Below are 114,403 nucleotides of genomic sequence, written 5' to 3'. Positions count from 1 at the left end.
CTGGATCGAGACCGAGTTCGACAACACGATTCCCCCGTACGAGGGGGCCGTGGAGGCGGCCGAGCCCGCCGAGCGCGAGCGGATCACGGTCGAGGTCGGCGGCAAGCGCCTGGAGGTCGTCCTGCCCGCGGGGCTGAGCTCGTCGGGCTGGGGCGCGAGCGGCGGCTCCGCCCCGGCCAGGAAGGCGGCGCCCCGGCGGTCCGGCGGGGGCGGCGCCAAGAAGGCCGCGGCGAGCGGCGACTCCCTCGTCAGCCCGATGCAGGGCACGATCGTGAAGGTCGTCGTCGCCGACGGCGACACCGTCGAACCCGGCGACACGATCGTCGTCCTCGAGGCGATGAAGATGGAGCAGCCGCTTACCGCCCACAAGGGTGGCACGATCACCGGCCTCGCGGCCGCCGTCGGCCAGACGGTCACCGCCGGGGCCGTCCTGTGCGAGATCAAGGACGCCTGAGCCTCCACGCCGGCCGTGGAGGCCCGCGTCGGTGGATGTGCGATCGCGGCGGGCGGTTCGGCGAGCGGCGCCACGTCATTCACCGGCGGCACCACGCATGCCGGGTCCCGGGTGCGGAACGATAGGTTCTTGTGGAGGAACCATCGCGCCCTGCCGTTCGTCCTGTAGGGCGAAGGAGGCTTGAAGCCGTGACCATGAAGACACCGCTCGGCCGGGTGGGGGCCGCCCTGGTGGCGCTGCTCGCCGGGCTTATCACTCTGCTCGCGCTCGCGCCGTCCGCAATGGCGGCGGCTCCCCCGGACCCCACCACGGTCCTGTCGTCCTGGAAGAACTCCAAAGACCCGCTGTTCGTCCAGAGTGGGTCTCCGCTCTCGTCAAGCCAGCAGAACGAGATCCGCCAGGCGCTGAAGGACTCAAAGTCCAAGATCTACGTGGTCGCGATGCCCGACGGCACCGTGAGCACGAGCCAGGTGAGCACCTACATCCCGCAGCTGCTGACCGAACTCGACAAGGCCGGCAAGTCGAGCGCGACCGTGGCCCTTCTCGACGGCACAAGCCTGTTCGCGGGGTCGACCGAGCTGCCCAGGAACGCCCCGGGCGTGCTGGCCCGGCTGTCCACCAACTCCAACAGCGACGTGGTCACCGGCATGAAGGACTTCATCAACCGGGTGAACCTGGTGCGCGAGGGCGACGTCAACGGCGCACGCGCCAAGGGCAGCACGGTCGGCGGCGGCGGTGGTTCGGGTGTGCTTGTCGGCATTCTGGGCATCGCGGTTGTGGGAGGTGCCGGTTTGTGGATCATCGGACGCCGTAACAAGCGCAAGCGCGAGGAGCGTGAGGCCGCCGAGCTCGCCGCCGTCAAGCAGACGGTCGAGGAGGACGTCACGAAGTTCGGTGAGGAGATCACCGCGCTCGACGTGGACGTCAAGATGCTCCCGCAGGCCGAGACGACGGGCGACTGGCAGCGGGCCCTCGACTCCTACGAGCGGGCCAAGACCGAACTCGCCGCGATCAAGCGCCCGGAGGACCTGCGGACGGTGACCTCCACGCTGGAGGACGGCCGCTACGCGCTGGCCTGCGTCAAGGCGCGCGTGAACAACCAGCCGCTGCCCGAGCGGCTACCCCCGTGCTTCTTCAACCCGCAGCACGGCCCGTCGGTCCGCAACGTCCGCTGGGCGCCCCCCGGCGGCGCGGTGCGCGACGTCCCCGCCTGCGCGGCGGACGCCGAGGCGGTGGAGCGCGGCTTCGACCCGCAGATGCGCGAGGTCATGGTGAACGGCCACCGCAGGCCCTACTGGGACGCCGGTCCCGCCTACCAGCCCTACGCGTACGGCTACTACGGCGGCTTCGGCGGCGGCGACCTGCTGACCGGCATGCTCGTCGGCACCATGCTCGGCAACGCGTTCGGCGGCTGGGGGCACGGCGGATACGGCGCCGGATACGACTCCGGCTACGCCGCGGGCGTCGAGGCCGGCGGCGGCGACTGGGGCGGCGGAGGAGACTTCGGCGGCGGCGGCGGTGGCGACTGGGGCGGCGGAGGCGGCGACTGGGGTGGCGGCGACTTCGGCGGAGGAGACTTCGGCGGCGGCGACTGGTAACGCCTGAGCCCTTGAGGCACGGCATCGACAAGGGGCGGACCTAGCGGTCCGCCCCTTCGTCATGTCCGGGGGCCGCGACCGCGGGTTCGGTTGGCCACAGGGTGCGGCCACAGGGTGCGGCCACGTGCACCACAGCCGGCGTCGCGGGGCCGGTCAGCGGATTGCAAGTGCGATTAAAGATCGCGTGGGAGACTCGGGACGTTCCCTTCAGGAGGCCCCCCGTGCGTCGCTTCGCCCCCCTCTCCGTCGCTGCCTTGTTCCTGTCGCTCGCGTTCCTGTCACTTCCTGCGACAGCCGTTCACGCGGCCGCCGCGCCCTGCCAACCGGGCAGTGGCGCCAAGCTGCGCGGCAAGGACCTCACCAGCGCCGCCCTGCCCCCCGTCTTGCGGTGCGCCGACCTCACCGGCGCGAAGCTGGACGGAGTGGACCTCACGGGCAAGGACCTCACCGGGGCCGTCCTGCGCAAGGCCTCGCTGAAGGAGGCCGACCTCGGCCAGGCGCATCTCGACTACGCCGACCTGCGCGGCGCCGACCTCACCGACGCCGACATGGGCCAGATGCAGGCCAAACGGGCCAACCTTCGCGGGGCGGTGCTCGTCGACGCGGAGGCCGTGCAGGCCGAGTTCCCGCACTCCGACCTGACCGGCGCGGTCCTCACCCGGACCGTGCTCACCCAGGCCGACCTCACCGACGCCAAACTCGTGGACGCCGACCTGAAGGACGCCACGCTCGGGCAGATCAAGGGCCGTAAGGCCGACTTCACCCGGGCCAAGCTCGGCGAGGCCAAGTTCGGCCAGGCCCATCTGGAGCACGCCGTCCTGAAGGACGCCGACCTGTCCGAGGTGGAGTTCACCCAGGCCGAGCTCGACGGCGCGGACTTCCACGGGGCGAACGTCGACAAGGCCTCGTTCACCCAGGCCGACGACGTGGACCTCACCGGGGCGCGGGGCACGCCGGTCGATCTTCCCGACGACGCCGTCACGCCCGGCACCGCCACCGCCGAGGACGACCCGGCCGCAGACACCACGACCACCTGGGGGCGGGACCTGCCCGGAAACGCCGTCCGCCCGAAGGGCCCGTCGCCCGCGCTCATCCTCGTCATCGTGTCCGGGCTCGGCCTGAGCCTGACGCTGATCCTGTGGGGCGTGGCGCACCGGCGCAAGGAGCGGTTCGTGGCCGAGATGGCGGTGGCCAGGCACGCCGCCGAGGAGGACGTGACCCGCTTCGGCGAGGAGATCGACGCGCTCGACTTCGAGATGAAGATCAACCAGGTCAGCGGCCCGACGCACGAGTGGCGCGCGGCGCTCGACGCGTACGAGGCGGCCAAGCGGGCGCTGAACGTCGCCCAGACGCCCTACGACCTGCAGGCGGCGGCCACGGCGGTGGCGCGCGGACGGCAGGCCCTGCACGCGGTCAGGTCGGGGCTGTCCGCCACGGGCGGCCACCACTGACCTCGGCGATCTCACCGGCGGCCCTGCCCGAAGACGGCGTCGCGAGCGATCGAGAGGGCGGTGGAGACCGCGCCCCGCAGAACCGGATTGTCCGGGATGCCGCTCACGCGTACGTGCGCGGGGACGGGCGAGACCTCCGCCAGACGCTCGGCGACCAGGGCCGCCAGCGCGTCGCCACCGGCCAGGCTGGTGGCGCCGCCCAGGACGACGAGGCCGGGATCGAGCACGGCGACGAGCGTGAAGGCGGCCGCCGCGACCCTCTCCGCCAGGGCCGGGAGATCCAGTCCGCGTACGGCCTGCGCGCGCAGCAGGTCGCACACCCTGATGTCGAGCCGGCCGAGAAACCCGATCTCGCCGGCGCCGCCGGAGGCGCCCCGGCGGAGCCTGTCGTCCAGCACGACGGCCGCGCCGACGCCGTCGTCCAGCCAGAGCAGGACGAAGTCGTCCCGCCCGGCGGCCGCCCCCGTGGCGTGCTCGGCGACGGCGGCCAGGTTGACCTCGTTCTCCATGATGACCGGCGCGTCGACCAGGGTGCGCAGGGCCGGGAGCAGCCCGGGTCGCCAGGCGGGCTCCACGTTCGAGGCCGAGAGGTCTCCGGTCTGCGGGTCGACCATGCCGGGCGCGCCGATCACGACGGCGTGCAGGGGACGTGAGCCGGCCGCCTCGGTGAGCGCCTCGGTGACCAGGGCGGGAAGGTTCTCGCCGATCGGCCGCGTCGCCGCGCCCACGGTGGCGCCGGTGATGTCGGCGACCGTCACGTTGACCACGTCGCGCCGCACGTCCACTCCGCCCACGAACGCCCGGTCGGCGACGATGCCGTAGAGGCGGGCGTTGGGTCCCCGCCGGTCGCCGCCGCTCTCCCCGGTGACCCGGATCAGGCCGTTCACCTGGAGGCGTTCGATCAGGTCCGACACGGTCGGGCGGGACAGGCCGGTGAGCGCGCGCAACTGGGGCGCGGTCAGCGGGCCGCGTTCCAGGAGCAGGTCGAGCGCGAGCCGGTCGTTGATGGCCCGCGCGAGCTGGGGTGTCGCGGTCTTCACGGAAAAACCTCTTTTTATCAGGAACCCTGCCTGTTAATTTAGCCGTATGCGAGACAGACATCAACGGGCCACCGCCCTCGTCTTCGCCGTCCACGGCGCGGTGGCGGGCACCCTCTTCACCCGCATGCCGTGGCTCCAGGAGCACTTCGGCCTGGGCACGGCCGTCCTCGGGCTCGTCCTGCTCTGCCCGCCGATCGGCTCGTTCCTCACGATGCCGGTGACCGCGCGGCTGGCCTACCGGTTCGGGCCCAGGGCGACGACCCGGACCCTGCTGGCCCTGTGGTGCGCCTCACTGGCCCTCCCCGTGCTGGCGCCGGGCCCCCTGTGGCTGGTCCCCATGTTCCTCATGTCCGGCGCCGCCGCCGGGATGTGCGACCTGGCCATGAACGCCCAGGGCGTGCTCGTCGAACGGCGGCTGGGCCGTTCGGTCATGTCCGGCCTGCACGGCATGTGGAGCGTCGGCAACCTGTGCGGCGCGGGCCTCGGGGCCGCGGCGGCGCAGGCGGGCCTGGACGCGCGCGCGCACCTCGGCCTCATGGCGGCGGCGCTGGTCGCCGTGGGCGTCGTGGGAAGCCGCGCGCTCCTCGACGACGGGCCCGCGCCGGACGAGAAGCCGCCGTCGCGCTTCACGGTGCCACCGAGGGCCGTCCTGCTGATCGGCCTGATCGGCTTCTTCGCCACCTTCGCGGAGCGGGCCAGCGGCCAGTGGGCGGCGATCTACCTCACGAGCGTCGCGGGGGCGGGAGCGGGCGTCGCCGCGTTCGGCTACACCGTGTTCACCGCGTGCATGGTCGCGGTGCGGCTCGGCGGAGACTTCGTGGTGCGCAGGCTCGGGCCGGTGGCGACCGTGCGCGCCGGGGCTGTCACCGCCGTGCTCGGCGGTGTGATCGTGGTCGCGTTCCGCACGCCCGCGCCGGTGATCGCGGGGTTCGCGTTGTTCGGCGCCGGTATCGCCGTCGTCGTGCCGCTGGTGTTCGCGGCGGCGGGCCAGGTGGCCCGGACACCCGCCGAGGGCGTCGCGGGGGTCGCGACGATCACCTGGATGTCGGGGCTCGTGGCGCCTTCTGTCATCGGCTGGCTGGCCGGCACGTTCGCCTTCCCGTTCGCCTTCGCCCTGGTGACGTGCATGGTCGGGGCGATGATCTGGCCGGCGCGCGCCCTGAGCCCGCGCCCTGCCCGCGTCCGCGTCCCGGCCGCCGCGGCGTGCGCGGACTGACTCGGCCGTAGGAGGACGGGTCAGATGCCGGCGGTCAGCGGGGACATGAGGCGGCGGGCGGCCTCGGTGATCGAGCCCGACAGCGACGGGTAGACGGCGAAGGTGTGGGCGAGCTGGTCCACGGTCAGGCGGTGCTGCACGGCCACCGACACGGCCAGGATCAGCTCCGACGCACGCGGGGCGACCACGACGCCGCCGAGCACGATGCCGGTGTTCGGACGGCAGAACAGCTTCACGAAACCGTCGTTGAAGCCCTGCATCTTGGCCCGGGCGTTGGTGGCCAGCGGCAGCTTGACGACGTTCGCCTCGATCTCGCCCGCCTCGATCTGCCGCTGCGACACGCCCACGGCGGCGATCTCCGGGTCGGTGAAGATGTTGGCGGCGACGGTGGCCAGCCGGATCGGCTGCACGGCCTCGCCGAGCGCGTGCCAGACCGCGATCCTGCCCTGCATGGCGGCGACCGAGGCGAGCATCAGGACGCCGGTGCAGTCTCCCGCGGCGTACACGCCGGGCGCGGAGGTCCTCGACACCTTGTCGACCTCGATGAAGCCGTTGCGGTCGAGCCGCACGCCGTTGTCCTCCAGCCCGAGCCCGGAGGTGTTGGGGACCATGCCGACCGTCATGAGGCAGTGGCTGCCCTCGGCGGTGCGGCCGTCCTCCAGGGTCACGACGACGCCGTGCTCGGTGCGCTTCACCGAGGCGGCGCGCGAGCGGCCCATGACGTTCATGCCGCGGCGCCGGTAGACCTCCTCCAGCACCTCGGCCGCGTCGGCGTCCTCGTTGGGCATCATCCGGTCGCGCGAGGAGACCAGCGTGACCTCCGAGCCGAGCGACCGGTAGGCGCCGGCGAACTCGGCGCCGGTGACGCCGGAGCCGACCACGATCAGGTGCTCGGGCAGCTCCTCCAGGTCGTACAGCTGGCGCCAGCTGAGGATGCGCTCGCCGTCGGGCTCCGCCCCGGGCAGCACGCGGGGATGGGCGCCGGTCGCCACGATGACCACGTCGGCCCGGATCGTACGGTCGCCCGCGCGCACCACCTGGGGATCGACCAGACGGCCCCGGGCGCGGATGACCTCGACGCCTTCGGCGGCCAGCCGGGCGGCGATGTCGTTCGACTGCGCCAGCGCGAGTTCCTTCACGCGCTTGTTCACGTCGATCATGTCCACGGCGACGCCGCCGGCGTCGTGGTCAAGGCCGCCGTCGAAGCGGACCCCCAGCGACGACGCGTCGAGAAGCGCCTGCTTGCGGACGGAGGAAGCGATCAGGGTCTTGGACGGCACGCAGTCGGTGAGCACGCACGCCCCGCCGGGCCCTTCCTCCTCCACGACGGTGACTTGGGCGCCCAGTTGCGCGGCGACCAGGGCCGCCTCGTATCCGCCGGGGCCACCACCGATGATCACGATCCTTGTCACATGCTCCATTGTCCCGCATCCTGCCTACGTATTCCCGGCGAGGTGCGCGTAATGGGCCAACTACGCGGATTTCTCTCGCCACACCCCCGTGCGCGCGCTACCCGTCCAACTTTCGGGATCTTGGTTTAGGCTTGTGTGCCGTGCCTGTTTACGCGGCCTACGGCAGCAACATGGACCCCAAGCAGATGGCGGAGTGGGCTCCCCACTCGCCCATGCGAGGAACGGGCTGGCTCCCGGGCTGGCGGCTCACCTTCGGCGGCGAGGACGTCAGCTGGGAGGGCGCTCTCGCCACGATAGTCGAGGACGCCGACGAGCAGGTATTCGTCGTCCTGTACGACGTGCCGGAGTGGGACGAGGCGTCCCTCGACCGCTGGATGGCCACCGACCTCGGCCTCTACCGCAAGCTCAGGCTCCGCGTCGCGACACTGGAGGGCGACGTGCTCGCCTGGTCGTACGTGCTGAACTCCTACGAGGGCGGGCTGCCGTCGGCGCGATACATCGGCATCCTGGCCGAAGCCGCCGAGAAGGCGGGCGCACCCGACGACTACGTCGCGTGGCTGCGCACCCGCCCCTGCAAGAAGCTCGGCGACTGACACGGGCCCGGCTCTTATCGGCCGGGTTCATGCACTTCTGTACCCTCAGCAAAGTGACCCCATATGACCTGGCGGCCGAGGCCGCGACCACGCTGAGGAACCTCACCGGCATCCCTTCCTTCGACGTCGCCCTCGTCATGGGCTCGGGCTGGGTCCCGGCCGCGGACGCGATCGGCGAGACGGTCGCCGAGCTCGCGGTGACGAAACTGCCGGGGTTCTCCCCTCCCGCGGTCGCCGGTCACGCGGGCACGGTGCGCGCGGTGCGCACGGCCGCCGGGCTCAACGCCCTGATCTTCCTCGGCCGTACGCACCTGTACGAGGGCCGGGGGGTGGAGCCGGTGGTCCACGGGGTGCGCACGGCCGTCGCTGCCGGGGTGCGCACGGTGGTGCTGACCAACGCGGCGGGCGGGCTGCGCCCTGAGATCCAGAAGGTCGGCGACCCGGTCCTGATCAGCGACCACATCAACCTCACCGGCGGCAACCCGATCACGGGTGCGACGTTCATCGACCTCACCGAGGTGTATTCCAAGCGCCTGCGCGACCTCGCCCGTGCGGTCGACCCCACGCTGGCCGAGGGCGTGTACGTCGCCTTCCGCGGCCCGACGTACGAGACGCCCGCGGAGATCCGCATGCTGCGCACCCTCGGCGGCGACCTGGTGGGCATGTCCACCGTGCTGGAGGCGATCGCCGCCCGGGAGGCCGGGGCGGAGGTGCTCGGGATCTCCCTGGTCACCAACCCCGGCGCGGGCCTGGTGGGCGAGCCGCTCAACCACGAGGAGGTCCTGGAGGTCGGCCGGGCGACGGCCTCCCGCATGGGCGTCCTGCTCGCCCAGGTCGTCGACAAGCTGTAGGGGGCACCCATGACCGACTTCGTACGGCTCGCCCGGGAATGGCGTGACCAGGACCCCGACCCCGAGACGCGGGCGGAGCTCGACGCGCTTGTGGAGCGTGGTGACACGGCCGCCCTGGAGGACCGCTTCGGCGCGAAGCTGGAGTTCGGCACGGCGGGCCTGCGCGGCGCGCTGGGAGCCGGGCCGAACCGGATGAACCGGGTCACGGTGATGCGGGCGGCCGCCGGCCTGGCCCGCGTCCTGGGCCCGGGACGCCACGTGGTGATCGGCTACGACGGGCGGCACAACTCCGGCGTGTTCGCCGCCGACACGGCCCGCGTGCTGACCGGGGCGGGCCTGCGCGCCTCGGTCATGGCCGCCAAGTGGCCCACCCCCGTCCTGGCGTTCGCCGTGCGCCACCTGGGCGCGGACGCGGGCGTCATGGTCACCGCCTCGCACAACCCTCCCCGGGACAACGGCTACAAGGTCTACTGGGGCGACGGCGCGCAGATCGTGCCGCCGATCGACCAGGAGATCTCCGCCGCCATCGACGCGGTCGGCCGGGTGGACGCGCTGCCGCTGGGCGAGGGCTGGCAGACCCTCGGCCACGACGACATCGTCGTGCCGTACCTGCGAGCGTTGGCCGCGCTCCCGATCGGCGACGCCCGTGAGATCGCGGTCGCGTACACGCCGATGCACGGCGTCGGCGGCGCGACCGTGTCCGAGGCGTTCCGCGTGGCGGGCTTCGAGGTGCCGGTCATGGTGAGCCGCCAGGCGATGCCCGACCCCGACTTCCCCACCGTGGCGTTCCCCAATCCGGAGGAACCGGGCGCCATGGACCTCGCGCTCGAACTCGCCGCCGCGACCCGCGCCGACCTGGTGATCGCCAACGACCCGGACGCGGACCGATGCGCGGTGGGCACCCCGCTGCCGGGCGGCGGCTACCGCATGCTGACCGGCGACGAGGTGGGCGGCCTGCTGGCCGAGCACGTGCTGCGGCACACCTCGGGCGGCGACCGGCTGGTCGCCACCTCGATCGTGTCGTCGTCGCTGCTCGCCAAGATCGCCGTAGGCCACGGCGTGCGGCACGCCGAGACGCTGACCGGCTTCAAGTGGATCATGAAGTCGGGCCCGGGGCTGGTCTTCGGCTACGAGGAGGCGCTGGGCTACAGCGTGGGGTCGGACGCCGGCCTGCCGGTCCACGACAAGGACGGCGTGGGGGCCGCCCTCACCGTGGCCGGGATGGCCGCCGCGGCCAAGCGGGACGGCAGGTCGCTGCTCGACCTGCTGGACGACCAGGCCCGCCGCTACGGGCTGCACGCGACCGCCCAGCTCTCCGTCCGGGTCGAGGACCTGTCGCTGATCGCCAAGGCCATCGAGCGGCTGCGTACGCACCCACCGGTGCGGCTGGCGGGCCGGGCGGTGGAGTCGGCCGAGGACCTGTCCCAGGGGGTCGCGGGGCTGCCGCCGACCGAGGGCCTGCGCTACCGCCTGTCCGGCGACGCCCGGGTCGTCGTACGGCCCAGCGGCACCGAGCCCAAGCTCAAGTGCTACCTGGAGGTGGTCGTGCCGGTCGAGGGCGACGACGTCGCGCCCGCCCGGGCCCAGGCCGCGCAGGACCTGGAGGATCTGAAGAAGGACCTCGCCGTCGCCCTCGGCCTGTGAGCGCGCCTACCGGCAGACCGTGTCCCGGGCCGGCCGCCTGCCGGTGACCAGGAACGCGGTGACGGTGTCGTCGCCACAGGCGTTGCCGTTGACCAGGTAGGACCCGTGCCCGCCGGAGTCGACGGCGACCATGCGCGCCCGGCTCCCGAGCGCCTCGCGCATCCGCAGGGCGCCGCTGTGCGGCGTCGCCGGGTCACGCAGGTTCTGGACGAGCAGCACGTTGGACGGCCCCTTCGCCGTGACCCGCACCGGCGGCTCCGCCGGCCGGTAGGGCCAGTAGGCGCAGGGGCCGATGTTGACCGGCATGCCGCCGGTGAGCGGGTGGGCCGCCCGGTCGCGGGCCACCAGCCGCCGGTGCAAGTCGACCGAGCTCGGCCACTCGACGTCGTTGCAGATGGTCGCGGCCACCGAGGCCGCGCCGTTCTGCAGCGCCGCGTCCGGCGCGGTGGAGGGCTCGGGGAGGGGACCCGAGCCGAGCGCCGCCCGCATAAGCCCGGCGAGGCCGGGGAACCCGGTGTCGGAATACAGCGCGTTCAGCATGGTCTCGCGCAGGACCGCCCCGTCGAGCCGCGGCGGGTTCGCGCCAGGCCAGGGAATCGGGGCGTGGTCCAGGCGCTCGGCGAGGTCCAGGAAGGTGCGGCGGACGGCTGCCGCGTCCGTTCCCAGGCCGTATTCGTCCTCGTGGGCGGCGGCCCAGGCCGCGAAGTCGGGGAAGCGGTCCTCCACGCCCACCGAGTAGTTGGCCAGCCAGGCCCGGGCGACCTTGTGCGGGTCGGGATCGTCGTTGCTGTCCAGGATCACCCTGTCGGTGCGGCCGGGGAACATCGTGGCGTAGACGGCCCCGGCGTACGTGCCGTAGGAGACGCCCCAGTAGGACAGGCGCTCCTCGCCGAGGGCCCGGCGGACGGCGTCGATGTCCCTGGCCTCGTTGCGCGTGCTGATCGTGCGCAGCACGGGCCCGCCGTTGCGGGAGCAGGCCTCGCTGAACCTGCGTGCCCACGCGACGTTCTCGCCGATGTCGCCGCCGGCCGAGGGATAGGGCTTGAGCCGGGTGGGCGCCAGGTCGTCGTGCGCGACCCCGCAGGAGACGGGCGAGCTCCGGCCGACGCCCCGGGGGTCGAAGCCCACCAGGTCGTAACGGTCGAGCACGGCGCCCGGCAGGCGCTTCACCATCGTGCTCGGCCTGTTCAGGCCAGGGCTGCCCGGTCCTCCGGGGATGAGCAGCAGCACGCCCCTGCGCAGTCCCGGCCGCGCCGTGCGGATCCGGGAGACGGCCAGGGAGATCGTGCCGCCGCCCGGCTCGCCGTACGTGAGGGGGACCTGGAGCGTCGTGCACTCCTGGCGGGGGTCCAGCCCGGCGGCGGCGCCGCAGGAGGTCCAGGTGGTGGCGGCGTGAGCCGCGACCGGGGTAGCGGTGAGGCAGATCAGGGCGGCTGCGCCGATGGAGGCGATGCGGTTCATGGTTGTCGGCTTTCGAGTCGTGGAGGGGGTTGGCGGCGGCCCTGCTACTGCCGGGCGCCGATGGTCTCGGCCGGGCGGGCGCGCAGCGCGAGGCGTGCGGGAAGGCTCGTGGCGACCAGGGCGAGCGCGGCCACGGCGGCGATCACCAGGGCGTAGCCGGCCGGGGGGACGTACGGCAGGGCCGACCCGGTCATCCCCCTGCTGAAGGCCGACAGCGTGATCAGCGCGATGCCGGTCCCGGCGAGCACGGAGACGACCAGCGCGGTCAGGGTCTCCAGGCGGAGCATGCGCAGCACCTGCCGGCGGGTCGCGCCGACCAGGCGGAGCAGGGCCAGCTCCCGCGATCGGTCCGTGGTGGACATGGCCAGCGTGTTGACCACGGCGATCGCGCTGAACGCGATGATCAGGCCCATGGCCACGTAATTGACCTCGGCGTTCTGCGTCCCCGTCCCTGTCCCCGTCCCTTCCGTGGGATTCACCACCGGCGCCACGGCGGCCAGGGCCGCACGGGAGAGGGAGGGGGCCTCGACGAGCAGCGCGCCCGAGGGGTCGTCGACGTGGCCGGCCACCAGCGCGTACGGCAGGGTCAGGTCGCCGAAGCCGAGGCCGCGGGAGTAGACCGCCACCACCTTCAGCTCCGCCGGGGTGCCGTCGCCCAGGGTGAGCCTGAGCGCGTCGCCGACCGACAGCCCGAGCCTTTCGGCCGCCGACTCGCTCAGCGCGGCCGACCCGGCGCCGAATCCGTCGAGCGAGCCGGACACGACCCCGAGGTCCACCGCCTGCCCGATCGGCCGTTCGCCGCCGTCGACGCCCTGCGCGCCGTACTTGTCCAGCCCGACGCGCACCGAGGTGCGCACCACCGAGGCGACGGCCCGCACGCCCGGCACGCGGCGCACCGCGTCCGCCGTCCCGCCGCTCACCACGTAGTCGGCGTGGGCGCCGGCGGCGGCCTGCGCGGCCGACGCGTGCCCCATCGTGGTCTGGGTGAACAGGATGGTGCAGGTCATGGCCACCAGAAGGGTCAGCGGCGCCATCACGGAGGCCATCCGTCCCGGACCCCTCCGCAGGTTGCGCGCCGCCAGATATCCGGCGCGGGAGGCGGGCAGTGCGACGCCGAGCAGGGCGGTCGCGACGCGGGCGAGCACCGGGCCGAGCAGGGTGACGGCCACCGTCCAGACGAGCGCGGTCAGCATCGTCACCGGGCTCGACGCCGCCTCGGTCTCGAGTCCCGACAGCACCAGCGTCAGCACGATCCCCCCGGCGACGCAGAGGACGCCCGCGATCGACCGGCCGAGAGGCAGGCGGCCCTCGCCCAGGGCCGCCTCACCCAGCGCCTCGACGGGGCGGATCCGCGCGGTGCGGCGGACGGACAGGCGGGTCGCGGCCCAGGCCGCCGCCACGGCGGCCGACAGGGCGGCCGCCGCCGGGAACGGGCTGACCACCAGGCGCAGGTTCGCCGGCATGGCGCCCAGCTCGACGAACCGGCCGCGCAGCCAGAACCCGAGGGCGATTCCGGCCGCCGATCCGATGACGCCGGCCGTGAGGCCGACCAGCAGCGCCTCGCCGCCCAGCAGCCTGCGCACCTGGCCGGGAGTGGCGGCGACCGCACGGAGCAGCGCGATCTCGCGCCGCCGCTGCTGGACCGCGAGGGCGGAGGTGCCGGTCACGACGAGGATCGCCACCAGCAGCGACGTGCCGCCCAGCGCGCCGCCCAGGCTGATCAGCCGCACCCGCGCCTGCTCCGCGTCGAGGAACTCCACCGTGCCGCGCTCGTCCCCGGTGTAGGCCTTAAGACGACCGTCCAGCACCGACGCCACATCCACCCCGGGAAATACGCCGATCGCGGTCACCAGCCCCGGACGCCCGGCCAGCCGGCGGGCCTCGGCCGTCGAGAAGAACACCGTGTCCTGGCTCGGCAGTGCCTGTGCGGTGACTCCCACGACCTGGTAGGCCTTCCCCCGGACGTCGAGAGCCGCGCCCACGGACAGGCCCGAGCGGGCGTCCACGACCACCTCGCCGTCCTCGCGCGGCGGGCGTCCCCGCGCGACGGTGAACGGCGTGAGCCCCGCCGACTCCCACCCGTGCCCGAGAGCGTGCCCGTTCACGGGGAACGTCACCTCGGTCAGCACCTTCGAGACACCCGGCAGGCCGCGCAGCTTCACGGCCGACGCCTCGGGGATCCAGACCCGCTCCGAGAGCGGCTTGGCCTTCGTCTTGACCTTCCCGGAGGACTGGGTCACGGTCTCGTGGACGTTCTGGTCTCCCGCGACGATCAGCGGCGCGCCCGCGTAGCGCTCCGGCGCGACCCCGCCCCGCAGGCCGGTCTCCAGCAGCATCAGGCACGCGCAGACGAGCGCGGCGGCGCACACCAGCGCCACGAACGCCCCCGCGAACGCCGACCTGCGGTGCCGCAGGGTCTTCAGTGCGAGTCCCGTGATCATGCCGCGTACGCCCCCATCCTGGTCATGCGCTCGGCGACCTTCTCGGAGCTCGGCGCGGCCATCGCGTCCACGATCCGGCCGTCGGCGAGGAACAGGACGGTGTCGGCGTAGGAGGCGGCCACCGGGTCGTGGGTGACCATCACCACGGTCTGGCCGAGGCCGTCCACCACCTCCCGCAGCAGCCGGAGCACGTCACGGGCCGTCATCGTGTCGAGCGCGCCGGTCGGCTCGTCGCCGAAGACCACCTGCGGCCGGGTCACCAGCGCCCTGGCGATGGCCACCCGCTGCTGCTGCCCGCCGGACAGCTGGGCGGGGCGGTGCCCGGTGCGGCCCGCGAGCCCCACCCGCCCGACGATCTCCTCAAGCCACGCCCGGTCGGCCCGCGCCCCGGCCAGCCGCATCGGCAGCGTGATGTTCTCCAGCACGGTCAGGGACGACACCAGGTTGAACGCCTGGAACACGAAGCCGATCCGCTGCCTGCGCAGCTCCGTCAACCGGGTCTCGTCCATGCCGGACAGCTCCGTGCCGCCCAGCCGCACCGAGCCGGAGGAGGGCGTGTCGAGCCCCGCCGCGCAGTGCAGGAACGTGCTCTTGCCCGAACCCGACGGTCCCATCACGGCGGTGAAGCTCCCGCCGGGGATGTTCACCGAGACCTCGCGCAGGGCGGCCACCGCGCCCTGTCCCTTTCCGTACACCTTGCTCACCGCGTCAAGGCGGAGCACCTCTGTCATGTGATCAAGCCTGTCGATCAGCGGTCATGCGGCCCAGAGACGGCCTCACCTCCTGACCATGACGTCCTCATGATCCGGACACTGGTAGACATATGTGCGTGATTCGCGTACTCCTTGCCGAGGACCAGCACGTCATCAGGAGCGCCCTCGCCGCCCTGCTCGGGCTGGAGGAGGACCTGGAAGTCGTCGCGACCGTGGAGTCCGGGGAGGCCGCCCTGGCCGCCGCGCTGGTTCACCGCCCCGACGTCGCGGTCCTCGACATCGACATGCCCGGCAGTCTGGACGGCCTGGCCGCCGCGGCCGAGCTCCGCACGCGCCTGCCCGCCTGCCGCGCCCTCATGCTGACCGCGTACGGCAAGCCGGGGCATCTGCGCCGCGCCCTCGGCGCCGGTGTCGCGGGATACGTGCTGAAGACGGCGCCGCCGGACGAGCTCGTGGCCGCCATCCGCAAGGTCGCGGCCGGCGAGCGCGTGCTCGACCCCTCGCTCGCGGTCACCGCGTGGGACCTGGCGGACAACCCGCTCACCCCGCGCGAGGCCGACGTGCTCCGCCTGGCCGCCTCCGGCGCGGACGCCACGGACATCGCCGCGCGGCTCCACCTGGCCGCGGGCACCGTGCGCAACTACCTCACCGTGATCGTCACCAAGCTCAACGCCCGCAACCGGACCGACGCCGTGCGCATAGCCACAGAGGCCGGATGGATCTAGATTCGCGCGGGTGCCGGCGCGCGGTGCGGCACGCAGGCGTCCAGGGTGAACCTGTCGCCGTCGGCGTGCGAGGTCAGCCGGCCGTCCAGGGCGGCGAGGCGGGTGGTCAGGTTGCCGATGCCGGACGACACCCGCCGCGTCTTCCCTGAGTGCACGCCGGCACTGCTCACCCCGTCGTTGCGCACCCGCAGCCGCAGCCCGCTCTCGTCTGCGCGCATCGTGATCGCGCAGTGGCGGGCCTCGCTGTGCCTGAGCACGTTCGTCACGGCCTCCCTGAGCACGGTGCCCAGCACGGTCTCGACCTCGGCGGGCAGGTTCAGCTCGACCGGCTCCACGGTCACCCGGATCCCGGCGGCCGACAGCACCGTGCGCGCCGACTCCAATTCGGCCGCCAGGGACAGCTCCCGCTGCTCGCCCGACACCGAGCGCAGGTCCGCCCGCGCGCCCTCCGCCATGGCGACGATCTCCTCGATGCGCTCCCGCGGGCACTTCAGGCGGCGGGCCAGCTCACAGGTGAGCAGGATCGCGGCCAGGGAGTGCCCGAGCAGGTCGTGCAGGTCGCGGGCGGCGCGCAGGCGCTCCTCGACGATCGCGGAGCGGGCCAGACTCTCCCTCGCGGCCTGGAGCTCCTTCACGATCTGGGCCAGGCGGAGCAGGGCGTAGACCACCAGCCCGGTGACGAGCGCGCTGATCGTGCTGTTGGCGAGGACGGGGGCGGGCAGGCCGAACAGCGTCCCGGCCGCGGCGACGCTCGCCACGATCGCCGCCGCCGTCGGCCACGCGGCCCACGGTGGGAACGCGAGCAGGACCGGCCCGGCGAGGAAGCCCGCCGCTCCGAGCCAGACGGGCCCGAAGACCGGGAGGGGCGCGTACGTGAGCGCCGCCATCACTCCCAGCGCCACCATGTGACGCCCGTTCACGGAGCGGAGCTGCATGACGACGATCACGGCGAGAAACGCCGCCGCCGGGATCACGAGGGGGCCGGGGAGCTGGAGCAGCGCCTTGGCGCTGAAGCCCACGAGGACGGCCGCGAGTACCGCGACCGACACCGTGACCGACATCGCGTACGACGCGTCGCGGGCGAGCTTCGGCAGGGGCCGGCGCCATCTTCCGCCCGCCGGGGATCGTAGAGCACGGGCGTCGCCGGTGCCCGTCCCGCCGGGCGCCGCCCCCGAGGAAGGGCCACGGGGAAGGGTCGCCTCCACCACGAAGCGCCCGGTCGGGGACAGGCCGGTGGTGAGGGTGCCGCCCGCTTCCTCCAGCCGGAGGCCGTCGAAGCCGGGGCCGTCGGCGGTGCGGTGGCCGTCGTCGACGACGCGCAGCCGCACCCTGTCTGCCTGCTCGCTCGTCTCGATGACGCACAGCCGGGCGGTGCCCCGCCGTACGACGTCGGTGACGGCCTCGCGCAGCACGCTCGCCAGCAGCGCCCCACCGGGGCCGAGCGGCTCGGTGTGGCTGCCGTGCACCTCGACGGCGATTCCCGCGGCGTCGAGCATCGCCCGCGCCGTGACCAGCTCAGGAGCGAGGGATGTGGCGCGGTAGTTCGCGGAGGCGGCGCGGGCGTCGGTCAGCGCCGCACGCGCGGTGGCGGTCACCGAGGCCAGCACCTCGGCCGCGCCGTCCGGCTCCGCGAGCGCACGGCGGCCGCCCTCGACGATCACCTCCAGGCTCCGCCCGAGACCGTCGTTCAGCTCGGCCGCCAGGCGCAGCCGCTCGGCGGCCACGGCCGCGGCGGCCAGCGAGAGCCGGGCGGCGTGCATCTCGCCCGCGCGCTCCACGAGCCGGGTGAGGCCGAAGACGACCAGCGAGACCAGCACCACGGTGATCGTCGCGTCGGCCGTCGCCCCGCCGCGGGCGGCGTCGATCAGCGCCGCGCTCGCCACCACGAGCGGCGCGAGCACGCGCGCGGTATCACGATGGGCACGGCTCAGCAGCAGCGAGCCGGCCAGGAAGCCCAGGATCCCGGTGGAGACGCCGCCCGCGACGCACACCGTGTAGACGAGGACGGCCTGCGCGGCGAGCAGCCACCACTTCCTGAGCTTCAGCAGGTAGAGGACCTGCACGCCGAACACCGCCAGCGCGATCGGCGCACCCGCGACCACGTAGACGCTCGCGAGCGCGGCGAGCACAACGACGACGATCACTCGCGCCAGACGCACTCAGACCCCTTCGGCAGACGATGACCGCCCCGGCGCACGGCAATCGCGCACGGGCTCTGCTTCCGGTCTCTCTCCGTGGATCAGGAGAGGACGAAGGCGGCCACGACCAGGGCGACCGCGGCGGCGACGGCCGCGAGGGCGGACGGCGACCAGGTGACGCCGGTCTCGCCGGAGGAGTTCTCCCGGCGGGACCGGCTCATCTCGGTGAGCTGGTCGGCCACCCAGTCGGCGTGGGTGCGGGCGCCGACGGCCTCGGCCGCCGCCCGCTCGGCCTTGTTCGCCGACTTGGCCGCCTTGGCGGCCCGTCCGGCGGCCCTGACCCGCTCGCGGGCCGTCGCCTGGGGCGTCCAGCAGCGCACGGTGGTGTCCCCGGACTCGATCACGATGGCGTTGGTCACGGACACGTCGTCCACGCCGCTCCAGGGGACGTAGGCGTTCCTCAGCACGTTGCGCACGCGGACGCCGCCCTCCTCGACGACGACGGCGGGCCGCAGGGCCATCACGAAGACCAGTGCCGTGATGACGCCGAGCACCGCGCCCGCGATCAGCGCGCTGGGCATGTGGCCGTGGGCCGTGAGGTCCCACACGTTCCAGGCGGCGAACAACATCCAGGCCCAGCCGAAGATCCAGGCCGCCTTCGACCGGAAGACCTGCCGCTTCATGCGCGCCACTTCATCTGCGCATAGCCGGGTTTGATCACACCGTTGATCAGCGCGAGCCGTTCGTCGAACGGGATGAAGGCCGACTTCATCGCGTTGACCGTAAACCACTGCAGGTCGTCCCAGCCGTAGCCGAAGGCGTCCACCAGCGTGGCGAACTCCTGCGACACGCTCGTCCCGCTCATCAGCCGGTTGTCGGTGTTGACCGTCACCCGGAAGTACAGGCGGCGCAGCAGGCCGATCGGATGCTCGGCGATCGACGGGGCGGCCCCGGTCTGCAGGTTCGAGGTCGGGCACATCTCCAGCGGGATCCGCTTGTCGCGGACGTACGCCGCCAGCCTGCCGAGCTTGGCCTCGCCGTCGTCCGACACCGTGATGTCGTCGATGATCCGCACACCGTGGCCGAGCCGGTCGGCGCCGCACCACTGGATGGCCTGCCAGATCGACGGCAGCCCGAAGCCCTCCCCCGCGTGGATCGTGAAGTGGGCGTTCTCCCGCTGGAGGTATTCGAACGCGTCCAGGTGCCGGGTGGGCGGGTAGCCGGCCTCGGCCCCGGCGATGTCGAACCCGACCACGCCGAGGTCCCGGTAGCGTACGGCGAGCTCGGCGATCTCCATCGAGCGGGCCTGGTGGCGCATGGCCGTCAGCAGGGTGCCCACCCGGATCCGCGGCCTGCCGTCGGGCCCGGCCGAGCCGAGCCGGAAGCCTTCGAGCACGGCCTCCACGACCTGGTCGAGCGACAGGCCCCGGGAGGTGTGCTGCTCCGGGGCGTACCGGACCTCGGCGTACATCACGCCGTCGTCCGCCAGGTCCTCGGCGCACTCCGCGGCCACCCTGACCAGCGCCTCGCGGGTCTGCATCACCCCGACGGTGTGCGAGAACGTCTCCAGGTAGCGCTCCAGCGAACCGGAGTCCGCGGCCTCTCTGAACCAGATCGCCAGCTCATCGGGGTCGTACGTCGGCAGCGGGTGGCCGCATTCGCGGGCGAGGTCGACGATCGTGCCGGTCCGCAGTCCGCCGTCGAGATGGTCGTGCAGGAGCACCTTGGGCGCCTTGCGAATCTCCTCCAGCGTGGGCAGCCTGGTCATGCACCCTCCTCGCCGCCGTCGTTCTTCCGGCAATCCTAAGCCTGGCGGTCCTCACTCCTCCCGGTTGGCGGTGTCCGGGGAGAACGCGGGCAGGCAGACGGCCACGTACTCCGCGCCGGACGGCCCTGAGCTGTATCGGATCTTCTCGCCGGGCTCGCTGACGAACGCCTGGCCCGCCTCGACCACGGTCGTGCCGCCCGCGTGCTCCACGACGACCGACCCCTTGAGCACGAGCGTGTACTCGGCGAACTCCGGGGTCTGCGCGGGCTCCTCCCAGCCGGGCGGCGCCACCATGTGCGCGATGGAGACCTGCTCGTCGCCGCTGTTAACGCGGCCGACGTACTCGTCGATGACCTTGCCGCCCGGCACCGGGATGCGGGTGGGGCTCTCGATCCTCCTGACCATGCCGCTCAGTGTGTCAGTTGATCCGAAATAACGTCATATGGGCGCATCCGCACTACGCTTGAGCGGCTGCAGAGGCGGGAGAGACCGCCGGGCCGGGAGTGCGATGTGAACCAGACACGACACGGGCCTCGTCGCCGTACGGATGAGGAGCCGCGGTGAAAGACCTGCCGGGATTCGACGCCTTCGCCGCCGACCAGGCCCAGCCGCTCGCCCGTACCGCCCTGTCGCTGACGGGTGACCCCGAGGCCGCCCGCGCCCTCGTGGTGACCGCGCTCTCGGCCGTGGCGGCCAGGTGGCGCACCGTCCGCTGGTCGTTTCCCGCCCACGCCGCCCGTAAGGAGCTGTACGCGGCCTACCTGAAGCGCCCGCGCGCCCGCGGAGCCGCACGCGGGGCCGGCCACCTCGCTCCCGGCACGGACGCGGCGGCCCTCGCGGAGGTGCTGACCGGGCTCACGCCGCGGCGCCGCGCGCTGGTCGTGGCCTGCTTCCATGACGGGCTGACCACCTGGCAGGCGGCGGGTCTGTGCCGAATGGACGGGCGGACGGCCAACACCGAGACCGTGCTCGCCGTCGCCGAACTGCGCAATCGCCTTCCCGCCTCGTTCGTCGCCGGGACGCCGCCGGAGCCGGCGACGGAGACGGCCCCGGAGCCTGCGGCGGGGACGGCGCCGGACGAGACGCCCTCGGAATCCGTCGGGAGTCCCCCGGCCTCCGAGGGGTCCGCACCGGAGGGGACGCCGCCGGAGACGGTCCGGCGACGTGCGGCGCCGGACGAGGAGGACGCGGATACGGGTGGCGGCACGCGCGGCGCGACGTCCGGCCCCTCGGCCACCTCGTGGGCGTGGCCGTCCCCGGCGTCCGACCCCTCACCGACCTCCTGGGCGTCGCCGTCCCCCGCGTCCGACCCCTCGATGACCTCGTGGGCGTCACCCGCGCGCACGGAGACCGCGCTTCCTGGGACCACGCTTCCTGGGACCACGTTTCCTGGGACCGGGCCCACGGAGATCACGCCTCCCGCGGCGCCGTTCGTCCCGCCCGCCGCCCCCGTTTCCCGACCGGGGAGCAGCGGTCCGGACCGCCGCGGCGAGGGTCCGTGGGAGGCGGCGCTGCGCAGGGAGCTGGCCGTCCTGTCCGCGGAGATGCCCGCGCTCGATCCCGTCCCGCTCGCCGCCGAGGCCGCGCGGGCCGGGCGGCGGCACGGCACACGACGCCGCGCCCTGGTCACCACCATGAGCGTCACGCTCGCCGCCCTGGTCGTCGTCCCCCTCGCCTTCGGCGCGGCCGGTCTGCTGGGGCGCGCCGGGCAGAGCGCGGACGGCGCCTCCCCCGGCGCGCTCGACGAGAGCGCCGCGGCGCCCACGCTCCCGCCCGCCCTGCCCGCCCCCGTACGCTTCGCCTACCGAGGGTTCTGCACGGCCGACGACTATGACGAGTTCGCCGAGGAGTTCGCCGACAACGGCTGCGCCCAGTGGCGGGTGGTGGCGACCACGGGCGAGCAGTGGCGCGTGGCGGACGTGTCCCCCGCCCTCAGCGACGGCTGGCATCCTCTCCTCGCGATCAGCCTGGACGGCAACCGCTTGGTCTACCTCAGCGCGGCGTCGTCCGACTTCGTCCTCATCGACCGGCGCGACACCACCACGAGGAGGACCGACATGGTCCCGCTCGGCGAGGAGGTGTCACCGGAGGACACCCACCTCGTCATCTCCCCCAGCGGACGGTGGATGGCCGCCGACTTCGGCCCGGCCGCCGAAGCACTCCATCCGCGGGTGCAGAACCTCACCAGCTATCGGGTCAGGGCGCTGCCGCGGCGGATGCGGGTCCTCGCCGTCTCGGACGACGGCACGGTGACAGGCACGGCCACGTGGGACAGCGACGCGGTTCCCGGCCGGCTCACGACGACCGTTCTGCTGCGGGTGCGGCCGAACGGGCGCACGTTGAGCCGTACGCCGATCGACTCCGCGCTGTTCGAGGCCGGTGCCGCGGTCTCCCCGGACGGACGCGCCGTCGCCGTGGCGGCCGAGCGGGCCCACCCGGCCGAGGGCGACCACGGCCTGCTGGTCACGCTCGACGTCGCCACCGGCCGGGTGCTCACCCGGCGCGAGGCGGCCCTCCCCGAGGACGCGCACGTCATCGCCGTACGCGGCTGGGCGAACGAGCACGAGGTGATCGTGGAGGCGGAGCGGATCCGCGACGACGAGGAAGACGAAGACGAGGAAGACGAAGACGAGGAAGACGAGGAAGAGAGCGAATACTCGGTCCACGCCGTCGACGTGCGCACCGGAGCCGCCCGGCCGATCACTTTGGACGAGGCGGGCGGCGTGCCCGCCCTCTGGGTCCCCGGCACGATGCGCTGACCCGGACGCGCTGATCACGACGCGCTGACCCGGACGGCGGAAGGGAGCGCCCCGGCGACCGGGACGCCCCCTCCTCCGGAGCCGGCGGAGAACCTGCGGACGGGTCAGACCGTCTCCAGCACCGGCTCCTCCCGTGCCTCGACCGGCTGCCGCCTGAACCGGAGCCCGGTGAGGGCGACGGCCAGGCCGACAAGGGCGAACCCGGCCGAGACCACGATCGCGGCGCGGAAGCGGGCGATCGGGTCGCCGCCGTCCGCCCCCGAGGTCAGGACGGCGGTGACGATCGCCAGCACCACGGCTCCGCCGACCTGGCCGGAGGTGTTCAGCAGGCCCGAAGCCAGCCCCTGCTCATCGTCGTCGACCCCGGCGGTCGCCTGGATGTTGAGCGAGGGGAACGACAGCGCGAACGCGATGCCCAGCAGGACCATGCCCGGCAGCACCATCGTGAGCAGGCTGGGGTGGAGGTCCACCCGCAGGAACACCGCGTACCCCGCGAGCAACGCCACCGAGCCCACCACGATCAGTCGCGCGGTGCCGAAGCGGTCGGCGAACCCGCCCATCTTGGTCGAGCTGACGGCGACCAGCAGCCCCGCCGGCAGGAACGCGAGGGCGGTCTGCAAGGCGCTCCAGCCCAGCAGGTTCTGGAAGTACTGCATCGCCACGAACTGGAAGCCGACGTACGAGCCGAACAGGATGACCAGGCCGATGTTGGCCCGGGCGAGCGGCGCGGAGCGCAGGATGCCGAGCCGGACCAGCGGGTGCCGCACCCGGCGCTCAAGCCAGACGAACAGGCCGATCAGGGCGGCGGCCCCCGCGAGCGACAGCACGGTGCGCACCACGCTCACCTTGGGCGCCTCCACCACGGCGAAGACCAGGAGCAGCATGGCCGCGGTGATGGTCGCGGCGCCGAGGAGGTCGTGGCCGCCCTCGCCGCGCTCCTCGCCCCGCTCGAGCAGCCGCAACCCGGCCACCAGAGCGATGATCGCGACGGGCACCGGCATGAGGAACGTCCAGCGCCATCCGATCTCGGTGAGCACGCCGGACAGGACCAGTCCGAGCGAGAACCCGCTGGCGCCGCAGGCGGTGAAGATGCTCAGGGCCCGGTTGCGGGCGGGCCCCTCGGCGAAGGTCGTGGTGATGATGGACAACGCGGCGGGCGCGGTGAACGCGGCGCTGACGCCCTTCACGAAACGGGCCGCGATCAGCAGCGTCCCGTCGCTCATCAGCCCGCCGAGCAGCGAGGCGACCGCGAAGACGGCCAGGGCGGTCAGGAACACCCGGCGGCGGCCGAGCAGGTCGGCGGTCCGGCCCCCGAGCAGCAGCAGACCGCCGTACCCCAGCACGTAGCCGCTCACCACCCACTGCAGCGAGGAGGTGGACATGCCGAGATCGGCCTGGATGGACGGGAGCGCCACCCCGACCATCGACACGTCAAGGGCGTCGAGGAACACGACGGCGCAAAGGACGGTGAGGGCACCCCACAGGCGGGCCCCCCAGCGCTCGTCCCGAGTGGAGGAAGTCATGGCACGGAAACTTACATGCACATGCATCCAATGCACAAGCAATTAATGCGTTTGCATCTAATGTGCGCGCATGGTATGGTCGCGCCAAGAAAGGCGGTCTCGCATGAACGACATCGACGCCGGCTTCGTGGTCATGGCCTGGCGCGAACTGCTCGCCCGGCACGCGGAGGTGTCGTGCGCGCTGGAGCGGGAGCTGAGCGACAAGCACGGGCTCGGTGTGAGCGAGTTCGAGGTGCTGGAGCGCCTCGTGGAGGGCCAGTCCCCCTGCGCGGAGCCGGGAGCGGTCAAGTTCCGCGTGCAGGAGCTCGCCGGCCAGGTCCACCTGAGCCAGAGCGCGCTGTCGCGCCTCATCGCCCGTCTGGAACGCGAGGGACTGGTCTCCCGCGCGCTCTGCGAGGCGGACCGGCGCGGGGTGTTCGTGCACGTCACCGAGGAGGGCCGGCGACGGCACGCGGAGGCGACCCCCACCCATCGGGCCGTCCTGTCCGCGCACCTGTTCCCCCACCTCGTGAACGCCGGCTACGCCCCGCCCGTCCCGGACGAGGAGCCCCGCCCCGTCTGATGTAGGGGTGCCGGCCCACTGCGCGTGAGCAGGCACGACGCGCCCTCTCCCCGGTCTGTGTCCCATTCGGACGGGACAACTGCCATGTCCGAAGGGGACGTCCGGCTCATGCGAACCGGGACAGAGCTCGGTCATCGTTCTCGGTAGGCGGCGGACGGTCCGCCGGCCACCGAGGAGTACCCCGTCGTGAGCTCGTCCCCCACCCCGCACAGGCCATGTGGACCTCAGCCGTGATCGGCCTGACCGCGTCCGCCGCCGCGATCGCACCTGTGCTCGTCTCCGCCACGGCCGCGTCGCCCGTCACCGGTCTCGATCTGGCCGGTCTCAATTCGGCCGGTCTCAATTCGGCCGGTGCCGACCTGGCCGGCGCCGGCGCCGCCGGGCTCGTGGGCGTGCTGGCCGCCGGGCTGTCCGGCACTCTCCTCCCCCGCCTGTGGCGCGCGTTCCGACGCCGGACGCAGCGGATGCCGTACGGCGGCGCGGGCGCTCCCCGGCTCCTCGCCGAAGGGCTCGTCGAGCACCTGCGCCAGGCGGGGCCGGCCGAGGCGCTGGCGTCCGTGGTCGCCGCCCTCCATGAGGGCCTGGGCGTCACGGGCGTGGCCGTGGAGGTCACCGACGGGCTTCCCGGCCGTCTGGAGAGCGGCGACGTCGGCGCCGACCCCCGGCGGATCCCGCTCGTCTGGCACGGCGAGCTGGTGGGCAGCCTCCTCGTCGGCTCGCGGGGGCCGCGCCGGTTCGCTCTCGCACACGACCGGGTGCTGGCCGCGCTCGCGCCCTACGCCGCCGACGCGGCGCACGCGGTGCGGGTGTCCGCCGACCTGCGGCGCTCGCGCGAGCGCGTCCTCGCCGCACGGGAGGAGGAACGCCGGCGGATCCGCCGGGACCTGCACGACGGCCTCGGCCAGACGCTGAGCACCATGGCCATGACGATCAACATGGCCAGGGTGACGCTGAAGGACTCGGCGAAGGCCGCCGACAGCCTGCTCGCCGACCTGCGCACGGGGATGGACGCCGTCACGGGAGACATCCGCAGGCTCGTGTACGGCCTGCGTCCCCCGGCACTGGACGACCTCGGGCTGGAAGGGGCGCTCCGGGCACTCGCCGGGGAGGGGCCGCCCGCGACCCGGGTCACGGTGTCGGGCGATCTGGCCGGTCTGCCGCCCGCCGTGGAGACGGCCGTCTACCGCATCGTTCAGGAGGCGCTCACCAACATCCGCAGGCACGCCCGCGCGAGCGCGGCGGAGCTGGAGGTGACGCGAACCGGCGCCTTGCGGGTCCGGATCGGCGACGACGGCGCCGGACTGCCCTCGACGGCACGTGCCGGAGTCGGGACGACCTCCATGCGCGAGCGTGCGGCCGAACTCGGCGGCACCTGCGCGATCACCTCCCGGCCCGGCGGCGGAACCGTGGTCGAGGCCGTCCTCCCGCTCCCGGCCGACGCCCGGCGCCGCGCCTGACCAGGGAGAGGCGGCGTCAGACGATTACGAGCGGCACCCCGTCCGCGTCCACCAGCACGCCGTTCCCCGCCACCCGCGCGCCCGCCTCCGTCAGTCGCGAGGCCGCCTCCCGCGGGTCCCCGGCGGCGAGGGCGACGTGCCGGAAGCCCCGCCGGCACGGGTCGGGCGTCCACGGGCTCGCGGTCGTGGGGGCGGTGAACGTGAACACCTCCAGCACCGCGTCCCCGGCCAGCAGGTAGGTGATCAGGAAACCGCGCGGGTCCTGGTCCTGCGTGATCTGGCCGATGACCTCGTAGCCGAGCGTGTCCCGGTAGAAGGCCAGTGCGGAGTCGAGATCGGCGGACGTGACCGCCACGTGGTCGAAGACCGGCGGCGCCGTACGCGGCCTGCTCAGGGCGGCCAGCCGTTCCCGCTCGGCCAGTTCCGGAGAGGCGACCCGGTGATACCGCAGATGGTTGTCCGTGATCTCCAGATGGGTGCCGTCCGGGTCCAGGAAGAACGCGATGCGCACGCCGCCGACCGCGTCGAGCGGCGGCAGCGTGAAGGGCACCCCCGCGTCGCGGACGCGCTCGGCCCGCAGATCGACGTCGCCGACCTTGAAACCGATGTGCCGGATGCCGCGCTGGAGGTCGTCGTTCACCCAGCCGCCGAGGTCGCCGTCGTCCGTCTCGACCAGTTTGAGCAGCACCGATCCCGCCGGCAGCCACGCGACACCCGGACCTTCCGCCGGGCCCTCCACCGGAGCGAGGTCCAGCAGATCGCGGTAGAAGCTGAGCGAGCGGGCCAGGTCGGCGACGCCGATCTCGACATGCCGGATGCCCTCGTGATCTGACACGGTTCCCCAACCTACTCCCACCCCCCTCCGCATCGCCGCGCTCGCGCCCAAGGAGTCCGTCACTCCTGCCCGCACGGAGTGGAGCGTCCCTGGCGAGACCGGGCCGCCTCCAAGGCAGGCGCGGAGGAGCCGGCCTCCGCGGCGGCGGCGGCGTCGGCCCGCAGGCCGGGCGCCAGCGCGAGGGTGACCGCGACGGAGGCCACCGCCATCACGCCCATGGCGGCCGCGGCCGAGGTGATCTGGGCCACCGCCCCCGCGATCGCCGCGCCGACCCCCTGCATGGTGAGCACGCCGGACGACTGCAGCCCGAGCGCCTGCCCGCTCATCTCCTCCGGGGTGACGGCCATGAGGCGTTCCTGGAGCAGCAGGCTCGCCGAATAGCCGGCCGAGGCGAGCACGACGGCGGCGACCGCGACCGGCAGGGACGGGTGGAGGAGGAAGACCAGGTAGGGCACGGCGAGCAGCAGCCGCAGCGGGGCGCTCAGCCGCTCGCGCCACCGTTCGGGGACAAACCGCCCCATCAGCGTGTCACCGGTGAGCATCCCGGCGGCGGCGCAGGCGAACAGCAGCCCGGCGTGCCGGGAGTCGTAGGCGACGTACAGCGACTCGCAGCCGACGATCAGGCCGTTCGGCACCCACAGGGCCAGGTAGAGACGGCGGCGCACCCCCGACGACCAGAGCGTGCGGTTGATCCGCCACGTCTGCGCGGGCGACGGCCGTCCCTGCGCGCGGGGCGGGCGGGCGGTGAGCCCCCACCGGGCGACGGCCGCGGCGGCGAGATACAGCCCCGCCCCGGCGAGCAGGGTGCCGCGCGGGGACAGCGCGGTCATGAGCACGCCCCCGGTCACGAAGCCGACGATCTGCTGCACGCCGACCGACATGCTGAGCACCGAGCGGCCGAGCAGGTAGCCGTCCCTGGGCAGGATCTCGTTGAGCAGGCCGAACCGGACTCCGCCGCCGAGGGAGGCGGCGAGCCCCATGCCGAGGACGACGGCGAACACCGCCCACAGCGGCAGCCCGGGCACGGCGAGCACGGCCGTGCCGGCGCAGTGGACCAGCGCCAGCGCCGTCATCGCGGCGCGCGGGGGCAGCCGGTCGGCGGCCGACAGCAGCACCGTCGCCCCGAGCACCTGCGCGAAGGACGAGCCGAACATGCTCAGGGCCGACAGCAGCGGCGACCCCGTCGCCCCGTAGACGAGCGTGCCGAGCGCCAGACCGCTCACCGTCGAGGCCGCCACCTGCGCGGACGCCACGGTGAACAGGGGCGTGAACTCGGGGGTGCGGAACAGTTCCCGATAGGTACGCATGCCGGGAGCCTCGATCACCGCCGCGCTCGGCCGTTATTGTTTCGCAGGGAGGCGAAACATGGGCTGGTGGTTGATCAATGCCGACACCCTCGCGGAGAGCCGGTTCGTGATCTCCCCGCTGGCCGAGGCCACCGCCTGCCTGTTCACCCTGGAGAGGGCGTCGGCGGCGCATCCGGGCGAGCGGGAATGGCTCCGCACCCACCTGCCCGCCTATCGGTCCCGCCTGGCCGGCGACCCGATCACGGCGCTGCTGCTGAAGGCCGCGCGGGGACGCAACTGGACCGCCGACTTCCTCACGCTCGCTCCGACCTGCGAGGGCGAGCCCGCCTTCGAGGAGGAACTGGCCCGCGTCCGCGCGACCCCGCCCGAGACCGCCCACGCCGACATCGAGGTGGCGTTGCGCGGTCCGTTGCCGGAGCCGCTGCGCCGCCCCGACCTGGCCGAGCGGGCGGCCGACCTGCTGGAGTGGGTGTGGACGCGCACCGTGCTGCCCGACTGGCCGCGCCGTCGGCGGATCATGGAGGCCGACATCGTCGCCCGCGTGGGCCATGTAAGCCAGGGCGGCTGGGCCGCCGCGCTGAACGACATGCGCAAGGGGATGCGCTGGCTCGGCGGCAACCGGCTGCAGATCAACACCTACGACTACCCGCCGAGGCAGATCGGCGGGGCGAGACTGATGTTCGTCCCGGTCACTCCCCACCAGGCGTGGACCGCCTGGACGGCGGGGGGGCACTACGCCCTGGTCTACCCCTGCTCGGGAACGCTGGCCGAGCCGGACCGGGCGCCGGTGCCGGAGGCGCTCGGCGGGCTGCTCGGTTCGGCGCGGGCGCGGGTGCTCGTGCTGCTCGCCGCGCCGAAGAGCACGACGCATCTCGTGGCGCTGACCGGCCAGGGGCTGGGGTCGGTGGGCCGCCATCTCAAGGTGCTCCTCGACGCCGGTCTCGTACGGCGCCGCCGGGCCGGGCGGTCGGTCCTGTACTACCGAACGCCCCTCGGCGACGCCCTCGCGGCGGGCGACGCGGATAATCGTTCGTTATAGTGAACGTATGGTTCTGTTGAAGATGCCGTCATGAGCGGAGCGGCGGCGGCGATCGGCGCGCAGATCCGGCTGCGCCGGGCGCAGCGCGGGATGAGCGCGGCCGAGCTCGCCCGCCGGGCCGGGCTCGGCAAGGCGACGCTGTCCAGCCTCGAGGCGGGCACCGGCAATCCGACGATCGAGACGCTGGAGGCCGTCGCCCTGGCCCTGCACATCCCGCTGACCGACCTGCTGACCAGGGACACCGACGCCGGTCCCGTCCACCTGCCCTCGACGCCCGCCGCCGCCGACGGCCCGACCCGCGAACTGCTGCGCCGGATCGGCAGCGGGCACAGTCTGGAGCTGTGGCGGCTGCGCATGCCCCCGCACACCGACCTCGCCGGCATCCCGCACGCGCCCGGCACCGTCGAGCACCTGCTCGTCGCCGCGGGCGAGGTCACGGCCGGGCCGGACGACGACCCGCGCCCGCTCGGGCCGGGCGACCTGCTGGCGTTCGCCGGCGACCGCCCGCACCGCTACCGCACCGGCGACGTCCCGGCGGACGTCACGGTCGTCATCGCCTCACCCGTGGCCGGCTGAGCCCTGCCTCCCCTGCCGAAACCCGTCCACGGCCGGCCGAGCCCGGCCAGGAAGGACCCGCCATGTCGTGGTTGCCGTTGCTCCCCCTGCTCGGCGTCTGGATCCTGGTGGTGATGAGCCCGGGCCCCGACTTCCTCATCGTGCTCAGATACTCGGCCGGCGGATCGCGGCGCAGCGGCGTACGCGCGGCCGCGGGCGTCGTCACCGGCATCGGCGTGTGGGCGGTCGCCGGCCTGTTCGGCGTCACCGTGCTCATCCAGCGCTTCGAGTGGCTCTACATCGCCGCCCGCGTCGCCGGCGCCCTGTTCCTCGTCGCGTTCGGCGTGGCGACCATCCGCGCGGCCCGCAGGCAGTCGTCCCAGGCCGGCGACGACGCGGCGCCGGCCGTCGCCGGGCATCGCCCGGGCAGGCTGCGCGAGTGGCGCGCCGGGCTGCTGACCAACCTCGCCAACCCCAAGGCCCTCGTCTTCTTCGGCGCCCTGTTCGCCAGCCTGCTCCCGCACCGTACGGACCTCGTCATGCGGGCGGCCACGCTCGGCGCGATGCTGGCCGTCGCGTTCGCCTGGTTCTCCGCCGTCGCCTTCCTGGCCGGCAGCCCGTGGATCACCAGGGGCTACCGGCGGCTGAGGAAGAGACTCGACATGCTCACCGGCGGCCTGTTCGTCGGCATGGGCGCGCTGCTGCTCACCCGCTGACCTCTCGGCGGTCAACCCGGCAGCGCGGAGGTCCGCGTCGACGGCGGCCGAGGCGCCAGTCGTGAGGCCCGTCTCCCTCCCGGGCGGGCCGGGTCAGGTGGTGAGGCGGTCGATCACGAGCGGGAGCAGGCCGGCGCCGTCCCGGTCGCCGATCTCGTACGCACCCTCGAGCGCCTGGAGGGCCCGGTCGAACCGGCCGGCCTCGTCGGCGTACAGGGTCATCAGCGGGGCTCCGGCGCGGACCGTCTCGCCGGGCTTGGCGTGCAGGACGATGCCGGCGCCCGCCGAGACCGGGTCCTCCTTGCGGGCCCGTCCTGCCCCGAGCCGCCAGGCCGCCACGCCGACCTTGAGCGCGTCGAGCGCGCGCAGCGTGCCCGAGGCGGGGGCGGTGACCACGGCCGACTCGGCGGCCGTCGGCAGCGGAGCGTCCGGGTCGCCGCCCTGGGCGACGATCATGCGCCGCCAGGCGTCCATCGCCGAGCCGTCCTTCAGCGCCTCCTCGGGATCCCTGGCGCCCGGGACCGCGGCGGCCTCCAGCATCTCCCTGGCCAGCCGTACGGTGAGTTCGACCACGTCGGCGGGGCCGCCGCCGGCGAGCACCTCGACGGCCTCCTCGACCTCGAGCGCGTTGCCCACCTTCAGGCCCAGCGGCCGGTCCATCGCGGTCAGCAGGGCGACCGTGCGCACCCCGGCGTCGGTGCCGAGCTCGACCATCGTCCGCGCCAGCTCCCGGGCGTCGTCCACGTTCTTCATGAACGCGCCCGAGCCGGCCTTCACGTCGAGCACGAGCGACCCTGTGCCCTCGGCGATCTTCTTGGACATGATCGAGGAGGCGATGAGCGGGATCGACTCGACGGTGCCGGTGACGTCGCGCAGCGCGTAGAGCTTCTTGTCGGCCGGCGCGAGGCCCGCGCCCGCCGCGCACACGACCGCCCCGGCCGAGCGGATCACCGCCAGCATCTCGTCGTTCGACAGCGACGCCCGCCAGCCGGGGATCGACTCCAGCTTGTCCAGCGTGCCGCCGGTGTGCCCGAGACCCCGCCCGGACAGCTGCGGCACGTACGCGCCGCAGGCGGCGACCAGCGGGGCCAGCGGCAGAGTGATCTTGTCGCCGACCCCGCCGGTGGAGTGCTTGTCGGCCGTGGGCCGGTCGAGGGACGACCAGTCCATCCGCTCCCCCGACCTGATCATGGCCTGGGTCCAGTCCGCGATCTCCCTGCGGTTCATGCCGTTGAGCAGGATCGCCATCAGCAGCGCCGACATCTGCTCGTCGGCCACCTCGCCCCGCGTGTACGCGTCGATCACCCAGTCGATCTGGGCGGTGGACAACTCGCCCCGGTCGCGCTTGACGGTGATGACCTCGATCGCGTCGAACCCCACGCTTCCCCCTTACCTCGACAGATCGTCGGGCCCGAAGGCGAACGGCAGGAAGTCGGCCATCCGCATCGGCCCGTCGGGCGTCTCCACCAGCAGGTCCCGCCCGCCGTGCTCGAACAGCAGCTGCCGGCAGCGGCCGCACGGCATCAGCAGCTCGCCGTGGCCGTCCACACAGGTGAAGGCCACCAGCCGGCCGCCGCCGCTCGCGTGCAGCGCCGAGACCAGGCCGCACTCGGCGCACAACCCCACGCCGTACGACGCGTTCTCCACGTTGCAGCCGGTCACGACCCGGCCGTCGTCGACGAGCGCCGCCGCCCCCACGGGAAACTTCGAATACGGCGCGTACGCATGGGTCATGGCCTCGCGGGCCGCGACCCGCAGCGCCTCCCAGTCGATGCTCATTTCGCCTGCCCCCTTCGATACGGGACGCCGTCGGCCGCCGGCATGCGCAGGCGTTGTGAGGCCAGCGACAGCACCAGCAGCGTGGTCAGGTGGGGGGTGAACGAAGTGAACTGCTCCGGCACGGTGTCCGTCACGGCGAACACCACGAACACCGCGATCGCCACGACCCCGGTGATCAGGGCCGCGACCCCGCGCCGCTGCCGCACGAGCTGGTAGACCGCCACGGCGACGAGCAGCAGAGCGACGACCAGCAGCAGCGCGTGCACCGAGATGCCGCCCTGCCTGAGCTGGAGCGCGTCGGTGTAGCCGAACAGCGCCGCGCCGCCGGCGAGCCCGCCGGGACGCCAGTTGCCGAAGATCATGGCGGCGAGGCCGATGTAGCCGCGCCCGCCCGTCTGCCCGTCGCGGTAGATCCCCGCGGCCACGAGCGACAGGAACGCGCCGCCGAGACCGGCGAGCACGCCGGAGACGATCACAGCGGCCCACTTGTACAGGTAGACGTTGACGCCCAGCGACTCCGCCGCGACCGGACGCTCGCCGCACGCCCGCAGGCGCAGGCCGAACGGCGTGCGCCACAGGATGTAGAACGACAGCGGGACCAGCAGGATCGCCAGGATCGTGAACCAGGACACGCCCTGGGTGATGCCCCGCAGCACGCCCGCGAAGTCCGACAGCACGAACCAGTGCTTGGCCTCGACGGTCCGCAGCGGGTCGTCGAGGAAGCCCAGGCTGACCGTGCCCATCTTGGGCAGCGGCGGCGAGTTCTTCGTCCCGCCGCCCGGCATGCCGTCGAAGACGAGCTGGGACAGGTACTGGGTGAAGCCGACGCCGACGATGTTGATCGCCACGCCGGAGATGATGTGGTCGACGCCGAAGGTCACGGTCGCGACGGCGTGGATCGCCGCGCCCAGCGCCCCGCCGGCGGCGCCGGCGACCACGCCCGCCCAGGGGCTGTGGAACTGGAGGGCGCCCCAGGCCCCGAACCAGGTGCCGAGCACCATCATGCCCTCGAGGCCGATGTTGACCACGCCGGCCCGTTCCGACCACAGGCCGCCGAGACCGGCGAGCCCGATCGGCACGGCGAGGCCGAGCGCGGCGCTGACCGTGCCCGCCGAGGTGATGTCGTTCGCCCCGGTCACCAGCCGCGCAATCGACAGCAGCACCACGAGCCCGGCCAGGCCGAGCAGGAGCACCGGCGCCGACAGCCGGAAACGCCGCGCGGGGGGCGTCTCGACCGGGCGGTCGACCGGGAGGTCCGTCGCCGTCATGCCGTCTCCTCGATTCCGTCCGGCCCTGTCATGCGGCCGCCTCCGCCTTCGGCGCCTCCTGCGGCGCGGCGAGCTCGCGGCTGACCCTGCGCTGCTCCGCGACGATCCGGTAGCGGTGGACCAGCTCGTACGCGATGATCACGGAGAGCACGACGACGCCCTGCATGATCTGGACGATCTCCTTGGAGATGTCGAGCAGCTGGAGCTGGTTGGACGAGTTGTCCAGGAAGCTCCACAGCAGCGCGCCGACCGCCATGCCGACCGGGTTGTTGCGGCCGAGCAGGGCGATCGCGATGCCCGTGAAGCCGAGGCCGGCCGGGAAGTTGTTGCTGTACTTGTAGGAGGCGCCGAGCAGCTCCGGCATGCCGATCAGACCGGCGACCGCCCCCGACATGACCATCGTGACGACGATCATCTTCTTCACGCTGACGCCGCTGGCCACCGCCGCCGACTCGGACTTGCCGGTCGCCCGCAGCTCGAAGCCGAACCGGGTGCGGTTGAGCACGACCCAGTACGCGACGCCGAGCAGGACGGCGATCACGATGAACCCGTTGACGAGCACCGGCGTGCCGGCGATGAGCGGGATGCCCGGCATGTGCGCGTCGTCGGGGATCGGCCTGGTGCCGAGGTCGTTGCCGGTCAGCACGCCGAAGTGCTCGCTGACCAGCCACGACCCGAGGCCGGTGGCGATCGCGTTCAGCATGATGGTCGAGATGACCTCGCTCACGCCCCGGTACACCCGGAGCAGACCGGCGATCGCGGCCCACAGAGCGCCGACGACCACCGCGACGACGATCACGAGGACGATGTTGAGCACGCCGGGCACCACGGCCGCGCCGCCGAGCCCGGCGGCGACCACGGCAGCGAGCCGGTACTGGCCGTCCACGCCGATGTTGAAGAGGTTCATCCGGAAACCGACGGCCACCGCGAGCGCGGAGATGTAGTACATGACCCCCGTGTTGAGGATCATGGCCATCGACCGCGGCTGGGTGCCGTAGTCCGCGAGGGTGGTGAACGCCTCCACGGGCGCCTTGCCCGCGACGAGCAGGACCACCGAGGTGATCAGCACCGCGAAGACGACCGCGATCACCGGCGCGGCGACGGCGAGCCAGCCGCCCAGCCGCACCCGGCCGAGCACCCGGTCGAGGAACCCGTTCATACCGTCTCCTCCCCGGCGCCGGTCATCGCCGAGCCCAGTTGCTCGGGGGTCACGTTCGCGGGATCGACGTCGGCGACGATCCTGCCGCGCAGGATCACCTTGAGCGTGTCGGACAGCCCGATCAGCTCGTCGAGGTCCGCGGAGATCAGCAGCACGGCCAGCCCGGCGGCGCGCGCCGTGCGCAGGTGGTCCCAGATGGCCGCCTGCGCGCCGATGTCCACACCGCGGGTGGGGTGGCTGGCGATGAGCAGCACGGGGTCGCCGCTCATCTCCCGCCCGACGATCAGCTTCTGCTGGTTGCCGCCGGACAGCGTGGCCGCGTCCACGTCGATGCCGGGGGTGCGCACGTCGTACTCCTCGACGATGCGCCGCGTGTCGGCCCGCGCGCCGGCGCGGTCGATCCACGGGCCCTTGACGTTGGGCCGGCGGGTCTGGTGGCCGAGGATGCGGTTCTCCCAGAGCGGCGACTCCAGGAGCAGGCCGTGGCGGTGGCGGTCTTCGGGGATGTAGCCGATGCCCCCCGCGCGCCGCCTGAGCGTCGACCACTGGGAGATGTCGGCGCCGTCGAGCGTGAGCGCGGCCGCTTCGGAGGGACGCATGCCCATGATCGCTTCGACGAGTTCCGCCTGGCCGTTGCCCTCGACGCCCGCGATGCCGAGCACCTCGCCCTTGTGGATGTCGAAGCTCACGTTCTCGACCACCGGCCGCCCGTCGCCGGTGCGCACGGTCAGGTCGCGTACGGACAGGGCGACGACGTCGGTGACGGTCGACTCGCGGGTCTCGGGGCTGGGCAGCTCGCTGCCGACCATGAGCTCGGCGAGCTTGCGGGAGGTGACGTCCCTGGGGTTCACGGTCGCCACGGTGGTCCCGCGCCGGATGACGGTGATCTCGTCGGCCACCCGCAGGACCTCGTCCAGCTTGTGGGAGATGAACAGGATCGTCAGCCCCTCGCGGACCAGGCCGCGCAGGTTGTCGAACAGCTCGTCCACCTCGTGGGGCACGAGCACGGCGGTCGGCTCGTCGAGGATCAGGATGCGGGCGCCCCGATAGAGCACCTTGAGAATCTCCACCCGCTGGCGGTCGCCGACCCCCAGGTCCTCGACCGGCACGTCCGGGCGCACGCCCAGGCCGTACGCGTCGGAGATCTCCTTGATCTTCTTTCGCGCGGCGGCGAAGTCGAGGGCGAGGCCGCCGCGGCGCGGCTCGCTGCCCAGAACCACGTTCTCCAGCACGGTCAGGTTGTCGGCCAGCATGAAGTGCTGGTGGACCATGCCGATGCCCGCGGAGATGGCGTCGGCGGGGGTGTGGAAGCCGACGGGCGACCCGTTGACGCGGATCACGCCCTCGTCGGGGCGCTGCATCCCGTACAGGATCTTCATCAGTGTGGACTTCCCCGCGCCGTTCTCGCCGACGATGGCGTGGATGTGCCCTTTGGCGACGCGGAGGTGGATGTCGCTGTTGGCGACGACTCCCGGGAACCTCTTGGTGATCCCGGTGAGTTCTACTGCGGGTTCCGTAACGGTCGCGGCGGTAATGTCGGCCTCCTCCTCGCGGAGTGCCAGGTGACGGTCAAGTGATAGTGAGAGTAGAGCAAAGGGCCCGGGGCGGGTGCCTCCGGGCCCCTTGATTACGCAGGTCAGGACGTCGGGACCGTGATCTCGCCGTTGATGATCTTCTGCTTGTACTCGTCGATCTTCGACTTGATGTCGTCGATCTTGCCGCCGGTCGTGGAGTAGTCCACGCCGCCCGCCTTGAGGTCGTAGACCGACGGGCCCGACTTGACCGCGCCGGTGGTGTAGTTCTTCAGGAAGTCGAAGACCGCCACGTCGACCTTCTTGATCATCGAGGTGATGATCACGTCCTTGAAGTCGGCGTACGCCGGGAGCGCCGCCTGGTCGGAGTCGACGCCGATCGCCATCGCGTTCGCCGCCTTGGCCGCCTCGAAGACGCCCGCGCCCGAACCGCCGGCCGCCTGGTAGACCACGTCCGCGCCGGCGTCGTACATGCCCTGCGCGGCCGTCTTGCCCTTGGCCGGGTCACCGAAGCCGCCGAAGTCCGGGGGCTGGGTGAGGTACTTGCTCTGGATCTTGATGTCCGGCTTGACGGCCTTCGCACCGGCCTCGAAGCCCGCCTCGAACTTGTGGATCAGCGGCACGTCGACGCCGCCCACGAAGCCGACGTTGCCCTTCTCGGACTTGAGCGCCGCCGCGGCCCCGACGAGGAACGACCCCTGCTCCTCGGCGAACATCAGGTTCGTGATGTTGTCGCCCTTGGCGGCGTCGTCGTCCACGATCGCGAACTTGACCTCGGGGAACTCCTTGGCGACCTTCGCCACGGAGCCGGAGTAGGCGAAGCCCACCGCGATGACCGGGTTGTAGCCCCCGGAGGCGAGCAGGCGCAGCCGCTCCTCCTTCTGGGCGTCGGTCTCGCCCGCGGTCGCCTCCAGTTCCTTCTTCTGGACCTTGAGCTCCGACTCGGCCTTGTCCAGACCGGCCGCGGCCGCGTCGTTGAAGGAGCCGTCGCCACGGCCGCCGATGTCGTATGCCAGGCCGACCTTGATCTGGGAGGCGGCGGGCGCGGAGGACGCGCCGGCCGAGGCTCCGGTGGTAGTGGTGGTGTCGTCGCTACCCCCACACGCGGCGGCGGCCATGAGCAAGGCGCCACCCGCAGTGGCGGCGGCCAGTCTGCTAACTCGATTGCGGAGCAAGGTCGTGACTCCCCTTCCGTTCCCCGCCCGTCTGACTCTCGTCGCACGCACGCAGGAACGCACGGCAACCCTGCACGGAAGATAGTTGTTTGACCTGCATAGACCAAACCCGCACACGAGTCCGCAACATGTCCGTTATTGAGCCCAGTCCGCACCGTGACCAGGGTGTCAGCCTGGGGAAACCTTGACCCTGCCGTGGATGATCTCCTGCTTGAGCTCCTCCAGGCGCGGCTGGATGTCGGTGATGTGGCCGCCGGTGAGGGTGTAGTCGACGCCGCCGAGCTTCAGGTCGTACACGACCCGGCCGCTGGTGACGGTGTGGTCGACGACCCCGGCGAGGTAGTCGTAGACGGCGACGTCGATCCTTTTGATCATCGAGGTCAGGATCACGTGGCGCACGGCCGGATCGGCGCTCTTGGCCTGGTCGTAGTCGACGCCGATGGCCCACGCCCCGGCCATGTCCGCCGCTTGGAACACCCCGGCCCCCGAGGCCCCGGCCACCTGGTAGACCACGTCGGCGCCGGCCCGGTACATGCGCCGCGCGGCCTTGCGCGCCTTGTCCGGCCGATCGAAGCCGCTCAGGTCGCGCGGGCTCGTGAGGTAGGCGATCCTGATCCGCGCCCGCGGGTTCACGTGCTTCACGCCCTGGACGTAGCCGACCTCGAACTTCCTGACCAGTGGCGACCGGTTGCCCCCGACCAAGCCGACGTCGCCGGTGCGGGACTTCATCGCCGCCACCGCGCCCATGAGGAACGAGCCCTGCTCCTCGGCGAACAGCAGGTTCGTGATGTTGGGGCCGGACACCGTCGGTTCGTCGACGATCGCGAACCGTGTCCTGGGGAACTTCGGAGCGATCCGCGCCAGCGCCGGCGCGTACGAATAGCCGACGGCGATGATCGGGTTGTACCCGGCCTCGGCGAGCGCCCGCACCCGCTCCAGCTTGCGGACGGCGGGCTCGCCCGGCGCGGCCGCGACCTCCCGCACCCGCAAGCCGGTCAGGTTACGCTTGGCCTCGTCGACTCCGGCGGCCGCGGCGTCGTTGTAGGACTTGTCGCCCCGCCCGCCGATGTCGTACACGAGCCCCACCCGCAACCGGCCCGTGTGCGGCGTCGCCGTCTCCACCGCGCCGCCGCATCCCGCGACGGCGGTCATGGCGACGGAGACGGCGACGGCGCCCGCCATCACCGTCCGGAACGCCCGCAATCGGACCTCCAACCCGGAATGGTGGTCCCACCGTCCGCGATACCCGCTGTACGCACGGGAGAACGCGCCACACAAAGGCCCTGACAGATTTATCCCATTTGAGTTAATCCGTACGGGTAAGAGATCCCGCGTATCGGGCGTCCTGTTCCCCTTCGCGCGTCACCTCGAAGTCGGCCGCGCTCTCGCCCCGCCACGTGATCGAGACGGTTCCGGAATAGCAGGCGTCGCCCTTCACCTGGTCGAGGGTCAGCACGAACGCCTCGCCCGACCGGCTCACGGGGGTGAGACGGCCGGAGCAGTGCAGATCGGCGCCCCACCTCATCCGCGCCGGGGCGGCCAGCCGGATCTCGACCGGGAAGACCCGGCCGGCCGAGGGATGGCGGGCGACGCCCGTCCACGTCCCCTCGGGGCGCCCGGAGTCGCGGGCCGTCAGCACCCACGCGACGCCCGCCCCGACGCCGACCGCGATGAGGACGGCGAGTGAGGCGACCAGCGCGACCATGCGTCCTCGCCCGCTGCGGCGCCCACCGGTCCCGCCGTACTCCGTTGCCGGCTCGCGGGTTCGCTGGGGCGTGGCGGGCTCGGCGTCGGCCGGGTCGGCGTCGGTCCGGTCGGCGTCGGTCCGGTCGGCGTCGGTCCGCGCCTGGGGCAGCGTGTCCTCCGGCTCGCGCCCTGGGCGCGCTGAGGATCCGGACGCGACGGGACCCGGTGCGGCCGCGCCCCGCACCGCCTGACCCGGCTGTTCCGGCTGTTCCGGCTGTTCTGGGGATCGGCCGAGCAGGGCGCTCAGCACCTGTCCGGCGTCCGGCCGGTCGGCCGGCTCCGCGGCCAGGCACGCCACGACGAGGTCTTTCAGCAGGCCGGTGAGCGGCTCGAGGTCCGGCGTGCCGTACAGGATGCGGGCCATGACGGCCGCGTACGTGTCACCGGTGTAGGCGTGCCGTCCGCTCGCCGCGTAGACCAGCGTGAGCGCCCAGCAGAACACGTCCGCCGCCGGTCCGGCCGGGCGTCCCTGCAGCTGCTCCGGCGCGATGTAGGCCGGGGTGCCGACCGGATTCCCTGTCGTCGCGGTGGCGTCGGCGAGCCGGGAGATGCCGAAGTCGACGACCCGCAGCCCGTCCGAGCCGAGAAGCACGTTGCCCGGCTTGAAGTCGCGGTGGACGACCCCCGCCCGGTGGATCGCGGCCAGCGCGGTGGCCGTCCCCACCGCGACCCGGTCGAGGTCGCCGCCCGTCCGCGGCCCCGCCGCCGTCACGTGCTCGCGCAGCGACGGGCCGTCGACGTACTCGCTGACGATGAAAGGCCGGTCGCCGTCGAGGTCGGCGTCGAGGACCTGGGCGGTGCAGAAGGGCGCGACCCGGCGCACCGCCTCGATCTCACGGGCGAAGGCGCGCCGGGCGGAGGCGTCGTCGACCCGGGAGTGCAGGAGCTTCACGGCCACCGGCCCGCCCGACGCGGCGGCGCCGAGGAAGACGATCCCCTGGCCCCCCACGCCCAGGCGGCCCTCGAGACGGTAGTCCCCGAGGCGCGGGGGATCCTCGGGACGCAGGGGGGAGACGTCGGGCACGGCGGCGTACGGCTCAGGGGCGGTTCAGCGGCATGGTCTGCTCAACGGGCGCCGCCGCCCCACAGCGCGGTCAGCGCGGTGGCGGCGAGAACCTTGACGCCGATCCCGATCGCCCGCTCGTCCACGTCGAACAGCGGCCGGTGGATGTCGACCTCGTCGACGACCCCCGGCGGCCGAGTGCCCAGCCGGGCGAGCGCCCCGGGCACCGACTCGAGGTACCAGGAGAAGTCCTCGCCGCCGAGGCTCTGGGGCGTGGGCACGGCCGCCCCCTCGCCGATGATCTGGGTGACCGCGTCGTGCAGCATCTGGATGCTGGTGGCCTCGTTCACCGTGGGCGGCGTGCCGCGCCGGTAGTCGATCTCGGCGTCCACGCCGTACGCGCCCGCGACCGAGTCGAGCAGAGCCTTGACCATGTCGGGAGCCTGGTGCCAGGCATCCTCGTCGAGCGACCTGACCGTGCCCTGGGCCACCCCGACGTCCGGGATCGCGTTGGCCACCGAGCCCGCGGAGATCTGGCCCCACACGAGGCTGAGGCTGGAGCGGGGGTCCACGCGGCGCGACAGCGCGGCCGGCAGTTCGGTGACGATCTTGCTGAGCGCGTAGACGAGGTCGACGGTCAGGTGCGGCCGGGCGGTGTGCCCGCCGGGACCCGCGACCTTGATCCGCAGGCTGTCGCAGGACCCGGTGATCGGGCCGGTCCGCAGCCCGACGTGACCGACGTCGAGGCGCGGATCGCAGTGCACCGCGAAGATGCGGTCCACCTGGTTGAGGCCGCCGTCGCGCATGACCTCAAGCGCGCCGCCCGCGACCTCCTCGGCGGGCTGGAAGATCAGCCGTACCCGGCCGGGGAGTGCTCCCGCGTCGGCCTGCGACGCCAGGAACAGCCCCGCGCCGAGGACGATCGACGTGTGCACGTCGTGGCCGCAGGCGTGGCACGCGTTGGGGTTCGTGGAGCGGTAGGGGACGTCCTTCTCGTCCTCCATCGGCAGCGCGTCGATGTCGGCGCGCAGGGCGACCGTGGGGCCCTCGTCGCGGCCGAGGTCCACCCACAGGCCGGTGCCGCGCGACAGCGGGTGCGGGGTCAGCCCGGCGTCCGTCAGCCGCTCAGCGATCTTCTCGGTCGTGCGATGCTCGCTGAAGGCGATCTCCGGGTGTGCGTGTACGTCGCGCCGGAACTCGATCAGCTCATCGTTGTGCTCGCGAAGGAATTCCGCCAGTTGTCCGGCCAGGTCGTTGCTTCCTGGCACGGCCGCGTCCGGCGTTGCGAGCTTCGATGAGGTGGCCACGGGTCTTCCCTTCTCCGGCGAGCCGTCCCGCCACGTATCGCCGGATCGTCCATATGATCATGAAAAGTCACGAAAAAGCCCAAAAGGGTCGAGCGGGCGCGACTCGCCTCCACCGACCCTCCATTCACAATCCTTCCATGCCGCGACCCTCCGATACGGCGGATTGCCCAGTATTTACACCGGCCTCCGCACGTTGTCAGAACTGAGGCACTGTTGCCGGACATATCAGGCCTACCCCGTCAGGCGCCCGATTGTCCGATCTCACGGTTGGGGTTCGAGGTGACGAACCTGTCCTCGGCGAGCTCGATGACCGTGGCGTCGACCACGTCCTGGAGGGTCCCTCCGTCGGCGAGGATCGCCCGCTGGCGCTCGGATGAGCTCCCCTGCTCCAGCACCTCGGTCACGACCGCCAGCTCGTCGGCACAGCCGAGCCGCTCGGCGACGGGTTCGAGTTCACGCTGAAGTTCATACAATACGTCGCGCATCGGCGCCGTGGAGCCGTGGTCGTCGGTGATGACGTCCGCGTCGAGGCCGTAGCGCGTGGCGCGCCACTTGTTGTCGCGCACCACCCACGCCGCCGGATGCGGCAGCGTATACCCCCGGTCGATCTGCTGGTCGAACTGCTGCACGAGGCACTGGGACAGCGCGGCCACCATGCCCACCTCGCGCGGCGTCGGGATGCCGTCGAACATCCGGACCTCGATCGTGCCGAAGTCGGGATGCGGCCGGATGTCCCACCACACCTCCTTGATGCTGCGGATCGTGCCCGCCCGCATCAGCGTGTCCATGTACTCCTCGAACTCGGCCCAGTCGGCCAGCAGGTGCGGCGGCCCGGCCGTGGGCAGCGAGCCGAAGACGATGGCCCGGCTGGACGCCAGCCCGGTGTCCTGGCCGCCCCAATAGGGGCTGGAGGAGGTGAGCGCGAGGAAGTGCGGCAGGTACGCCGCGAGGGCGTTGACGATCGGAATGACCTTGTCCCGCTCCTTGACGCCCACGTGGACGTGCACGCCGAACGTCTGGATCCGCCAGGCGAGCCACTGCAGGTCCTCGACCAGCTCCACGTAGCGCTGACTCGGCGCGTAGACCGCGTCGCGCCAGTCGCTGATCGCGTGGGTCCCCGTGCAGGCGAGCCCGATGCCGCGCGGCTCGACGGCCTCGGCCAGCCGGCCGATGCTCTTCTTCAGGTCCTGCACCGCCTCGGCCACGGTGTGGCAGACGTCGGTGACGATCTCGACCTGCGACTGCATGAGCTCGTGCATGGCCTTGGGCCGCTGCCCCTCACTGAGGTCGGGAACCGCGGCGAGCACCTCCTTGGCGTCCTGGCGGAGATGACGCGTATGCCGGTCGACGAGCTGAAGCTCCCACTCCACACCGAGCGTCGCGCCACGCGAGGGATTGAAGTCGATCGCCAAAGCTTGCCTCCATCACGTTCGGTCCCTGTGAACTCTCAGGTCACAGCGGACAAGGTCGTTCAGGCTCAGGCCCTACCCTTCATCCATCCCCGCACGCCGACCGCCCCGAGCGCCAGTGCCAGGAGGATGTTCACCGCGATGAGTACGCCGTGGACGACGTAGAAGGACGTCGCGTGCCCGTCGGCGAGGTTGAAGCCGAGATTGATCCATTCGAAGATCATGAAAGCGGCGAGTGCCACGAGAAAGATCGATACACGTCTGGTCATCAAAATCCTCCAAGTAAACCCCCGCCTTCGGACGAGGGAGGAATCGGGCTCCTGCGGAGCAGGGCAGGGATAGGCATCTCGCCGTCAGGTGAACCAACGTACGAACACACGTACGATCCATCGTTGATCGTGCGATGATTTGAGGCATGGCGCGGATCGTGAAGCGGGCCTACAAGTACCGCTTCTACCCCACCTCGGAGCAAGCCTCCGAGCTTGCCCGGACATTCGGGTGTGTGCGCCTGGTCTACAACAAGGCCCTGGAAGAACGGACCCGCGCCTACATCCTGGAAGGCCGTCGCGTCTGTTACGTGGAGTCCTCGGCCGCGCTCACCCAGTGGAAGAAGACGCCCGAACTGGCGTTCCTGGGCGAGGTGTCCAGCGTGCCGTTGCAGCAGGCACTGCGGCATCTGCAGGCCGCGTTCGCGAACTTCTTCTCCACCGTGACCGTGAGCGAGGACGCGGCCGGGCGGTGGTTCGTGTCCCTCCTCGTGGAGGAGACGATCGCCCCATTGGCCCCAACCGAGGCCCAGGTCGGCGTGGACACGGGGATCACGAGCCTCCTCACGTTGTCCCGCCCGGTCAATGAGCTGACCGATGAGAACGGCAAGGTCGCCAACCCCCGGCATGAGCGGGCGCGCCGCAAGCGCCTGGCAAAGGCGCAGCGGGCGCTGGCCCGCAAAGCCGAGGGCAGCGCGAACCGGGCCAAGGCCCGTCTCAAGGTCGCCCGCGTGTACGCCCGGATCGCCGACCGCCGCCGGGACTTCCTGCACAAGCTTTCGACTCGGCTCGTCCGTGAGAACCAAACGGTCGTGATCGAGGACCTCACCGTGCGGAACATGCTCAAGAACGGCTCGCTGGCCCGCGCCATCTCCGACGCCTCGTGGCGGGAACTGCGGTCGATGCTGGAGTACAAAGCGCGCTGGTACGGGCGGGAGTTGCTGGTCGTGGACCGGTGGTTCCCCTCCTCCAAGCTGTGCTCCGCCTGCGGAGCACTGGCCGAGTCGATGCCGCTGAACGTGCGGACCTGGGAATGCGCCTGCGGCCCCGTCCACGACCGGGACGTCAACGCCGCCAAGAACATCCTCGCCGCCGGGCTGGCGGAGAGGTAAAACGCCTGTGGAGCTGGTGTAAGACCTCAACGAGAGTCCTCTCCGACGGGGCGACCGGCAGTGAAGCAGGAAGCCCGACCGGCGACGGTTGGAACCCCCTCCGCCAGGAAGGGGCGGAAGTCAAGCTCACAGTATCGGCGGCTACCACCTGCGTGGCCCTGTGGCATATGGGGCATATGTCGCTTCATGCGAAGGCAGTCGAGGCTAGGCTGAGCGACCTATGGGGACGAACCTGCGGGCTCTCGCCGCGACCGTGACGACGGCGGGAGTGCTGACGACGGCGCTGCTCGGCGGCGCCCCTCCCGCCGCCGGCGCGCGGGCCGTGCCGGACCAGGCGCCGCGGGAGACGGGCACGTCCGTGACCGGGACCGGCACAGGGAACGGCACGGCCGTGACCGGAGCCCGCAGCGGGACCGGGACGGTGGGCGGAGACCGGCTCGCCGGCCGCGGGATCATCCGGCCCTCCGGAATCGACCCCCCGCCCAAGACCGAGGCCAGCGCGTACGTCGTGGCCGACGCCGACACCGGCGCGGTGCTCGCGGCGAAGGACCCACACGGGCACTACCTGCCCGCGAGCACGCTCAAGACGCTGACGGCCGTGACGCTGATCCCCAAGCTCGACAAGAAGCGCAAGGTCAAGCCGAGCGACGAGGCGTGCAACGTGGAGGGCAGCGCCGTCGGCATCGTCCCCGAGCCGATCTACACGATCGACGACCTCATGCGCGCGCTCCTCATGGTGTCGGCCAACGACGCCGCGGTCGCGCTCGCCGAGGCGAACGGCGGCCTGAAGAAGACGCTCGCCGACATGAACCAGGAGGCGCACAAGCTCCAGGCGTACGACACGGTCGCCAAGACGCCGAACGGCCTGGACGCCCCGGGCCAGCGCAGCTCGGCCTACGACCTCGCCCTGATCGCGCGGGCCGGGCTGGCGATCCCGGACTTCCGCGAGTACATCAGCACGAAGGTCGCCAAGTTCCCCGCGCCCAAGGACTACCTGAAGAAGAAAAAGAAGAAGCGCCACGACGACTCCGAGGCCAGTGAGTCTCCCGCGCCCGCCTTCTACGAGATGGCCAACCACAACCGGCTCCTGGGACGCTACAAGGGCATGCTCGGCGTCAAGAACGGCTGGACGTCCAAGGCCCTGGGCAGCTTCGTGGGCGCGGCCCGGCGCGACGGTCACACCATCCTCGTCGTGATCATGCATCACCCCGGCGGTTTCTGGGACGAGGTCGCCAAGCTGCTCGACTGGGGCTTCGCCGCGAGGGGCAAGGCGGCCCCCGTGGGCCAGCTGGTCCCGCCCGCGCCCGACCCCAAGCCCTCCTCCCCCCTGGCCGTACGGCCCTCCGCATCGCCCGGCGCGGCCGACGCGGGCGCGGCCAAGGCGCGGGGAGAGGACCCCGCCTCCAAGGGTGCGGGCGCGACCGTCCCCCTGCTGATCGGCGGCGGCGCCCTCGTGGTCCTCGCCCTGGGCACGTACGGCCTGCGCCGGCGCCGGAGGACGCCCGGCGACACCGCCGGCTAGCGGGCAGGCGGGGCGGGGACGGCGTGCTCGGCGGCGCGGCTGACCTCCTCCCAGCGGGCCCAGGTCTCCATCCGCCGGCGTGAGACGTCGAAGGCCAGGTCGTAGGCCGTGCCACCCAGCAGCAGCCGCAGCGGCGGCTCGTCGCTGCCGACGAGCTTCAGCAGGGCCTCGGCGGCCAGCCGGGGATCGCTGTCCACCGACCCCTCGGCCCACTGCTTGTCCAGTTCGGCCCGCAGAGGGGCGTAGTCGGGGATCGGCGCGGTCGCGGTCATGCTCGTGTACAAGTCGGTCCAGTAGCCCCCGGGCTCGACGATGGTGAGCTTCACCCCGAACCGGGCGGCCTCCATCGCCAAGGCCTCGCTCATGCCCTCCAGGGCGAACTTGCTCGCGCTGTACAACCCGGTGGTGGGGAAGCCGCCGAGCGCTCCGATGCTGGAGATCTGCACGATGTGCCCAGCCCCCTGGGCACGCAGGCAGGGCAGGACGGCCTGGCTGACCCACAGCGCGCCGAAGAAGTTGGTCTCCATCTGGGCCCGGGCCTCGGCCTCGGTGAACTCCTCGATCATCCCCATGGACATGATCCCGGCGTTGTTCACCACGACGTCGAGCCGGCCGAAACGCTCGGTCGCCTCGGCGACCGCGCCGAAGACCGCCGCGCGGTCGGTGACGTCCAGAGGGAGCACGAGCAGCCTGTCCTCGAGGTCGGCGGCCAGGCCCTTCAGGAGCGCGACGGTCCTGGACGCGGCGACCACCCGGTCGCCGTTGTCCAGCGCGGCCTGAGTGAACGCCCGGCCGAGACCCCGCCCCGCACCGGTGATGAACCAGACCCGGCCCGTATCGGCGGTTGTCGTACGCATGACTGCTCCATTCGCTGACAAACACTGGACGAGACGTATCGTCTCGCTTGCCTAAGCGTGGCGTCGCATCGGATTCCTGTCAAGACGGATCGTCTCGTCTCGCTTCTGATAGGTTCGGCGGCATGACGGCACAGCACGGCACGGCTCCCGGCACGAGACGCCGTAGCGAGGCCTCACGGCGGGCCATTCTCACCGCGGCGTTCGAGCTCGTCGGCGAGGTCGGCTACGCGAAGCTGAGCATCGAGGGGATCGCCGCCCGGGCAGGGGTCGGCAAGCAGACCATCTACCGCTGGTGGCCCTCCAAAGGAGCGGTGCTCTTCGACGCGTTCCTCATGCTTTCCGAGGGAACAGGCGACTCGCCCGCGCTGCCCGACACCGGCGATCTGGAAGCCGACCTCAAGGCGGTCCTGCGCGCCACGGTCGCCGAGTTGAACAGCCCGCGATACGACGAGCCGATGCGCGCGCTCAGCACGGAGATCCTGCACGACCCCGCGCTCGCCGCCGCGTACGCGGAACGGCTCGACGGGCCGATGAAGGAGCTGAAGAAGCAGCGGTTGCGCAGCGCGCAGCGGGCCGGTCAGCTGTCCGGCGACCTGGACCTGGACGTCGCGATCGAGATGCTGTGGGGACCGCTGCTCAACCGGTGGCTCCAGCGCAGCGGCCCGCTCACACCCGAGTACGCCGACGCGGTCGTGGAGACCGCGCTCAACGGGTTGCGCCCGCGGTAGCGGCGCGGTCAGGCGGGGCCCGTCGTGGGCGTGGTCGCGGGCGAAGGAAGCGGGGTGGGCTCGGGCGGCGGGCCGAGCGTGGCCGTCGCCGTCCACGCGGCGGCATAGAGGATCACCCGGGCCGACAGGTTGATCCACAGCAGCAGCCCCACGACCACCGCGAACGTGCCGTACACCGGGTTGCGCAGGGTGAAAGACAGGATCAGCGCCGCGAGCTGCTTCAGCACCCCGAAGCCGGCCGCGCCCAGCAGCGCGCCCTTGAGCACGACGAGGAACGGCTGCGACGGCTTGGCCAGCCAGCCGAGGATGACCAGGAAGAGCAGCAGGTCGGCGACGAGGCTCGCGGCGATCCCGGCGAGCCAGACCCCGAAGCCGGCCAGCGGCGAGGAGCCCAGGCCGAGCCATCCGGCGACCGTGGTCGTGGCCCCGGTGGCGAATCCGCTCGCGATCACCGAGACCAGCATGGCGAGGCCCATCAGCACGAGCGCGACGAGGTCGCGCAGCTTGCCGACGAAGTAGTTGAGCGGCGGCTCGCAGGTCATCCAGATGGTGCGCAGGGCTCCGCGGAGGGCGTCCATCGCGCCCAGCCCGGCGTACACCAGGCCGAGCAGGCCGATCAGCCCTGCCCGGGCCCGGGCCCCGGCGAGCTGGTCGATGTGGAGCTGCCCGGCGAGCCCGGGAAGCTGGCTGTTGATCGCCTCGGTGAGCGTGGCGAGTGCGTCCGGGCGGATCGTCACGACGTACCCGAACAGGGCGAACGCCAGTGCGATCAGCGGGAAGAACGACAGGAACGCGAAATAGGTGAAAGCGCCCGCCAGCCGGTCCCCCGACTGCACCTGGTAGCGCTGGACGGTCCGGATGAGGTGGTCGAGCCAGGGAAAGCGGATGCGCTCGCGCTCGATCCACATCCGGCCCCGCGCCCTGACTTCGTCGACGCGCCGTGTGACCTGGTCGAGCATCGCCATCCCCATCGGCATGGTGTACCCGGACAGGGCGTCTCGATGCGCGCGGCGACCGCGGCCCGGAGGGCGGGCCGCGGCTCAGGCGTGGTTCACTCGGCGTGCGGCGTGGGCAGCAGGCCGAGGCGCTCGCGGACCTGCTCCATCGTCTCGCGGGCCACCTTGCGGGCCCGGGCGGCGCCCGCGACCAGCATCCGGTCGAGCTCGGCCTCGTCGGCCAGCAGCTTCTCCGTACGCTCCCGGATCGGCGAGAACGTCTCGATGACGGCCTCGGCGACCTCCTTCTTGAAGGCGCCGTATCCCTGCCCGGCGAACCGCGTCTCCAGCTCGGGGATCGGCGTGCCGGTCAGCGCGGACAGGATCCGCAGCAGGTTGGTGACGCCCGGCTTGTTCTCCTCGTCGGCGACGACGTCGCTGCCGGTGTCGGTCACCGCGCGCATGATCTTCTTGCGCAGGACGTTCGGCTCCTCCAGCACGTCGAGGATGCCCTGGGGGCTCGACGACGACTTGGACATCTTGGCGGTCGGGTCCTGGAGGTCGGTGATCTTCTCGACCTCCTTGAGGATGTACGGGCTCGGCACCTTGAACGTCTGGCCGTAGCGGCTGTTGAAGCGCTGCGCGAGGTCGCGGCTGAGCTCCAGGTGCTGCTTCTGGTCCACCCCGACCGGCACCTGGTCGGCCTGGTAGATCAGGATGTCGGCCGCCTGGAGGATCGGGTAGGTGAACAGGCCCACGCTGGCCGAGCTCTCGCCGTACCGCGCGGACTTGTCCTTGAACTGGGTCATCCGCCCGGCCTCGCCCATGCCGGTCTGGCAGATGAGATACCAGGCGAGCTCGCTGTGCTCGCGGACGTGGCTCTGCGCGAAGACCGCGGCGCGCTCCGGGTCGAGCCCCGCGCCGAACAGCTGGGCGGCGGCGATCCTGGTGCGCCGGCGCAGTTCCTCGGGCTTGGGCGCGACGGTCAGCGCGTGCAGGTCGGCGATGAAGAAGAAGGCCTCATGGGTGTCCTGCAGTGCCACGTACTGACGGATCGCGCCGAGATAGTTGCCCAGGTGGAACGAGTCGGCGGTGGGCTGGATACCGGACAGGACGCGAGCAAGAGCCATACGGCAATTCTGTCAGGAGTCGCGGGCTGCCCGCGACAGACGCGGCCGGGGCCACGGGCCCCGTCCCCGCCGGGGACGCCTCTCCTGGGCGGCGGCCGGGAGAACACTCGACCGACCCCCGCACACGCCGCCGCTCGACCGGTCGCCGCTCAGCCGCCCGCCGCTCAGCCGGTCGCCGCGGGCGCCGCGTCTTCTGGGGGATTGCGGGTGACGCGGACGCGGGAGACGCGGCGGCCGTCCATCTCCGTCACCGTCAGCTTCACGCCCGGCGCCTCGGCGACCTCGCCGCGCTGGGGCAGGTGACCGAGGAAGGCCATGACGTATCCGCCCAGGGTCTCGTACGGCCCGCTGGGCAGCCGCACGCCCGTCTGCGTGTGGAACTCGTCCAGGTTGACCAGCCCCTCGACCTCCACGTCTCCCGCGATCACGCGTACGGCGTCGCCGCTCTCGTCGTACTCGTCGCGGATGTCGCCCACGAGCTCCTCGACCAGGTCCTCCAGCGTCACGATGCCGTCGGTGCCGCCGTACTCGTCCACCACGATGGCGAGGTGGTGGCCCTCGTCGCGCATCTCGGCGAGCGTGGCGAGGACCCGCTTGCTCGCCGGCACGAGCTTGACCGGGCGGATCGGCACGACCTCGCTGATCGGCTCAAGCCGCCCGGTGCGCACCGGGTCGAGCAGGTCCCGCACGTGGACGAACCCGATGACGTCGTCGTAGGTGTCGCGGTAGACGGGGAACCGGGAGTGCGGCATGGCCGCGGCGAGCACGGCGGCCTCGGCGAGCGGGGTGTCCGCCGCCATGAACTCGACCTCCGTGCGGGGCAGCATGACCTCCCTGAGCTGCCGCTTGCCCGCCGCGAACACCTCGGCGATCACGTCGCGCTCGTCCTGGGTGAGGTCCGTGTGGCCCACCACCATGTCGCGCAGTTCCTCGGTGGTCATGGCCGCCCTGTCGGCGGACGGGTTGCCGCCGAGCAGCCGTACGACGCCGTTGGTCGACTTGGACAGCAGCCAGATCACCGGCCTCGACAGCGTCGCGATCCGGTCGAGCAGCGGGGCGGTCACGAGCGACAGGCTCTCCGCCCGCTGCCGGCCGAGCCGCTTGGGCGCCAGCTCGCCGAGCACCAGGGTCACGTACGAGATGGCCAGCGTGACGGCCACGAACGCGACGGGCGCGGCCACGCTCGGCCGCAGGCCCCAGTGCTCCAGGACCGGAGCGAACCGGGGGCCGAGCGCGTCGGCGCCCAGCGCGGCCGACAGCACGGTCGCCACGGTCACCCCGACCTGGATGGCCGACAGGAAGCGGTTGGGGTCGCGGGCGAGCTTCTGCACCCGCGCGCCGCGGCGTCCCTCGTCGCGGCTCAGGCGGCGGATCTGGCTCTCCCGCAGCGAGACCATCGCCATCTCGGCCGCGGCGAAGAATCCGCCGATCAGGATGAATATCAGGACCAGGGCGATGGTCACCGCGACGTTGCTCAACGTCATCAGTCCGTTCGGGTGTCAGGCAGGCCAGGCCGGTCGTCGCAATCTCCTGCGACTTGCTGAGATTGCGGTACTGGTGGCATTTAACCCGCTCCTCATGGGAAGCGCGTAAGCTAGGCCCTGGACGTACATAATCCAACACTTCCGAACAGGAGCAAACAGTGAAGCTGCTGGTTACTGGTGGAGCCGGGTACATCGGCAGCGTCGTGGCGGCGCAACTCGTGGAGGAGGGGCACGAGGTCACGGTGCTCGACGACCTGTCGACCGGGCACGCCGACGCCGTGCCGCCCGGAGCCTCGTTCGTGCAGGCCTCGATCGCCGATGCGGGCGGCGTGCTGTCCGAAGGGTTCGACGCCGTGCTCCACTTCGCGGCCAAGTCGCTGGTGGGCGAGTCGGTCGAGAAGCCGGGGCTCTACTGGTCGCACAACCTCGGCGGCACCCTCGCGCTGCTCGACGCCATGCGGCAGGCCGGGGTGAACCGGATTGTCTTCTCCTCCACCGCCGCCACCTACGGCGAGCCGGAGCACACGCCCATCCTGGAGACCGACCCGACCCGTCCGGGCAACCCCTACGGCGCGTCCAAGCTCGCCGTGGACACCGCGCTCACCGCCTTCGCCGGGCTGTACGGCCTCGGCGCGGTCAGCCTGCGCTACTTCAACGTGGCCGGGGCGTACGGCGAGTTCCGCGAGCGGCACACGGTCGAGACCCATCTGATCCCCAACATCCTGAAGGTGGCCCTGGGCGAGCGCGAGTCGGTCAGCGTCTTCGGCACCGACTACCCCACGCCGGACGGCACCTGCGTCCGCGACTACGTCCATGTCGCCGACCTCGCCCGCGCGCACCTGCTCGCCCTGGACGCCTGCACGCCCGGCGAGCACCGGATCTACAACCTCGGCAGCGGCACGGGCTTCTCGGTCAAGGAGGTCGTGGACGTCTGCCGCGAGGTGACCGGCCACCCCATCCCGACCACCGTCGCGCCGCGCCGTCCCGGCGATCCGGCCGTCCTTGTGGCGTCGTCGGAGAAGATCCAGCGCGAGCTGGGCTGGAAGCCGGCCCACACGACGCTGCGGGACATGGTCGCCGACGCCTGGACCGCCTCCACAAAACCTGCCTGAACCCCGGAGCCCGCCTGAACCCCGAAGCCCGATTCCCGCCTGACCGTGCCCGCCTCGGCCCCGCCTCGGTCCCCGCTTCGCCGGTCAGGCGCGGCGCAGGCCGACCCGTACGCTCGCCTTGTTGTTGGCCGGGCGGCGGTCGCCGTAGCGGCGCGAGTAGACGGTGGCCATCGTCGCCACGGCGTGCGAGGCCCGCGACGGCACCCGGAACACGAGTTCGAGCAGCCCGCGCGACCCCGACCTGATCGGCGGCAGCGAGCACCCCACGAACTGGCGGTTCCCCCGGCAGCGCCCGCCCCTGGCGGACAGCAGCCGGGCCTCGCGCGGCTGGAAGAACACGTAGGCGTCCCGCACGACGCGCGGCCCCCGGTTGCGCACCTCCGCGCGTACGGAGAACCAGTGGCCCGGGCGGATGAACCGGGTCGAGGAGCGGAACCGCATCGCCAGGTCGGCCCCCTCGTCGACCCTGGTCACCGCCTCGGCCGTGTTGTCGGTCTCGTCCTGGTCGAGCACCTCGGAGGTCAGGTCGGCCCGCGCCCGCAGCGGGCCGTGCGCGCCGGGCGCGATCACCCCCGTGATCGTCATGTCACCCGAGCCGCCGGGCAGGACGTCGTCGGACGAGTGGCAGACGACCCGGTTGCGCGCCCGGCCGGGCTCGCACTCCGCCACACCCACGTTGACGATCTGGAAGTCCTTCGGCAGAGCGACCCGCAGCGTCGGCAGCACGGCGTCCCCCGGGCCCTTGTTGTGCACGGTGACGTGGTAGGTCAGCGGCTGACCCGGCTGCGCCACCTTCGGCGAGGCGGTGATGCCGACCGAGAGGTCGGCCGTGCCCCATTGATTCTTCAACGGCTCTTTCACCGGCGCCGGCCGGGGCGCCTCCCCCGAGAAGGCGAGCGCCGGTTGCGGCGCTCCGGCGACGAACACACAGACCAAACCCGTGACGACCCTACGACCCACTGCCGCTCCCCCGAACGCTTGAGATCAATTCAACCGTGCCGGACGGGCCCCGCGCACCGTCCGACACGCCGCTCAGCGCGCCGCCGAAGTGCCGTCTCACACCGTCTCACGCCCGTCTCACGCCGCGGCGAGGTCCTGCTGCGGTGCGGGCCTGCCGAGCCGCGCACCGCCCTGGAGATCGACATTGGGCAGCAGGGCGAGAGCAAGGAGGGCGACGACCGCGCCCACGACGCCCAGCCAGGGGATGACGGTCGCGGTCGCGGCGGCGTGGGCCGCGGGCAGGCCGTGCACGGGCGCCTCCCGCGTCACCACCGACGTGTACGCCGTGCCCGCGACGGCCAGCGCGACCGAGCCGCCGATCTGCCGGAAGAACGTCAGGTTCGCGCTGGCCGTGCCGATGAACCGGGGCGGGACGGCCGTCTGGATCGCCACGGTGAGGCCGGACAGCATGGGCCCCATGCCGAGCCCGATCAGCGCCATCCAGGCGACGAGCAGCGGGGTCGAGGTGCCGACCTCGAGGTTCGCGCACAGCGCCGTGCCCGCGACGAGGAAGACCGGCGCGATCACCAGCCACGGCTTGTAGCGGCGCGTGCGCGAGATGAGGGCGCCGGTGAGCGCGCTGCCCACGACCATCGCCAGCATCAGCGGGTAGATGTGCAGCCCGGAGGAGGTCGCGCTCAGGCCGTGCGCCTCCTGGAAGTAGCGCGGCAGGAAGACCACCCCGGCGTACATGCAGAACGCCGTGAAGAACGACGCGACGTTGACCAGTGAGTACGTGCCGTTGGCGAACAGGTGAAGCGGCACGATCGGCTCCGCGGCCCGCCGCTCGACGAGGACGAACACCACGAGCAGCGCGAGCGCCGCGCCGATCGGCCCGGCGACCGGCCCGCTCGTCCAGGTGTGGCCGTCGATCCCCTTCTCGGTCAGGCCGACGAGCAGGGCGCTGACGGCGGCGCCGAAGACGGCGATGCCCAGGTAGTCGGGCCGCGCCCCGCCGTGCCCCGGCCGGTACGGCAGCCGCCACACGATGATGGCCACGAGGACGGCGCCGATCGGGACGTTCACGTAGAAGGCCCAGCGCCAGCTCGCGTGGTCGGTGAACAGGCCGCCGAGGAACGGCCCGGCGATGTAGCTCAGCGCCATGACGCCGCCGAGGGCGCCCTGCACCCGCCCGCTGCGCTCCGGCGGGAACAGGTCGATCACCAGTGCCAGCGACAGCGGCAGCAGCGCGCCCGCGCCGAGCCCCTGCAGGCCGCGGAAGGCGATCAGCTGCCCCATGCTCTGCGCCGCCCCGGACAGGATCGAGCCGAGCAGGAACAGGACCACCCCGACCAGCAGCAGCGGCTTTCGCCCGTACGCGTCGGAGAGCCGGCCGTAGAGCGGGACCGTGACGGTCGAGGTGAGGAGGTAGGCGGTCACCACCCAGGTGTAGAGGCCGGTGCCGCCCAGCTCGGTGGTGATCCTCGGCAGCGCGGTGCCGACGATCGTCTGGTCGAGCATCGCCAGGAACATGCCGCCGAGCACGGCGAACAGCAGGAGTCCGTTTCTGGATCGCATGTGTCGAAGGTGACATGTAAGAGCTGACATGTCAATCCATAGGTATAGTGAGGGCATGTCCCTGCGCATCGCTCTTCTCGGTCTGCTGACGGCCTACGGCTCGGCGAGCGGCTACGACCTGACGAAGGCGTTCGAGAAGTCGGTGGCCCATGTATGGCAGGCGGGCCACAGCCAGATCTATCCCGAGCTGGCGAAGATGACCGCCGACGGCCTGGTGACGGTGGAGGCGGAGGGCGCGCGCGGGCGCAAGATCTACTCGCTCACTTCCGAGGGTCGCGCGGAGCTGCGCGCCTGGCTGGTCGGGCACGACCCCACGGGTCCTGCGCGCAGCGAGGTCGCGCTGCAGGCGTTCCTGCTCCCGCTGCTCGACACCGGCGAGGCGCTGGAGGTGCTCGAGCGGCTGAAGGTGCATGTGGAACGCAAGCTGGCCGAGCTGGAGGCCCTCTGGGCGGCCAAACACGCCTCCCCCGTCCCGGAGGGGACGTCCGGGGTCAAGTTCGGCAACTTCGCCCTGGACCTCGGCATCCGGCAGACCCGCACCACGCTGCAGTGGGCGAACGACGCCATCGCCCGGCTCGAACGCCCGGCCTGACCGGCGGCCCGGGGACGGGCAGGGCTCAGCGGCAGGCGAATCTGGGCGGCGCGTCCCGCTCGGGATCGAAGTCGACGTTGCCGAAGTGCTTGCGCAGCAGGTCACGCATCGTGCCGTCGTCGTACATGCGGCTGATCGCGTCCTCCACGGCCCGGCAGGTGCGCACGTCCTTCCTGGGCAGGCCGACGGCGTAGCGCTGGTCGGTCAGCCGCAGGCCGAGCACCGACAGCTTGAGGCTCGCCACCCGGTCGGCGAACCCGGCGATGATGAGGTCGTCCCCCGGCACGGCGTCGACCTTGCCGTATGTCAGCAGATCCATGCACTGGGCGTAGTTGCCCGCCCGGACCTGCTCGACGTCCACCTTGCCCGCGACGAGCCGGGCGGTGGTACTGCCGGCGGGCGCGCACATCCGGCGCCCGGCCAGATCCTCCAGCTTCTTGATCCGCGAACCGGCGAGCACGAGCAGGTCGGCGTGGGCCGTGTAGTACGGCCCGGCGAAGGTGACCGCGTCGTCGCGGTTGTCGTCGTAGGAGTAGGTCGCCACGACCATGTCCACCGTGTGGTCGGTCAGCGCGCGCACCCGGTCGTTGACGCCGATCCTGCGGAAGGTGATCCCGCTCGCGGGGACATCGAGGCTCCTGGCGATGGACGTCGCGACGTCCACGTCGAACCCGCTGAACCCGCTCGCCTGCTCCAGGCCGACCCCGGGCACGTCCCACCGCACGCCGATCGTCAGCCGCTTGGTCCGCCGCGCCTTCTCGTACACGGAGGCGTACGTCGGGCTCGGCCGCGAGGAGCGCGGCGAGACGACGGCGTCGCCGGTGCCGCTCTCCTCGGGCGCGCCGCCGAACGCGAAGCCGGTCTTGGCGGCGACGAGCGCGCCCCCGGCGGCCACGACGGCGAGCACGGCCACGAGCGCGCCGACGAGCCCCCTCCGGCGGCGCCGTGCCCGTCCGGTCGCGTCCGGCTCGATCTCGCCCGGCGCGATCGCGCCCGGCCCCGTCCCGGGCGGCTCCATCCCGGCCCGTGCGGGCCCCGCCACAGCGGAACCCCCCGCACCGGCCCGTACGGCGCCGTGACCGCCGGGGCCCGCACCCTCGCGCGTGACGCCGCCGGACGCGCCACCGGACGCGCCACCGGACCTGTGGTCGGTGGGGCCCGAGGAGGACAGGGCCGGTCGGGTGCCCGCGCCCGTCGCCAGGGCGCGGCCCGGACCCGTGCGCGCGAGGCGCGTGGCGTCCGGGTCGGCCGCGTGCGCGGCCCCCTCGGACAGCACGACCGCCGACGCGTCGCCCGACACCGCGCGGCCCAGCAGGCGCATCAGGATCTGGTCGGCCGTCGGCCGCTCGTCCGGCGACTTGCGCAGGCACGCCCGGACCACCCCGCCGAGCGGCTCGGGCAGCATCCCGGTGTCGATGTCGTGGTTGAGGATGCGGTTGAGCACGACCGCGATCGAGTTGCCTCCGAACACGACGTCGCCGGTCGCGGCGTACGCGATCGTGGAGGCCCAGGAGAACACGTCGGCCGGGGGCCCGACCTTGCCGCCGGAGATCTGCTCGGGCGCCATGTAGGCGGGCGTGCCGATCGCCCGGCTCGTGATCGTGGCGGTCGAGTCGAGGATGCGGGCGATGCCGAAGTCCACCACCCGGGGGCCGTCCACGGCCAGCAGCACGTTGTCGGGCTTGAAGTCGCGGTGGACGATGCCCGCCTGGTGGATCGCGGTGAGCGCGGTGGCCGTGCCGACGGCGAGCCGCTCCAGGCCCGAGCCGGTCAGCGGCCCGCTCTCCTCGACGGCCTCGCGCAGCGACCGCCCGTCGATGAACTCGCTTGCGATGTACGGCGTGTCGCCCTCCAGGTCGGCCGCCAGGACCCGGGCGGTGCAGAAGCTCGCCACGCGCTGAGCGGCGCGCAGCTCCCGCGCGAAGCGGGACCTGGCGGTCGCGTCGCCGGAGAACTTGACGTGCAGCAGCTTGACCGCGGCCCGCTCGCCGGCCTGGTCCTGGCCGAAGTAGACCACGCCCTGCCCGCCCTCGCCGAGACGGCCGGACAGCACGAAGGGACCGAGCCTGGTCGGATCCCCCGGTTGCAACGGCGCGATCTGCGGCATCCCGTTCCCCACGATTCGGCAAAGTACCGGCCAGCAGAACTTTACGGCCCCGATGCGACGGTTCCGCGGCTCGATACCGCGCCGTGACGTCAGGAAACCGTGACAAAGCAGCGAGCGGTCCCTACCCCGGGGTGACGGGAAAGGGGCCGCCCGGAACCATCCCGGGGACGCTCGGGGCGTCAGGGCCTCATGCGTCGCCTTCTCCGATGGCTCCGCCGGTGGGGAACAGGATCGGGCTCAGCAGGTATGGTCGCCGGCCGGCCGCCGGCCCGTTGCCCCGATGAGCCGTCATGACGGCCTGCACCTGCCTGATCAGGTCCGCGAGCTCGTCGGGTGTCAGCCAGTAGGTGGACTGGGTGTACCCCACCGAGTCGGCGAACGGGTCCGCTCCCTCCCGGTCCAGGTAGGCGTTGAACTCACTGAGCAGCACCCCCAGCCCCGTCGCGAACGCCGCGCGGTGGTCCTCCAGCGACATCGACGCGGCCATGTCGCGGTCGATCACCGTCCGAGCTCGTTGCAGCCGGTAGGTGCGCTCCACCGCGCCGTGCACCCGCTGCTCGCCGACCACTTCGAGCACGCCCGCCTCGGCCAGCAGCCCGACATGCCGGTACACGCTGGTCCTCGGCACATCGGCGAGGTCCGCGCACAGGTCACCGACCGTACGCGCGCGACCGCCCGACATGGCGTGCACGATCCGCAGGCGCACCGGGTGCAGAAGGAGGGTCAACATGTCCATATCGCTACGATCCCATCCTTGGTACCATTCCCAAAATTGGAATCGCAGGAGGGACACCGGCCATGAAGCCACCCCTGGGCGAGTACCACGACGTCAACGGCCGCACGCTGCTGCTGCATCGAGAAGGGGGCGGCGGCCCCGCCGTGGTGTTCCTCCCCGGAGCCGGTGCGGTCGGCATGGACTACTGGGACGCTCAGCGACGCGCCGCCGCCTTCACCACGAGCGTCCTCTACGACCGTGCCGGGACCGGCTGGAGCGAGAGCATCGACCTGCCCCGCTCGTCCACCGAGGTCACCGACGAACTCCGCGCCCTCCTGCGCACCGCGGGGATTCCCGGCCCGTACGTGCTGGCCGGGCACTCGCTGGGCGGCCTGTACGCCCGCCACCACGCGATCCGCTTTCCCGGCGAGGTCGCCGGGCTTGTCCTGATGGAACCGGCCCACGAGGACTATCGCGCCTATATGCCGCGCGAACTGGCCGAACGATGGGACGCCTGGGATCCCGCCGGAGCCCTTCCCGACGAGTTGCCCCGGGAGATCCTGGAGTTCTACCGCGTCCTGTTCGAACAGGAGATGGCCGGCTGGCCCGCCGGCCTGCGCGAGCCGCTCGTCGACAGCCACGTGAGCCCTGAATGGCTGCTCACGGGCATCCGGGAGGCCGCAAACGTCAACGCCGTCTACGACGAGGTCCGGGCCGCGGGCCCGCTGCCCGACGTACCGGTGATCATCTTGACCGCGCCGGCCGTCGACCCGTTCAAGCGGGCGGTGTCGGCGGGCGCTTCCGAGGAACTGCTCCGGGCGGAGAGCGACGGCAAGACGCGCCTCTACAACGAGTTCGCCGCCTCCATGCCACGCGGCGAGAACCGCGTCGTGGAGGACGCGGGACACGTCACGCTGCCGTTCCGCCGCCCCGACGCGGTGGTGCTGGCGATCCGCGACGTTCTCGCACGCACGTGATGCGGCCCAGGGAGACGAACGGCACAGGGAGACGAACGGGCCTCTGCCTGACGGTGGAACCGCAGGCAGGGGCCCGTTTCCGTGACAGCTTTCGTTACAGCGCCATCTTCTTCTTGAGGTTCTCGTCGAGCGCCGCGAGGAAGTCCTGCGTGGTCAGCCACTCGGCGTCGCCGCCGACCAGGAGCGCGAGGTCCTTGGTCATCTGGCCGCCCTCGACGGTCTCGACGCAGACCTGCTCCAGCTTCTCGGCGAAGTCGATGACCTCGGGCTGGTTGTCGAGCTTGCCGCGGTGCTGCAGGCCGCGGGTCCACGCGAAGATCGAGGCGATCGGGTTGGTGGAGGTCGGCTTGCCCTGCTGGTGCTGCCGGTAGTGGCGGGTCACCGTGCCGTGCGCCGCCTCGGCCTCGACGGTGCGGCCGTCGGGGGTCATGAGCACGCTGGTCATGAGACCGAGCGAGCCGAAGCCCTGCGCCACCGTGTCCGACTGGACGTCGCCGTCGTAGTTCTTGCAGGCCCAGACGTACCCGCCCTCCCACTTCAGGGAGGCGGCCACCATGTCGTCGATCAGGCGGTGCTCGTAGGTGATCCCGGCGGCCTCGAAGTCGGCCTTGAACTCGGTCTCGTAGACCTCGGCGAAGATGTCCTTGAACCGGCCGTCGTACGCCTTGAGGATGGTGTTCTTGGTCGACAGGTAGACCGGGTAGCCGCGGTTGAGGCCGTACCGCATGGAGGCGCGGGCGAAGTCGCGGATCGACTCGTCCAGGTTGTACATCGCCAGGGCGACGCCGGCGCCGGGGAAGTCGAAGACGTTGAGCTCGATCGGCTCGCTGCCGTCCTTCGGCGTGAACGTCAGCGTCAGCGTGCCCTCGCCCGGAATCTTCAGGTCGGTGGCGCGGTACTGGTCGCCGAAGGCGTGACGGCCGACGACGATCGGCTTGGTCCAGCCGGGGACGAGCCGCGGGATGTTCGACATGATGATCGGCTCACGGAAGATGACACCGCCGAGGATGTTGCGGATCGTCCCGTTCGGGGACTTCCACATCTTCTTCAGGCCGAACTCCTCGACGCGGGCCTCGTCCGGCGTGATCGTCGCGCACTTCACGCCCACGCCGTACTGCTTGATGGCGTTGGCCGCGTCGATCGTGACCTGGTCGTCGGTGGCGTCGCGGTGCTCAATGCCGAGGTCGTAGTACTTCAGGTCGACGTCGAGGTAGGGAAGGATCAGCTGGTCCTTGATGAACTGCCAGATGATCCGGGTCATCTCGTCGCCGTCGAGCTCGACGACCGGGCCCGCTACCTTGATCTTGGGCATGCGTGGGGTTCCCCTTCTGATTTAACTGGCCAGCACGTCCTTTTTGAGGCTCACTGGCCGTTGAGGCTATCGGACGGCTGTGGTAGATCCGCGACGAGGTCGTGTCCCTACGAGTCGTGCAGCCGCAGCAGCATGAGCAGCGAGCCGATGACGAGCGCCGCGCCGAACGCCGCCAGCGTGAGCGCGTCCATCCGCTTGCTGCGCACCGCGAGCGCGCCGGCCCGCCGTTCCGAGACCGTCACCCGGACCAGGGATCCGGCGAGAAAGCCGCTTCCCATGATCGCACCGCCCGCGGGCACCGGCGCACCCAGGCCGATCACGCACAACCCGGCGGCCGCACCCGCCACCACCAGCAGGTACGGCCCCCAGGCCGTGCTCTCGCTCGTTCTCACATCTCTCCCATGCCTGCCACTGCGGACCTCGGCGCGTTCCTCGCTGTCACCGCTCGTCGATGGGCACCCACTTCTGGTCGCGCTCGCCGATGTACTCGCTGTCCGGCCGGATCAGCCGGTTGTCGGCGTGCTGCTCGATCACGTGGGCGGTCCACCCGGACATCCGGCTGACCGAGAACACGGGTGTGAACAGGTCCGTCGGGATGCCGAGGTAGTGGTAGACGGTCGCCGCGTAGAAGTCGACGTTCGGGTACAGGTGCTTGTCCGCGAAGACGACCTCCTCCATCTCCCGAGACATCCGGAAGTAGGTGTCGTCGCCCGAGGCCTCGGCCAGCTCCTGCGACATCCGCCGCAGGTGCGTCGCCCGGGGGTCCTCGGTCTTGTAGACGCGGTGCCCGAATCCCATGATCTTCTCGCCCGCCGCCAGCTTGTCCCGTACGGCCTGCGCGACGCCGCGCGGGTCCAGCGCTTCCAGCGTACGCATGACCTGCTCGTTCGCCCCACCGTGGAGGGGGCCCTTGAGCGTGCCGATGGCGGCGACGATCGCCGAGTGCATGTCGGACAGCGTCGCGGCGCACACGCGGGCGGCGAACGTGGACGCGTTCATCGTGTGGTCGGCGTGCAGCACCAGGCAGGTGTCGAAGATCTCGACCTCGCGCCGCTCGGGACGGCGGCCGGTGATCTGCAGCAGGAAGTTCGCGGCGGTGCTCAGCTCGGGATCGGGCGCGGGGATGTCCGCGCCCGTCCTGGCCGCGTGGTAGCGGGCGACGAGGACCGGCTGCTGCGCCGTGAGCCTGGCGGCCTTGGCGCGGTTGGCCTCGGCGGCGTTGGAGTCCTTGTCCGGGTCGTCGGCCCCGGCCAGCGAGACCAGGGTGCGCAGCGCCTCCATGGGCGCCTGCTTCCCGGCGATCTCGGAGATGTTGCTCTCGACGAGCGCGCCCAGGGTGCGGCCTTCGGTCAGCTCCGCGCCGTAGTCCGCGAGCTGCCGGCGGGTCGGCAGCGTGCCGCGCTGGAGCAGGTGGGCCACCTCTTCGAAGGTGGCGTGGCCGGCCAGGTCGTGGATGTCGTATCCCCGGTAGAACAGACGGCCGGCCTTGCCGTCGATGTCGCTGAGCGCTGTGGACGCGGCGACGACATCGGCGAGGCCTTTGGTGGGCTTGTCCGCCATAAGTGTTTCCTCCGCTTATCTCCGCCCGAAGTCTACCCGTGAGCAGGTAAAGCGCCCCTCAAAGGTCCAGACCAATTTCAGGATTGATTCTGCTCGTGGCAAAGGCGATTCCCCTCCGCCACGGGTGGGTAAGCCGCAGCTATAGGGAAAGTAACGGCGGGCTACCTGGGGAGGAACTGCCGTGGAGGGGCCGTTCATACGGATCGAGGACAGCGGCGAGGTGGTGCCGCTGCGCCCCGACGTCACCACGATCGGCCGCGGCCGAGGCGTGGACATCCGGCTGACGGATCCGAGCGTGTCACGGCTGCACGCCGAATTCGTCCGTCGCGGGCCCTACCTGTACGTCGTGGACCTGGGCCTGTCCCGCAACGGCACGCGGGTGAACGGCAGGCCGATCGCCAGGAGGGTCCTGGACGACGGCGACGTCGTCTCCTTCGGGGCCGCCCGGGCCCGGGTCGGCGGGATCCCGCGGGAGGACCTCGCCCCCGAGGTCGAGCTGCGCCGCGCCGCCGCGCCGGAACTCACCCGCCGGGAGGTCGACGTCCTCACCTCGCTGTGCCGTCCCGCGCTCTCCGACGAGGCGTTCGTGGCGCCCGCGACGGCCCGGGAGATCGCCGACGACCTGGTGGTGACCGAGGCGGCGGTCAAGCAGCATCTGCTGCGGCTTTACCAGAAGTTCCGCATCCCGGAGGGCACCAACCGGCGCACCCGGCTCGCCAACGAGGTGGTCGCCCTGGGCCTGGTGCGGCCCACGCCGGTCGTGCCGCCACAGCGGGCGACCGGACCGGCCGAGCCGGAACCGCAGCCCCGCACCAGCGCGGGCCGCCGGGCGTCCTGAACCAGCGGCACACCGGCCGCCGGGGGGCGGATGCCGTCCACCCCCGGCGGCAAGTGGAGCGTTCCGAAAGCCCGTAGCCGACGCACGGCCGCGGGTCCGTCTCGGCGGCGGCCGGCGAGACGACGCAGCCGCGGGGCACCGCCCCGCTCTCACGGTCGTTCCACGCCACGGCCATTCGCCAGTAGCCGTTGAGCTGGAGCAGAAGAGAACCTGCTCCTTTCCGCAGTGGTGTGACGATATGGATGCCTGTAGAGACGTTCAGGTCATCCGAAGTGAGATCGGTACATCACAAAAGTGCCGAACAAAACACGCGAGAGCCACGTCGAACGGGACGTCGACCGATCGGCAAGGGAGCGTGCGATGCGCGGGGTTCTGACATTCGTGGCGGCGATGACGGTGACGGCTACCGCGATCGGCGCGGGGCCGGCGACGGCGGCTCAGACGGCTCAGGCCACCGGACCGGGTGCGGGCCAGGCGTCGGCGACGGCTCCGGCCAGGCTGCCCAAGGGGTTCCTGCTGGACGAGGCCAAGGTGGACGGGCCGCGCAGGCCGTGGGAGCACCTGAAGCTCACCGACAGCCTGAACAAGCCCCTTGAGGTGAACCCGTGCGGCCGCAGGACCGCCCGCGACGGCCGCAGCGCGAGCCGTACGTTCACCTATGTGGCGGAGACCGTCTATCGGAGCGAGCAGGTCGTGCTCTACCCGTCGGAGCGGGCGGCGAAGGCGGCGATGGAGTCGGTACGCGCCGACCTGGCCGAGTGCGGCACGGGGGGCCGCGGCCCGAACCGTTACTCGTACAGGTGGAAGAGCACCGCCATCGGCGACGAGGCTCTCAGGATCGGCGGCTTCTTCTTCGAGAACCGCTCCCGCACCGTCGTCGTCCGCAAGGGGAGCGCGCTAGCGGTCTACGTCAGGACCGGCCTGGTGACCAAGAGCCTTCCGGCCTCCCAGTTCCGCCCGCTGATCAAGGACGCCCGGACGATGGCCGCCAAGCTCTGCGACCTCCCCGGCGTGTGCCGCCGGTGACCGCGCCGGGGGCGGCCTGCGGACGGCGCCGCCGTTGGAGCAGGCCGCTCCTCCAGCCCAGGCCCGGCAGCGTGAGGAACGCCTCCGCCTGGAGCGCGGAGACACCGATACGCGGGAGATCGCGGGCGGTCGGGTAGACCAGGAACCTCGGCTCCCACAGCGGCCTGAACTTGGCGTTGAAGCGGTACAACGACTCGATCTGGAACCAGCGGGACAGGAAGACGAGGACGGCGCGCCACGCGCGCAGCACGGGTCCCGCCCCCAGCCGTTCGCCCCGCGCCAGCGCGGAGCGGAACATCGCGAAGTTCAGCGACACCCTGGTCACGCCGAAGTCCGGCGCGGCCTGCAGGGCCCGGACGATCAGCAGTTCGTTGAGCCCGGGGTCGGCCTCGCGGTCGCGCCGCATGAGGTCGAGGGAGATGCCGTCGGCTCCCCAGGGCACGAAATGCAGGACGGCCCGGATATCCCCGCCCGGCGTCTCCTCGCCCTCGTGCATGGCCCGGTGGGCCGTGACCACCAGGCAGCCGGCGTCGGCGGGGTCGCCGAACCGGCCGAGCGCCATCGAGAAGCCCCGCTCGGTCTCCGTGCCTCTCCAGAAGTCGGCCGCGTTGCGGATGCGTTCGCGCTCCGCCTCGCTCAGGTCCCCCGCCCGCCGTACCCGGCAGGTGTAGCCGAGCCGCTCCACCCGCTTGACCATCTGGCGCACGTTGCGCATGGCCCGGCCTTCCAGCGTGAAGCCGGCCACCTCCACGACGGCCTCGTCCCCGATCTCCAGTGCGTCGAGACCGCCTTCCCTGGTCCACACCTCGCCGCCGGTCTCGCCGCACCCGATGACGGCCGGGACCCACGCGTGCCGCCTGGCCTCCTCCAGGAACCGCCTGATCGCTCCGGGCCACGCCTCCGGATCGCCGATGGGGTCGCCGCTGGCCAGCATCACCCCGGCGACGACCCGGTAGGCCACGGCGGCCTTGCCGCTGGGCGAGAAGATCACGCTCTTGTCCCGGCGGAGCGCGAAGTATCCGAGCGAGTCCTGCCGGCCGTACCGGTCGAGCAGGGCCCGCAGACGCCGCTCGTCGTCCTCGGTGAGCGCCGCGACCGGCCGTTCCGGGCGGAGGGCCAGGTAGATCGTGGTGACGGCGGTGAGCGCGCCGAGCCCGGCGAGCGAGAAGTAGACCAGGTCGCCGGTGCGCTCGGACGTGAACCCGACCGGCCCCTCCAGGCCGACCAGGCCGAGCACGACGTGCCGCATCTGGTCGCCGAAACCGGGGTGGCCCGCGACCGTCCGGTGGTGCGCGGCGACGAGGATCCACCCGATCAGGACGTCGAACGCGCCGAGCACCAGCAGGTTCCACAGCGCCCGCCAGCGCGAGCGCGGATCGGACAGGGCGTAGAACTCCCGTTTGTTGACCACCAGCACCACGCACAGGAGCAGCGACACCGACGCGGCGACCGGGTGCCGGTGCAGCCCCTCGAGCACGGTTCCCACCGGCAGCAGCACCACGACCGCGCGCCAGGCCCGCGCCTTACGCCGTTTGAGCGCGTGGGCAAGCATGATCAGCAGAATTCCGACCAGCAACGACGCCGTCTCGGCGAGCGTGGTGACGCTGCCCGGCAGGACGCTCGCGATCTCGCTGATCCTGCTTCCGCGCAGGCGCGGGAACACGGCTTTGACGATGTCCAGGATGCCGATGAACAGCGCGGCGTACGCTGCCGCTGCGGGCACCCATGGACGCGCGATCCCGCCGCTGCGGGAAATGTGGGTCCGACGGCTCACGGGACGAGACCTTAAGTGGTGATATCCGCTCCGGGGGCGAGGAATTCGATCCTTAACCACTCCCTTACGCCCCGCGAGTACCTTTGCATGAACCGGCACCACGGGGGACTTTAGGAGAGGCCGGATTTGGAGCTCACAACGGCGCACGTGCAGGTCCTGTTCGTCGCGCTCGCCGTCGGCGGGCTGGTCGCGACCGTCTGGCTGTGGCCCCGGCTGAGCGGGCCGTCCTGGCGCTCCATCGCCGCGCGCGTGGGTGTGCTGGTCGCGGACCAGACCCTGCTGCTGCTCGCGATCGCCGTCGTCGTCAACGCGTACTTCGGGTTCTTCGGCTCGTGGGGCGACCTGCTGGGCACGAACGCGGCCGACACGCCGGCGATCACGGCGGGCTCGGCGGGTGCGGCGGCCGGCGGAGCGGGCCTCGTCAGGGTCCTCGGCAGCAGGCCGGTGCAGGTCACCAGGCCGAAGGCCGGCCTGCCCGCGGGGCGGCTGGAGCAGGTGACGATCGCCGGGGCGAGGACCGGGCTGAGCTCGTCGGCGTACGTGTACCTGCCGCCGCAGTATTTCGAGGCGAAGTTCGCCGGCCGGCGCTTCCCCGTGATCCTCGGGCTGACCGGCTATCCGGGCGACGCGGAGAATCTGGTCACCCGGCTCGACATGCCCGCCCTCACGGCGACCTCGATCCTCACCCACGAGATCGGCCCGACCGTCCTGGTGCTCATGCGCCCCACGGTCGCGCCGCCCCGGGACACCGAGTGCGTGGACGTGCCGGGTGGGCCGCAGGTCGAGACGTACTTCACCTCGGACGTGCCGCGGGCGGTGGCCGCGGCGTTCCGCGTCGGCACCGGAGCCGCCAACTGGGGCGTCCTCGGCGAATCGACCGGGGGCTACTGCGCGCTCAAGCTGACCATGCGGCACCCCGAGGCGTTCTCCGCCGCGGTGTCCCTGTCCGGGTATTTCCACGCCCTGACGGACGTGACGACGGGCAACCTGTTCGGCGGGAACCGGCGGCTCCAGGACGAGAACGACCTGATGTGGCGGCTGGCCAACCTGCCGGCCCCACCCGTGTCCGTCCTGGTGGCGAGCAGCCGTGAGGGCGAGTCCGACTACCGGGCGACGACGGACTTCCTGGCGGCGGTGAAGGCGCCCATGCGGGCGTCCTCGCTGATCCTGCCGAGTGGGGGCCACAACTTCGCCACCTGGAACAGGGAGCTTCCCCAGGCGCTGCCCTGGCTCGCCCAGCAGTTGCACGCGCCCGCGCAGACGCCCACGCCCACGCCGACGCGGCCCGCGAGCGAACAAGGAACCAAGCGCCTCGCCCGCGAATCGCTCCGGCGCCCTCGCTCAGGCCGTCACTCCCCCGCCCGCAAGGTCGCCAAGGCGGCGGGGAAGAAGAAAGGCCGCAGGCCGGCGGGGAGGACGTGAGAGCGCCGCGCCGCGGAAAGGGGACGCCGGGGTGACCCCGGCGAGCGGTGGATCAGTGGCGCTCGGCGGCCTCGACGACGTTGGCCAGCAGCATGGCCCGGGTCATCGGCCCCACCCCGCCGGGGTTGGGGGCGACGAAGCCCGCGACCTCGCGTACGTCGGGGGCCACGTCGCCGGTGAGCTTCCCGTCGACCCTGGAGACGCCCACGTCGAGCACGGCCGCGCCGGGCTTGACCATGTCGGCGGTCACGAGGTGGGGCACCCCGGCCGCGGCGACCACGACGTCCGCCCGGCGCACGTGGGACGCCAGGTCCTGGGTGCCGGTGTGGCAGAGCGTGACGGTGGCGTTCTCCGCGCGGCGGGTGAGCAGCAGGCCCAGCGGGCGGCCCACGGTGATACCCCGGCCGACCACGACGACCTCGGCGCCCTTGAGCGGCACGCCGTACTCCTGGAGGAGGACCACGATGCCGCGCGGGGTGCACGGCAGCGGGGCGTCGACCATGTGGACGAGCCTGCCCAGGTTGACCGGGTGGAGGCCGTCGGCGTCCTTGGCCGGGTCCATGCGCTCGATGAGCGCCTGGGTGTCCAGGTGACGCGGCAGCGGCAGCTGGACGATGTAGCCCGTGCAGGCCGGGTCGGCGTTCAGCTCGTCGACCGCGGCCTCCACGTCCGCCTGGGTGGCGCTCTCCGGAAGGTCCTTGCGGATGGAGGTGATGCCGACCTCCGCGCAGTCGCGGTGCTTGCCCCCGACGTAGATCTGGCTGCCCGGGTCGTCGCCGACGAGGATCGTGCCCAGGCCGGGGGTGACACCCCGGGCGGCCAGGGCCTTCACCCGCTCCGCCAGCTCACTCTTGATCTTGGCGGCGGTCGCCTTGCCGTCCAGAAGCCGCGCGGTCATGGCTCTCCCTGTCCTTCCGGGTGGTCCTTCCGGTGCTTTACTGTCCCCCCTCGCGCCGCTCGATGATCCGGCGGGTGAAGGGGATGAACTCCACGATCCGCCAACCGAAGTAGGCGGCCAGCGCGGCGACGGGCAGCAGCGCGATGGGGCTGTTCCACACGCCGTTCATCGTCGCGAAGGAGCTCATGATCGTATCAAGGGGCATGGAGGGACTCCGTGGGAGGATGGGGTGGGGCGCTTCAGGCTAACCGCCCCACCGGGGTGATCGTGCCGTTTTCACCCCATCCATCCCAACAGTCGCCCCTCCGTGGCCGTACGTCGGTCTTCTCGATCAGTGGAAGAAGTGCCGGGTGCCGGTGAAGTAGAGCGTGATGCCCGCTTCCTTCGCCGCCTCGATGACCAGCTCGTCGCGGATCGAGCCGCCCGGCTCGACGATCGCCTTCACCCCGGCCTCCGCCAGCACCTGCAGGCCGTCGGGGAACGGGAAGTACGCGTCGGATGCGCCGACCGACCCCGCCGCGCGCTCGCCGGCCCGGGAGACCGCCAGCCGGGCCGAGTCGACCCGGTTGACCTGGCCCATGCCGACGCCGACGGTCGCGCCGCCGGACGCGAGCAGGATCGCGTTGGACTTCACCGAACGGCAGGCCCGCCAGGCGAAGGCCAGGTCGGCCAGCACCTCGGGCGAGGCCGCCTCTCCGGCCTTGAGCTCCCACGTGGACGGGTCGTCGCCGGGCGCGTCCACCCGGTCCACGGTCTGCACGAGCAGGCCGCCGTCGATGCGGCGGAACTCCGCGGGATTCGACGGTCCCTGCGGGCAGGCGAGCAGGCGGATGTTCTTCTTCTCCCTGAGCACCTCGAGCGCGTCCGCCGCGAACGACGGCGCGACCACCACCTCGGTGAAGATCGGCGCGATCTGCTCGGCCAGCTCGCGGGTCACCTCGCGGTTGACCGCGATCACCCCGCCGTACGCGGAGACCGGGTCGCACTCGTGCGCCTTGCGGTGCGCCTCGACCACGTCGGCGCCCACCGCGATCCCGCAGGGGTTGGCGTGCTTGATGATGGCCACGCACGGCTCGGAGAAGTCCCAGGCGGCCCGCCAGGCGGCGTCGGCGTCCACGTAGTTGTTGTAGGACATCTCCTTGCCGTGGAGCTGCTCGGCGTTGGCCAGGCCGTCCTTGCCGCCGGTGTAGAGGGCGGCTCCCTGGTGCGGGTTCTCGCCGTACCGCAGGGCGGCCTTGCGCTTCCACGCCGCGCCCATGAAGGACGGCCAGTCGCCCTCGGGCGCGTACACGTTGGCGAACCAGGACGCCACCGCGACGTCGTAGGAGGCGGTGTGCGCGTACGCCGTGGCGGCCAGCCTCCTGCGCTCGGTCAGCGTGAAGCCGCCCTCGGCGACCGCGGCGAGCACCTCGCCGTACGCCGCGGGGTCGACGACCACGGCCACCGTGCCGTGGTTCTTGGCGGCGGCGCGGATCATCGCGGGCCCGCCGATGTCGATCTGCTCGACGCACTCGGCGTCGGAGGCGCCGGAGGCGACCGTGGCGGCGAACGGATACAGGTTCACCACCGCGAGCTGGAACGGCTCGATCTCCAGCTCCTCCAGCTGCTTGACGTGGGAGGGGTTGGCGCCGTCGGCGAGCAGCCCGGCGTGGACCCGCGGGTGGAGGGTCTTGACCCGTCCGTCCAGGCACTCGGGGAATCCGGTGAGCGACTCCACCTTGGTGACCGGCACGCCGTAGGAGGCGATCGCGGCGGCGGTGCCGCCGGTCGACACGATCTCCACGCCCGCGGCCTCGAGCCCCCGCGCCAGGTCTTCGAGACCCGTCTTGTCGTAAACGGTGATCAGCGCACGGCGGATCGCGATGCGGGTCACTTCGTGGTCCTTCCTGATGTCGGGCCATCTGCGGCCTGTCCTGCGACTCGTCCCGTCCCGAGGCGCACGGTCCGCCCGGTCAGGGTCCAGCCCTCGCGGGCCATGCGGCCCACCGTCTCGACGAGGAGGCGTCGCTCGACGGTCTTGATGCGCTCGTGCAGCGACTCCTCGTCGTCCCCCTCCCGTACGGGCACCGCCTCCTGGGCGATCACCGGGCCCGTGTCCACGCCGGCGTCGACGAGGTGGACCGTGCAGCCGGTGACGCGGACGCCGTACGCGAGGGCGTCGCGCACGGCGTGGGCGCCGGGGAAGGCGGGCAGCAGCGCCGGATGGGTGTTGACGACGGGGAACGCGCCCAGCACACGAGGGCCGAGGATCTTCATGAAACCGGCGGAGACCACCAGGTCGGGCTTGTGCTCGGCGATGCGCCCGGCCAGCCTCTCGTCCCACTCCTCCCGGGTGGGGTGGTCGCCCACCCTTTCCACGAACGTGGGGACGCCGGCGCGCTCGGCCCGGGCCAGACCCTCGATGCCGGTGCGGTCGGCCCCGACGGCGACGACGGTCGCGCCGAACGCGTCGTCGGCCGCCGCGTCCAGCAACGCTTGCAGGTTGGTCCCCGAGCCAGAGACGAGGACGACGAGCCGGACGGACAGAGCGGAACTCCTTCGTGAGCTGCCTTCGTTTTGCAGGTGATTGCCGGGAGATGGTTCCTTAGAGAGTGGTCGAGCGTGGAGGGCCGTCCCTCGACGCAGCTAAAGCGTATCGGGCGCCGGCCATCACGACTTACGACGGGTTATGCGGAACGCGAGGCGAGGAGACCGTGACAACACCCCTACAGACGCCGACCCCTGCGACCGGTGGGCGCAGGGCTCTCGTGCTCGCCATCATGGCGCTGGTCTTCACGCTGATGCTGCCGGCGGCCGGGCTGGCGCTGTCGATGTTCGCGATCGTCATCGCGATCCGCGACCTGCGCCTGCTCAACCGCGAACGGCGCGGGATCGGGATGGCGACCGGGGCTGTCGTGCTCTCGTCGCTCGCCTTCGTCCTCGGAATCGTGACCACCGGATTCCAGCTCTACTTCTCCGACGAGCTCAACGCGTACAACGAGTGCCGCAAGGGCGCGGGCACGGTGGCGGCCCAGCAGGACTGCTCCGAGCAGCTGATGCGGTCGTTCGAGCGGAAGATGGGCGTGGCCTGGCCCGCCGGCGTCCCGGCCCCCGCCTGACGACACGACCGCACGGGAGCCGTCCGCGCCGTCGCGGGCGGCTCACCGGCTTGCCTTTGACGCGCGGGTCAGGGGTTAGCGTCGCGGGGCCGTGCGGCTGTGCCGCGCGAGCGGTCCCTCTCCGACACCCTGGGAGTTCCCATGCCCCAAACCCTGCCCCGCGTCGCGCGCGAGATCCGGCTCGCCGAGGTTCCTTCCGGTCTTCCCGGCCCCGAGCACCTGACCGTGGCCGAGGTCCCGCTGCCCGTGCCGGGGCCCGGTGAGGTCCTGGTGCGCAACCGCTGGTTCCAGGTCTTCCCCTCGCTGCGCACGCTGATCGCCGGGGGCGTGCCCGGCACGCCCTTCCCCGCGCTCCGTCCCGGGGACGCGCTGTTCGGCCCGGCCATCGGCGAGGTCGTCACGGCCCCCTCCGTCGAGGGCACGGCGGACAGCGGTCTGCGGCCGGGCGACCTGGTCACGCACTTCCAGGGCTGGCGCGAGTACGCCGCGGTCCCCGCGTCCGCGCCGCTGGGCGACGCCCTGCCCGACCCGGCCGCGCACCTGGCGTCCGGCGCGACCGCGTACGCCGCGCTGACCCGGATCGCCCGCCTGCGCGCGGGCGAGACGGTGCTGGTCACCGGGGGCGCCGGAGGGGTCGGCTCGCTCGCCGGCCAGATCGCCCGGCTGCTGGGCGCGGCACGCGTGATCGGCACCACCGGCTCACCGGCCAAGGCCGGGCGCATGACCGACGAGCTCGGCTACGACGCGGTGGTGCTGCGCGACGGCGGCCCGATCGGCGAGCGGCTGGCCGAGGCGGCGCCCGACGGCGTCGACGTGGTCGTCGACACCGTCGGCGGCGAACAGCTCCAGGCCGCGGCCGCCGCGGCGCGGCCCGGTGCCCGCCTCGTCGTGGTCGGCACCCTGGCCACGCAGCTGTCGGCCGCGTCCGGCGGCACGACGGCCCCGGTGGAGCTGGACGCCTTCCAGCTCATCGCCAAGAACATCACCCTCCGCGGCCTCACCGGCGTCGACGACGAGACCCACGCGGAGTGGACGGAGCGTTTCGGCGCCTGGCTGCGGGCGGGCGCCGTCGCCTTCCCGCACACGCGGATCGCGGGCATCGAACGCGCGCCGCTGGCGTTGAGTGAGTTGTTCGAGGGACGGCACGTGGGAACGGTCGTCGTGGAGTTGTGAAGATCGTGAAGCCGTGAGCACGGCGCAGGAGGTCTCATGCGGATCGGCGACGCCGCGGCGGCGGCCGGGACCACCCCACGGGCGTTGCGCCTGTACGAGCAGCGCGGGCTGCTCCTGCCGCCCGCGCGGACCTCGTCAGGCCAACGGGAGTATGGCCCGCGGGACGTCGCCCGGATCCGCCTGGTGCGCCAGTTGCTCGCCCTCGGCCTCACCATCGAGGACGTCGCCCGCTGCGCCGACCGCCTGGACCTGCTGGAGGGCGACACGCTCCCGCCGTACGGCAGCCCCGGCTGCTCCGGCGACAGCGGCGGCCGCGCCGGAAGCGGCGTCGTGCAACGCCGGATCGCCGCCCTGGACGCCGAGATCGCCCGCCTGACGGACCTGCGGGACCGGCTCGCCTCGGCCGTCGCCGAGCCGCCTCGGACGGATCAGTCGCGGTCCCAGGCGTAGGGATCGACGTAGATGACGTGACCCCCGCGGTCGTCGGTCTCGTCCACGATGTCCGTGCGCGGCTTCGGCGGGGGGCTCGGGGCACGACGCTTCGCGGCCGGTCCGCTCGGCTTGTCGGGGATGCGCGGGGTGGCCCCGGCCCGTCGCGCGCCCATGTCGTCGAAGGTCTCCGCCGCCGCCGCGGCGTGCTCGTCGGCCCAGTCGTCCCTGATGACCGGGATCGGCTGGGTGTCCGCCTCGGTGGCGTCCAGCCAGTGACCAGGCAGGTGGGCGCCGCGCGCGGGCCGCACCCGCCCGGCGGCCTTGGCGATCACGGCGCCGGCCTTGCGCACCGGCTCGGGCGGGGTGGCCGGCCGCCGGGAGATCAGCCACCAGTTGGCGATGCCGGCCGAGATGCCGGCGGCCACGCCGACCTCGAGCGTGACCGACAGCGCCACCTCCCAGGGGGACGGCCCCACCGCGGCCAGGCCGGCACCGCCGAGCGGGCCGCCCGACAGCGCGGCGAGCGTTCCCGCGACGAGGCCGGAGGTGACCCCGCAGACGAACCCCCACAGCGGCGCGGCCTCGATCGACGGGGTCGGCGCGACGCGGGCCGTCACCACGCCGGCGACCGCCCCGGCCGCGAACGGCAGCGCGATCACGCCCATGACCCAGGTGGGCGCGGCACCGGACGACGGCAGGGCGCCCAGCAGCGGCAGCATGGGCACCGCGCTCAGCTTGACCCCGGTGGGCGCGACCAGCGTCCCGGCGCCCACCGCGAAACCGGGCCCCGAGATGTACGCCATGCCCCAGACGACGGCGTTGAAGAAGTAGAGGACCTCGAGGAGCAGGAGCAGCAGGCCGCCGACCACTCCGGGGCTGAGGACCTCCGACATCTGCTGGATCCGGGCGAAGTTGACCACCACGGCCCCGAGGACCAGCACGGCCCCGGCCACGAGCATCAGCGCGGTCGCGACGGCCGTGCCGGCCACGAGCGACCGCGGCCGCTCGGGCAGCAGGCGCAGCATCGACCGCCACGGCCCGATCGTGCGGGCGGTCGCCACCGACCCGGCGACGAAGGCCAGCAGCAGGTGGCTGACCAGCGCCTCCCCCAGGAACGGCTGCATGACCTCGTTGCCGGAGACGAGGGCGATCACCCCGGCGAGCAGCGCGTAGGGCGCGGCCAGCGAGATGCCGGCCTGGGCGATGAGCGCGAGCTGGGCGCGGCGCCGGGCGTTCTCGAGGTCGCGCGGCGTGCCCTTGGGCAGCCGGGCCGGCATCCGCACCCGCAGGTCGGCGTCCCGCGCCATCCACAGACCGGCCCGGTAGAGCAGCATCGCCGGCAGGATCATCAGGCCGATGGGCAGCAGGCCCACCCGGCCGCCGGGGATCGCGAAACCGGCGTGGTGGGCGGCGAGCCAGAGCTGGCAGGCCGTGCGGAAGACGCCGGGCAGGCCCTCGCCGAACGGCCCGCGGGGCGCGGCCATCCAGCCGATGAGCGTGAGCGTGGTGAGCACGGCGAGGCCGACGCCGAGCGTCCCGACCGCGGCCAGCATGCCGGAGACGGGCAGCGGACGGCGGGTCTCCTCGTCGTCGCCGGCCCCCATGCGGCCGAGCACGGCGCGGGGAGCGGTCCTGAACTGATCGAGAAGGCCCGTCACGCTACCGCATCATCCCAGCCCCGCGGTCTCCCTCCACGTCGCCACGCCGAGGAGTACGCAATCCGGACGCATCGGCACGCGTACCGGCCGGGCCGGAAAACGACCGCGACCTTGCGCTCCCACCACCGCGGCGGTGGGAGCGCAAGGTCGCGGACGACAGTCGATGGACGCGCGATCAGCGGCTAGACATGATCTCGCGCATCAGGCGGGCGGTCTCGCTGGGCGTGCGGCCGACGCGGACGCCGACCTTCTCCAGGGCCTCCTTCTTGGCCTGGGCGGTGCCGGCGGAGCCGGACACGATCGCCCCGGCGTGGCCCATGGTCTTGCCCTCGGGCGCGGTGAACCCGGCGACGTAGGCGACGACCGGCTTGGTCACGTGCTCGTCGATGTAGGCCGCGGCGCGCTCCTCGGCGTCGCCGCCGATCTCGCCGATCATCACGATCGCGTCGGTCTCCGGGTCCTCCTGGAACGCCTGGAGGGCGTCGATGTGCGTCGTGCCGATGACCGGGTCGCCGCCGATGCCGACGCAGGTGGAGAAGCCGATGTCACGCAGCTCGTACATGAGCTGGTAGGTCAGCGTGCCGGACTTCGACACCAGGCCGACGCGGCCCTTGGTGGTGATGTCGGCCGGGATGATGCCCGCGTTGGAGGCGCCCGGCGAGGCGATGCCGGGGCAGTTCGGGCCGATGATGCGGGTCTTGTTGCCCTTGGAGACGGCGTACGCCCAGAACTCGGTCGTGTCGTGGACCGGCACGCCCTCGGTGATGACCACGCACAGCGGGATCTCGGCGTCGATGGCCTCGCGGACGGCGGCCTTGGTGGCGGCCGGGGGCACGAAGACGACGGACACGTCGGCGCCCGTCTGCTCCATGGCCTCCTTGACCGTGCCGAAGACCGGAAGGCCCTCGTGCGTGATGCCGGCCTTGCGGGCGTTCACGCCGCCCACGACCTTGACGCCGGCGGCGAGCATGCGGCGGGTGTGCTTGGTGCCCTCACCACCGGTCATGCCCTGAACGATGATCTTGCTGTTCTCGGTGAGCCAGATAGCCATTACGCACCTACCGCGGCGAGCTCGGCGGCACGCTTGGCCGCTTCGTCCATGGTGTCGACCAGCTCGACCCGCGGCAGCGCGGCGTCGGCCAGGATCTGCCGCCCCAGGGCGGCGTTGTTGCCGTCCAGGCGGACGACCAGCGGGTGGGTCACTTCCTCGCCCCGGCTCTGCAAGAGCTGGAAGGCCGAGACGATGCCGTTGGCGACGGCGTCGCAGGCGGTGATGCCACCGAAGACGTTCACGAAGACCGACTTCACCGACGGGTCGGACAGGATGATCTCCAGGCCGTTCGCCATGACTTCGGCCGAGGCGCCGCCGCCGATGTCGAGGAAGTTGGCCGGCTTGGGCTGGCCGGGGAACTCCTCGCCCGCGTACGCCACGACGTCGAGCGTGGACATGACCAGGCCCGCGCCGTTGCCGATGATGCCGACGTTGCCGTCCAGCTTGACGTAGTTGAGGTGCTTCTCCTTGGCCCGGGCCTCCAGCGGGTCCTCCGCGGCCTTGTCGACGTACGCGGCGTGCTCCGCCTGGCGGAAGTTCGCGTTGTCGTCGAGGGTGACCTTGCCGTCGAGCGCCTTCACCTGGCCGTCGGCCGACAGGATCATCGGGTTGACCTCGACGAGCGAGGCGTCCTCGTCGACGAAGACGGCCCAGAGCTTCTCGATCAGCTCGGCGGCGCCGTCCAGCGCCTGCTGCGGCAGGCCGCCCGCCACCGCGATCTCGCGGGCCTTGGCACGGTCGACGCCCGTCAGCGGGCTGACCGGCACCTTCGCCACCTTCTCCGGCGCGGTGTGCGCGACCTCCTCGATGTCCATGCCGCCGGAGGCGGAGCAGATGGCGAGGAAGGTGCGGTTGGCACGATCGAGCAGGAAGGAGAAGTAGTACTCCTCCGCGATCTGGCTGGCCTCCTCGATCAGGACCTTGTGGACCGTGTGGCCCTTGATGTCCATGCCGAGGATCTGCGTCGCCTTCGCGTGCGCGTCGGCGGCGTCGTCGGCCACCTTCACGCCGCCGGCCTTGCCGCGCCCGCCGGTCTTGACCTGGGCCTTGACGACAACGCGTCCGGTGAGCTGCTCGGCAGCCGCCCGCGCCTCCTCCGGCGTGTGCGCGACGATTCCGCGCGGCACCGGGATGCCGTACTCCGCGAAGAGCTCCTTCGCCTGATGTTCGAACAGGTCCACGAGGGTCCGTCCCTTTTGATGTCCGAGGCCGGGCGCCGTCGTCCCGCCCGGCGTTTCCGCGCATGAAGCCTAGTCCCCGTACGAGCGTGGCCGCGTCGTCGGGTCCCACTGGAGCCTTGCCAACAACCATGGAGTACGGCAAGGTTGGGCAAAATGCCTAAACGGTGGCTGGGACCGCCGAACGGACCCATTCCACGATCTCCTGCGTCGTGGACCCGGGTGTGAAAATCCTGGCGACCCCCATCTTCGCCAGTTCGGGGATGTCGGCCTCGGGGATGATGCCGCCGCCGAACACGACGATGTCCTCGGCGCCCTCCTCACGGAGGACCTCGAAGAGCCGGGCGAACAGCGTCATGTGGGCGCCGGACAGGATGGACAGCCCGATCGCCGCCGCGTCCTCCTGGATCGCCGTACGGACGATCTGCTCCGGCGTCTGGTGCAGCCCCGTGTAGATGACTTCCATGCCCGCGTCGCGCAGGGCCCGGGCCACCACCTTGACCCCGCGGTCGTGCCCGTCGAGCCCCGGCTTCGCGACGACGACCCGAATCCTGCCTGCCATGAAGACCTCCCGCAGATGGTGCTCGCTGCCCGAAGCGTAACCGCCGCCGGAGGCTCCGCCCCGGAACGGCCCCGCGTCAGCCGCCGGTCGCGCATGCGCGCGACGCGCCCCCAGGCTCTCGGCACGCCCGGGCCATTCGGCGGCCGCCCCTCCGCGCTTTTCGCGGCCGAAACAATATTCAGCGCGCATATCGCGTTACTCTCTGAATACTCACAGGAAATGTTGATTTTCGTTACTTTCCTGTGATCATGAGCCGCAAGGATTCCCAAGCTGCCCTCCGGATCTTGAGGGCACTTACGGGAGGAATCACCCTTGAAGCGAGCACTCATGGCGCTGGCGTGCGCCGCGACGGCCGCGCTCGTGGCGCCCGCCGTCGCCGCCCCCGCGCAGGCTCAGACCTCGACACAAGCGCAGGCCCCCGCCGCCGACCCGGTGGCCGCGCTGCGCGGACAGTACGTCGCCGGCCACGGCGTGCGCTACGTCTCCACGGGCACGCTGACCATGGCCGGCATCACGGCCGTCAAGTTCACCTCGAACGGCGGTCTCGCCTTCGGCCGGTCCGGCGTCGTCGCCTCCGACAGCAGGCAGACGCTGAAGTACAACGACCTGCTGAAGGGGGAGAACGAGGACCTGAAGGACGCGGAGAAGCCCCTCCGCGCGATCGTCATCGGCAAGACGGGCTACCTCTCGGGCGGGATCTACACGAGCCTGCTGCCCGAGGGCAAGACCTGGCTGCGGCTCCCCGCCCAGCGGCCGGGCTCCTCGTCGAGCCTGGGCGAGCTCGTGAACCCCGCCGACTGGCGCAACCTCAAGACGGTCCTCGCGACCACCAAGGCCAAGGGTCCGGGCGGCAGCGTCAACGGCGCGAAGACCACGCTCTACCGCGGCACCATCCCGCTGACGCAGCTCATCAAGGTCAGCCCGGGCATCAAGAACAGCTTCGCCAGCCTGGGGTCCGACCCCGCCAAGACCGTGGTGTCGTGGAAGCTGTGGATCGGCGCCGACCAGCTCGTCCGCCGCGCCTCGGCCACCGCCGACCTGAAGCTGAAGGTCCGGGGCGACACCCTCACCCTCACCCTCAGCGACGACACCACGTTCGCCGGCTGGGGCAGGAAGGTCACGGTCAAGGCGCCGCCGAAGAGCAAGGTCGCCAACCTGGCCGACCTCGACGGCGACGTGCCGGACACGCAGGGCACGGTCATCCTGCCCAACTGAGCCGGACGGCCGATCAGGCAGGGCTGAACTCCGCGCGGCCGAGCCCCACGCGCGGCGTAGACACAGAGGCGGCAGGCCCCCGGGTGATCTCCACCCGGGGGCCTGCCGCCCCGTTCGTTCCGGCCGCACGCGCCGCTTCGGATGCCTGCGACGGCCGCCGCGACTAACTGCGGGCGGGTGTCGGCGATCCGGCCCCTCGCGACAGCGGGAGGACGGGGATGCGGAGGGTGATCGTGCCCGCGGTCGGGAAGCGGAACGTGACGTCGATGGGAGTGGCGCCGAGCGGGCGGTGGATGTCGACGAGCTCCAGGTGCGGGCGGTCATGGCCTTGCTGGAGGGAGACGGCCCCGTGAGGGGGGATCGTCACATTGACGGCCTGCTGGGGTGAGGACGGCCCTCGCCGGTAGACGACCCGCTCGGCGTGGACGGTGCTGACGCCGTCGAGCGTCTGCGGTCTGTCGCTGTTGTTGACCAGGGTCAGGTACAGCCCCAGGTCGTCGCCGGCCTTCTGCTCGTCCATGGGCGGGGCGAGGATGTGGACGTGGAGCAGCCGCACCGGGCCGATCTGCCCGTCGACCAGGCCGCCCCTGCTCCAGGTGGCGTGGGGCCTGGCCCGCTGCCGCGGGGAGTCGCACGCCTGGAGCGCCAGCGCCAGGCAGGTCGCGAGCAGGATGCACAGCGCCGCTACTCGCCGGTTATCCATACGACGACGGTGAGATGACGTGTTCATGCGGCGCTCCCTGGTCAGGCAGCTGAGAATGCGGCGCTGCGGTCGGTCCTTCCGGCAGGCGGTCCGATGATGTGAACATGAGCCGGCTGGAACCGCCGGCTGCGTCGCCGACGGTGATCCCGCCGGTTCGCCGCTGATCGCCCCCGCTTCGCGGGTCTCGCCCGGGCTCGGAGAAAGCCTCCACGCGCTCGCAGAATGCCCCGTCACGATCACACGGCGACGTAGTGGCGTTCATATGTGGCCATGGCGCACGCGCGCCAAATCTCCCCGCGCGCGAGTGAGATCACCCCGCGCGCGTGTGACATCGCTCCACGCCAGTATGCGACCGGTCCCGCGGCGGTCGCAAGACAACGGAAACGCCCGTGACCTGGGCTCTTACCTGCTCTCCAACGCTCAGGCAACGGCATGGCCGCGTTTCCCGCCACCTCTACCCCCCGGAGCATGGGCACCGGGGGGCGGGGCTCAGAGCTTGTCGATCGGGGCGTAGGCGAGGAGCAGGGTCTTCTCGCCCTCACTGCCGAAGTCGATCTTCACTCGCGTCTTCTCCGCCTGACCGTCCACCGCCACCACGGTGCCGAGCCCGAACGTGTCGTGGGTGACCCGGTCGCCCGGCGACAGGTTCGGGACCTGCCGGCCGCCGGTCTTCTGCGCGGGAGCCGTACGGGCGGCCGGGCGGGAGGTCGCGGCGGTCCAGGCGGTCTTGCCCGGGTCGCCGCGCCACTCGAGCAGGTCGCCCGGCACCTCGGACAGGAAGCGCGAGGCGGGGTTGAACGACGGCGCGCCCCACGCCGAGCGGACCGCCGACCTGGACAGGTAGAGCCGCTCCTTGGCCCGGGTGATGCCGACGTACGCCAGTCTGCGCTCCTCCTCCAGCTCCTTCGGATCGCTCAGCGAGCGCATGTGCGGGAAGACGCCGTCCTCCATGCCCGTGAGGAACACCACGGGGAACTCCAGCCCCTTGGCGGTGTGCAGGGTCATCAGCGTGACCACACCGCCGTGGTCGTCGCCATCGGGGATCTGGTCGGCGTCGGCGACCAGCGAGACCTGCTCGAGGAAGTCGACGAGCGTGCCCTCCGGATTGGCCTCCTCGAACTCGGCGGCCACCGAGATGAGCTCGTTGAGGTTCTCCAGCCGGCTCTCGTCCTGCGGGTCGCCCGAGGTCTCCAGCTCCGTGCGGTAGCCGGTGGCGCTCAGCACCTCCTCCGCCAGGTCCGAGAGCGGAAGCTCCTTGGCGCGCAGCTCGTCCAGCATCGCGACGAAGTCGCGGATCGCGTTCAGCGAGCGGGTGGCCACGCCCGGCGCCTCGTCGGCCCGGCGCAGCGCCTCCCAGAAGGCGATGCGCTCCCGGTTGGCGAACGCCTCGACCATCGCCTCGGCGCGGTCGCCGATGCCGCGCTTGGGCACGTTGAGGATGCGCCGCAGCGACACCGTGTCGTTCGGGTTGGCCAGGACCCGCAGGTAGGCGAGCAGGTCCTTGACCTCCTTGCGCTCGTAGAACCGCACTCCGCCCACGACCTTGTACGGCAGGCCGGTGCGGATGAAGATCTCCTCGAACACGCGGGAGGCGGCGTTCGTGCGGTAGAAGACCGCCACGTCGCCGGGAGTGACGCCGTGGTCGTCGCTGAGCCGGTCGACCTCCTGCGCGACGAACATGGCCTCGTCGTGCTCGTTGTCGGCGACATAACCGATGATCTTCGGGCCCGAGCCCTGGTCGGACCACAGGTTCTTCGGCTTGCGGCCCTCGTTGCGGGAGATGACGGAGTTGGCGGCGTTCAGGATCGTCTGCGTGGAGCGGTAGTTCTGCTCCAGCAGGATCGTCCGCGCGTCCGGATAGTCGCGCTCGAACTCCAGGATGTTGCGGATCGTCGCGCCGCGGAAGGCGTAGATGGACTGGTCGGCGTCGCCGACGACCACCAGCTCGGAGGGCTCGACGCCTTCCCGCACCACGTCGCCGTCGGCGGTGCGCACCTCGGGCCGCCCGACCAGCTCGCGGATCAGCATGTACTGCGCGTGGTTGGTGTCCTGGTACTCGTCGACCATCACGTGCCGGAACCGCCGCCGGTAGTGCTCGGCCACCTCGGGGAAGAGCTGGAACAGCGTGACCGTCAGCATGATCAGGTCGTCGAAGTCCATCGCGCCGGCCTCGGTGAGCCGCCGCTGGTAGGTGCGGTAGGCCTCGGCGAGCGTCCGCTCCAGATGGGTCGAGGCCTGGTCGGCCGCCGTCTCGTAGTCGATCAGCTCGTTCTTGAAGTTGCTGACCTGGGCCGAGAAGGACCGCGGCGGGTAGCGCTTGGGGTCGAGGTCGAGCTCACGGCACACCATCGCCATGAGCCGCTGGGAGTCGGCCTGGTCGTAGATCGAGAAGCTGGAGGAGAAGCCCAGCCGCTTCGCCTCGCGCCGCAGGATCCGCACGCAGGCGCTGTGGAACGTCATGACCCACATGGCCCTGGACCGCGGCCCGATGAGCTTGTCGACCCGCTCCTTCATCTCGCGGGCGGCCTTGTTGGTGAAGGTGATCGCGAGGATCTCCCCCGGCTGGACGTCGCGCTCCGCCAGAAGGTAGGCGATGCGGTGCGTCAGCACTCTGGTCTTCCCGGAGCCGGCCCCGGCGACGATCAGCAGCGGACTGCCCTGGTGGGTGACGGCGTCCCGCTGCTGCGGGTTGAGGCCGTCGAGCAACGGATGAGTGGCGGCTCGGGTGGACACTCTCCTTAGGTTATGGCCGCGCACCGACATCCGGGGCCCACTCGCCCGGCAAGTCACGTTTAAGGTGATGTGCCGGACCATGAGGAGGGCTGCTCGTGCTGGACGAGGCGGATATCAAGAAGGTGCTGGTGGTCGTCGCACACCCCGACGACATCGACTTCGGCGCGGCGGGGACGGTCGCCCGGCTGACCGAGGCGGGGGCCGAGGTGGCGTACTGCCTGGTCACGGATGGCGACGCGGGCGGGTTCGACCGCGCGCTGGACAACGGCGGCATGGCCGCGCTGCGCCGGAGCGAGCAGACGGCCGCGGCCAAGTGCGTGGGCGTGAGCGACCTGCGCTTCCTCGGCTACCGGGACGGCGCGGTCGAGCAGACGCTCGGCCTGCGGCGGGACATCGCCCGGGTGATCCGCCAGGTGCGGCCGGACCTGGTCATCACCTCGACCCCCGAGCGCAACTACGCGCGGATCAGTCCGAGCCACCCCGACCACCGCGCGGTCGGCGGCGCCACCCTCGACGCCGTCTACCCCGACGCCCGCAACCCCTACGCATTCCCCGAACTGCTCGCCGACGAGGGCCTGGAGGCCTGGATCGTCCGCGAGGTGTGGCTCACCGGCGGCATGACCCCCGACCACTATGTCGACGTCACCCTGACCGTGGACCGCAAGATCGCCGCGCTGCGCGCGCACGAGAGCCAGACCTCGCACATCCCCGACCTCGACGGCATGATCAGGGGCATGCTCTCCGGTCACGCCGCCGCCGCGGGCCTGCCCGAGGGCTCGTACGCGGAGGCGTTCCAGCGGGTGGTCACCGCCTGAGGCCGGCGCGCCGGGTCCTCCACCCCCGGGTGGAGAGCGCCTGATCTCCACCCCGGTTTTCCACCCGCGCGCCGATCCGGTGGGCGCCCGATCTTCCTACCGTCATGCGCATGGAAACCGCGCAGATCGTTGTCATCGCCCTCGCCGTCGTCGCCTTCGTCATCTACCGGCAGATGACGCCGAGGCCCGTCGCCAGGCCCGTGGGTCTGATCATCGCCGCCGTGATGGTCGTGGCCGGCTTCGGCGGCGGCGGGCTCGTCGACCCCCGCCACACGGCGCTGAGCCTCGCCGTGCTCGTCGCGGAACTCCTCGTGGCCGCCGGCCTCGGTGTGGTGCGCGCCATGACGACGCGCGTGTGGCGCGACCGGCACGGAGTGGCGTGGTCGCAGGGCGGCGTCACGACCCTGATCGCCTGGGTGGGCTCCATCGCCGTCCGGGTCGCCATGATCGCCCTGACCTCCCTCCTCGGCCTCGCCTCGTCGCAGAGCTCCGTGCTCCTGTTCGTCGGGGTGACCCTCGGTGTCCAGTTCCTCGTCGTCGCCCGGCGGGCGAGCGCCCTGCCCACCGTCCCCGTGCCGGGTGTCCAGACGGCCCGCTAGCGCCGCGACCGCCAAGATTCGCCCGTGCGGAGCGGTGTCCAGAGTGGTGCATCGCAAGGCGGAGGAGGAGCCGATGACAGCGTCATCGGCGACGACCCCGGGCCCCGCGGAGATTCCGAGCCTGCGAGGAATCTTCGTGGGTGGGGCGACAACGCGGCGAGGTGCCGCTCTGGGCGACGCGACGGGGCAAAGATTGGCGGGAGGGGCGCTAACGTCGGGGCGTGCCCAGTCGTGACGGACATGTCCAGGCCGGCCCGGAATCCCGCCGCAGGAACGCGATCGCCGGCGCGTGCCTGCGGCTGGCCGTGATCGCCCTGCTGGTCGGCGGGCAGGCGACCAGCCCGCCGGGGTTCGGCCTTACCGGCGACCGGCTCGCCATCACCGCGCTGACCGCCGCGATCGCCGTCACGCTGACCCTCATGGTCGTCATCCGGCTGCGGCCGATCCTGCCGGAACGCTGGAACGACGGGCCGGCGGAGGCCGTCCTCATCGGGCTCACCCTCGTGGCGACCATCGCCCTCGACATGGTCTCGGACAGCGGCCCGGCCGTCGCCGTGCTCATGTTCAGCGTCGGGGCCGCGGCCGTACGGCACCCGCTGAGCTGGTCGCTGCCGCTCCTGCTGCTGGCCCTGGCGGGCCTGGGATCGAGCGTCGCGGGACTGCTGCCGCCGCCGATCACCCCCGAGGCGCAGCAGCGCGACCTCAGCCTGTGCGTCTCGATCTGCGTGGTCTTCGCGGTCGCCTACGCCATCAGGCAGCGCAGGGCCGCCACCGCCGCCCAGGCGGGCGAGGCCGTGCTGGCCGAACGCGCCCGGATCGCCAGGGAGATCCACGACATCCTCGCGCACTCCCTGTCGGCGCAGATCGTCCATCTGGAGGGCGCCCGGCTGCTGCTGCGCGCCGACCGGTCGCAGGAGGCCCTCGACCGGGTCGAACGCGCCCGCGAGCTGGCCAAGAAGGGCCTCGACGAGGCGCGCAGAGCCGTGGCCGCGCTCCGCGACGACGCCCAGCCGCTGCCCGCCGCGCTGGACGCGCTCGCCGAGGAGTTCCGCGACGCGACCGGCGAGGAGTGCGCCGTCGTCGTCTCCGGGGTTGAGCGCCGCCTGCCGCCCGAGACCGAGCTCGCGATGATCCGCACCGCCCAGGAGGCCGTCACCAACGTGCGGCGGCACGCCCCGGGCTCCCCCGCCACCGTACGGCTGCGCTTCGGCGACCGGGAGTGCGAGCTGGAGGTCGTCAACCCCCCGAGTGACGAGCCCGGGACACCGGGAGGAGGATACGGTCTCGTGGGCATGCGCGAACGCGCCGAACTCCTAGGCGGCACCCTGGAGGCCGGCGAGACCGAGGACGGTTTCCGGGTCCGGCTGCGGGTGCCGGCATGACCGCCCGCGTGCTCGTCGTCGACGACCAGGCCGTGGTGCGCGACGGGCTCGTCCTGCTGCTCGGCCTGCTGCCCGGCATCGAGGTGGTGGGGTCGGCGTCCGACGGCGAGGCCGCGCTCCGCCTGGTCGCGGACCAACGGCCCGACGTGGTGCTCATGGACCTGCGCATGCCCCGCGTGGACGGGGTCGAGGCCACCCGCAGGATCCGCGCCGAGTTTCCGGACACCCAGGTCGTCGTGCTCACGACGTACACCGACGACGAGTCGGTCTTCGCCGCGCTGCGCGCCGGGGCGCGCGGCTTCCTCACCAAGAGCGCCGACGCCGAGGAGATCGCCCGTGCCGTGACCACGGTGATGAACGGCGACGCGCAGCTCGACCCCGGCGTGCAGCGCCGCCTTCTGAACACCGTCACCGCGGATCCCGGCGAGACGCCCGGCCCGGCCGCCGCGCCGTCTCACCGGTCGCGGTTCTCGCCGCGCCACGCCCATGACGCGCCCCGGGCGGGCCGGAGGCCGGGAGGGGAGACGCCGCCGGATGCCGGGACGACGCGGAACATCGAGACAACACGGAGCACCGGGACGGCGTCCGGCGCCGGCGCGCCGCCCGACGGGCTGACACCGCGTGAGGCGGAGGTCCTGCGGCTCATCGCGCGCGGCCTGTCGAACGCCGAGATCGCCGCCGCCCTGTTCATCGGCGAGGCCACGGTCAAGACGCACATCAACAACCTGTTCGCCAAGGTCCACGTGCGCGATCGTGCCCAGGCGGTCGCGTACGCCTACCGGACCGGCCTGGCCGACCCCCGCGAGGGCTGATCCAGGCGGCGGGCCACCCGCGCGGCGGCGTAGCCGAGGGAGTTCGTCGCCAGGTGGAGCAGAGCGGGTGCGAGCAGCCCGGCGCGGTGGCGCAGCCCGTGGAACACGAGCCCGGCGACCGCGGTGGACGCCACCGTCCCCGCCACCAGCCGTCCCGTCTCCAGCCGCGCCGTCTTCCCGGGCCGTCCCGTCCGCACCGGGCCGGCGGCCTCGTCCGGTGCCTCCCCGGCGGTCAGCCGGCCGAGAGCGGGGTTGGCCCCGGCCATGTCCATGGCGGGCAGCACGTGCCACAGTCCGAACAGGGCGGCCGAGGCGGCGACCGCCGTACACGCCGGGAGCGAGCGGCCGAGCAGGGCGGGCAGCACGCCCCGGAAGCCCACCTCCTCCAGCAGCACGGTCCCGAAGGGCACCTGGACCAGGGCCTCTTCCAGCACCCGGCGGCGCGACAACGCGAGGGCGCGCTCGTCGTGGAAGAGCGCGCGGGTGCGGGGGTGGGCGAGGCCCGCCGCGTAGACGGCCGCGACGCCGGCGGCGAGCGCGCCCCCGGTCGCCGCCCCGGCGTGGGCGCTGTGGAAGCCCAGCTCCTGCCAGGTCAGCCCCTCCCTGCGGGCGATCAGCACCAATGCGCCGGTCGCGACCGCCGAGGTCAGCGGCGCCCACCGGCGGGCGACCCGGTTGTTGAGCACGTTCGCGGCCACGAGCACGCCGAGAGCGCCGCCCAGCGCACCCGCCCGCCTCGTGCGGCTCGTGCGGTTCGTCGTCACGCCCGCCATGCTCCCATCGCCGCCGGGGCGTGCGAGGCTCCCGGCGAGCACGGCCTCAGCAGGTCCCCACTCCCTCGGTGTAGCCGTGGGTGAAGTACTGCTGGCGCTGTCGCGGGGTGCCGTGGGCGTCCGGCGTCCACCAGACGTCGGTGGGATCGCCCGCCGCCTGGAGGTTGGTGAGCAGTTCCTCCTCGTCGCCCTGCTCCGCGCCCAGCACGCCCACCCGGATCAGGCCGCTCAGCGCGGCTCCCGCGTAGCAGTCGGCCTGGAGCTCCCGCTGCACGTTGAAACGGAAGTCCTCGACGAGCTGGGCCTGCACGGCGTGCCCCAGTTCGTGCGGGATCACGACGTAGACCGCGCCGTCGCCCATCTGGTCGTACATCGCCTTGAGCCAGGTCGCGTCGTAGGCGATGAAATGGCCGTACGGACAGTAGAAGGCGTTCTCGGGCACGGCCGACTGTCCGCCGCAGTCGGGGCCGTTGTTCCCCTGGTAGGCGACGAAGCGGGTGATCGGGCGGTAGGTGCCGCCGCTTTCCTGGAAGCGTTGCGACCAGAACCACTCGGTGAGGCACCGGGCCAGCTTGACGTCGCCCGGGAAGTCGTCGCCGGTGCCCTCGCACGGCGTTCCCCGGGACGCCGCGTCCCCCGGCTGCGCCCGGTCGGGCGGGGAGCCGGTGAGCGTGCCACAGGATGCGACGAGGACCGCCAGGAGCACGGCCAGTGTTCGGCGGGTCATTTCCGTGTGAATACCCATTCAGGCGGCAAAAATCTGCGCCATCGCCGAACGCGGAAGTTTTACATTCCCCACGTGTGCACGGGCTCGTTGGTGTGCATGTGATGCAGGTAGCGCAGGGTCATGCGGCGCAGCGCCTCGTGGTCGCCGCCGAACGCGCGGGCCGTCCTGACCTGCCAGTCCGCCCCCGTACGGCCGGTCACGCAGCGCCGCTCGATGATGCCGAGCAGCCGGTCGCGCTGGACCGGGTCGACCTCCCACAGGTCGAGCCCGTGGTAGGCCATGGGCAGCAGCCTGCGCAGGATCAGCTCGGCGGCGGGGACCTCCCCCAGGCCCGGCCAGTAGAGGCGGGCGTCGAGGCCGTACCGCGCGGCGTTGCGGAGGTTGTCCTCGGCGGCGGCGAAGGACATACGCGTCCACACGGGCCGCTCGGCCGCCGGGAGCACCCGCATGAGCCCGTAGTAGAACGCGGCGTTGGCGGCGATGTCGGCCACCGTCGGCCCGGCGGGCAGCACGCGGTTCTCCACGCGCAGGTGGGGGACGCCGTCGGAGACGTCGTAGACGGGCCGGTTCCAGCGGTAGACGGTGCCGTTGTGCAGCCGGAGTTCGTGCAGCTCGGGCACCCCGCCCTCGTCGATGACCCGCCTCGGGTCCTCCTCGTCGCACAGGGGCAGCAACGCGGGAAAGTAGCGGACGTTCTCCTCGAACAGATCGAAGACCGACGTGATCCACCGCTCCCCGAACCAGACGCGCGGCCGCACGCCCTGGGCCTTCAGCTCCTCGGGCCTGGTGTCGGTGGCCTGCTCGAACAGGCTGATCCTGGTCTCGCGCCACAGCTCCTTGCCGAACAGGAACGGCGAGTTGGCCGCGACCGCGACCTGCGGACCGGCGATGATCTGGGCCGCGTTCCAGTGCTCGGCGAACGTCTCGGGGCTGACCTGCAGGTGGAGCTGCACGCTCGTGCACGCCGCCTCGGGAGTGATGCTGTCGGCGTAGGTGTCGAGCCGGTCCACTCCCTCGATCATGAGGTGCAGGTCCTCGCCCCGGGCGGCGAAGATCTGCTCGTTCAGCAGCTTGTAGCGGGGGTTGGCCGACAGCGTCCCCTCGCTGACGTCGCTCTCGCGCAGCGTCGGCAGGATGCCGACCAGCATGAGCTGCCCGCCGACGCGCGCCGCCCGCTCCTGCGCCCGGTTGAGGCGCAGCCGTACGGATTCCTCCAGCAGGCGGCTGCCCTCGCCGGACAGCACCTGCGGCGGGATGTTGATCTCGACGTTGAACTGGCCCAGCTCCGTCGCCCAGTCGGGCTCCGCGATGGCGGCCAGCACCTCGGCGTTCTTCATCGCCGGCTCGCCCCGGGAGTCGACCAGGTTCAGCTCGATCTCCAGGCCCATCTGGGGCCGGTCGAACCCGAACCGCGACTCCCGCAGCATCTCGGCCAGGACGTCCAGCGACAGCTTCACCTTGTCCCGGTAGCGACGGCGGTCCTCCCGGCTGAAGGAGACGGAGGGTACGTCACGGCCCATTCACTGAGCGTCGCACGCCAAGGGGCGATCGCACCAGACGGGTCCGCCCGGAAGGGTTCAGACCAGACGTCTGGCGGTGGCCCAGCGCGACAGCTCGTGGCGGTTGGACAGCTGCAGCTTGCGCAGCACGCTCGACACGTGCGTCTCGACGGTCTTCACCGAGATGAACAGCTCCTTGGCGATCTCCTTGTAGGCGTAACCCCGGGCGATCAGCCGCAGCACCTCGCGCTCGCGCTGGGTGAGCGAGTCGAGCTCCGGGTCGATGGGCGGCGCCTCCGTCGAGGCGAACGCGTCGAGGACGAATCCGGCCAGCCGCGGCGAGAACACCGCGTCGCCCTCCGACACCCGGATGATCGCGTCGGTCAGCTCCGCGCCGCTGATCGTCTTGGTCACGTAGCCCCGGGCGCCGCCCCGGATGACCCCGATCACGTCCTCGGCCGCGTCCGACACCGACAGCGCGAGGAAGCGCACCTGGGAGCCGGAGCCGAGCACGCGCCGCAGCACCTCCTGGCCGCCGCCGCCCGGCATGTGCACGTCGAGCAGCACCACGTCGGGCTGCAGCTCGCCGATCGCCGTCACCGCCGACTCCACGTCCTCGGCCTCGCCGATCACCTGGATCGAGGGCCCAAGCTCGGCCCGTACGCCGGACCGGAACAGCCGGTGGTCATCGACGATCAGCACGCGTACGGTCTTCATTGCTCCCTCTTCATGGTCAGCATGACCTCGGTTCCGTCGCCCGGCTCGGTCCTGACCCGGGCGCTTCCCCCGTTGCGCTCCATCCTGCCGACGATCGACTGGCGGATGCCCATCCGGTCGCCGGGGACGTCGTCGAGCACGAAGCCCTTGCCCCGGTCCCGGATGAACACCGTCACCTCGTCGGGCTCGACCTCGGCGTAGACGGAGACGACCGGAGCCCCACTGTATTTGCACGCGTTGACCATCGCCTGCCGGGCGGCGTGCAGCAGGGCCACCATGCCCTCGTCCAGCTCGCAGTCGCCCACGCAGACCACCTCGATCTGCACGCCGTGGGCGTCCTCCTCCTCGGCCGCGACCCGCCGTACGGCGGCGGCGAGGGTGGCGTCGGCGTCCTGTTTGGGCTGGTAGAGCCAGTTGCGCAGCTCACGCTCCTGCGACCGGGCGAGCCGGGCGACCTCCCGCGCGTCGTGGGCGTTGCGCTGGATCAGGGTCAGCGTGTGCAGCACCGAGTCGTGGACGTGGGCGGCCACCTCGGCCCGCTCCTCCTGCCTGATGCGCTCGGTGCGCTCCCGCTGGAGCTCCTTCACGAGCGAGGCCAGCCAGGGCGCGGCGATCATCAGCATGCCGCCGACGACGACCGCGGTGAACACGAGCCCGGTCCTGGCCTTGGCCAGCTCGCCGCTCGCGGCCAGGAAGCCGATCGCGCCCACGACGACGAGCAGCGCCCCGATGCCGGTGCGCACCCAGGTCGTGCTGACCTGCTTGACCGCGCCGGACATCCACCGCTGCCGCCGGCCCGGGTCGGCCTGCTGCCACAGGATCAGCGCGCCGATGCCGCCGACCGCGATCGGCCAGGTGCCGAACCCGCCGCTGGAGGCGCCCGTCAGCCACGCGAAGCCCGCCAGCGCCAGCCACAGCACGCCGTACGAGGCGAGCTGGCCCCACTCGCGGGGCGGCTCGGGGCCCTCCGTCTCCTCCTTCGGCGTGAACATCCACAGCGCGGCGTACGCCACGAGGCCCAGCCCGTCGACGACGGTGAGCAGCACGAACGCGAGGCGCAGCACGACGGGGTCGAGCCGCAGCTGGGCGGCGGCACCCTGCGCGACGCCCGCGACCACCCGGCCAGAGGCGGGCCGGACCATCCGGGGATACGCCGCGGGGGCGTTAGTCATCTCAGACATCTCGGGAAGCATCGTCACACGTCACAAACCATGAGCGCATCAGGGCAGGCCCTGACGCCACCCCTGAGGGGTCGGGGACGAGTCAGGGGTTCCCCCGATGGCAGGGGTATGGCGCGCGAGGCCAGGATGGGACCATGACCGAGGCACCACCGACCCCCGCTTCCGACTCCGCCGGCACGCCCGAGCCCGAGAAGGCGCTGAGCCGCTCAAGGGACGGGCGCATGATCACGGGCGTCTGCGCGGGCCTCGGCAGGTTCACGGGCATGGACCCCGTGCTCTTCCGGGTCGGCTTCGCCGTGCTCGTCCTCGCCTCCGGCATCGGCGTCATGCTGTACGTCGCGGCGTTCCTGCTGATGCGCCGGCCGGGCGGCGGCCCCGGCCACCTGGAGCAGTGGACCCGGCGGCTGTTCGACGCCGAGACCGTGCTCGCGCTGCTGGCGGCGGTCTTCGCGTTCGGCCTGATCATCAACGTCGCCTCCGGGGGGATCAACCGCGGCACGATCGTGGTCGGCACGCTGCTGGCCATCGTGCTGATGGCCGCCCACGCGCGCGGCGTCGACCTGCTGACGATGGCCAAGTCGATGCCCGAGCGGGCGACCGGACGGCGGGGCATGACCCGGGCCACCCCGAACTTCGCGCCGTTCGCGCCCTTCACCCCGCCGCCCGCGGGGCAGCCGTACGGGGCGGGAGCGCCGATGACGGAGACACCGCTGCGGGAGACCCCGGCACCGGCACCGGCACCGGCACCACAGGCACAGGCACAGGCGCCGGAGGGGGCCGCGGACGACGCCGGAGTCGAGGACACGACGGTCCGGGCCGCGGCCGCGGACGACACCGCGATCCACGACACGATCGCCCAGGATCCGGTGGCGCAGGACGCCGCCCCGAAGGCCGCGGACGACACGCTCGTCCAGGAGGCCGTCACCGAGGACGCGGCGGGGCGGGCCGACGGCGACCCGCCGACCCGGCCCTTCGAACCCGTCGCCCGGCTGGCCGCGGAGCCCGCCCCCGGCACGCACACCCCCGACCCGAACAGCCCGGACCTCGGCTGGGCGCCCGGGGCACCGGGGCCCTCCGTCTCCGCGCCTCCGGCCGGCGACGGCTACCGGCGGCTGTCCGACCTGGCCCGCGAGGCGCGGGCGGGTGCATACGGCGACAGCGGCGCCCGGGACCACCGGCACGGCATGCGGGGGCACGGAGCCGGAGGGCACGGCTACGGAGCCGGAGAGCCCTTCGCCCCCCACGGCCCCTACACGAGGCGGGAGCCGTACGAGCCCTACGCGGCGCCCTATCCCCCGCCGAGCCCCTACGCTCCGCCTGTGCCGCCGCCGACGCGGCCGGCGCGGCCGGCGAAGCCCAAGCGCCCCAGGTCGTTCGTCAGCGGCCTCACCATCTGCCTCGCCCTGATCGTTGGAGGGATCATGGTCACCATGCAGCGGACCGGCTCAGGCTCGGTCGGCCTGCCGGTCGTCGGCGGGGCGGTCCTCGTCACGATCGGGGCGGGCCTGCTGGTCGCGACCTGGTTCGGCCGGGGTGCGGCGCTGATCGCCGCGGGGACGATCGTGGCCCTCGTGCTGGTGGGGAGCTCGACGGTGAACGGCATCCCCCGCAAGGTCGGCAGCTTCGTCTGGCACCCCGTCGGCTCCGTCCAGTCGCCCGGCGCCTATGAACTGGGCATCGGCGAGGGGAAGCTCGACCTGAGCGACGTGACGCTCACACCGGGCGGCCGGGTCAGGTTCGACGCCTCGGTGTCGATGGGACAGCTCACGGTGATCGTCCCGACGACCGCCCGCGTGGAGGTGCACGGCTCCGCCAAGCTGGGCGAGGTGAAGATCGACCACAAGGTCGAGGACGGCAGCGACGTGCGGTTCGACCGCGTCCTCGAACCGGAGACGCCCGTCGAGGGCGACGTGCCGACGATCGAACTGCACGTCAAGGCCGGGCTCGGCGACGTGGAGGTGCGCCGTGCGGCCTGAGTCCCAGCCCGAGCGCCCGCGCCGGGTGCACCGTACGAACTGGATGTCCCTGCTGTGCGGCCTGCTGTTCATCGGCATGGGCATCCGCTACCTGACCGGGCCCGATCCCGACGCCGTCATCATGGCGCCCGTCCTCGTCGGGGGGCTGGGCTTCGCGGCCTTCGTCGCCATCCTGGCGAAGGCCATCCGCCGCTGAGGCCTCCGGGCGGCCTTCCGGTCTCACGGGTGCGCCCGGCCGGCCGCGTTAGACTGAGCCGATGTCCTCGCTGCTGGCCCTGGAATTCGTGAGCACCGTCCGCGCGGACCGGTCCGGACTGGTGGACGCGCTGGAGGACGTCGGCGGCCTTACCACCTGGGTCGGAGACCACGCGCCCGAGCTCGGCATCGACCCGGCCACGTTCGTCGCCACTCCCGAGATGCGTGACGAGGTCGTGGCGCTGCGACAGGCGATCCGCGCGCTGTTCGCCCGGGCCGTGTCCCCCGGGCCGGCGAGCGGCGCGGACGCGGCCCGGCTGCCGGCCTTCGAGCCCTCTCTCGATCTCGTGAACGCCACCGCGGCGGCGGTGCCCGTCGCCCCCCGGCTCGAATGGCCGCCGGGCGAGGCGCCCCGCGCCCGGACCCTGCCCGCGCGGGCCGCCGGTGACTCCGCCCGCCTGCGGGCGGCCCTCGCGGCCGCCGCTGTCGACCTGCTGGCCGGGCCGCACCGAGAGCAGCTCCGCGCCTGCCCAGCGCCCCGGTGTGTGCTGTATTTCGTCAGGGAGCACCCGCGCCAGGAGTGGTGCTCCGTGGCCTGCGGAAACCGCGCCCGCGCGGCCCGTCACTACCGCCAGCACAAGAACGCCTGACCCCCTCCGCATCCCCCTTTTCCTCGACCCGGCGCTGACAGGAGCATACTCAGTATGCATACTGAGTATTCATGTCGGTACGACACGGCCTGCTCGCCCTGCTGAGCCGGGGCCCGCGCTACGGCTATCAGCTCAGGGCCGAATTCGAGGCGTCCACGGCGACGACCTGGCCACTGAACATCGGTCAGGTCTACACGACGCTGTCCCGCCTCGAACGCGACGGCCTGGTGTCCCGCGACGACCAGGGCGACCAGGACGAGCAGGGCCGGGTCCGCTACGCCATCACCCCCGAGGGCCGCGAGGAGCTCGGCCGGTGGTTCGCCAAACCCGTCTCCCGGGCCGACCGGCCCCGCGACGAGCTCGTCATCAAGCTCGCGATGGCGGTCACCACGCCCGGCGTGGACGTGGCGGCGGTCATCCTGGCGCAGCGGTCCGCGACGATGCGGAGCCTGCAGGAGCTCACCCGCGCCCTGCGGACCCTCGACGCGTCCACCGAGGCCGCACAGCGCCTGGTCATCGACTCGATGATCTTCCATGCCGAGGCCGAGCAGCGCTGGCTCGACCACTGCGAGGCCGTCCTCGCCCGTCCCTCCGAGGAGAACCCGTGACCGAAACCCGACCTTCGGACCGGTTACCCGCGCCGGACGACGAGCCGGTCGTCCGCCTGACCGGCGTCGTACGCGTCCACGGCGAGGGGACCGGGGCCGTCCACGCGCTGCGGGGCGTCAGCCTGGACGTCGCGGCCGGGGAGCTGGTCGCGGTGATGGGCCCGTCCGGGTCCGGCAAGTCCACCCTGCTCAACCTCGCGGGCGGGCTCGACCGCCCGACGGAGGGGTCGGTGACGCTCGAAGGCCACGAGCTGCGGGATCTGGCGCCGAAGCAGCTGGCGGAGCTGCGCCGCAGGAGCGCCGGCTACGTCTTCCAGGACCTCAACCTCATCCCGTCGCTGACCGTCGCCGAGAACGTCGCGCTGCCGCGCGAGCTGGACGGCGTCCGTACGGCGAGGGCCAGGTGGGAGGCCATGGCGGTGCTCGAGGAGGTGAGGCTCGCCGGTTTGGGCGACCGGTTCCCCGACGACCTGTCGGGCGGCCAGCGCCAGCGGGCCGCCATCGCCCGCGCGCTGGTCGGCGAACGGCGGCTGCTCCTGGCGGACGAGCCGACCGGCGCCCTCGACACCCGGGCGGGCGACGAGATCATCCAGGTGCTCCGGCAGCGGGCCGACGCCGGGGCCGCCGTGCTGCTGGTCACGCACGAACCGCGCTACGCCGCCTGGGCCGACCGCGTCGTCTTCCTCAAGGACGGGCAGATCGTCGACTCGGCGGCCGCCGGGATGGAGACCGCCCGATGAGCGGGCTGAGAGCGTCATTACGGATCTCCCGCCGCAACGCCAGGCGGTCGAAGTGGCGCAGCGCGCTGATCCTCGCGATGATCGGGCTTCCGGTCGCCCTCGCCTCCTTCGTGCTGAGCGCCCTCTTCGGCCCGGGGCCGGTGCCCGACCGTCAGCACTACCCCCTCGGGCAGGCCGACGCGCTGGTGACCGGCGCCCGCGAGTGGACAGGTGTCACCCAGGACGCGTGGGGAAACCGGATCGCCGAGCAGCCCGGGAACGATCCGACGCCGTTCACCCCGGCCGAGATCGCAGCCGCCCTCGCCCCCGGCAGCCGGATCGTCCCCTTCGCCCAGGCGGATTTCCGCTACCTGACCCCGCAGGGGTACGACATCGGATGGATCCGTCAGGTCGACCTGAACGATCCGATGTCCCGGGGCACCTTCCGGCTCACCGAGGGCAGGCTTCCCGCCGCTCCCGGAGAGGCGGTCGTGTCCGCGGACCGGTTCGGCCCGGACACCGCTCCGGATGTGACGCTCCTCGTCGGCGAGGAACGCCGGCCGCTCCGGGTCGTCGGCGTCGCCCTGTTCGGCCTGACGGGGTTCCCGCCCACGCTCGTGGCCTTCCCCGGCAGCCTGCCCGACGCCGCCTTCGGGCCGGTCCATCCCGAGCTGATGTCGCGCGGCTGGCTGGTGGACTCTCCGCGCCCCGTGACGTGGGCGGACGTGCGACGGCTCAACGCACGCGGCCTCGTGGTCGTCAGCCGCACCGTCGTCGAGGCGGCGCCGCCGGACGAAGCGCCGTCGCGCGTGCGCGTGTCCTCCCTCACCCAGAGCGCGCCGTGGGCCGCGATCATGCTGCTGGAGGTCGTCCTCCTGGCCGGGCCCGCCTTCGCCATGGGACGGCTGCGAAGGTCTCGCGAGTTCGCGCTCGTCGCCGTCCAGGGCGGCTCCCCCGCCCACCTGCGGACGATCGCGCTCGCCGACGGCCTGCTGTTCGGCGTCGCCGCCTCCGTCCTCGGCGCGGCGCTCGGCGTGGGCGCGGCCTGGCTCGCGAGACCGCTGCTGGAGTGGCGGGCCGGATTCCTGCTCGCCCCGTTCGCCGCACCCTGGGCGGCGGTCACGGGGACCGCGGTGCTGGGCGTCGTGGCGGGCCTGCTGGCCGCCCTCGCCCCGGCCGTCGCGGCGAGCCGTACGGACCCCGTGGCCGTGCTGTCGGGCAGGCGCGAGCGAGGCCGTGAGCGTGCGGGCCGGCCGCTGCTCGGGATCGTGCTGGTCGTCGCGGGCACGGCGGCGACCATCGCGAGCGCCGGTCACGAGCTCGGCTGGATCGCGACCTCGACCCTGGTCACCCAGCTCGGCCTGGTCGCGCTGACGCCGGCGCTCATCGCGGCCGTGGCCCGGCTCGCCGCCCGTCTCCCCCTGCCGCTCCGGTTCGCCGCCAGGGACGCCGTGCGCAACAGGGGCCGTACGGCACCCGCCGTCGCCGCGGTGATGACCGCGGTCGTGGCGCTCACGGCGGTGGGCGTGACCTGGCAGAGCCGGCTCGCGCGCAACCCGGCGTACGCGCAGAGCCACCCGCAAGCGCCGGCCGGAGCACTGTGGATCGCCGGGCCGAACCTCACTCCCGGCCTCTGGGATCGCGTCCGCTCCGCCGTGCGCGAGGAACTACCCGCCGGCGTGCCGCTGGTGGAGGCGCGGACGCTCACGTCGAGATCCGGCGTCCCGGTGTACGCCTCGGTGCCGGACACCGCCCCCGACGTCAGCAGGGTGGAGTGGTCGGACCCGAGCCAATCCGGGGGCCTCCTGGTCGGGAACGACGACCTGCTCCGCTACGTGCTGCGGCGCGACGACCCCGGGGCGGTGGCGGCGCTCCACGAGGGGAAGGCCATCGTGCTCAACCCCGTCGTCGTCCGGCAGGGGCAGGTGCGGATCGATGTGTCGCCCGCCGTCGCGCGGGGCGAGTCGGCGCCGCTCACGCTGCCCGCCGTCGGCATACGGGCCACCGGGGAGGGCTGGGCCCGCGCGGTCGTCGCGCCCGAGGTGGCCGCGAAGAACGGGTACGGCACCGCGACCGCCATGCTCGTGGTGGATCCCGCGGACCTCCGCGTCCCGAGGGCGACGGCGGAGCGGATCACCGCGAAGGTGGAGCGGATCACCGGCAAGGCGATCGTGCGGCTCGAGGCTCCGGAGGCTCCCGACGACACGTTCCTCCTGGTCGTGCTGGGCATCGCCGCGGCCGTGCTCGTGCTGGGGATGACGTTCGTCGCCACCATGCTGGCCGCCGCCGAGGCGCGTCCTGACCTGGAGACCATGTCGGCCGTGGGGGCGGCTCCACGGGTGAAGCGCGCGGTCGTCGCCGGGCAGGCCCTGGTGATCGCGCTGCTTGGCTCGGTCACCGGCGTGCTCGCCGGCTTCGCTCCGGGCATCGCCGCGGCCCGGCAGGCCGTGCCCCACCACGCGGAGGTGTTCCTGCGTCCCGACGGAGTGCAGGTGACCGCGCCGGCGGACGACACGTCGATGATCGCGATTCCCTGGGCGCTCGTCGGCCTGCTCGTCGTGGCGTTGCCCCTGCTGGCCGCGCTCGGCGGCGCCGCGTTCACCCGGTCGCGCCTGCCGCTCCCCCGGCGAAGGACCACCTGATCTTCTAATGGACTTCTCCGCAGAATCCCGTTAGTCTGCTCTCATCTTCTAACGGAACCAACCGTTAGATTCCGTATGAAGGGACAGGCGATGAGCTTCTCCACGGGTCACATCGGGCTGAACGTCTCCGACCTCGACAGGTCGGTCGGCTTCTACCGGAAGGTCTTCGGCTTCGATGTCGCCGGCAAGTCGGCCGACGAGGCGCGCCGGTACGCGTTCCTCGCCCAGGACGGCACACTGGTGCTGACGCTGTGGCAGCAAAGTGAGGGCAGGTTCGCCCCCGGCCTGCCGGGGCTGCACCACCTGTCCTTCCAGGTGCCGGACATCGACGCCGTACACAGGGCGGAGGCCGTCGTCAGGGAGACCGGGGCGACGATCCACCACGGCGGCATCGTCCCCCACCGCGAGGGCGGCTCCTCGGGCGGCCTGTTCTTCGAGGACCCCGACGGGATCCGGCTGGAGATCTACGCGCCGAGCGGCGCCGAGGAGCGCCCCGCTCCCCGATCCGACGCCCCGACCTGCGGATTCTTCTAGAGATGCGGCACGAGGGAGAGGTCGCGGTCCAGCGCCGCGCGGGCGTCCGGCTGGCCGAGCACGGATCGGCCCGCGTGCGGGCCGAGATCCCGGAGGTCGCGGCGCGGTTCCTGGAGTCCCAGCGCATGGTGGCGATCGGCGCGGAGGACCGTGAAGGCCGGGTGTGGGCCGCGCCGCTCACCGGCCGGCCGGGGTTCGTCACCCCGGCCGGCGACCGCACGATCCTCGTGGACGCGGTGCCCGGCGCGCCGCTCGCGGGCCTGTTCGACGACGAGCACGACATCGGCATGCTGGCCATCGAGCCGTCGTCCCGGCGCCGGATGCGGGTCAACGGCCGGGCCCGGAGGGACGGCGACCACCTGGTCGTACGGACCGAGCAGGTGTACTCCAACTGCCCGAAATATCTGCAGAAGCGCACGATCACCGGGGACCTGGAGCCCGGTGATCGGACGTCACGGTCCGGGGACCGCCTGTCGGAGGCCCAGCAGACGTGGATCAGTGCCGCCGACACCTTCTTCGTCGCGACGCACGCGCCCGGGCTCGGGTCGGACGTCTCGCACCGGGGCGGCAACCCCGGGTTCGTCGAGGTGGTGGACGACCGGCGGCTCGTCTGGCCCGACTACGCGGGCAACCTGATGTACATGACGCTCGGCAACCTGGAGCTGAACCCCGCCGCGGGCCTGCTCTTCCTCGACTGGGTCACCGGCGACGCGCTGCACCTGACCGGCAGGGCGCGGGTCGAGTGGGACCCGGGCGACGTGCCGGGCGCGCAGCGGCTGGTCACGTTCGACGTCGAGCAGGTGCTCCAGGTCGGCGGCGCGAGCCCGCTGCGCTGGGCGTTCGAGGAGTACTCCCGGTTCAACCCGCCCGTCAGGGGTGGGTGAGGGCGGCCTCGACGGCGGACAGGCAGCGTTCGACGACGGGCCGGGGGGCGAAGGCGTACGTGCCGTCGCCGAACAGCTCGAACGTCATGAACCCGTCGTAACCGCGACGGGAGAAGGCGGCGAGGTAGCCGGCCAGCGGCAGCTCCCCGTCGCCCCACGCCAGGTGCCCGGCCGGGCGGCCGTCGATGAGGTGCACGTGGCGGACCCGGTCGCCGAGCGCGTCGAAATAGTCGTCCACGCTCTCCCCCGCGACCGCCATGCCCACGGTGTCGAGCACGGCGGCGAGGTTCGGCGCGCCGACCTCGTCCAGCATCCGGGCGAGCGCCCGCGAGTCGTTGAGCAGGTTCGACTCCACCCGCTGGAGCGGTTCGAGCACGCAGGTCACCCCGAACCCCTCGGCGTACCCGGCGATCTCGGCGAGCGCGTCGGCGGACCTGCGCCACGCCGCCTCCACCGGCTCGTCCTCGTATCCCCGGCCCGGCGTGAGCAGGAGCAGCTCGGCGCCGAGCTCCGCGCACAGCTCGGCCGCCCGGCGGAACATCGCGATGCTGGAGGCGCGCAGCCGCGTGTCGGCCGAGGCGATGTTGACCGGGTACGCCACCTGCTCGGGCGTGAGACAACGCACCCGCAGCCCGCGTGAGGCGGCCCGGCGGCGGACGGCGCGGGCCTCGGCGTCGCTGACCTGCGGCACGTGGAAGTGGGGGGCGATCCCCCACAACTCCAGTTCCTCGCGGCCGAGGTCGGCGGCGTCGTCGAGGAACCGCTCGAACGGCAGGTGCTGATAGGAGAAGTTCGAACCGGTGATGAGGGGCATGGGACTCATTTTCCGACTCCGTCCGCGAGTCCTTTGACGATGTAACGCTGCCCGGCGAAGAACAGCAGCACGACCGGGAAGGCCGCGATCGCCATGCCGGCGAAGACGACCGGAAACTCGGTGCCGTGCTTGCTCATGAGGCTCATCAGGCCGACGGGAAGGGTCTGCACGCCCGCGCCGCTGGTGAAGACCATCGCGAACAGGTACTCGTTCCAGGCGAACAGGATGTGCAGCAGCACGGTCGAGGTGATGATCGGCTTGCACATCGGCAGGATGATCCGCCAGAAGGCGGTCCACCGGCCGCAGCCGTCCATCTCGGCCGCCTCGTCCACCTCCCTCGGCAGGTCGAGCATGTACGCCCGGATGAGGAAGGTGGTGAACGGCACCCGGAAGGCCGTGTAGAGGATGAGCAGCGCCCAGAAGCTGTTGTAGAGGCCCATGGACTGGAACATCTTCACCAGCGGCACGAGCGCCACGCTCGGGGCGAGCATCAGCCCGCCGAGGATGATCCCGGTGGTCAGCTTGGAGAACGGGATGGCCACCCGGGTGAGGCCGTACGCGGCCCACGCGCTGACGAAGACGGTCGCGACCGTCGAGGTCACGGTGACCAGCACGCTCGTGGTGAGGTAGTCGCTCACCCCGCGGTTCCAGGCCTTCCGGTAGCTGTCGAAGCTCCAGTGGGAGGGCAGCGAGAAGGGGTTCCCGAAGATCTCGCCGTTGGTCTTGAACCCATTGAGCACCATCCACAGCAGCGGATAGACCACCACCACCGCGAGGCAGAGCAGGAACGCCCACAGGAACACCCGGGAGACCACCCCGAGGAAGCCGATGCGACTCACCACGCCACCCTTCTCCTGCGCGCGACCCACAGTTGCGCGACCGCGATGCCGAGCGTGATCACGAAGATGACGGTCGCGATCGCGGCGGCGTAGCCGAAGTCGTTGCGGACGAAGCCGCTACGGTAGAGCCAGGTCCCCAGCACCTGGGTCGAGTTGTCAGGCCCGCCGCTGGTCATCACCATGACCTCGTTGAACACCTGGAACGCCCCCGAGATCGTGACCATCGACATCACGCCGGTCATCTCTCGCACCAGGGGAACGGTCACGTGGTAGAAGCGGCGGACCGGTCCGGTCCCGTCGAGGGCCGCGGCCTGGTAGATCTCGCGGGGGATCCGCTGGATGGCGACGGCGAACAGCAGGGTCGAGTAGCCGAAGCCCTGCCACTGGCTCATCGCGATGATCGCCGGCATGGCCGTGGTCTCCTCGCCCAGCCACGAGTGGCCGAGCCCGCCGAGGCCGACCGCCTGCAGCAGGTGGTTGAGCAGGCCGAGGTCGGGCTCGTAGATGAAGTAGAAGAGCAGGCCGGCGACGGTCAGCGAGATCGCGGAGGGGATGAAGTAGATCGCCCGCAGGACGCGCTGCCACCGCTCGCTGCGCACGCCTTCGATGAGCGCGGCCAGCACGAGCGCGCCGAACACCTGGAACACGATCGACACCACGGCGTACAGCACGTTGTTGCCGAGCGACCGCCAGAAGACCGGGTCCTCGACGAGTTTGGTGTAGTTGGCGAGGCCGACGTACTCCTGGCTGCCGCTGTAGATGTCCCACTTGAGCGTGCTGAACCCCAGGTTCTCGGCCAGCGGGAAGTAGACGAACACCCCGACCAGCACGAGGGCGGGAACGACCCACGCGAGCCCGAGCGCCCGTTTGCCGATGGTGCGCACCTGCTCTCCTCCGGCTACTTCGCCGACGCCGAGGCCTGGCGGACGCTGTCGAGCACCTGCTGGGGAGTCTTGCCGCCGGTGATCAGCGCCTCGCCGCCGGACAGCCAGGCGTCGGCGACCTCGGGCACGGTGACGGTGTCGAGCCAGGCGGCCAGCTTCGGCGCCTTGTTGACCAGCCCGACGCCCTCGTAGACCGCCTTGCTCGAGGTCTCGGGCGTGACGGCCCCGATGACCGTGCTGGGCTGGCCGTACGGCGGGGACGACAGCGTCTTGGCGTTCTCCACGCTCGTGACGAACTTCATGAAGTCGACGGCGAGCGGGATGCGGGGGGAGGCGGCGTTGACCAGGTATCCCTCGGGCGCGCCCTCGATCACCGTGGGGTCGCCCTTCGCCCCCTGCGGCGCGGGCAGCTGGAAGATGCCGAAGTCGTCCGTGGGCAGCTTGCCCTTGGCGGTCTCGTTGTCGAACTCCAGGATCTCCTGGTAGTACATGGCCGCCTTGCCGTCGGCGAACTTCTCCTGCGCCGAGCTGTACAGCACGCCGTTGGTGCCGCTCTTGGTGTCGGTGCACGTGTCGACGAGGGTCTTGAACCGGGCCAGCGCGGTGACGTAGCCCGGGTCGTCCAGCTTCGCCGTCGCGGGCTTCAGGTCGGCCTGCAGCGTGTCCCACGGCACGTCGTAGGCGAACATCTGCTGCAGGTAGTGCAGGGCCGGCCAGCCGTCCTTGTTGCCGAACGCGATGGGCTCGTAGCCGGCCTTGCGCAGCGGGCCGCAGGCGGCGATCAGGTCCTCGAACGTCGCGGGCACCTTCACCCCCGCCTTGGCGAACGCGGCCTTGTTGTAGCCCATGAACTTGCCGTTGCCGTACAGCGGGATCCCGTAGTACTTGCCGTCGTAGGCGAAGGCCGACAGCGCCCCCTCGCCGATGGTCTTCCCCCACTCCGTGCCGGGCCCGATGACCGTGGTCAGGTCGGCCGCACGGCCGCCGCGGACGAAGTTCTCCGCCCAGTTGCCGGTCCAGGTGAAGTAGACGTCCGGCAGGGCGTTCGACGCGGTCAGCGTCTTGGTCTTGTCCTTGATGCTCTGGTCGGTCTCCTGGATGAGCTGGATCTTCACCCCGGGGTGGAGCTTCTCGTACTCGGCGGCCAGGTTCTCGAAGTACGGCTCCAGCGGCTCTCCGGCGAACTTGGTGAGGATGCTCAGGGTGCCCGAGTAGTCGGGGGCGGCGGTCACATCGGCCGCGGGAGCCTTGTCCGCATGCCCGCCGCCGGTGCACCCGGCGAGGGCGAGCACCGACGTCCCGGCGAGTGCCGCGAACGTCGTCAGTGCGCGAGGGCGCATGGGCTTCCTCTCTCTCTGGTCTGTCTGGGGGCTGGCCCGGCACGGCCCGCTGGTGTGGGGTGACTGTACAGAGCATCTGATACCGGTACCAGACCTGATTCCAAGAATTTTTTCTCGCACGACGCGTCCGGGACACCATTCGGCCGGAAACACCAGCTAGAGGCCGTCTCAGCAGAGGGAAGAAGGTCCCGGTATTGACGTCGTACGTTCCTCTGTGTCAGCGTGACCCCCGCGTGATACCGGTATCAGGCAGCAGGGGCGCCGCCGGTCCGCAGGTGATCCCGAAAGGACGCGACAATGCTCGGATTCAACGAGCCGGAATTCCTCTCCCAGCTGGCGAGCGCGGTGGCGCTGCGCCCGCGGATCGAGGAACTGGTCGATCGGCTCGTGGACGGGGGATTCGACAACCTCTACCTCGTCGGCGCCGGCGGCACCTACGCCCAGATGTGGCCGTACGAGCGCCTGGCTCGGCAGCGGTCCACCCTCGACGTGCGCGCGGTGATCGCCGCCGAGCTGGTCGCCGCGGACGAGAAGGCGCTCGGCGAGCGCTCGGTGGCGATCTTCACCTCCGTCTCCGGCACCACCGAGGACGTCGTCAGGGCCATCGAGTTCTGCAGGTCGAAGGGCGCCTACACCATCGGCTTCACCGGTTACCCCGACTCGCCGATCGCCCGGAACGTCGACCTCGCGCTGCTGACCGAGCCCAAGACGTGGCCGTTCGACATGCAGATGCTGCTCTTCATGGGCCGGCTGCTGGCGCGGCGGGGCGAGTTCGACGGCTACGAGAAGTTCGCCGCCGAGTTCGACGACATCCCGCGGATCCTCCTGGAGGTCTCCAGGCAGGCCGAACCGGTCGCCGAGGCGTTCGCCGACGCCCACAAGGACAGCGACTACTACTTCCTCATCGGCGGCGGGAACCTGTGGGGGTTCACCTACCTCTACTCCATGTGCATCCTCGAGGAGATGCAGTGGCTGCGCACCACGCGGGTGCACAGCGCCGAGTTCTTCCACGGCTCGCTCGAACTGCTCGAGGAGAACACCAGCGTGATCGTCTTCCAGGGCGAGGACGAGGCGCGGGCGCTCACCGACCGCGCCGAGGCCTTCGCCAAGCGGATCTCCAAGGACGTCACGGTCTTCGACACGAAGGACTACCCGCTCGACGGCATCAGTCCGGAGTTCCGCGGCCTGCTCGCGCCGCTCGTCCTCGACACCGTCATGAGCCGCGTCAGCAAGCACCTGGAGCGGGTGCGCGACCACTCGCTCGACCTGCGCCGCTACTACCGCGTCATGGACTACTGATCCCGCCTTCCCCCTTTCCGGGCCCTAGGTCGTGTCCCGTGATCTTTTTCGCCTACTGCGGTCGCTACGGCAAAAGATCACGGGACACTCCCTCGCGCGTGCCTGCGCGGGGGCCCGTCCACAGGAGAGTTTTTTGAGAGTCCTCGGCTTCGGCGACAACATCGTCGACCGGTTCGTCGACCGCGGTGTGGAGTACCCCGGCGGCAACAGCGTCAACGTCGCCGTCTACGCCCGCCGCCTCGGTCTCGATGCGGCCTACCTGGGCGTGTTCGGCGACGACGAGCTCGGCGACTTCCTGCGCGCCTCGATCGCCGCCCAGGGCGTCGCGATCGACCACTGCGTCGTGCGGACCGGCGAAAGCGGCGTCTCCACCCTGCGCGTGGACGACGGCGACCGCGTCTTCCTCGGCTGGAACGGCGGCGGCGTCACGCTGCGGGAGCCGCTCGTCCTCGGCGGCGACCTGCTGCGCTACGCCGCCTCCTTCGACCTGGTGCACTCCAGCGTGTACTCCCGGAGCGAGACCGAGCTGCCCAAGCTGGCCGGGCTCGGCCCGGTGGTGAGCTACGACCTGTCCAGCGAGGACGAGTTCCGCACTCCCGGCTACCTCGACCGGGTCTGCCCGCACGCCGACCTGGTGCTGCTGTCGTGCTCGCACCTCGACGAGGCCGCCACGCGGGCGCTGCTGGCCGAGGCCGTACGGCGCGGCGCGCGGCTCGCGCTGGCCACGCGCGGCGTGGAGGGGGCGATCGCGCACGACGGCAGGGTCACGGTCGCGACCGCCGCGCGCCGGGTGGAGGACCCCCGCCTGATGGCCGACACGATGGGCTGCGGCGACGCCTTCCTCGCCGGGTTCGCCGTCTCGCTGCTGCGCGGCGGCTGGACCTCCGGCAGGTCCCCGGACCGCGACGCCGTCGAGCGCGCGCTCCACGACGGCGCGCGGTCGGCCTACGAGCAGTGCCTGGTGGAGGGCGCGTTCGGCCACGGACGGCCCGTTCTCAATAAGCTTCCCTGAGACGGACAGAGGGAGGAACGCCGGCCATGCCAGCTGAGCGGAGCCAGGCCGCCGGGAGGGTGACGGTCTCCGAGGTGGCGGCCGAGGCGGGCGTCGGGCGGGCGACCGCCGCCCGCACGCTCGGCGGGTATGGACACGTCAGCCCTGAGCTGCGCCAACGCGTGCTCGCGGCGGCGGAGAAGCTCGGCTACCGCGCCAACGCCCTCGCCCGCAGCATGTCGACCGGCGTGAGCCACACCATCGGGGTGATCGTCGCCGACATCGGCAACCCCTTCTTCGCCGGACTGGTCCGCGGCGTCTGCGACGCCTCCCGGGCCCGCGGCTTCGACACGATCGTGCTGAGCACCTACGAGGACCTCGACGAGGAGGTCGCCGCGACCAACGTGCTGATCGACAAGCGCGTCGACGGCATGATCATCGCGTCCGCCGCGGTCAGCGGCCGGGAGGTCGGCCACGTCAAGGAGGCGCTGACGCGTGGCGTCCCCGTCGTCCTGGTCGACCGGGCCATCCCGGCGCTCGACCTCGACGCGGTCGTCATCGACAACCGCGACGCGGCGCGTGAGGCGGTCGAGCGGCTGATCGCGGCGGGCCACCGGCGGATCGGCTTCGTGTGGGGACCGCACATGGCGCAGCCGCCCGCGACCCGCCGCGAGCTGCTGGCGGCGGCGTCCCGCAACCTGTGGACCGACGGCGAGCGCCTGCGAGGCTACCTCGACGCGCTCGACGACGCGCGGATCCCCTTCGACCCCGAGCTGGTGATGGTCGGGCGCAAGGTCGAGGAGCGGGCGACCCAGGAGGTCGCGCGCATGCTCGCCCTGCCCGACCGCATCACGGCGCTGTTCTGCACGGAGACCGAGGCGGTGACGGGGGCCCTGCGGGCTCTGCGGGCCGCCGGGCTCGCCTATCCGCGCGACGTCGCGCTCATCGGGTTCGACGACAGCGCCTGGGCGGCGGTCATGGATCCGCCGCTGACGATGATCGCGCAGCCGGTGCACGAGCTCGGCGCCAAGGCGGCCGAGGTGCTGCTCGACATCGTGCAGGGGGCCGAGGCCGGCCGCGAGACGCACACGCTCCGCTCACGCCTCGTCGTGCGGTCGTCGGTCGGCCCCCCGCCGGGCGCCTGAGCCGCCCGAGAGGGAATGTCAGCGGGGGAGCAGTTCGTAGGAGCGCTGCTGGGGCAGGCCGGCGAGCCGCCGCTGGCCCTCGGTCAGCAGCGCGGCGATCGGACCGGGCTCGCGCAGCCGGGTGAGCCGGTCGCGGTTGTACTTGCGCAGCCGCGCCGCGCGCCGCTTGGCCGCCGCCGCCTTGAACGCGGCGACGTGCTCGCGGTCGGGCTTGCGCGCGCCGCTCAGCTCGTAGCCGTACGCGGCGAGCCGCTCGCCGAGCACCTCCTCGCACAGCGAGATCTCCCAGGGCTCCAGCCGGGAGGCCCACTTGCCCGAGTGGGCGGTGGTCACCTCCTCGTGCGTGTTGCTGTGCCACACCTTGTGCTTGGGCACGGCCAGCTCGGCCATGTCGCGCGGATCGCACATCGCCGGGTCGTAGTCCTCGCCGAGGAACACGCACAGCTTCTTCAGCTCGGTCTCCGGGTCGGAGGTGAGGTCCTCGTACCGCAGCTCGTAGAAGCTGTCGGCCGGCAGCTTGCGCGCGTGCCTGCGGCCGAAGTCGACGGCCTCGGCCCAGTTGGCCATGGCGTGCACGGCGTCCGCCTTGTACCAGGGCATCTGCTTGAGCGAGGCCACGCAGTCGCGGCCGTCCCTGACGAGGTGGACGAACTGCGCGTCGGGGAACATCCGCATCAGCATCTCGACGTGCCGGTAGTAGCTGGGCCGCTTGTCGCCCCAGCGCGGCTTACCGAAGCGCTCGGCGTAGCACTTGAAGACCATGCCGATGACCGAGCCGAAGCTGCCCGGGCCGAGCATGGCCGCCTGGACGAAGTCGGGGCCGCTCAGCCCGAGCTCGTGGAACTTCGTGGTCCTGCCCTCGGCGATCCAGGTCGCCAGCCTGCGCCTGTTGTCCGCAAGCCGCATGTCGCCGTACGCCCGGCGGGAGAAGTAGGCCGGGACGAGGAACCGCGTCTCCGGCGGGACCGCGATGCGCGGGTGCGAGTGCAGCATGAGCTGCAGCATGGTGGTGCCGGAGCGTGGGCAGCCGACGACGAAGACAGGTCTGTCCGAATGCATGAGTTCCATCCCCCGTGGTGAAGTTGCCAGACGTCAGGCCGCCGCCCTCCCCCGGGCGCGGCTCGTGACGCGGGTCCTACGGCGTCGCGCCGTACGAACGTGCGGATCCGGCCGAGACGGCCGGTCAGACAAGGATCTTCTGTTTCTCGGCGGCACTGCGGGGCACCTGGCGCGCCGCCAGCCAGACGCGGTAGACGAGGCTCATCTCGAACGCCAGCAGCAGCGAGCCGGCCACGACCGAGACCGGCACCAGGGCCTTGGGACCGAACAGCGGGCCCACGACGAAGACCGCGGCGTGGAACTCGATGCCGCTCACCACGTGGGTGCGCACCCGGTGCCGCACCAGGAAGACGCGGAATCGGTCATACCAGGGGAAGCGGGCGTGGAACGCCTTCTGCAGGTCGACCACCGCGGCACCGTCGTCGGCGGCGGCGACCTGGCCGAACTCCGCGGCGGCCTGCCCCAGCTCGGTCCGCGGCCTGGCGCGCAGGACGCTCTCGGCGAGGACGAACTGGCCGTCCATGCGCGCCTCGAGCAGCGCGCGGGTGGCGTCCTTGACCCGCTTGAGCTGCGGGCCGTTGATGTAGCGGAACAGGTCGAGCACGACGACCCCGACGGCGGCGAGCACCACGTCCGTGTCGCCCGTGCGGGTGTACTCCCCGAATCCCCACCCGAAGGCGCAGCAGACCACCCGCACCCGGTCGCCGACGTAGTCGAGCCACAGGCCGAAGGGCGTCCCCGTGCCCTTGAGCCTCGCGATCTTCCCGTCCATGCAGTCGACCGTGAAACTCAGATAGAACAGCGCCGCACCGGCGACGAGCATGCCCTCCGCGAAGGCGGCCGCCGAGGCGAAGCCGATCAGCATGGACAGTCTGGTCAGCCCGTTCGGCGTGATCGAGGTGTGATTGGCCACGAGCAGCGCGAGCCGGCAGGCGAGCGGATCGACCATGAAGACGGTCCACCACGAGTCTCTCGGCTTGCGCGTCGCGAGTATGTCGTCCAGCGTGAAGCCCCCCATGCAGGCAAGAATGACTACAAGCGGTAGCCGTTGGCCTGCTCTTCTGTAACAGGCAGGGCATCTCATTGCCGGTTCTTGACCCTCTCCCCCATCTACGTAAACCATCCGCCAATCCGGTCGCCGATCGGTTACAGTCCGTGTTCGAGGGGGAGACCATGCCCGTTGTCACGTTGTACCGGCGGCTGCAGGGGCGGCTGCCGTCGTGGGAGCCCGCGCCGCGGGCCGCGCTCATCCGCGCGGACGCGGGTCCGCTCCAGGCCCAGCGCGAGACGCTGGACGTGGTGTGCGCCCTGCTGGCCGAGGCGAACGTGCCGTACTTCTGCGTGCGCCCGCTGCCCAACCGGCCGCCGGTCGTCGCCGTGCCCGAGGACGACCGCACACGCGCGCTCGCCGCGCTCGCGGCCGGCAGTCATCCGCTGTTCGCGGCGCGGCAGCCGTACGGCAGGCAGGGGGCGCGGGCGCGCCCGGCGGACGCGGGCCGGATGCGCCCGGTGCGGCGGGCGGCGGCGCTGCTCGGCGACGCCAAGGTCGTGCGACTGGCCATGTATTTCGCCAGCCCCTCGCGCACGCTGACGCTCGGCCCGGAGAACGGGTGCGACCTGGAGTTCTGGGCCCGGGAGGGCGACGAACTGGTCGCCCCGAGGCCGAATCCCGCCTGCGACCGCGTCCCCGCCGACGGTCCCGCCGTGGACGGCGGCGAGGAGCTGTTCACGCCGCTGGCGTGCGCCGCCCGCCGGGCCCGCGCCTACCGCACCCGGCCCGAGTTCGTCCGGCGGCTGCTTGACGACATCGACTTCCCGATCGACGCCGTCTACACCTGGGTGGACGGCGCCGACCCGTCCTGGCGGGCGCGCCGCGAGCAGGCCGAGCGCGACGAGGCCCTGCGCACCGGCGCCCCGCCGAGCGAGATGGCGACCACGGAGGCACGGTTCACCAGCAGGGACGAGCTGCGTTACTCGCTGCGCTCCCTGCTGATGTACGCACCCTGGATCAACCGGATCTGGATCGTCACCGACGGCCAGACGCCGCCGTGGCTCGACACCACCCACCCGATGGTCGCCGTGGTCGACCACAAGGAGATCTTCACCGACCCGTCGGTGCTGCCGGTCTTCAACTCCCACGCCATCGAGACGCAGCTGCACCACATCGACGGGCTCAGCGAGCACTTCCTGTATTTCAACGACGACTTCTTCCTGGGCCGGCCGCTGCCTCCCCGGACGTTCTTCGAGGGCAACGGGATCACCCGCTTCTTCCCCAGCACCGTCCACGTGCCCTTCGGCCTGCCGGAGACCGAGGAGTCCCCGGTCCACGCCGCGGGCATGAACAACCGCCGCATCCTGGAGAACCTGACCGGCCGCACGATCACGCAGAAGCTCAAGCACGTGCCGTACGCGCTGCGCCGGTCGCTGATGTACGAGCTGGAGGGGCGTTTCGCGGCGGAGTTCGCGGCGACCGCCCGCAGCAGGTTCCGCACGTCGCGGGACATCTCGGTGGTGTCCTCGCTGGCGCACTACTACGGCTACCTGAGCGGGCGGGCGGTCCCCGGCACGGTCGACTACACCTATGTGGACCTGTCGCTGCCGAAGACGCCGGCCAAGCTGCGCCGCATGCTCGCCAGGCGCAGGCACGACGTGTTCTGCCTCAACGACACCGCCCCCACGACCATCGATCAGGACGCGCTGCTGGCGCGGTTCCTCGAGGCCTACTTCCCCACCCCGGCGCCGTTCGAGCGGTGATCCTGCCGCAGGTCGTACCTGTCCACGAACAGGCCGCGGAAGGTCCAGCGGCCGGCCGGGGCGAACGAACGGGCGACCAGGGCGCGTCTGCGGGCGGGCATCGCGTTCTTGCCCGTGTGGCCGACGACCCAGAGCGTGCGCAGCCCTTCGAGCCGGGCGGCGAGCACCCGGGTGCTCACCTCACGGCCAGGGAAGCTGCCGTCTTTCTCGGGTGAGCGGGCCAGCGCCACGTCGCGGAGCCTGCCGAAGACCGACGGGTAGACCGCTTCGTATTTCCTGACCTTGGCGGGGACGAACAGCACCCCGTCGCCCGGCTTCGCCTCGGCCGCGAGCAGCGCCATGACCGGCCGTGGATCGTCCTGCCTGCCGTCCGGCCCCCGGGTGGCGAGCTGCCCGGGAACCGACAGGCCGAGCCAGGCGGCCAGCACGGCGGCGGCGAGGCCGGGGGGCAGCGCGGCCAGGCCCGCCCCGGCGAGCAGCGCCGCCGCGGGGACGCAGCAGAAGACATAGCGAAACACGTACACGGGATGGGCCGTCCAGGAGGCCGCGAGCAGCACCAGCGCGGGCACGAGCAGCCACGGCAGCGTCAGCCGCGCGAGCGCGGCGGGCGTCTCGGCATGCTCTTCGGCGGGCGTCTCGCCGGGCGTCTCGGCGGGCTTTTCTGCGGACTCTTCTGCGGACTCTTCTGCGCGACGGGCCGCGCGAGCCCGGTGGACGCCCACGACCACGCCATATGCCAGGCCGAAGAGCGCGAGCGCCCAGGTCAGCGGAGCGACTCCGGGGCCCGTCGCCCCTCCGAGGTCGCCGAACAGCTGGACGGCCAGCCTGCCGACATCGGTCACGTCCGGCCGGGGGATCCAGCCCACCTGCGCGCTCTGCCGGGAGCCGAGCCAGGCCAGCGGCGCCACGGCGGCCAGCGCCGGCGTCGCCGCGCACGCCCACCGGAGCAGCGGTCCCCTCGACAGGATCGCGGCGACGCCGTGCGCCCCCACCACCAGGAAGGCGAACAGGTTGAAGTAGGCCAGCACGGTCAGCCCCATCGCGTACGCCGCCAGGACCCCCGACGTGGGCGACCGCATCACGCGCAGGAACAGCAGGGTCACGCCGACGGCCGCCGCCGCCGTCATCGGGTACGGCCGAGCCTCCTGGACATACCTGGAGAAGATTGGCATGAGGGCCAGCAGCACGCCGCCGTACAGGCCCGCCCGGGGGGCGCCGAGCGCGCGGCCGATCGCACCGGTGCCGGCCGCGGCGAGCGCGCCCGCGACGACGGACGGGATCCGCAGCGCCACCTCGGCGGTGCCGGACAGCCCTGCGATGACGTGCATCAGCGCGTAGTACAGACCGTGCACCGCGTCGACCGACTGCAGCAGATGCGCCAACTGGGGAAGGGTACGGCCGACCGCGCTGACGGTGGCCGCCTCGTCCCGCCACGGCGGCGGCCCGCCGAGCTCCCACAACCCGGCGGCCAGCGCGAGGACGGCCGGCACGACGGTTACGACAGCGGGCCGGTCCAGTCGGGCCGCCCGCTCGGGCGCCTCCGCCGGGCACGCCGCGGAGGCCGCGGGCGCGACGCGGTGCGACGGCGCTTCGGCCGCACGGCGGGGCGGACGACCGGCGGCCTGCCGGGACGCGCCGCTCATGGCCGCATGCGCGCGACCACGCGCGCCGAGGCGTGCCCGTCGTCCCAGGGGCAGTATCTGCGGGCGAACCGCTCGTAGCGCGCCGCGAACTGCCCGAGGTCGCCGTACCGCAGCACGTCGAGCACGTCGTCGCCGGTCCTGAGGACGGGCCCGGGAGCCTCCGCCTCGAAGTCGAAATAGAAGCCGCGCACCTCGTCGCGATAGCGCTCCAGGTCGTGCGCGAAGAACACCATGGGCCTGCCGGTGCACGCGAAGTCGAACATCGCCGACGAGTAGTCGGTGACCAGCACGTCCGCGGCGGCCAGGAGATCCGCCATGTCCGGGAATCCGGAGACGTCGCGGATGCGGTCGCCGTGCGGGATCGCCAAGTCCCGCGCCACCAGGTAGTGCGCCCGCACGAGCAGCACGTCGTCGTCGCCGAGGGCCCCGGCCGCCCGGGCCGGGTCCAGCGCGAGCCGTCCGGTGGTGTCGTCGTCCCGCCACGTCGGCGCGTACAGGACGACCCGCCGGTCGCCGGGCAGGCCCAGCCGCCGCCGGGCCGCGCGGGCGCGTCCGGGATCGAACAGCACGTCGTTGCGCGGGTAGCCCGACTCCAGGATCTCCCCCTCGTAGCCGAACGCGCCGCGCAGCGCGGAGGTGGCGAACGGGCTCGGCGACAGCAGCAGGTCCCAGGTCGCCACCTGCCGCGCCAGTTCGTCGCGCGGCACCCGCTGCGCGTACGGCATGCCTTCCAGGTCGAGCCCCAGGCGCTTCAGCGGCGTGCCGTGCCAGGTCTGCACGACCGTCTGCCCGCGCGGCTTGCGATACCACCCCGGCTGCGTGCGCCGGTTGGCCACGACGAAGCGGCTGGTATGCAACGCCTGCTCGTGCTCGCGCGAGCCGTACAGGACCAGGCGCACGCCCGGCGGCACGGCGAACTGCCCGTCCCTGGTGACCCAGACGATCTCCACATCGGGGTGGCGGCGCGCCAGCTCCTCCGAGACGGCCCGGGGATTGCACGAGTACTGCCCCCCGCCGTAACTGTCGAACACCGCCGCGTTCCGCAGGGTCACCCTGCGGGGAGCCGCCGCCCGCCGCCTGCGCGTCGCGTACGGCCCGCGCTCGTGCGGGCCGAGCGCCGGGCGCACCGCGAGGCTCAGGTCGCCGTCGCGCGAGGTGCGGACGGAGATCTCATGGAACCCGGTGACCCGCGGCCTCGGGAGGTCGGCGATCAGGGCCGCACTCAGGCGCACCCGCGTGTTCCCGCCCGCCGGTGACGAGGCGAGCACCTGCCAGGTCCCGCTGCGCAGCGGAAGTCCCTCGGCCGTCCTGCCGACGGTGACCGTCCACGTCTCCTCGTCCTGGCGGACCGGCCAGGAGTGCCGCTCCGCGCCGCGCTCCAGGACGATCCGGCCGGCCGGGCACCGGCCCGTCCCCTCCAGGACCAGCTCGCCGGACTCCGTCCACCGGACGGCGCCTATTTCGCCATCGGGATCGGGACGCGGGCCGCCGGCGGCGCGGGGGCCGAGCGTCAGCCCGTGGTCGCGGGTGAGGGAGACACGGACGTTCCCGGCGTCGAAGACGCGCTCGCCCGGGGCCCCGGCCGCCCGGCCCGCCCGGGTCACGCCCCGCGCCCGGACGCGCGCGTGCAACGCCCACCGGCCGGAGGGCAGCGCGTCGAGGGCGATCACGGTCTCGAAGCCGGAGTCGTCGTGGCAGGCGACCGACTGCCGGGAGTCGGCGGTCACGTCGGGCCTGCGGGTGCGCCGCACCGGCAGGGAGATCCGCTCCTCCCCGCGCTGCAGCCACAGCTCGATCCCGCTGCGCCCGCTGTCCAGGTGGGCGATGTACGCGTGACCGGTCAGGGCGAGCCTGTCGTCCGCGTGGCGTACGTCGTCCACACAGGCGACGAGCCGCAGGTCGCGGGTGGCGTCGAACAGCGAGCGCGAAAGCCGGGGGTCGCGGCGGAAGGGGTAGTCGAGATACCAGCGGCGGGACCGCAGCCCCCGCCGGAGCACGCCCCGGTGCCTGATCTCCGAGGCGGCGAACGTCCGCAGCTCCGCCAGCTCGCCGGTCATGCCGTGCGCGGCGAAGTGGATCTGGAGCCGTCTGAGGACCGGCAGCCGTTCCACCGCGCCGGGGTCCAGGCGGCCCAGGCGGCCGAGGACCTCGGCGAGCCGGTCGGGAACCCGGTCGCGTACGGCCTCCAGGACGGCTTCGAGATCGGGACCCTCCGCCAGGCGCAGGTCGTAGGCCGTGCGCAGCTGCGGCGCGTGCCGTCCGAGCAGGTCCGACACCTGCAGCATCGCCTCCAGGCGGCGCAGCGGGTCGGCCGGCGGCCGCGACCCGCGCGTGAGGCAGACCACGTCGCCGAGCACGTCGGCCGAGGTGGACAGCACGTGCGCGGGAATCGTCACCGGGAAGTCCTCGCCGAGGCCCGCGGGGAAGGCGAACCCGTGCCGGTTCCAGAACTCCCGGCGGAACACCGTGCCGCCCGCCCGCGGGTCGTCCAGCAGCTTCGGATGCCGGGTGATGTGGGTGCGCAGCCGCGCCCTGCCCTTCTGGTCTCTTTTCGCATCCGGGGCACCGGCGGGAGAGGAGGACGTGTGTCCCGGCGCGTACGGCGTCCAGGTGCGGATCCGGCCGCAGGCGAGGTCGGAGCCGGTGTGGTCGAGGGCGCCGACCAGCGCGCGGTAGGCGTCCGCGGGGACGACCGAGCCGGGGTCGGCGAAGGCGAGATAGCGCCCGGTGGCGAACGCCGCCCCCGCATTGCGCGCGGTGCCGGGGTCGTCGCCGCCGTCGCCGAGCGTGATGAGCGTGAACCTGTGGTCGGGCGGGCGAAGACCCCGTGGCCGGCCGACGAGGATCACCTCCATGTCGTCCAGGGTCTGGTCGCGCAAGGATTCGAGGCACTCCTCGGCGTGTTCCTCCCCGCCGTGCAGGGGGACGACCACCGAGAGCCTGGCAGACTCCGTCACGCCGTCAGGATGCCGACGCACGGCCGCGCGCCACCGGTCCATCCCCATTGCCTTACGCTCGCTTGGGCAGCTCTTGACCCGCCTTCCGGCGCGGTCAGCCGAACAGGGCGTCCACCACCCGGCGGGCGGCCTGCCCGTCGGCCATCGGGCGATACCTCGCCAGGAACGCGGCGTACGCGTCCCTGTGCTTGTCCGCGACCTCGTCGAGGTGCGCGAGCGCGTCGAACACCTCGTCCTCTCCCCCGGCGCCACCCCCGGCGATACCGTGCAGCACCGGCCCCGGCGCCTCGGGCAGGAGCCACAGGTCCCGCGGCCGACCGGCGTGCAGCAGCACCGGGCGTCCCGTCACGGCGAAGTCGAACACCGCCGCCACATCCCCGGCGAGCAGGACGTCGGCGGCGAGGTACAGCTCGTGCGGGTCCGGATGGCCGCTGACGTCCCACAGGCGGACGCCGTCCGTCCCGGCTCCCGCGGGGTGGCGGACCAGCAGAACGTGGTCACCGGTCAGCCCCGCCGCCAGGCGCCCGGCGTCGAGCGTGTCGTGCTCCCCCGCGACGTACAGCAGGACGTGGGCGCGCTCCGGCAGGCCGAGGCGGCGCCGCACCTCGGCGGCGCGCTCCCCCGCGCCGGGCCCGATCAGCA

General features: G+C 72.1%; 101 protein-coding genes and 1 pseudogene (2 of these 102 cut by a window edge). 43 read left to right on the top strand and 59 right to left on the bottom strand.

The window, feature by feature from the left end; genetic code table 11:
- The 3 genes from ABZ860_RS08230 to ABZ860_RS08220 form a co-directional block, all read left to right on the top strand.
- Positions 1–454, top strand: the end of a protein-coding gene (locus ABZ860_RS08230; RefSeq protein ID WP_357216782.1) for a biotin carboxylase N-terminal domain-containing protein. 1,313 nt of this gene lie to the left of the window's left edge; the window shows 454 of its 1,767 coding nt (coding positions 1,314–1,767); its start codon lies off the left edge, out of view; the stop codon is at positions 452–454.
- Between the two features lie 194 nt (positions 455–648).
- Complete coding sequence (locus ABZ860_RS08225; RefSeq protein WP_357217606.1) at positions 649–2,052, top strand: hypothetical protein; 1,404 nt, start codon at positions 649–651, stop codon at positions 2,050–2,052.
- A 221-nt stretch (positions 2,053–2,273) separates the two neighbouring features.
- Positions 2,274–3,503 (top strand): pentapeptide repeat-containing protein, encoded by a 1,230-nt coding sequence (locus tag ABZ860_RS08220; protein ID WP_357216779.1) that lies wholly within the window; start codon positions 2,274–2,276, stop codon positions 3,501–3,503.
- Between the two features lie 11 nt (positions 3,504–3,514).
- Here ABZ860_RS08220 and ABZ860_RS08215 read toward each other — a convergent pair whose 3' ends face one another.
- Complete coding sequence (locus tag ABZ860_RS08215) at positions 3,515–4,543, bottom strand: ROK family transcriptional regulator (RefSeq protein WP_357216776.1); 1,029 nt, start codon at positions 4,541–4,543, stop codon at positions 3,515–3,517.
- A gap of 46 nt (positions 4,544–4,589) precedes the next feature.
- On the opposite strand from ABZ860_RS08215, the gene ABZ860_RS08210 reads away from it, so the two are divergent.
- A complete protein-coding gene (locus ABZ860_RS08210) occupies positions 4,590–5,759 on the top strand; it encodes an MFS transporter (RefSeq protein ID WP_357216773.1) in 1,170 nt (389 codons plus the stop codon).
- A gap of 20 nt (positions 5,760–5,779) precedes the next feature.
- Here ABZ860_RS08210 and ABZ860_RS08205 read toward each other — a convergent pair whose 3' ends face one another.
- Positions 5,780–7,171: an NAD(P)H-quinone dehydrogenase gene (locus ABZ860_RS08205; protein ID WP_357216770.1), complete on the bottom strand. Its 1,392-nt coding sequence runs from the start codon at positions 7,169–7,171 to the stop codon at positions 5,780–5,782.
- A gap of 140 nt (positions 7,172–7,311) precedes the next feature.
- On the opposite strand from ABZ860_RS08205, the gene ABZ860_RS08200 reads away from it, so the two are divergent.
- From ABZ860_RS08200 to ABZ860_RS08190, 3 genes are read left to right on the top strand one after another with little or no spacing between them, the layout of a single operon-like run.
- Positions 7,312–7,764: a gamma-glutamylcyclotransferase gene (locus ABZ860_RS08200; RefSeq protein ID WP_357216768.1), complete on the top strand. Its 453-nt coding sequence runs from the start codon at positions 7,312–7,314 to the stop codon at positions 7,762–7,764.
- A 29-nt stretch (positions 7,765–7,793) separates the two neighbouring features.
- Positions 7,794–8,615, top strand: a complete 822-nt coding sequence (locus tag ABZ860_RS08195; protein ID WP_357216765.1) for a purine-nucleoside phosphorylase — start codon at positions 7,794–7,796, stop codon at positions 8,613–8,615.
- Positions 8,616–8,624: 9 nt separating this feature from the next.
- On the top strand, positions 8,625–10,259 hold the full coding sequence (locus ABZ860_RS08190; protein WP_357216763.1) for a phospho-sugar mutase: 1,635 nt from the start codon (positions 8,625–8,627) through the stop codon (positions 10,257–10,259).
- Between the two features lie 6 nt (positions 10,260–10,265).
- Here the strand turns inward: ABZ860_RS08190 and ABZ860_RS08185 are convergent, their stop codons facing one another.
- Genes ABZ860_RS08185 through ABZ860_RS08175 form a run of 3 tightly spaced genes read right to left on the bottom strand, consistent with a single transcriptional unit; the run spans position 10,266 to position 14,892 of the window.
- Positions 10,266–11,720, bottom strand: a complete 1,455-nt coding sequence (locus ABZ860_RS08185; RefSeq protein ID WP_357216760.1) for an alpha/beta hydrolase — start codon at positions 11,718–11,720, stop codon at positions 10,266–10,268.
- 44 nt (positions 11,721–11,764) lie between these two features.
- Entirely contained in the window at positions 11,765–14,161 is a 2,397-nt protein-coding gene (locus ABZ860_RS08180) for an FtsX-like permease family protein (protein ID WP_357216758.1), read from the bottom strand.
- On the bottom strand, positions 14,158–14,892 hold the full coding sequence (locus ABZ860_RS08175) for an ABC transporter ATP-binding protein (protein ID WP_357216756.1): 735 nt from the start codon (positions 14,890–14,892) through the stop codon (positions 14,158–14,160). The genes ABZ860_RS08180 and ABZ860_RS08175 overlap by 4 nt, the downstream gene beginning before the upstream one ends.
- 98 nt (positions 14,893–14,990) lie before the next feature.
- On the opposite strand from ABZ860_RS08175, the gene ABZ860_RS08170 reads away from it, so the two are divergent.
- Positions 14,991–15,599, top strand: a complete 609-nt coding sequence (locus tag ABZ860_RS08170) for a response regulator transcription factor (protein ID WP_357216753.1) — start codon at positions 14,991–14,993, stop codon at positions 15,597–15,599.
- On the opposite strand, the gene ABZ860_RS08165 is transcribed toward ABZ860_RS08170, so the two are convergent.
- The 4 genes from ABZ860_RS08165 to ABZ860_RS08150 all read right to left on the bottom strand — a co-directional run bounded on the left by ABZ860_RS08165 (position 15,596) and on the right by ABZ860_RS08150 (position 19,910).
- Positions 15,596–17,758, bottom strand: coding sequence for a histidine kinase (locus tag ABZ860_RS08165; RefSeq protein WP_357216750.1), 2,163 nt, complete (start codon positions 17,756–17,758; stop codon positions 15,596–15,598). The genes ABZ860_RS08170 and ABZ860_RS08165 overlap by 4 nt on opposite strands.
- Before the next feature lie 80 nt (positions 17,759–17,838).
- Complete coding sequence (locus ABZ860_RS08160) at positions 17,839–18,420, bottom strand: PH domain-containing protein (RefSeq protein ID WP_357216747.1); 582 nt, start codon at positions 18,418–18,420, stop codon at positions 17,839–17,841.
- On the bottom strand, positions 18,417–19,505 hold the full coding sequence (locus ABZ860_RS08155; RefSeq protein WP_357216745.1) for an adenosine deaminase: 1,089 nt from the start codon (positions 19,503–19,505) through the stop codon (positions 18,417–18,419). Before ABZ860_RS08155 ends, ABZ860_RS08160 begins: the two co-directional genes overlap by 4 nt.
- Positions 19,506–19,556: 51 nt before the next feature.
- Positions 19,557–19,910 carry a cupin gene (locus ABZ860_RS08150; RefSeq protein WP_357216743.1) on the bottom strand — a complete coding sequence of 118 codons (354 nt, stop codon included), beginning with the start codon at positions 19,908–19,910 and terminating at the stop codon, positions 19,557–19,559.
- Positions 19,911–20,065: 155 nt separating this feature from the next.
- On the opposite strand from ABZ860_RS08150, the gene ABZ860_RS08145 reads away from it, so the two are divergent.
- Positions 20,066–22,264, top strand: coding sequence for a hypothetical protein (locus ABZ860_RS08145; RefSeq protein ID WP_357216741.1), 2,199 nt, complete (start codon positions 20,066–20,068; stop codon positions 22,262–22,264).
- A gap of 104 nt (positions 22,265–22,368) precedes the next feature.
- Here ABZ860_RS08145 and ABZ860_RS08140 read toward each other — a convergent pair whose 3' ends face one another.
- Positions 22,369–23,787 (bottom strand): MFS transporter, encoded by a 1,419-nt coding sequence (locus ABZ860_RS08140; RefSeq protein WP_357216739.1) that lies wholly within the window; start codon positions 23,785–23,787, stop codon positions 22,369–22,371.
- 103 nt (positions 23,788–23,890) lie between these two features.
- Between ABZ860_RS08140 and ABZ860_RS08135 the strand changes: the two genes are divergently transcribed.
- Positions 23,891–24,349: a MarR family transcriptional regulator gene (locus ABZ860_RS08135; RefSeq protein ID WP_357216737.1), complete on the top strand. Its 459-nt coding sequence runs from the start codon at positions 23,891–23,893 to the stop codon at positions 24,347–24,349.
- A gap of 230 nt (positions 24,350–24,579) precedes the next feature.
- Complete coding sequence (locus tag ABZ860_RS08130) at positions 24,580–25,806, top strand: sensor histidine kinase (RefSeq protein ID WP_357216735.1); 1,227 nt, start codon at positions 24,580–24,582, stop codon at positions 25,804–25,806.
- Between the two features lie 16 nt (positions 25,807–25,822).
- On the opposite strand, the gene ABZ860_RS08125 is transcribed toward ABZ860_RS08130, so the two are convergent.
- Together ABZ860_RS08125 and ABZ860_RS08120 are read right to left on the bottom strand one after the other, a co-directional pair.
- Entirely contained in the window at positions 25,823–26,641 is an 819-nt protein-coding gene (locus ABZ860_RS08125) for a VOC family protein (protein ID WP_357216733.1), read from the bottom strand.
- A 59-nt stretch (positions 26,642–26,700) separates the two neighbouring features.
- Complete coding sequence (locus tag ABZ860_RS08120) at positions 26,701–27,948, bottom strand: MFS transporter (RefSeq protein ID WP_357216732.1); 1,248 nt, start codon at positions 27,946–27,948, stop codon at positions 26,701–26,703.
- Positions 27,949–28,006: 58 nt separating this feature from the next.
- Between ABZ860_RS08120 and ABZ860_RS08115 the strand changes: the two genes are divergently transcribed.
- The 3 genes from ABZ860_RS08115 to ABZ860_RS08105 all read left to right on the top strand — a co-directional run bounded on the left by ABZ860_RS08115 (position 28,007) and on the right by ABZ860_RS08105 (position 30,258).
- The gene (locus ABZ860_RS08115) at positions 28,007–28,987 is read left to right on the top strand and encodes a winged helix-turn-helix domain-containing protein (protein WP_357216730.1); all 981 of its coding nucleotides are present in this window, start codon (positions 28,007–28,009) and stop codon (positions 28,985–28,987) included.
- Positions 28,988–29,017: 30 nt separating this feature from the next.
- Complete coding sequence (locus ABZ860_RS08110) at positions 29,018–29,563, top strand: XRE family transcriptional regulator (protein WP_357216728.1); 546 nt, start codon at positions 29,018–29,020, stop codon at positions 29,561–29,563.
- A 62-nt stretch (positions 29,564–29,625) separates the two neighbouring features.
- Positions 29,626–30,258 carry a LysE family transporter gene (locus ABZ860_RS08105; RefSeq protein WP_357216725.1) on the top strand — a complete coding sequence of 211 codons (633 nt, stop codon included), beginning with the start codon at positions 29,626–29,628 and terminating at the stop codon, positions 30,256–30,258.
- A 93-nt stretch (positions 30,259–30,351) separates the two neighbouring features.
- On the opposite strand, the gene ABZ860_RS08100 is transcribed toward ABZ860_RS08105, so the two are convergent.
- The 11 genes from ABZ860_RS08100 to ABZ860_RS08050 all read right to left on the bottom strand — a co-directional run bounded on the left by ABZ860_RS08100 (position 30,352) and on the right by ABZ860_RS08050 (position 42,905).
- Positions 30,352–31,638 (bottom strand): thymidine phosphorylase, encoded by a 1,287-nt coding sequence (locus ABZ860_RS08100; protein ID WP_357216722.1) that lies wholly within the window; start codon positions 31,636–31,638, stop codon positions 30,352–30,354.
- Between the two features lie 9 nt (positions 31,639–31,647).
- The gene (locus ABZ860_RS08095) at positions 31,648–32,037 is read right to left on the bottom strand and encodes a cytidine deaminase (protein WP_357216720.1); all 390 of its coding nucleotides are present in this window, start codon (positions 32,035–32,037) and stop codon (positions 31,648–31,650) included.
- The gene (locus ABZ860_RS08090) at positions 32,034–33,305 is read right to left on the bottom strand and encodes an ABC transporter permease (RefSeq protein WP_357216718.1); all 1,272 of its coding nucleotides are present in this window, start codon (positions 33,303–33,305) and stop codon (positions 32,034–32,036) included. Before ABZ860_RS08090 ends, ABZ860_RS08095 begins: the two co-directional genes overlap by 4 nt.
- A gap of 28 nt (positions 33,306–33,333) precedes the next feature.
- Entirely contained in the window at positions 33,334–34,464 is a 1,131-nt protein-coding gene (locus ABZ860_RS08085; protein WP_357216715.1) for an ABC transporter permease, read from the bottom strand.
- Positions 34,461–35,999: an ABC transporter ATP-binding protein gene (locus ABZ860_RS08080; protein ID WP_357217604.1), complete on the bottom strand. Its 1,539-nt coding sequence runs from the start codon at positions 35,997–35,999 to the stop codon at positions 34,461–34,463. Before ABZ860_RS08080 ends, ABZ860_RS08085 begins: the two co-directional genes overlap by 4 nt.
- Before the next feature lie 101 nt (positions 36,000–36,100).
- Complete coding sequence (locus ABZ860_RS08075) at positions 36,101–37,114, bottom strand: BMP family ABC transporter substrate-binding protein (RefSeq protein ID WP_357216712.1); 1,014 nt, start codon at positions 37,112–37,114, stop codon at positions 36,101–36,103.
- Between the two features lie 225 nt (positions 37,115–37,339).
- Positions 37,340–38,386: a BMP family ABC transporter substrate-binding protein gene (locus ABZ860_RS08070; protein ID WP_357216710.1), complete on the bottom strand. Its 1,047-nt coding sequence runs from the start codon at positions 38,384–38,386 to the stop codon at positions 37,340–37,342.
- A 91-nt stretch (positions 38,387–38,477) separates the two neighbouring features.
- Entirely contained in the window at positions 38,478–39,941 is a 1,464-nt protein-coding gene (locus ABZ860_RS08065; RefSeq protein ID WP_357216708.1) for a serine/threonine-protein kinase, read from the bottom strand.
- 41 nt (positions 39,942–39,982) lie between these two features.
- Positions 39,983–41,170 (bottom strand): amidohydrolase, encoded by a 1,188-nt coding sequence (locus tag ABZ860_RS08060; RefSeq protein ID WP_357217602.1) that lies wholly within the window; start codon positions 41,168–41,170, stop codon positions 39,983–39,985.
- A 296-nt stretch (positions 41,171–41,466) separates the two neighbouring features.
- Positions 41,467–42,639 (bottom strand): glutamate--cysteine ligase, encoded by a 1,173-nt coding sequence (locus ABZ860_RS08055; RefSeq protein WP_357216706.1) that lies wholly within the window; start codon positions 42,637–42,639, stop codon positions 41,467–41,469.
- 65 nt (positions 42,640–42,704) lie between these two features.
- Positions 42,705–42,905 (bottom strand): hypothetical protein, encoded by a 201-nt coding sequence (locus tag ABZ860_RS08050; RefSeq protein ID WP_357216704.1) that lies wholly within the window; start codon positions 42,903–42,905, stop codon positions 42,705–42,707.
- 146 nt (positions 42,906–43,051) lie between these two features.
- Between ABZ860_RS08050 and ABZ860_RS08045 the strand changes: the two are divergent.
- Positions 43,052–44,086: pseudogene (locus tag ABZ860_RS08045) on the top strand (RNA-guided endonuclease TnpB family protein); the annotation flags it as partial.
- Positions 44,087–44,234: 148 nt separating this feature from the next.
- Positions 44,235–45,536: a D-alanyl-D-alanine carboxypeptidase gene (locus tag ABZ860_RS08040; protein WP_357216701.1), complete on the top strand. Its 1,302-nt coding sequence runs from the start codon at positions 44,235–44,237 to the stop codon at positions 45,534–45,536.
- Here ABZ860_RS08040 and ABZ860_RS08035 read toward each other — a convergent pair.
- Entirely contained in the window at positions 45,533–46,393 is an 861-nt protein-coding gene (locus ABZ860_RS08035) for an SDR family oxidoreductase (RefSeq protein WP_357216699.1), read from the bottom strand. The genes ABZ860_RS08040 and ABZ860_RS08035 overlap by 4 nt on opposite strands.
- Before the next feature lie 122 nt (positions 46,394–46,515).
- Here ABZ860_RS08035 and ABZ860_RS08030 point away from each other — a divergent pair, with 122 nt between their 5' ends.
- The gene (locus ABZ860_RS08030) at positions 46,516–47,121 is read left to right on the top strand and encodes a TetR/AcrR family transcriptional regulator (RefSeq protein ID WP_357216697.1); all 606 of its coding nucleotides are present in this window, start codon (positions 46,516–46,518) and stop codon (positions 47,119–47,121) included.
- Between the two features lie 8 nt (positions 47,122–47,129).
- Here ABZ860_RS08030 and ABZ860_RS08025 read toward each other — a convergent pair whose 3' ends face one another.
- The 3 genes from ABZ860_RS08025 to ABZ860_RS08015 form a co-directional block, all read right to left on the bottom strand.
- A complete protein-coding gene (locus ABZ860_RS08025; RefSeq protein ID WP_357216694.1) occupies positions 47,130–48,092 on the bottom strand; it encodes a YihY/virulence factor BrkB family protein in 963 nt (320 codons plus the stop codon).
- Between the two features lie 80 nt (positions 48,093–48,172).
- Positions 48,173–49,186, bottom strand: a complete 1,014-nt coding sequence (trpS, locus tag ABZ860_RS08020; RefSeq protein WP_357216692.1) for a tryptophan--tRNA ligase — start codon at positions 49,184–49,186, stop codon at positions 48,173–48,175.
- Positions 49,187–49,350: 164 nt separating this feature from the next.
- Complete coding sequence (locus ABZ860_RS08015; RefSeq protein WP_357216690.1) at positions 49,351–50,670, bottom strand: hemolysin family protein; 1,320 nt, start codon at positions 50,668–50,670, stop codon at positions 49,351–49,353.
- Between the two features lie 158 nt (positions 50,671–50,828).
- Here ABZ860_RS08015 and galE point away from each other — a divergent pair, with 158 nt between their 5' ends.
- Positions 50,829–51,782, top strand: a complete 954-nt coding sequence (galE, locus tag ABZ860_RS08010) for a UDP-glucose 4-epimerase GalE (protein ID WP_357216688.1) — start codon at positions 50,829–50,831, stop codon at positions 51,780–51,782.
- Positions 51,783–51,866: 84 nt separating this feature from the next.
- On the opposite strand, the gene ABZ860_RS08005 is transcribed toward galE, so the two are convergent.
- A complete protein-coding gene (locus tag ABZ860_RS08005; RefSeq protein ID WP_357216686.1) occupies positions 51,867–52,631 on the bottom strand; it encodes a CARDB domain-containing protein in 765 nt (254 codons plus the stop codon).
- Positions 52,632–52,859: 228 nt separating this feature from the next.
- Positions 52,860–54,299, bottom strand: coding sequence for an MDR family MFS transporter (locus ABZ860_RS08000; RefSeq protein ID WP_357216683.1), 1,440 nt, complete (start codon positions 54,297–54,299; stop codon positions 52,860–52,862).
- 55 nt (positions 54,300–54,354) lie between these two features.
- Here ABZ860_RS08000 and ABZ860_RS07995 point away from each other — a divergent pair, with 55 nt between their 5' ends.
- Positions 54,355–54,891 carry a PadR family transcriptional regulator gene (locus ABZ860_RS07995; RefSeq protein ID WP_357216680.1) on the top strand — a complete coding sequence of 179 codons (537 nt, stop codon included), beginning with the start codon at positions 54,355–54,357 and terminating at the stop codon, positions 54,889–54,891.
- Between the two features lie 25 nt (positions 54,892–54,916).
- On the opposite strand, the gene ABZ860_RS07990 is transcribed toward ABZ860_RS07995, so the two are convergent.
- Together ABZ860_RS07990 and ABZ860_RS07985 are read right to left on the bottom strand one after the other, a co-directional pair.
- Positions 54,917–57,010, bottom strand: coding sequence for a serine/threonine-protein kinase (locus ABZ860_RS07990; RefSeq protein WP_357216677.1), 2,094 nt, complete (start codon positions 57,008–57,010; stop codon positions 54,917–54,919).
- Between the two features lie 175 nt (positions 57,011–57,185).
- Positions 57,186–57,728: a helix-turn-helix domain-containing protein gene (locus tag ABZ860_RS07985; protein ID WP_357216674.1), complete on the bottom strand. Its 543-nt coding sequence runs from the start codon at positions 57,726–57,728 to the stop codon at positions 57,186–57,188.
- 68 nt (positions 57,729–57,796) lie between these two features.
- Between ABZ860_RS07985 and ABZ860_RS07980 the strand changes: the two genes are divergently transcribed.
- Positions 57,797–58,690, top strand: coding sequence for an alpha/beta hydrolase (locus ABZ860_RS07980; RefSeq protein ID WP_357216671.1), 894 nt, complete (start codon positions 57,797–57,799; stop codon positions 58,688–58,690).
- Between the two features lie 94 nt (positions 58,691–58,784).
- Here the strand turns inward: ABZ860_RS07980 and ABZ860_RS07975 are convergent, their stop codons facing one another.
- From ABZ860_RS07975 to ABZ860_RS07965, 3 genes are all read right to left on the bottom strand, one after another.
- The gene (locus tag ABZ860_RS07975) at positions 58,785–60,002 is read right to left on the bottom strand and encodes an NADP-dependent isocitrate dehydrogenase (protein ID WP_357035863.1); all 1,218 of its coding nucleotides are present in this window, start codon (positions 60,000–60,002) and stop codon (positions 58,785–58,787) included.
- A 107-nt stretch (positions 60,003–60,109) separates the two neighbouring features.
- Positions 60,110–60,394, bottom strand: coding sequence for a DUF3017 domain-containing protein (locus tag ABZ860_RS07970; protein WP_357216668.1), 285 nt, complete (start codon positions 60,392–60,394; stop codon positions 60,110–60,112).
- A 46-nt stretch (positions 60,395–60,440) separates the two neighbouring features.
- Positions 60,441–61,562, bottom strand: coding sequence for a citrate/2-methylcitrate synthase (locus tag ABZ860_RS07965; protein WP_357216665.1), 1,122 nt, complete (start codon positions 61,560–61,562; stop codon positions 60,441–60,443).
- 181 nt (positions 61,563–61,743) lie between these two features.
- Between ABZ860_RS07965 and ABZ860_RS07960 the strand changes: the two genes are divergently transcribed.
- Together ABZ860_RS07960 and ABZ860_RS07955 are read left to right on the top strand one after the other, a co-directional pair.
- Complete coding sequence (locus ABZ860_RS07960; RefSeq protein WP_030508446.1) at positions 61,744–62,400, top strand: FHA domain-containing protein; 657 nt, start codon at positions 61,744–61,746, stop codon at positions 62,398–62,400.
- A gap of 360 nt (positions 62,401–62,760) precedes the next feature.
- The gene (locus tag ABZ860_RS07955; RefSeq protein WP_357216662.1) at positions 62,761–63,426 is read left to right on the top strand and encodes a hypothetical protein; all 666 of its coding nucleotides are present in this window, start codon (positions 62,761–62,763) and stop codon (positions 63,424–63,426) included.
- Here the strand turns inward: ABZ860_RS07955 and ABZ860_RS07950 are convergent.
- The gene (locus tag ABZ860_RS07950; protein ID WP_357216659.1) at positions 63,365–65,149 is read right to left on the bottom strand and encodes a phosphatidylglycerol lysyltransferase domain-containing protein; all 1,785 of its coding nucleotides are present in this window, start codon (positions 65,147–65,149) and stop codon (positions 63,365–63,367) included. The two genes, ABZ860_RS07955 and ABZ860_RS07950, sit on opposite strands and share 62 nt — an antisense overlap.
- 177 nt (positions 65,150–65,326) lie before the next feature.
- On the opposite strand from ABZ860_RS07950, the gene ABZ860_RS07945 reads away from it, so the two are divergent.
- Positions 65,327–66,622, top strand: a complete 1,296-nt coding sequence (locus tag ABZ860_RS07945; protein ID WP_357216658.1) for an alpha/beta hydrolase-fold protein — start codon at positions 65,327–65,329, stop codon at positions 66,620–66,622.
- Between the two features lie 52 nt (positions 66,623–66,674).
- Here ABZ860_RS07945 and ABZ860_RS07940 read toward each other — a convergent pair whose 3' ends face one another.
- The 4 genes from ABZ860_RS07940 to purN all read right to left on the bottom strand — a co-directional run bounded on the left by ABZ860_RS07940 (position 66,675) and on the right by purN (position 70,046).
- Positions 66,675–67,520: a bifunctional methylenetetrahydrofolate dehydrogenase/methenyltetrahydrofolate cyclohydrolase gene (locus ABZ860_RS07940; protein WP_357216656.1), complete on the bottom strand. Its 846-nt coding sequence runs from the start codon at positions 67,518–67,520 to the stop codon at positions 66,675–66,677.
- Positions 67,521–67,557: 37 nt separating this feature from the next.
- Complete coding sequence (locus ABZ860_RS07935; RefSeq protein ID WP_167538689.1) at positions 67,558–67,725, bottom strand: hypothetical protein; 168 nt, start codon at positions 67,723–67,725, stop codon at positions 67,558–67,560.
- Positions 67,726–67,851: 126 nt separating this feature from the next.
- Positions 67,852–69,393, bottom strand: a complete 1,542-nt coding sequence (gene purH / locus ABZ860_RS07930; protein ID WP_357216653.1) for a bifunctional phosphoribosylaminoimidazolecarboxamide formyltransferase/IMP cyclohydrolase — start codon at positions 69,391–69,393, stop codon at positions 67,852–67,854.
- Positions 69,390–70,046, bottom strand: a complete 657-nt coding sequence (purN, locus tag ABZ860_RS07925; RefSeq protein WP_357217599.1) for a phosphoribosylglycinamide formyltransferase — start codon at positions 70,044–70,046, stop codon at positions 69,390–69,392. The genes purH and purN overlap by 4 nt, the downstream gene beginning before the upstream one ends.
- 167 nt (positions 70,047–70,213) lie before the next feature.
- On the opposite strand from purN, the gene ABZ860_RS07920 reads away from it, so the two are divergent.
- The 3 genes from ABZ860_RS07920 to ABZ860_RS07910 all read left to right on the top strand — a co-directional run bounded on the left by ABZ860_RS07920 (position 70,214) and on the right by ABZ860_RS07910 (position 72,241).
- Entirely contained in the window at positions 70,214–70,618 is a 405-nt protein-coding gene (locus ABZ860_RS07920) for a hypothetical protein (protein ID WP_357216650.1), read from the top strand.
- Between the two features lie 141 nt (positions 70,619–70,759).
- Positions 70,760–71,791: an NADP-dependent oxidoreductase gene (locus ABZ860_RS07915; protein WP_357216648.1), complete on the top strand. Its 1,032-nt coding sequence runs from the start codon at positions 70,760–70,762 to the stop codon at positions 71,789–71,791.
- Between the two features lie 36 nt (positions 71,792–71,827).
- Positions 71,828–72,241 carry a MerR family transcriptional regulator gene (locus ABZ860_RS07910; RefSeq protein WP_357216645.1) on the top strand — a complete coding sequence of 138 codons (414 nt, stop codon included), beginning with the start codon at positions 71,828–71,830 and terminating at the stop codon, positions 72,239–72,241.
- Here the strand turns inward: ABZ860_RS07910 and ABZ860_RS07905 are convergent.
- The 4 genes from ABZ860_RS07905 to ABZ860_RS07890 all read right to left on the bottom strand — a co-directional run bounded on the left by ABZ860_RS07905 (position 72,220) and on the right by ABZ860_RS07890 (position 76,672).
- Entirely contained in the window at positions 72,220–73,881 is a 1,662-nt protein-coding gene (locus ABZ860_RS07905; RefSeq protein ID WP_357216642.1) for a DUF6350 family protein, read from the bottom strand. The genes ABZ860_RS07910 and ABZ860_RS07905 overlap by 22 nt on opposite strands.
- A gap of 175 nt (positions 73,882–74,056) precedes the next feature.
- Positions 74,057–74,932 (bottom strand): succinate--CoA ligase subunit alpha, encoded by an 876-nt coding sequence (gene sucD, locus ABZ860_RS07900; RefSeq protein WP_079318281.1) that lies wholly within the window; start codon positions 74,930–74,932, stop codon positions 74,057–74,059.
- Complete coding sequence (gene sucC / locus ABZ860_RS07895; RefSeq protein WP_357216639.1) at positions 74,932–76,113, bottom strand: ADP-forming succinate--CoA ligase subunit beta; 1,182 nt, start codon at positions 76,111–76,113, stop codon at positions 74,932–74,934. The genes sucD and sucC overlap by 1 nt, the downstream gene beginning before the upstream one ends.
- 157 nt (positions 76,114–76,270) lie before the next feature.
- Positions 76,271–76,672, bottom strand: a complete 402-nt coding sequence (locus ABZ860_RS07890; RefSeq protein WP_076433118.1) for a cobalamin B12-binding domain-containing protein — start codon at positions 76,670–76,672, stop codon at positions 76,271–76,273.
- A gap of 312 nt (positions 76,673–76,984) precedes the next feature.
- On the opposite strand from ABZ860_RS07890, the gene ABZ860_RS07885 reads away from it, so the two are divergent.
- A complete protein-coding gene (locus ABZ860_RS07885) occupies positions 76,985–77,887 on the top strand; it encodes a hypothetical protein (RefSeq protein ID WP_357216635.1) in 903 nt (300 codons plus the stop codon).
- A gap of 163 nt (positions 77,888–78,050) precedes the next feature.
- On the opposite strand, the gene ABZ860_RS07880 is transcribed toward ABZ860_RS07885, so the two are convergent.
- Positions 78,051–78,590: a copper chaperone PCu(A)C gene (locus tag ABZ860_RS07880; RefSeq protein ID WP_357216632.1), complete on the bottom strand. Its 540-nt coding sequence runs from the start codon at positions 78,588–78,590 to the stop codon at positions 78,051–78,053.
- A gap of 489 nt (positions 78,591–79,079) precedes the next feature.
- Positions 79,080–81,353 carry a DNA helicase PcrA gene (pcrA, locus tag ABZ860_RS07875; protein ID WP_357216629.1) on the bottom strand — a complete coding sequence of 758 codons (2,274 nt, stop codon included), beginning with the start codon at positions 81,351–81,353 and terminating at the stop codon, positions 79,080–79,082.
- A gap of 65 nt (positions 81,354–81,418) precedes the next feature.
- Between pcrA and ABZ860_RS07870 the strand changes: the two genes are divergently transcribed.
- The 4 genes from ABZ860_RS07870 to ABZ860_RS07855 all read left to right on the top strand — a co-directional run bounded on the left by ABZ860_RS07870 (position 81,419) and on the right by ABZ860_RS07855 (position 84,931).
- Positions 81,419–82,138, top strand: coding sequence for a PIG-L deacetylase family protein (locus tag ABZ860_RS07870; RefSeq protein ID WP_357216626.1), 720 nt, complete (start codon positions 81,419–81,421; stop codon positions 82,136–82,138).
- Positions 82,139–82,248: 110 nt separating this feature from the next.
- Positions 82,249–82,737 (top strand): hypothetical protein, encoded by a 489-nt coding sequence (locus tag ABZ860_RS07865; protein ID WP_357216624.1) that lies wholly within the window; start codon positions 82,249–82,251, stop codon positions 82,735–82,737.
- 221 nt (positions 82,738–82,958) lie between these two features.
- Positions 82,959–84,119, top strand: a complete 1,161-nt coding sequence (locus ABZ860_RS07860) for a sensor histidine kinase (RefSeq protein ID WP_357216621.1) — start codon at positions 82,959–82,961, stop codon at positions 84,117–84,119.
- On the top strand, positions 84,116–84,931 hold the full coding sequence (locus tag ABZ860_RS07855; protein WP_357216619.1) for a response regulator transcription factor: 816 nt from the start codon (positions 84,116–84,118) through the stop codon (positions 84,929–84,931). The genes ABZ860_RS07860 and ABZ860_RS07855 overlap by 4 nt, the downstream gene beginning before the upstream one ends.
- Here ABZ860_RS07855 and ABZ860_RS07850 read toward each other — a convergent pair.
- The 5 genes from ABZ860_RS07850 to ABZ860_RS07830 are packed head-to-tail and all read right to left on the bottom strand — an operon-like array spanning position 84,895 to position 89,828.
- On the bottom strand, positions 84,895–85,695 hold the full coding sequence (locus ABZ860_RS07850) for a CPBP family glutamic-type intramembrane protease (protein ID WP_357216616.1): 801 nt from the start codon (positions 85,693–85,695) through the stop codon (positions 84,895–84,897). The two genes, ABZ860_RS07855 and ABZ860_RS07850, sit on opposite strands and share 37 nt — an antisense overlap.
- Before the next feature lie 55 nt (positions 85,696–85,750).
- Complete coding sequence (locus tag ABZ860_RS07845) at positions 85,751–86,431, bottom strand: neutral zinc metallopeptidase (RefSeq protein WP_357216613.1); 681 nt, start codon at positions 86,429–86,431, stop codon at positions 85,751–85,753.
- 59 nt (positions 86,432–86,490) lie between these two features.
- Positions 86,491–87,951: a glutamate-cysteine ligase family protein gene (locus ABZ860_RS07840; protein WP_357216610.1), complete on the bottom strand. Its 1,461-nt coding sequence runs from the start codon at positions 87,949–87,951 to the stop codon at positions 86,491–86,493.
- A gap of 57 nt (positions 87,952–88,008) precedes the next feature.
- Positions 88,009–88,647 carry a response regulator transcription factor gene (locus ABZ860_RS07835; RefSeq protein WP_076432599.1) on the bottom strand — a complete coding sequence of 213 codons (639 nt, stop codon included), beginning with the start codon at positions 88,645–88,647 and terminating at the stop codon, positions 88,009–88,011.
- Positions 88,644–89,828, bottom strand: a complete 1,185-nt coding sequence (locus tag ABZ860_RS07830; protein ID WP_357216607.1) for a PspC domain-containing protein — start codon at positions 89,826–89,828, stop codon at positions 88,644–88,646. Before ABZ860_RS07830 ends, ABZ860_RS07835 begins: the two co-directional genes overlap by 4 nt.
- 134 nt (positions 89,829–89,962) lie before the next feature.
- Between ABZ860_RS07830 and ABZ860_RS07825 the strand changes: the two genes are divergently transcribed.
- The 8 genes from ABZ860_RS07825 (at position 89,963) to ABZ860_RS07790 (ending at position 98,036) form a co-directional block, all read left to right on the top strand.
- Positions 89,963–91,804: a PspC domain-containing protein gene (locus ABZ860_RS07825; protein ID WP_357216604.1), complete on the top strand. Its 1,842-nt coding sequence runs from the start codon at positions 89,963–89,965 to the stop codon at positions 91,802–91,804.
- Complete coding sequence (locus tag ABZ860_RS07820; protein WP_357216601.1) at positions 91,794–92,000, top strand: hypothetical protein; 207 nt, start codon at positions 91,794–91,796, stop codon at positions 91,998–92,000. The genes ABZ860_RS07825 and ABZ860_RS07820 overlap by 11 nt, the downstream gene beginning before the upstream one ends.
- A gap of 61 nt (positions 92,001–92,061) precedes the next feature.
- Positions 92,062–92,649, top strand: coding sequence for an ABATE domain-containing protein (locus ABZ860_RS07815; protein WP_357216598.1), 588 nt, complete (start codon positions 92,062–92,064; stop codon positions 92,647–92,649).
- A 71-nt stretch (positions 92,650–92,720) separates the two neighbouring features.
- Positions 92,721–93,257, top strand: coding sequence for a PadR family transcriptional regulator (locus ABZ860_RS07810; RefSeq protein WP_357216595.1), 537 nt, complete (start codon positions 92,721–92,723; stop codon positions 93,255–93,257).
- Positions 93,254–93,997 (top strand): ABC transporter ATP-binding protein, encoded by a 744-nt coding sequence (locus ABZ860_RS07805; RefSeq protein ID WP_357216592.1) that lies wholly within the window; start codon positions 93,254–93,256, stop codon positions 93,995–93,997. The genes ABZ860_RS07810 and ABZ860_RS07805 overlap by 4 nt, the downstream gene beginning before the upstream one ends.
- The gene (locus tag ABZ860_RS07800; RefSeq protein WP_357216589.1) at positions 93,994–96,618 is read left to right on the top strand and encodes an FtsX-like permease family protein; all 2,625 of its coding nucleotides are present in this window, start codon (positions 93,994–93,996) and stop codon (positions 96,616–96,618) included. Before ABZ860_RS07805 ends, ABZ860_RS07800 begins: the two co-directional genes overlap by 4 nt.
- A 90-nt stretch (positions 96,619–96,708) precedes the next feature.
- Positions 96,709–97,152 (top strand): VOC family protein, encoded by a 444-nt coding sequence (locus ABZ860_RS07795; RefSeq protein ID WP_357216586.1) that lies wholly within the window; start codon positions 96,709–96,711, stop codon positions 97,150–97,152.
- 2 nt (positions 97,153–97,154) lie between these two features.
- Positions 97,155–98,036, top strand: coding sequence for a pyridoxamine 5'-phosphate oxidase family protein (locus ABZ860_RS07790; RefSeq protein WP_357216583.1), 882 nt, complete (start codon positions 97,155–97,157; stop codon positions 98,034–98,036).
- Here the strand turns inward: ABZ860_RS07790 and ABZ860_RS07785 are convergent.
- The 4 genes from ABZ860_RS07785 to ABZ860_RS07770 are packed head-to-tail and all read right to left on the bottom strand — an operon-like array spanning position 98,023 to position 101,913.
- Positions 98,023–98,859, bottom strand: a complete 837-nt coding sequence (locus tag ABZ860_RS07785; RefSeq protein ID WP_357216581.1) for a TIM barrel protein — start codon at positions 98,857–98,859, stop codon at positions 98,023–98,025. The genes ABZ860_RS07790 and ABZ860_RS07785 overlap by 14 nt on opposite strands.
- The gene (locus tag ABZ860_RS07780) at positions 98,856–99,692 is read right to left on the bottom strand and encodes a carbohydrate ABC transporter permease (protein ID WP_357216578.1); all 837 of its coding nucleotides are present in this window, start codon (positions 99,690–99,692) and stop codon (positions 98,856–98,858) included. Before ABZ860_RS07780 ends, ABZ860_RS07785 begins: the two co-directional genes overlap by 4 nt.
- On the bottom strand, positions 99,686–100,573 hold the full coding sequence (locus ABZ860_RS07775; protein WP_357216575.1) for a sugar ABC transporter permease: 888 nt from the start codon (positions 100,571–100,573) through the stop codon (positions 99,686–99,688). Before ABZ860_RS07775 ends, ABZ860_RS07780 begins: the two co-directional genes overlap by 7 nt.
- Positions 100,574–100,587: 14 nt before the next feature.
- Entirely contained in the window at positions 100,588–101,913 is a 1,326-nt protein-coding gene (locus tag ABZ860_RS07770; RefSeq protein WP_357216572.1) for an ABC transporter substrate-binding protein, read from the bottom strand.
- A gap of 297 nt (positions 101,914–102,210) precedes the next feature.
- Here ABZ860_RS07770 and ABZ860_RS07765 point away from each other — a divergent pair, with 297 nt between their 5' ends.
- The 3 genes from ABZ860_RS07765 to ABZ860_RS07755 all read left to right on the top strand — a co-directional run bounded on the left by ABZ860_RS07765 (position 102,211) and on the right by ABZ860_RS07755 (position 105,348).
- Positions 102,211–103,212 (top strand): SIS domain-containing protein, encoded by a 1,002-nt coding sequence (locus ABZ860_RS07765; RefSeq protein ID WP_357216569.1) that lies wholly within the window; start codon positions 102,211–102,213, stop codon positions 103,210–103,212.
- 133 nt (positions 103,213–103,345) lie between these two features.
- A complete protein-coding gene (locus tag ABZ860_RS07760) occupies positions 103,346–104,224 on the top strand; it encodes a PfkB family carbohydrate kinase (RefSeq protein ID WP_357216566.1) in 879 nt (292 codons plus the stop codon).
- A gap of 26 nt (positions 104,225–104,250) precedes the next feature.
- Positions 104,251–105,348 carry a LacI family DNA-binding transcriptional regulator gene (locus ABZ860_RS07755; RefSeq protein WP_357216563.1) on the top strand — a complete coding sequence of 366 codons (1,098 nt, stop codon included), beginning with the start codon at positions 104,251–104,253 and terminating at the stop codon, positions 105,346–105,348.
- Positions 105,349–105,366: 18 nt separating this feature from the next.
- On the opposite strand, the gene ABZ860_RS07750 is transcribed toward ABZ860_RS07755, so the two are convergent.
- Positions 105,367–106,407: a sulfotransferase gene (locus ABZ860_RS07750; RefSeq protein ID WP_357216560.1), complete on the bottom strand. Its 1,041-nt coding sequence runs from the start codon at positions 106,405–106,407 to the stop codon at positions 105,367–105,369.
- Positions 106,408–106,531: 124 nt separating this feature from the next.
- Positions 106,532–107,425 (bottom strand): CDP-alcohol phosphatidyltransferase family protein, encoded by an 894-nt coding sequence (locus ABZ860_RS07745; RefSeq protein WP_357216557.1) that lies wholly within the window; start codon positions 107,423–107,425, stop codon positions 106,532–106,534.
- Positions 107,426–107,580: 155 nt separating this feature from the next.
- Here ABZ860_RS07745 and ABZ860_RS07740 point away from each other — a divergent pair, with 155 nt between their 5' ends.
- Positions 107,581–109,161 carry a stealth family protein gene (locus tag ABZ860_RS07740; RefSeq protein ID WP_357216554.1) on the top strand — a complete coding sequence of 527 codons (1,581 nt, stop codon included), beginning with the start codon at positions 107,581–107,583 and terminating at the stop codon, positions 109,159–109,161.
- Here the strand turns inward: ABZ860_RS07740 and ABZ860_RS07735 are convergent.
- The 3 genes from ABZ860_RS07735 to ABZ860_RS07725 all read right to left on the bottom strand — a co-directional run.
- The gene (locus ABZ860_RS07735; protein WP_357216550.1) at positions 109,128–110,804 is read right to left on the bottom strand and encodes a glycosyltransferase family 39 protein; all 1,677 of its coding nucleotides are present in this window, start codon (positions 110,802–110,804) and stop codon (positions 109,128–109,130) included. The genes ABZ860_RS07740 and ABZ860_RS07735 overlap by 34 nt on opposite strands.
- Positions 110,801–113,761 carry a bifunctional glycosyltransferase family 2 protein/CDP-glycerol:glycerophosphate glycerophosphotransferase gene (locus ABZ860_RS07730; RefSeq protein WP_357216547.1) on the bottom strand — a complete coding sequence of 987 codons (2,961 nt, stop codon included), beginning with the start codon at positions 113,759–113,761 and terminating at the stop codon, positions 110,801–110,803. Before ABZ860_RS07730 ends, ABZ860_RS07735 begins: the two co-directional genes overlap by 4 nt.
- A gap of 94 nt (positions 113,762–113,855) precedes the next feature.
- Positions 113,856–114,403 carry the 3' portion of a glycosyltransferase gene (locus ABZ860_RS07725; RefSeq protein WP_357216544.1) on the bottom strand. Its footprint extends 2,875 nt past the window's final position, so only the last 548 of its 3,423 coding nucleotides appear in the window; the start codon falls outside the window, past its right edge — the gene reads right to left on this strand; its stop codon occupies positions 113,856–113,858.

The sequence above is a fragment of the Microbispora sp. NPDC046973 genome, from assembly GCF_040644495.1.
GTDB lineage: Bacteria > Actinomycetota > Actinomycetes > Streptosporangiales > Streptosporangiaceae > Microbispora.
This window is presented reverse-complemented; position numbering and strand designations above follow the sequence as displayed.

Coding starts and splice junctions, on each gene's coding strand:
- ABZ860_RS07965 (WP_357216665.1), bottom strand. CDS start 61,562: ATGGCGGACAAGCCCACCAAAGGCCTCGCCGATGTCGTCGCCGCGTCC.
- ABZ860_RS08120 (WP_357216732.1), bottom strand. CDS start 27,948: ATGCGTACCTATCGGGAACTGTTCCGCACCCCCGAGTTCACGCCCCTG.
- ABZ860_RS08050 (WP_357216704.1), bottom strand. CDS start 42,905: ATGACCAGACGTGTATCGATCTTTCTCGTGGCACTCGCCGCTTTCATG.
- ABZ860_RS07800 (WP_357216589.1), top strand. CDS start 93,994: ATGAGCGGGCTGAGAGCGTCATTACGGATCTCCCGCCGCAACGCCAGG.
- ABZ860_RS08030 (WP_357216697.1), top strand. CDS start 46,516: ATGACGGCACAGCACGGCACGGCTCCCGGCACGAGACGCCGTAGCGAG.
- ABZ860_RS07830 (WP_357216607.1), bottom strand. CDS start 89,828: ATGTCTGAGATGACTAACGCCCCCGCGGCGTATCCCCGGATGGTCCGG.
- ABZ860_RS08115 (WP_357216730.1), top strand. CDS start 28,007: ATGGGCTGGTGGTTGATCAATGCCGACACCCTCGCGGAGAGCCGGTTC.
- ABZ860_RS07745 (WP_357216557.1), bottom strand. CDS start 107,425: ATGGGGGGCTTCACGCTGGACGACATACTCGCGACGCGCAAGCCGAGA.
- ABZ860_RS07750 (WP_357216560.1), bottom strand. CDS start 106,407: ATGCATTCGGACAGACCTGTCTTCGTCGTCGGCTGCCCACGCTCCGGC.
- ABZ860_RS08040 (WP_357216701.1), top strand. CDS start 44,235: ATGGGGACGAACCTGCGGGCTCTCGCCGCGACCGTGACGACGGCGGGA.
- ABZ860_RS07910 (WP_357216645.1), top strand. CDS start 71,828: ATGCGGATCGGCGACGCCGCGGCGGCGGCCGGGACCACCCCACGGGCG.
- ABZ860_RS08155 (WP_357216745.1), bottom strand. CDS start 19,505: ATGACCAGGCTGCCCACGCTGGAGGAGATTCGCAAGGCGCCCAAGGTG.
- ABZ860_RS07890 (WP_076433118.1), bottom strand. CDS start 76,672: ATGGCAGGCAGGATTCGGGTCGTCGTCGCGAAGCCGGGGCTCGACGGG.
- ABZ860_RS07940 (WP_357216656.1), bottom strand. CDS start 67,520: ATGACCGCGCGGCTTCTGGACGGCAAGGCGACCGCCGCCAAGATCAAG.
- ABZ860_RS07840 (WP_357216610.1), bottom strand. CDS start 87,951: ATGGGCCGTGACGTACCCTCCGTCTCCTTCAGCCGGGAGGACCGCCGT.
- trpS (WP_357216692.1), bottom strand. CDS start 49,186: ATGGCTCTTGCTCGCGTCCTGTCCGGTATCCAGCCCACCGCCGACTCG.
- ABZ860_RS08195 (WP_357216765.1), top strand. CDS start 7,794: ATGCACTTCTGTACCCTCAGCAAAGTGACCCCATATGACCTGGCGGCC.
- ABZ860_RS07935 (WP_167538689.1), bottom strand. CDS start 67,725: ATGCCCCTTGATACGATCATGAGCTCCTTCGCGACGATGAACGGCGTG.
- pcrA (WP_357216629.1), bottom strand. CDS start 81,353: ATGTCGGTGCGCGGCCATAACCTAAGGAGAGTGTCCACCCGAGCCGCC.
- ABZ860_RS07865 (WP_357216624.1), top strand. CDS start 82,249: ATGGAAACCGCGCAGATCGTTGTCATCGCCCTCGCCGTCGTCGCCTTC.
- ABZ860_RS07765 (WP_357216569.1), top strand. CDS start 102,211: ATGCTCGGATTCAACGAGCCGGAATTCCTCTCCCAGCTGGCGAGCGCG.
- ABZ860_RS08110 (WP_357216728.1), top strand. CDS start 29,018: ATGAGCGGAGCGGCGGCGGCGATCGGCGCGCAGATCCGGCTGCGCCGG.
- ABZ860_RS07835 (WP_076432599.1), bottom strand. CDS start 88,647: ATGAAGACCGTACGCGTGCTGATCGTCGATGACCACCGGCTGTTCCGG.
- ABZ860_RS07955 (WP_357216662.1), top strand. CDS start 62,761: ATGCGCGGGGTTCTGACATTCGTGGCGGCGATGACGGTGACGGCTACC.
- ABZ860_RS07785 (WP_357216581.1), bottom strand. CDS start 98,859: ATGAGTCCCATGCCCCTCATCACCGGTTCGAACTTCTCCTATCAGCAC.
- ABZ860_RS07855 (WP_357216619.1), top strand. CDS start 84,116: ATGACCGCCCGCGTGCTCGTCGTCGACGACCAGGCCGTGGTGCGCGAC.
- ABZ860_RS08095 (WP_357216720.1), bottom strand. CDS start 32,037: ATGAGCATCGACTGGGAGGCGCTGCGGGTCGCGGCCCGCGAGGCCATG.
- ABZ860_RS08175 (WP_357216756.1), bottom strand. CDS start 14,892: ATGACAGAGGTGCTCCGCCTTGACGCGGTGAGCAAGGTGTACGGAAAG.
- ABZ860_RS08210 (WP_357216773.1), top strand. CDS start 4,590: ATGCGAGACAGACATCAACGGGCCACCGCCCTCGTCTTCGCCGTCCAC.
- ABZ860_RS07975 (WP_357035863.1), bottom strand. CDS start 60,002: ATGCCCAAGATCAAGGTAGCGGGCCCGGTCGTCGAGCTCGACGGCGAC.
- ABZ860_RS07915 (WP_357216648.1), top strand. CDS start 70,760: ATGCCCCAAACCCTGCCCCGCGTCGCGCGCGAGATCCGGCTCGCCGAG.
- ABZ860_RS07740 (WP_357216554.1), top strand. CDS start 107,581: ATGCCCGTTGTCACGTTGTACCGGCGGCTGCAGGGGCGGCTGCCGTCG.
- ABZ860_RS08015 (WP_357216690.1), bottom strand. CDS start 50,670: ATGACGTTGAGCAACGTCGCGGTGACCATCGCCCTGGTCCTGATATTC.
- ABZ860_RS08160 (WP_357216747.1), bottom strand. CDS start 18,420: ATGAAGCGGCAGGTCTTCCGGTCGAAGGCGGCCTGGATCTTCGGCTGG.
- ABZ860_RS07810 (WP_357216595.1), top strand. CDS start 92,721: ATGTCGGTACGACACGGCCTGCTCGCCCTGCTGAGCCGGGGCCCGCGC.
- ABZ860_RS08190 (WP_357216763.1), top strand. CDS start 8,625: ATGACCGACTTCGTACGGCTCGCCCGGGAATGGCGTGACCAGGACCCC.
- ABZ860_RS08150 (WP_357216743.1), bottom strand. CDS start 19,910: ATGGTCAGGAGGATCGAGAGCCCCACCCGCATCCCGGTGCCGGGCGGC.
- ABZ860_RS08180 (WP_357216758.1), bottom strand. CDS start 14,161: ATGATCACGGGACTCGCACTGAAGACCCTGCGGCACCGCAGGTCGGCG.
- ABZ860_RS07790 (WP_357216583.1), top strand. CDS start 97,155: ATGCGGCACGAGGGAGAGGTCGCGGTCCAGCGCCGCGCGGGCGTCCGG.
- ABZ860_RS08135 (WP_357216737.1), top strand. CDS start 23,891: ATGAACGACATCGACGCCGGCTTCGTGGTCATGGCCTGGCGCGAACTG.
- ABZ860_RS07770 (WP_357216572.1), bottom strand. CDS start 101,913: ATGCGCCCTCGCGCACTGACGACGTTCGCGGCACTCGCCGGGACGTCG.
- ABZ860_RS07995 (WP_357216680.1), top strand. CDS start 54,355: ATGTCCCTGCGCATCGCTCTTCTCGGTCTGCTGACGGCCTACGGCTCG.
- ABZ860_RS08085 (WP_357216715.1), bottom strand. CDS start 34,464: ATGAACGGGTTCCTCGACCGGGTGCTCGGCCGGGTGCGGCTGGGCGGC.
- sucD (WP_079318281.1), bottom strand. CDS start 74,932: ATGGCTATCTGGCTCACCGAGAACAGCAAGATCATCGTTCAGGGCATG.
- ABZ860_RS07985 (WP_357216674.1), bottom strand. CDS start 57,728: ATGTTGACCCTCCTTCTGCACCCGGTGCGCCTGCGGATCGTGCACGCC.
- ABZ860_RS07795 (WP_357216586.1), top strand. CDS start 96,709: ATGAGCTTCTCCACGGGTCACATCGGGCTGAACGTCTCCGACCTCGAC.
- ABZ860_RS08090 (WP_357216718.1), bottom strand. CDS start 33,305: ATGACGGCGACGGACCTCCCGGTCGACCGCCCGGTCGAGACGCCCCCC.
- ABZ860_RS07755 (WP_357216563.1), top strand. CDS start 104,251: ATGCCAGCTGAGCGGAGCCAGGCCGCCGGGAGGGTGACGGTCTCCGAG.
- ABZ860_RS08140 (WP_357216739.1), bottom strand. CDS start 23,787: ATGACTTCCTCCACTCGGGACGAGCGCTGGGGGGCCCGCCTGTGGGGT.
- ABZ860_RS08035 (WP_357216699.1), bottom strand. CDS start 46,393: ATGCGTACGACAACCGCCGATACGGGCCGGGTCTGGTTCATCACCGGT.
- ABZ860_RS08000 (WP_357216683.1), bottom strand. CDS start 54,299: ATGCGATCCAGAAACGGACTCCTGCTGTTCGCCGTGCTCGGCGGCATG.
- ABZ860_RS07815 (WP_357216598.1), top strand. CDS start 92,062: ATGTCCTCGCTGCTGGCCCTGGAATTCGTGAGCACCGTCCGCGCGGAC.
- ABZ860_RS08225 (WP_357217606.1), top strand. CDS start 649: ATGAAGACACCGCTCGGCCGGGTGGGGGCCGCCCTGGTGGCGCTGCTC.
- ABZ860_RS07880 (WP_357216632.1), bottom strand. CDS start 78,590: ATGGATAACCGGCGAGTAGCGGCGCTGTGCATCCTGCTCGCGACCTGC.
- ABZ860_RS08105 (WP_357216725.1), top strand. CDS start 29,626: ATGTCGTGGTTGCCGTTGCTCCCCCTGCTCGGCGTCTGGATCCTGGTG.
- ABZ860_RS08025 (WP_357216694.1), bottom strand. CDS start 48,092: ATGGGGATGGCGATGCTCGACCAGGTCACACGGCGCGTCGACGAAGTC.
- ABZ860_RS08075 (WP_357216712.1), bottom strand. CDS start 37,114: ATGGCCGCCGCCGCGTGTGGGGGTAGCGACGACACCACCACTACCACC.
- ABZ860_RS08185 (WP_357216760.1), bottom strand. CDS start 11,720: ATGAACCGCATCGCCTCCATCGGCGCAGCCGCCCTGATCTGCCTCACC.
- ABZ860_RS07845 (WP_357216613.1), bottom strand. CDS start 86,431: ATGACCCGCCGAACACTGGCCGTGCTCCTGGCGGTCCTCGTCGCATCC.
- ABZ860_RS07825 (WP_357216604.1), top strand. CDS start 89,963: ATGACCGAGGCACCACCGACCCCCGCTTCCGACTCCGCCGGCACGCCC.
- ABZ860_RS07735 (WP_357216550.1), bottom strand. CDS start 110,804: ATGAGCGGCGCGTCCCGGCAGGCCGCCGGTCGTCCGCCCCGCCGTGCG.
- ABZ860_RS07980 (WP_357216671.1), top strand. CDS start 57,797: ATGAAGCCACCCCTGGGCGAGTACCACGACGTCAACGGCCGCACGCTG.